Here is a 115343-nt window from a genome sequence, read left to right on the forward strand (position 1 = left end):
GAACCAAAACCAGCTCCAGCTCCCGAACCAAAACCAGCTCCAGCTCCCGAACCAAAACCAGCTCCAGCTCCCGAACCAAAACCAGCTCCAGCTCCCGAACCAAAACCAGCTCCAGCTCCCGAACCAGTTTCACCTGAAGTAAGTAAAAAAATTCAAGAGTTTGAAAATCAAATTAAAAAATATGAAGAAATCCAAAAAATACAATTAGAAAAAATTGAACAATTCCAAAAGAAAATCCAAGAATTAGAGTCAAAGAAAACTCCATCTCCTCGAGGAACACTTCCTAAAGACTTTGTTCCTTCCAAAGAAAAACCAAAAGAGATTCCAAAACCCTCCAGTCCCCATGGTACAATGCCTAAGGGGTTTACCTATCCATCAAAAACAGAAATTTCTGAGAAAACTGATGATGAACCCTCATCAGAACAGCTTGCTCGTGTTGCAGAATTGGAAAAACAGATTGCCGAAGCTGAAGCAAAGAAAGCTCAGGAAGAAAAGGTCAGAGAAGAACAAGCCATGCAAGAACAGCTTGCTCGTGTTGCAGAATTGGAAAAACAGATTGCCGAAGCTGAAGCAAAGAAAGCTCAGGAAGAAAAGGTCAGAGAAGAACAAGCCATGCAAGAACAGCTTGCTCGTGTTGCAGAACTGGAAAAACAGATTGCTGAAATTGAAGAAATTCAGGCAAATGCCCCAAAATTTGATGAAAGCATAGAGGAAGAAGCTACACCTGAACAATTAGAAAGAAAAAACGATCTTGAAAAACAGATTGAAAAGCTTGAATCTGAGCAAGAAGCAAAATCTATCTCTACACAAATTCCTGATGAAGACGAAAAACAAGTAAATGATTCACCAGAAACTCATACTGATACATCTGAGCAAGTTGCAAAGATATCTGAACTTGAAAAACAAATTCTAGAACTTGAAAAAGCATTACAGAATGCACCAAAACTTGATGAAAATGAACCTGAATCCGAAACAAGTAAACCCACTTCCACCAAAGGAACAAAAACTGACTCTTCTAACATTCAAGCTTATTGCGTAAAATGTAAGAAAAAAAGAGACATTAAAGATCCTAAAGACACCACCATGAAAAATGGACGTGCTGCAATACGGGGAACCTGCTCTGTATGTGACACAAAGGTATTTCGTATTAAATCAAAGAAAAAATAGGTAGATTTCTCTACGCACAAGCTATGGATTTTGAATTTTTCAGTTCTTCACTTGAAAATTCATCATTGAATATCCAAGACAATCCCTGCAGATCCTGCCAAGAAAAATCTTGTCTTTCAAATTCTTTTGAGTTGTATCTTACCATGTTAAGACAAGGTAAATTTTGCTTATAAGGCCCGCGAAGAAATTATCAGTTGTTCACAAAGCTGAATTCTATAATGCAGAATCAACCATTAGTGCAATAAACAACACTGTAAGATATGGGCTAGAAAATTTGAACAGCATCCAAGATGCTTTTTCACTAGGTTTTGCTACTACCCATGCAGAAAGTGCAATCATTAATGCACCGGATACTATTGCAGTCCACAAGTATACTTGTCCCATCATGGGAGTTCCGTCCTCCAGAGTCAAAAAGAAGGGTACAACGCTGAAAAGAACCATCATTACTGTACTTGCAGCAATTACTCTTGCAGATGTTTTTTCAGACTGGACTGCTGTGAGCATTGGAACATCAACTTTGTTATAATCTTCCTTAAAGTGTAATGTTAGAGCCCAAATGTGCATTGGAATCCAAATGAATACCAATCCTGCCATTGTTAATCCCATAGTCCACATCTCTGAGGTCGTTACTGCAACCCAACCAATCAATGGAGGGGCACCACCGCATAATCCTCCTAAAATGATATTGCTTCTACTTCTACGTTTTAGAGCGTATGAATAAATCAAAACATTGTTGAACAAACCAAATGCGATAAATGCTGTTGCCCACAATCCCTGCTCCATTGATGTTGTAAATGAAATTCCAAATGCCAAAACTAATGATATTGCTGCTAACGCATAGCCGAAATTACGTGCATTTTCAGGAGTAACTCTTCCTGATGGAATGGGGCGTTCTTTTGTTCTATCCATAATCGCATCAATATCTCTGTCATGATAGTTGGTTAGGGTATTTGCTGCTGCAGAACCTGCTGCAACACTTCCTAACATCAATCCCCAAGTGGCTGGAGAAATAGGAATATCATAAATGTTTGACGCCGTAATGGCTGCCCCAAATGCAGTGAAAACTAAAAGATACCAAATTTTTGGCTTGCTAAGTTCGTAATAAACAGAAAATCGAGACTGAGTTTTTTGTTTTTGCACTGTTTTTCACCTAATCTGATTGCATATATGGCATTGCTTTTGATCGCGTCTTCATCTCGATAAATGACTCTGATGATATGACTCCGTCAATCTTTCCAATCTTATCTGAGACAATTTTATGCATTGCATCCAAACTTTTTGCATAAACCGTTACTAGAATATCAAACCTACCTGTAACCTCTGCAATCTCTCTAACTCCATCAATCTTGAATAATTCCTCAATTACGTTGTCTCTTTTTTTAGAATCCATGTTTACTCCAATCAGAGATTTTACTTGGTATCCTAATTCTTGATCATTTACTACAATGGTGAATCGTTCGATGAGTTTTCTTTTTACCAATCTCTTAATTCTTGAATAAACAACACTTGGATTTACTTTGATTTTTTTTGATAATCGTGGAACAGAAATTGATGCGTCATTTGATAATTCAGATAAAATTGTTAGATCTAAGTCATCAACTTTTGCCAAAACAACTCTCCAGAATCGATGATCTAACCGTTTCTTATAAGTCTATTATTGAATTTGTCACATTATTGAAAAATTTTCAATAATTGTTTAGATTTTACCTTTTTTGTATAGCATCTCTGCTAATAGTACTGCACCCTTTGCAGAACCCATTTTCTTATTGTGGGAGAATAGCATGTATTTGAGTCCGTGATCAAACAATTCTTCTTTTTCGACTCTTCCAATAGTTGTAGTCATTCCATCTCCAACATCTCGTTCTATTCTTGGTTGAGGTCTAGTAGGATCTTCATGTACTGCATAGTAATCTTTTGGAGCAGATGGCAAGCCCGCTACAGTGATAAGTTTGTTGTATTCATCATACATCTTCTTTGCAGTAATGGGATCGATATCTTGAGCTGTCTCTACAAACACTGATTCTGTATGACCATCAATTACTGGAACTCGTGTACATGTGCAGCTAACTTTAATGTCTGCATCAACGATTTTTCCATCTTTTAGCTTTCCAAGAATCTTTCTTGTCTCAACTCTAACCTTTCCTTCCTCCTTTGGAATATACGGAATGATATTGTCTGTAATGTTCATGGCAGACACTCCCGGGGCACGACCTCCACCTGAAATTGCCTGCATTGAAGTCATCATAACTTTTTTTGCACCGTATTTTTCGTATAATGGCTTTAGCGTAATTGCTAATCCTGTTGTTGTACAATTGGGAAGCGGTGCTACCCATCCTTTCCAATTCCTATTTTTCTTTTGAATTTCTAATAACTCTGATTGTTCATCGTTAATTCCTGGAATGAGAATTGGTACATCTTCTTCATAGCGATATGCCGAACTTGTTGATATTACCGGTACATCTGCAGCTAATTTTGTTTCGATATCTCTAGCGGCAACTGATTCTACTGCAGAAAATACAAGATCTAACTGTGAAACATCAAGCTCATCAATTCTTTTGACTACCATTTCTTTGATATATTCTGGAATCTCACCACCAACTTCCCAAGATACTATACCAGAATTAGGATCCCTGATAGCTTCGGTGTATTTTTTTCCAGCAGAACGCTCTGATGCAGCAATTTGTGTAACCTCAAACCACGGGTGGTTTTTTAGTGATTGGACAAATTCTTGGCCTACAGAGCCTGTTACTCCTACTATTGCAACTCTTTTCTTATCCACGATGAAAAAAGTATCCAATTCAATTAATAATCCTTTACCGTTTTTAACCAAAACACACTATATTCCCAGCGACTATTCGGTTTTGTGAAACCAAGTAATCCATATGTTAAACGTCATAGGCCAGCGTCACACGGGGGCCTTTACTCTGTACGGGGAAATTCATCAAAAATCCTTGATTTTAGCTCAAACATCAATCCTCTAGGATCGCCACCTATAGTCAAAAAAATAATCAAAGAAAAACTAGACACTATTGGAATTTATCCTGACTCTGACTCTCTTGAGCTTCGCAAGAATATCCAATCATACACAAAACTCCCATTAGATCAGATAGTAGTAGGAAATGGCGCAACTGAAATAATCTACAATTTTGCTCATGCATTTCTCTCCAAAAAAACTCCTGTCTTGATTCCCATACCAACATTTAGTGAATATGAGAATGCAGTTCAACTTCGGGGGTCTTCTGTTTCATTTTTTAAAACAATGAATCTTAATGATGACCTGGAAGAGTTTCTGCAAAAAATTCCAAAAAATGGTTGCGTCTTTGTTTGTAACCCAAATAATCCAACCGGAGTTTTACTAACAAAGAAAAAAATGGAACTGATAATAAATCGAGCTAAAAAAAACTCATCTATTGTATTTGTTGATGAATGCTTTATCGAGTTGGTGCCTGAGTCTAATGAAACTATCATTAAATTAATTTCAAAATTTGATAATCTCTTTGTTTTACGCTCATTAACCAAATCATTTGGTCTAGCCGGATTACGAATTGGATATGGATTAGGAAACAAAAAAATCATCTCAATACTTAACAATCTTAAGATACCTTGGAATGTAAGCGGAATAGCTCAAGAATCTGCCATTGCATCATTAAAAGATAAAACATTTCTAAAAAAATCTAATCAACTAATAAGAAAAGAATATGAATTTTTACGAAAAAATATTTCAAACATTGATGGATTTTACTGTAATGAGTCAAAAACCAATTTTATCCTAATTAAAACAAAAGTAAAATCTCAAGTTTTACAAAAGAAACTCTTCAAAAAAAATATTTTAATTCGTGATTGTAGTACATTTAGAGGTCTTAATGAAAATTATATTCGCATAGCAATAAAAAATAGAAATGAAAACCAACTTCTTGTAAAACAACTAAAGAGGATCTCATGCACGCATTAATGGTTCAAGGAACATCATCAAGTGCAGGTAAAAGCACCCTAGTTACAGCCCTATGTAGAATATTTTCTGATAAGGGACTTTCCGTATCCCCATTCAAATCTCAAAACATGTCAAATTTCTCATACAAGACAAAAGACTTTGAGATATCTAGAGCTCAAGCCATCCAAGCTATAGCAGCTAGATGTGAAATTACGCCTGAGTTAAATCCAATCTTGTTAAAACCACTTGGAAATTATCTTAGCGATGTATACTTGAATGGTAAAAAATTCAAAAAAATGCATGCAAACGATTACTATCACAAGTTTGTAAATACTAGAGGACTAGCCGTTGCAAAAACTGCATTAAACCATCTACAAAAAAATTCAGACTTGGTAATAATTGAGGGTGCAGGCTCACCTGCCGAAATAAACCTTCAATCATATGATATTGCCAATATGCGAATAGCAAATCTGGCAAATGCCTCTGTTTTGTTAATATCTGATATTGAACGAGGGGGCTCATTTGCCAGTTTGATGGGAACATTTCAACTCTTAGAAAAAAAACACCAAAAACTCATCAAAGGATTTGTCTTAAACAAATTCCTTGGAGACCCAGAAATTCTAAGACCTGGATTTTCCAAATTGAAAAAATATACCGGTATTCCAATGTTGGGTGTAATACCAAAAACTATCGTTAGCTTGCCTGAAGAAGATTCTCTAGGAAAAATAACAAAACCAGTCATTTGGAATAAAAAGACAATCAATAAGATCGATGGCGAGATCAATAAACTTAGTAAATTAATCCAACAAAATCTAAACATTAAAGCAATTGAGAGAATGATACGATGATCCTTGAATCCATAGTGATTGTACTGGCTGCACTTGGAATTGATTTCATATTTGGAGATCCGCGCTCAAGATATCATCCTACTGCTTGGATAGGGAGATTCATTGGAAGAATGGTACCAATCATGAAATCTCAAAACGACACAACTGAACGAATTGGGGGGATAATTATTGTAGTAGCTTCATGCTTCGTAGTTTCTATACTGATTTACGGTTATCTTTTTGGCATAGAATTACTTGGAAATGATTTCTTTAGTATCGTTCTTGGAATTATTTTTGGCTCAATTTTACTCAAGACAACCATTGCAATTAAAGGAATGGAAAAGCATGCACTATCTGTAGTTGATTCTGTTGAAAGAGATGACATAGAAGCAGCACGTGGACATCTATCCATGATTGTAAAAAGAAATACTAGCGAATTGGATAAAAATCACATATTATCCGGAGTTTTAGAGAGTGTTTCTGAAAATACAGTAGATGGAGTAACTGGACCTTTGTTTTATTATTCAATATTTGGACTATTAGGGGCATTTTTGTACAGAACCGTTAACACAATTGATTCTATGGTGGGTTATCGAAATAATATGTTTAGAAACATTGGATGGTTTGGCGCAAATTGTGATAAAATCTTAAACTTCATTCCATCTAGATTAACAGGACTGGTAATGGTTTTAGCTGCAAAACTATTGAGGTTAGATTCTAGTTCAGCCTTTAGGATAATGATGAGAGATGGCAGAAAATTAGAAAGCCCAAATGCTGGATATCCAATGGCAGCACTTGCTGGTGCACTTAACACAAAGCTAGAAAAAATTGGACACTATAACATAGGTGATGGAAACATTGAGCTTTCAAGAAAACAAATCCATTCAGCAATTTCATTGATGAAGCTTAGCTCTTTGTTGTTTTGCGCAATCTTTACTATACCAATAATTTTTGTATTGTCTTCTATAGGGTGGTTATTTGCTTAAAGAAATTGGTTCTGTCTTTTCTTTTCTGACTATTATTCCAACAACAAATGCTAATCTAGAAACTATTGCCCGTTACATGTACCTCTTTCCTTTAGTGGGAATTGTAATCGGTGTAATAATTGGCGGATTTGGATTTGGATTGTCTGAAGCAGGTGTTGACCCATTAATAGTAGGTTTACTTGTTGTAGCTGCAATTGCAATAATTACAGGCATTCATCACACTGATGGCCTTGCAGATTTTGCTGATGGTCTAATGGTGAGAGGAACTAAAGAAAAAAAACTTGCCGCAATGAAAGATCTTTCAACTGGTTCTGCTGGAATTGTTGCCATTGTAATGTATCTGATAGGAATGGTAGCGGCAATATCCTTATCAAATGGTTTTGAATTGTTTAGTGCTCTTTTGTTTAGCGAAATTATTGCAAAATTTTCTATGGTTCTTATGGCCAGTATAGGCCAGTCTGCTGCCCTAGGTTCCAATTCCCCCTTCCTTCAACTAATGAAAGATAAAAGAAAACTAGGCGTGGCCTTTCTTTTTACATTGACTCCACTACTAATTTTTGGGGGCAGTACTGGCATGATTGCCTTTGCTGTAGGAATTTCATTCACTATGTTTCTAGTTGCACTATCTAGTAGAAGCTTTGGAGGTATTACCGGTGATGTACTTGGCGCTACAAATGAATTAACTAGATTATCTTCTCTATTGATTTTTGTTTCATTATGATTGGACTAGTTATGGCTGGTGGTAAAGGAACCCGCATGGAAATGCCTGATGAAAAACTTTTGTTAACATATAGAAAACCAGTGATCCTTCATGTAATTGATGCTTTAAAAAATTCTAACAGTCTTGAAAAAATTTTTGCCGCTACCAGTTCCAACTCTCCCAAAACTCAAAAATTGTTAAAAGAATCTGGGATACCAATTATTCAAACATCTGGAAAAGGATATGCAAACGATCTCAATGCAATTCTTCAATCACTTGATCAAGTTGTATTGGTAATCTCTGGGGATCTTCCGTTTTTAGACGATTCAATCATCAAACAAATTATAGAATCTTATGATGGCTCAAAATGGACAAGTTTTGTAATCACAAAAGGATTCTTAGAATCTTTGAATATTTCATCTGCTGCCCCAATTGTAGTTGACGGAGTAGATTGCTATTACTCTGGAGTATCTATCATCGATGCATCAAAAATTACAAATTTTGATTCTGTTGAAGAATCATTCAAAATTCTTGATGATAAACGAATTGCCTTTAATTTAAACACAAAACAGGATTATGATTTACTCGGCACTACCTGAAATCTTTCCGTGAATTTTTGCAATAGCCCCAGTTGGTTTTGCAATAATATTTCCACATGAATTACAGGTTACAGGTGTTGATGAATGAGAAAATATCACTTGAGTCTCTCCGCATTCTTTACATTCAACTTTTTGAAACTTGCTACTTGGTTTTGGAACTGGAATGTGATTCTTCTTCATGCTGCCACCAACTCAAATTTCTTTATTCTAATTCCATAGGTGTTGAATTTTTTCTTGCATTCTGGACATGTTAGCATACGTGTTACCTTTTTGGTAACTTTTGCTGGCTTTGCTAATTTCGGGAATTTCTGTCCACCATACCCCTTTTTGTCTTCAGCGTGTCTGCGTTCACCTATTGCAGATGCCCTTCGTTTACCGGCCTTGTATATTGAGACCTTTTGTGCAGTGTGTTTCTTGCACTTTGGACAATATCGTTTTATTACCTTGGGGTAGTTCATTGAAAAAAATCCCATTTTTCGGTAATTTAAGCATTGAATCTTAATTTAGGCGCAGAAACAATTTGATTTAATGAGTACTCTGGCAAAATCAATTTCTTCTCTCAACTCGGTAGCAATGGGCAACAAAAAGGCAGATCTAATTTTCAAAAATTGTTCTTTGGTTAATGTTTACACACGCGAAGTAATCAAAAATTCTCAAATTGCAATTATTAACGATAGAATTGCCTATGTAGGGCAAGACGCTTCGCACGCTTCTGGAGCAAACACTACCATTATTGATCTAAATGACAAGTTCATCTCTCCAGGATTTGCAGATCCTCATGTTCACATTGATCAGTTCTTTCTACCATCGGAGCTTGCCAAAAAATCCTTACTATGTGGTGTCACATCGCTATTTTCTGATCCAATTGACATTGTAAGTGCGTGTGGTTATCAAGGCTTTAGAGAATTTGTGAAACAATGTGAAAAACTACCGATTAGAATCTTCAATGTTGTTCCAGGAGGATTGCCTGTTGACGGAAAATTCAGTCACAGTAAAACACTAAGTTTGTCACAACAAAAATCAGCAATCAAATTACCAAATGTTTTAGGTTTAGGGGAAGTTTTCTCATGGACCAAAGTTACCAATAAGGATCCAAAAACTATGAAGTCATTATCACTAATGCTTGAAGCTGACTGTATAATTAATGGTCATACTGCTGGCGCATCTGATAAAAAACTCAATGCATACATTTCCTCTGGAATTTTGTCCTGTCATGAGCCAATAAACTTTGATCAAGTTTTGGAGAGACTGCGTCTTGGCATGTGGGTGATGATGAGAGAAGGTTCTATTAGACGAGATCTCAAAGAAATTATTCCTCGAGTTTTATCCCATGGGACTTACATTGACAGGTTGATGTTTTGTTCAGATGGAGTTGATCCTTTGGATTTGAAAAAATATGGGCATATTGATCACTGTGTAAATGAAGCAATAAAGCTTGGAGTGTCTCCAATAGACGCAATTACCATGGCTTCAAAGAATTGTTTTGATTACTATAATCTAGGAAAAAATCTTGGTGGTATAGCTCCAGGCAAACTAGCTGATCTGCTAGTATTTGATGAACTCTCCTCCATAGTTCCTCGAAGAGTTTTCGTTGGAGGAAAACTCGTTGCTTCAAATGGCAGCATTGTGAGTCCTATCAAGAAGAAAACCATTCCACCATGGATTAAAAAAACTGTAAAACTAAGAAAAAAATTCTCATACAAAGACTTTGAGATTAAATCAAAGTCTTCATCAGTATCTGCCAACACAATCAAAATGAATTCAGAAATCATAACTGAATTAGGAACTGTTGAACTAGAAACAAAAAATGATAATGTTTTACCCTCCAAGGAAGAGGATGTCTGGAAAGTAGCAGCCTTTGATAGGACATTTGGAACCAAAACACATACTATCGGATTTCTCGAGAACTTTGGCTCAGATATAGGAGCATTTGCATCCACGTGGAGCTTTCATGAAAATGATCTAATCGTCATAGGGTCTAATGAAGAAGATATGGCAACTGCTGCAAATCATTTGATCAAAGAACAAGGTGGTCTTGTAGTTGTAAAGGATAAAAAAATTAAATCCAATCTAGAGCTAAACATTGGCGGAATCATTTCTTCGAAATCTTTTGAACAGGTAACTGAGCAGTTTGAATCAGTAAATTCTTCGATTATTGATGCTGGATGCAAGTTTCAAAGACCCCATCTGATTCCCTTATTTTTACCATTTTTGGCATTGCCATCGATACGAATACTCTATTCTGGAATAGTAGATGTAAAAAAGAGATCGTACATTTCTCCAATTAACTAAGTAATCTTAAAAAGGGGCATTTAGCGAATTGTGAGCAGCTTATGGCTTCAATTCAGCAAACTCCACAAGGACCAGTTCTTGTTTTAAAGGAAAGTGCCCTTCAACAAAAAGGAAGAGACGCACAGCAAAACAACATACAGGCAGCAAAACTTGTGGCTGATCTAGTAAGAACCAGTCTAGGCCCACGTGGATTAGACAAAATGCTTGTTGATTCCTTAGGTGATGTAACAATTACAAACGATGGAGCAACAATACTCAAAGAGATTGATGTCCAACACCCCGCAGCAAAAATGATGGTTGAAATTTCTAAAACAATTGATAATGAAGTTGGAGATGGTACTACTTCCTCAGTAGTCTTTGCTGGTGCATTGCTTGCTAAAGCAGAAGAGTTGATCAAAAAAGACGTTCATTCATCAGTAATTATTGAGGGATATCAAGCAGCATCTGATAAAACATTAGAGATTCTAAGTGAGATGGCAAAAAAAATTCAGCCTGATGACAGAGAATCACTACTAAAGATTGCAATCACTAGCATGAATTCTAAACTAATATCTGAAGACAGTGACATTTTATCTAAACTTGTAGTAGATTCCATTCTAAAAATCACAACTAAAAAGGCAGAAAAATATTCTGTTGATCTTGATAACATTAAAGTTGAAAAGAAAGCAGGTGGCTCCATACAGGATACACAGCTAGTAAAAGGAATTGTTCTTGACAAAGAGGTAGTTCACAGTGGAATGCCATCAAAGATACAGGGAGCAAAAATTGCATTACTTAACGCAGCATTAGAAGTTGAAAAAACTGAGATGAGTTCTGAAATTAGAATTAGTGACCCTACACAAATGCAAATGTTCCTTGAAGAAGAAAATAGAATGCTAAAACAGATGGTTGATAAAATTCACGATGTAGGCGCAAACGTTCTGTTATGTCAAAAAGGAATTGACGACATTGCACAGCATTATCTCGCAAAACACGGAATCTTAGCTGTTAGACGAGTTAAAGAAAGTGATATGACTAAACTTGGTAAAGCTACCGGCGGTAGAGTTACTACAAACCTTGATGATCTTACAGAAAAAGATCTTGGTAGCGCTGAACTAGTTCAACAAAAGAAAGTAGAATCTGATAAATGGGTATTCATTGAAGGATGTAGAAATCCACAATCTGTAACTCTATTGATGAGAGGTGGCTCTCAAAGAGTAGTTGATGAAGTTGACCGTTCTATTCATGATGCATTAATGGTTGTAAAAGATGTCATTGAAAAACCTGCCATTGTAGCAGGTGGCGGTGCACCAGAAGCATTTGTAGCTACCCAACTAAAAGAATGGGCAGATAGCTTTGATGGAAGAGAACAACTTGCAATCAAAAAATATGCTGAAGCACTTGAAACTATACCATTAACCATTGCTGAAAATGCAGGTATGGATCCTATTGATACCATGGCAAATCTTAGAGCAAAGCAAAGCCAAGGTAGAAAATGGACAGGAATTGACGCTAGAAATACAAAGATTGCAGACATGCTAGCAATTGATGTCGTAGAACCAGTAGCAGTAAAAGAACAAATCGTAAAATCTGCTACCGAAGCTGCATGCATGATTCTAAGAATCGATGATGTAATTGCAGTATCTGGCGGTTCAGGTGGTGGCGGTGGTCACCCTGGAATGCCACCAATGGGATAAATTATCAAAACTTAAGCCAACTGTTTCATCTAGATTACTGTGAATAGAATAGGTGTAGATCTAGGAGGAACAAAGATTGAATCAATTCTCGTAGATGAAAATTTTCAAGTTATACAGAGAAAAAGAATACCTACACCGCAAAATGACTATGAAAAAATTTTGGAATCAATCTCGAATATGATTCAGGAGTTAAAGACTGAATCTTGCAGTATAGGAATTTGCACTCCTGGAGCAATTTCAAAGAAAACAGGTCTAATAAAAAACAGCAACACACAATGCTTGATTGGCAAGTCTCTAAAAGAAGATCTTGAATCAAGATTAGGACAAAAAATTTCTATGGATAATGATGCAAACTGTTTTGCAATTGCCGAGGCAACAATGGGTGCTGCAAAAAATTTTGGAATTGTATTTGGGGTTATAATGGGAACTGGTGTAGGTGGAGGCATTGTAATTGATGGAAAAATTCATCATGGACGAACCAATATTGCTGGAGAATGGGGACATCACATTTTACACACAAATGGAAACAAGTGTTACTGTGGAAAAAATGGATGCGTTGAGACATACATCTCAGGTCCTGCATTAGAGAAAAACTGGCTTGAAATTACTGGAAAGGATCAGAAATTAGCTGAAATTATTCAAAATATCGGCTCTGATGAAAAATCTTCACTATGGAAAAAAGAATTCTTAGAAAACTTTGGGCGTTCTCTTGCAAATGTAATAGACATACTAGATCCAGATGCTATTGTTTTGGGTGGCGGAGTTTCAAACATTCCATTTCTGTATGATGAGGGAAAGGATTTTGTTTACAAATGTGTCTTCAGTGATCTAATTGATACTCCAATCTTACAAAATAAACTTGGCGACTCTGCTGGAGTTTTTGGTGCTTGCCTGTTAGAATCCTAGCATGAAATTTTCATAGAACCTACAACAGCTTTGTTAATTGCAGAAACTACATCATCAATTTCATATGGCTTGTAAAGTACATCATTGGCATTAAGATCTTTTAATCTTTCTTCAGTTTTAGTAGTTTTGTCTGCTGTCACCATTATGACATTTGCATCTGGATCAATTTTTCTTATGCCCTGCAATCCATAAATTCCATCATAATCTGGCATCATTACATCAAGTAATACAACGGATGGTTTTAGCTCTTGGTATTTCTCTACTGCTTCTTTACCATTTTTGCCAGTTCCAATCACATTGAATCCTTTAATCTCTAGAAATTCTTTGAAGATCTCAACAGTATCTAAATCATCATCTACAATTAGCAGGCTAGGTTGCATAGTTCTCCCTCTATTTTTTCTAAATTGTGAATTGTTAGCTTTTCATCTACTTCGATATTTTTTTGAGCAAAAAAATCATATTTGAAATCTTTATTGTATATGGGAACCTCTCTGATCAAATTAAATTTTGGAATTGAATCTTTATTCATGTAATTAATACGTAGCATCTAATCAAAAACTTCTGTTTGTAATTTTTTACATACAATCGTATTCCAAATGCCTAAAATTAGTATCTAAAAATTAAAATAAAAAAATTGACTTAAGCAAAAGTCAATTCTAATTGTGGAGTGTTACTCTGTGCTTCTCTTGCAGCAAAGTTAATTCTGCCTGGTTGGTCTTCGTTACTCTTCATGATGATCCAGCCATTGTTTTCCATTCCAGAAAGAAATGCTTCAATGTCGCCAGTTACATCAAATTCTATCCATTGACCATTTACTGAATTGTCGATGTTAGTCACTGCAGTTGGTGCTGGATTAAATACTCCTCCATTCCAACTTGCACAGTCTGTTTGTGTAGAACAATCCCATGTTACTCCTGTCTGTTCGCCTACTAGGCTACTAAATGGAGCATTCATGCTTTTTCCTTCATCCCAATTGGCACCAAGGGCATGGATGTTGATGGTTTGTGAATCTGACCATTTTCCGTCATTACTAATTACAAAAAGCTTTAGCGTAGCGGATTTGAGTGATTTTCCTTGGGTTACTGCTTCTAGATCATTTTGATTAAATGCAATCAACGCTCTGTTATTTGTCTCGCCTTGTCCCATCACTCGAAGTATATCATTTGAGCCTTCGTTGGAATTTCGAATTCCTTCTCTGACAAAACTGTCTTTTGCCGGATAGATTGTGGCTGTAAAGTCATCTACTTCATACTTTGGTCCTTTATTGAATAGTTTCAGTGAAGAGAAGTCCTCAGTTTTTTGCATTACTTGGACTGTTCCAACTTCAGCATGTTGCTGAACGTAGGTTCCTACTGGTATTGAGTCTGTGTGTGAATCATAGCACAAGCCATTATCACATAGTGTTGTGTCTTGTGAAGTTACATTATCCATTCCAGAATCCAAAACAAAAAAGGATACACCAGAAATAGATACACCTGCAATTATCATCATACTAAGTAGTTTTTTTCCAAACCATTCAGTCTGTGTTGTAGTGTTCATTGTATAGTATGAATCAGAATTACTAGTATAGTCTTGTTTGTAATGCAGTTACACACATTTGTGATTTTTGGATCCTAGTTAACACTGGATAATAATATGGAAAATATTTTTCTTAAAAAATTAGTTTTTGTTTGCTAAAAATGATGCATCAATCATTCCGTAACCAATATCATTTGATGCCTCAGTTGTAGTTTTTACTGTATTGGTTTTCATTTGTTCTAGCACATCTACTGGTGATGCATCTTGATTTCCTTGCAGCATCAATGTAGCCAATCCTGCCACATATGGCGTTGTTGCGGATGTTCCATAGAACAAGTCTCCATTGTATGCAAGTGTAGTAACACCGTCTGGGCCTACTACATCTGGGGCTAGTTTACCGTGGTTTGTTGGACCTTGTGAGCTAAATGACTCTGTCTTACCGTTTTGACTATTTACTGCGCCGACTACTATGGCACCTCTTGCATCTGCAGGAACTACCACGCTACTTTTAGCAATTGGGTATTCTACTACATTGTTTACTGAAAAGACCTCTAGAATAGTATCTCTTGGAATGTTTGCAGCCGTCAAGTCGCCATCAAGCTGGTTTCCTGCATAGGAAATGCCGATTGCATACAGTCCTTCCATCTGTGGAACAAAGTGAATGCTCTCAAAGCTTCTATCAGATTGAACTTTTTGAATATTAGCAGAATAGTCTACGATATTTCCTGTTGGATCAAGTAGTATCAAGTCAAAGTCTGTAACATCCTTTAGTGGGTTGTTCCAGTTCAGATAAACCATAATTGGTTGTTGGGCCAAGACTTGGCTTTTTGATACGGATATAGACATGCCTTCGTCGTACTCGTCAAATTCATGCCATGCATTTAGGTTTGAATCAACAAATTTTCCTTCCCAGTGTTTTTCAGCAAAGTTTCCAGAAGGAACAACAAATGTAATTCCATGTGATATTGCTTCTTCTACCTTCTTTGTGATGTGACTGGTTCCATCAGTTGGTAAGTTGGGCCATCCTGCTGCCATTGCAATGACATCTACTTCATTTGCAATTGCCTCATCGACTGCGGCAACAAACTCTACGTCAGTATCCATCTCATATAGATACAAGTCAGCATCTGGTGCAACATCGGTGATAATTTCAGCTACTGCTGTTCCGTGCTCCAAACCGTTGGTTCCGCCGTGATGTTGCTGTGTCCATAAACCTGATGAACCACCTCTAAATGATTTAGTGTCTGCGATGTTGTCTGCAATCTTTTCATTGGATAAATCAAAACTAAGATCTAGTACTGCAACTTTGACATCTTTGCCTGTGATACCTTTTGTATGAACAATATCTGCATTAATAGAGTATACACCTTCGGATACTTTATGATCCATTCTTTCTTCTTTGATAATACCTTCTAATTGGGAAAGTTTTTCAAGTTTATTTTGTAATTGGATTAATTTTTCATATTTTTTAACTTCTACATCACTAAGATTTTTGTTTAAACTTCGTGTATCTTTTTTAATTGAGTTATCATCTGAAACATTATCTTGTTTTGTGGAATCAGAACTTGAGCTGGTTCTTGCTTTTCTACTTTCATCAGTAGATGATTCTAATTGGCGTGTCTCAGTATTGGGATCTTTTACTTCTGAATCAGAACTTTCTTCGATTGACTTGGAGTTTTCAGTACTATCTGTAGATTCTTCACTAGATTCAATTGTTCTTTCACTAGATTCAGCATCAGCGTTGTTATCTTCATTTATCTCATTATTGGTAGATTCTTCGCCTGTAATTTTGATGATTTCTTCATTGATTGACTTTTCCAACGAAGCAATTTCTAACTTGTTTTCTTTGTAAATTTTGTACAAGTTGTATGTAACTTGGCTTGAAGTTCTCTCATTTGAGGATTCACCATCTAATTTTGATAGCTCTGAAACCACCTTAGTTTGAATACCGTCAATTTGTTTCTCTATGCCTGAGTATTCTTTTATTGTATTTTTAGATGCCTGATTTTCTTTGGAGACTAGATCATTCAAACTATCTAAAATCCCTTCATCAGGTATTACATCCACATAATTTGATTTAATATCATAAAATATTGGCTTGTTTACATCTGTTAGTGAAACTGGAGTTCGAATAAAGTCTACTCCAGACATAGCCATAACTTCGTTCAGATTTTCAACATTCAAAGTCATTTGTACAAGTGAACCTGACATTACATCAATCTGACCTTTAGCCATTAATTTTTCTAAGAGTTTTGGATTAATCTTTGATAATTCAACTACAATTTGCGTCTGACCATTTTTGAACTTTAATCCAAATTTATTGCCATTTTCATTACCGTTTCCGTTACCATTACCGTTTCCGTTACCATTACCGTTTCCGTTACCATTACCGTTTCCGTTACCATTACCGTTTCCGTTACCATTACCGTTTCCGTTACCATTTGCTTTGTTTTCAATTACGTCTTTTACAATTGCTTTTCCGTTATCTGTCTTCAAAAGCTTCTTTAGATTATTATCCAAATTCATGTTATCTTTTGCCAAAGACTTAAGATTTTTCATATGATTTTGTTTTTCTGGATCATCCAGAGCATTAAGATTATCATTTTTTAATTTTAAAGAAATTTTTACATTGTTACCATTATTTCCGTTACCATTACCATTTCCTGCATCACTTGTTGCTCCACTTGCAGCGTTTCCTGCATCACTTGTTGCTCCACTTGCAGCGTTTCCTGCATCACTTGTTGCTCCACTTGCAGCGTTTCCTGCATCACTTGTTGCTCCACTTGCAGCGTTTCCGGCATTACTTGCTGCACTGGATGCTGCTCCACCGGCATTACTTGCTGCACTGGATGCTGCTCCACCGGCATTACTTGCTGCACTGGATGCTGCTCCACCGGCATTACTTGCTGCACTGGATGCTGCTCCACCGGCATTACTTGCTGCACTGGATGCTGCTCCACCGGCATTACTTGCTGCACTGGATGCTGCTCCACCGGCATCAACTGGAAGCGCACTAGCAACTCCTGCACTGCTAAAACTCCAAGTGAGTAGGATTGCAGTTAGGAATACTACTAGGACCCGTGAACTTTGTGAAGTATTGGTAGTTTTCAAAGTGACATTCTTTCGTGTACCTTGAATAAGTTATTCTGTCTGTAATGCCATTACATACATTTTCTTTAATCAAATTTTGTGCGTAAATAGGCATGAATATTCAGTTATTAGGGCTAAAGCTTAGTCCTGACGAGCTACTATTTTACTGCAATATAGGTGGATTTTAGGCCATGAGAATACGGACAAAACTAGCCCTAGAAATCATAATTCTCGTTAGCTTAATCGGAATGGTGTCTTTTATAGCGCTAATCAACACAAAACAGGTCCAAGACACATTTACTAATCTTAGCGATCAGACTTTGCCAATTCTTGATTCTCTTACCCAAATGAGGCAGTCTGCTACTCAAGTTACTTCAAGAACTATGGAGATTCTGCTTTTAGAAGAGGAGTCTAAAACTGCCCAGGGAATGGAACTTGCCGAAATAGAAGAAGAACTTGAAATGCAGTTTTACCAAATAGAAAAAGCAAAGTCCTCATTTAATCAAGCATATTCTAAATATTCCAATTTAATGGATTATCACTTTCCAAATCAGAACAGCAATTCTAATGAAATTGCAGAAAAATGGAATGATCTAATTATAATTTCAAACACCATGATAAAGTTAAAAACTAACGGTGCAAGTGGAAACCAAATTCTTGCTTTATCTGAAGACTTTCATCAGGCACAACAAAACATCAACAATGTAATTGATTCAACAGTTAGTCAGACAGCTGCAAATGTAAGTGATACTAAGGACTTTGTTGATTCTCTAGTATCCAATACAACTTTGACAATTTTTATCACACTTAATGTCTTTATTGCAGCATCACTAGGCATTCGATACCTGATTTTAAAATCAATCTCAAACCCTCTTCAAAAATTAAGAAAAACCACGCATACAATTGCAACTGGGGAATTTATCAAAAATAACATGAAAGGAGACGATGAAATATCTGAACTTGCAAGAGACATTGACGCAATGTCTTCAGAGCTTTCTAAATTAAATAAAACAATTGTTGCCAATGAACGACTATCTTCTATTGGAAATCTTGCCAGCCGTTTAGCACATGACCTGCGTAATCCTCTCTCAGTCATTAAAAACTCTGTTGAAATAATGAAGGTAAAGCTTGATCCTATAATGGATGAAAAGACTAGTCACCAAATGGCAATGGTTGGAAGAGCAGTCGCAAGAATGACTCATCAGATAGATGATGTCCTTGATTACGTGAATGTATCTGAGCTACAAATGGAGCGTCATTCCTTGTCTACAATTATTGAATCTTCAATTCTTAATACGACAGTACCTTCTCATATCCGCATAAATCTGCCAAAAAACAGTGCCTCAATTAATTGTGATGCATTCAAACTGGAGATTGTATTTTCTAACATGATAAACAATGCCATTCAGGCAATAGATGGAGAAGGAACAATTTCATTTAGAATTCATGATAAAGACGATTATGCAATAGTTGAGATGGAAGATTCAGGCCCAGGAATCCCAGATTCTGCAATGGAAAAGATCTTTGAGCCGCTATTTACTACAAAGCAAATTGGCACAGGATTAGGTTTGGCCAGCTGTAAAAGTATTATCGAAAAGCATGGTGGAAAAATTGAGGTCTCAAATCATCCTACAACATTTACAATAATGTTGCCTAAAGCGGAAAAGACCAAAAAAACAGAGTTTGAGGAGGCCACAGAGGATATTGACTCTAAAAGCCCATCAAAATTAACCATGACTAGAGAAAATTCCTAGAATCCTTTAGGAATAAAATCTCAAAAAAAGTTTGTTCAATCGTACAACACACTAGAAAAAATGTACTTTTTTTATTCATAAATTATGGCACAGGAAGCGGTAGTTGATTTTGAGAAAGAAGGAATCGAACTTCTCAAGGATTTTGGATTGGATGAAGATGAGGCCAAGGTGTATCTTGGATTACTTAGAATGGGCTCTTCAAAAGCAAGTGAAATTAGTCATTTTACACAAACAGATAGGGTTAGAGGTTACAAAATTTTAGAAAATTTAAAAAATCAAGGATTCGTCACATCGACTCTTTCTTCACCAATTAAATTTTCAGCAAATGAACCAAAAGAAATTCTCATAGATATTATTAAAAAAAGAAAACAAGAAACAGAAAAGCTTGAAAACAATGTCGAGAAATTACTAGAAATCCTTAACAAAGTAAAAACAAATCAACAGACTGCAAATTTACCAAAGCTGACAGTAATTTCTGGTAGAGCAAACATCTATGATCAAATTATCAAAATCATTGATGAAACAACAGATGAACTCTATCTAGTTACCACAGTTTCAGATTTAATTCGAATGTACTATACTGACATTCCAGAGGCAATTAAGAAAGCTTCCAAACGAAATGTCGTAATAAAACTAATGACAGAACTTGAGATATCAACAAAGTTAGAATGCGCAAAGCGATTAGGTGTAAATTATTTTAAAATAGCAAAACTTCCTTCACAAGGAAGAATTATCTGCAATTCATCCCAAGTTCTAATGTCAGGATATACTTCTTCTACATCTAGTCAAAGCACGAGTGATGATTCTGCATTGGTAACAAATTCAGATGAAATAAGTGGTAACATGAGAAGTCTTTGTAAATTTATGTGGAAAATTGGTAAAGAGATCAGAGTAGATAAAACAAAAGATGAGCCATCACAGCAAAAAGAGACTACCGCACTAGTAGTGGATGATGATCCTGACGCCGTAGAAATGTTTTCAGATTATTTGGAAATAAAGGGAATTCAGGTTGTTGGAAAATGCAAAAACGGCAAAGAAGGTGTAGATGTGTATGAACAGCTAAGACCCGATGTAGTATTTTTGGATATAATGATGCCTGAATACGATGGATTTTATGCATTAAAGAAAATTCGAGAGATTAATCCTGAATCTAAAGTAATCATGGTTACTGCAGACTTTACCTCTGAAACAAAGAAAAAACTTCGAGAAATGAAGCCAACTGATGTAATTTACAAACCCTATGACGTCGAAAAAATTCTTGGGCAGTTGTTTTAATTGATAAAAAATAACATCTTTTTCATTACTGGAATATTATGTGTGGTTATGTTTTTTTCTGTCATACCTGTATCCTATTCTGATTCCGGAAATGTAAATTGGCAACTAGTCTATGTAACTGGACATTCAAAGTGTACTCCAACAGAAACTACAAAAACCAATGAATTTTTTGCCGTCACTGAACAATATTTTGAAATGTACAAGTTCACTGCAAACGGAGCTGAACCCAAATGCATGGCCATCTCTGATCTGTCCAAGAGTTATTTTCAAAAAGATATCCAGCTTGTAATAGTGATTTTTGATGATTCTTCAGGAAAGAATCTCTTAGCAAAGCAGGGTTATGAGGGATTTTATTCTCATCTTGGAGATGATCGTGACAAAAAACATACTATAATGATTAAGGATAGTCCAAACTTTGATTCATACTACGATTCTACTGATACTGCCTGGCTATTGAGCAATCATCTATCAAAGTTTGTTCTTTACTACAAGGGATACTCTCAACAAGAAATTCAAAGGATTCTACAACCAATTGAAATGCGTTATGGAAAATGCGTGGGTTATGAATATACTACCAACGTTTGTGATACCGTAAGGACTAACGTAAAGCCCGACAAGATTGGAAAATATTTTACTGTTATGACTCCATTTGAGAAAGCAGTAGGAAACAAATCCCTTAACCATCTTCCAAGTGATCTTACCACTAATGAAACCATATTGAATCTTCAAAGAGAAATTACTACTTGGTGGATAAATGATAAAATCACTAATGAAGATTATTTAAAATCTGTAAAATATCTTGTCAATGCACCTCCTCCTGTAAATAACACTAAAAATATCTCAAGTATTGATTTGCCAAATGGTTTTATCATGATAGATTTGGTAAAAAAGAAAACTACGGTAAATCAACCAAGTCAATTTCAGGCCTTTGCAATAGGTGATAATAGTAATGATGTTTTTTCATACATCCCATTTGAAGCAGATGTTCTCAAAGAAGATTCATCAGAAATTCCTGATTGGTTTAAGATGAGAGCAAAACTATGGTCTGAGAGAAGAATAAGTGACATGATCTTCTTTGATGGTTTAGAATCACTCATTAGAACAAATTCAAAATAAAAAAAGAACCCCATTTCCTGCAAAACGAGGGGGCATGGTGCATGGAGGGTGAGGTTCTAGGTATACTAGGAATCTTTGGAATAATATTTTCTGTTTGTAATCCCATTACAAACAATCATGATGACTCAATCAAATTTTTCATCAAATCTGTCTGTTCAAATCATACACTACAAAAGATATGACTGAATTGATTTATTTCTCCTCATGCAGCAAAATCAGATAGGCATGACTCCGCAAATAAAGGCTCATTCCCTGTCACATAAACCAATTAGCTTACCTCAAAATTCTACAATTTACGATGTTATGAAAAAGATGTATGAGAAAAACATCTCGCGATTGCTCCTAACACACAGAAACCAATTCACTGGAATTGTAACTCAAAAGGATATTGGGAAATTTCTACTAGCTCAAAAAAATAATTCACCGATTTCAAAGACTCCAGTATCAAAAATCATGAACTCTATCGTATACGTTGATGAAAACGCTTCTGCAATAGAATGCTCTGAGCTTATGCTAAAGCACCAGATCAGCTCCCTTGTAGTAAAAAAAGACAATAAATTCAGAATCTTTACAAAAAATGATCTAACAAAATATTATGCACAAAATTGCAATGGAAAGTTCAAAGTCTTTGAGTTAATGACAATTGGACAATTCTTTTGCAAACAGACAAGCTCAATTATGGATGTCCTATCAAACATGATATCATACAATGCATCACGATTAATAGTAAAGGACGATGATGAAGTTCCAGTTGGAATTATTACATTTAGAAATTTTATTAATATAGCGTTAGAGTTCTCGCAAAAAGAAAAAGGACCAAAACATGTTGTAAATAATTTTGATAATTTCTTTGCATCAAAAAATGGCTACGGAAGAAGATGCCTTGCAAATGAAATAATGACACGAGACATTATCGTGGTTAATGCTTGGGATGATCTTACAAAGGCTGCTCAGATAATTTTAGATAACAGGGTTCATGGAATTGGCGTGGTCTCAAAGGGTGAAATAATTGGAATCATTAGCGAAAAGGACATAATTCGAGCCTTGACCATGGACAGCCAAGAAGACTAGAAACTTCCAAAATGGAACTTTGAAGCTCAAGAAATTACAACTCATAGATATATCCCATCAAGCGTACCAGTAATTAGCATGAATTCAAGAATTACAATTCTAACTTTAATGGCAATTATGGTCGTTTCAATTAACACCGCTTATGCAGATGAGAATACTTCTGTATCGATTAAATTCATTGGAAACAACTACCTTGATCTAAAAGATGACAATCGATTAGTTCGTGCAGACATTGAAATTGAAAATTTTGATCCTCAAGACGGCTATTATTTTATGAAGATTACAAATCTCTTTACTGGCGAAGTGATCAAAACCTCTGAAATTAATCCCACATACAGAGAGGAAGGTCTTTGGGGAATGCAGACTTCATATCTAGTTGATGACACCGTAGAAGATCTCATTGGAGAATATGAAATTCAAATTTATACAGAGTTTGGTACTGCAACCACTAGTACAACATTTTCGGTAGTCGACTCCAGCAAAAACCCATTGGTTGTAGAAGAAGCTGGTACGTTACAGGAATTAACTGAATCACCTGAAACTCCAGCTCAAACCCCATCATCACTGCTACCACAATGGGTGAGAAACATATTCATCCTATATGCCGAACAACAAATAAGCGAAATTGAGCTGATGAGTGCACTAGAATACCTAATAGACCAAGAAATTCTTCAAGTAAAATAATCTAATCTATTTTGGACAGCCTTCCATCTTTGCAATATGGAATCCTTCAGTCATAATTTCAATTTCAATTTCTTCAGGAACGCTTTGTGAATGACAAAACCTGCATTCTTCTGAAGAAACCTTGGCGTCATCTTCACCAATAGATTTCAACCATTTTTTTGCATACTCTATAGCTTTTTGAGGATCTTTTTTGTCAGTAATAACATCAAAATGTATGGTGTGACCGTCCTTTGCTTTGACATATGTGTCAAAAACATGAAATGTCATTACGATGTTTTGTTTTTGATATAATTTGTAGTTTATTGTGGCTCTATTGTTGCAGGCGGTTTGCTTGATACTGCATAAGTAACCCAAGTAACCTCTTCAATTTCATTTGTAATCCTGTTGCTAATCTTTTCTAGTAATCCATGAGGAAGCCTAGTCCAATCAGCAGTCATGGCATCAATAGAATCTACTACCCGAATCATTACAATATTTCCGTATCTTCGCTCATCACCAACAACTCCTACTGCTTTGTCGTCCCCAACTGCAGCATATGCTTGCCAAACTTTATTGTATATTCCAGCTTCCCATAACTCTTCTTCCACTATCTTGCTTGCAATCTTTGCAATCTCTAGTTTTTTTGTAGTTACTTGTCCAATTATTCGCACTGCCAAACCAGGACCTGGAAATGGATGACGCTTGATTAGTTTTTCAGGAACTCCTAGTAATCCAGCAACTTTTCTTACTTCATCTTTGTACAAATCACGTAATGGCTCCAAAATTTCCATTTTGAGCCATTCAGGTAATCCACCCACATTATGATGGGATTTTATTACAGCAGCTGGTCCCTTGGACACTCCACTTTCTATGACGTCTGGATAAAGAGTTCCTTGTGCAAGCCATTTGAATGGGCCACTCTTTTCAGCAAACTCTGAAAAGATCTTTACAAATTCTTCTCCAACTATCTTTCTTTTTCTTTCAGGATCATCAACGCCCTCTAGTTTCTCTAAAAATCGTGATGCAGCATTAATTGGGGTAAAATTTACTTTGAAATTATTTTTGAACATAGTTTCTATCTCTTTTTCTTCATCTAAACGTAAAAGACCATTATCCACAAATACGCACTTTAGTCTGTCTCCTATAGCTTTGTGAATTAACAGAGCTGCAACTGTAGAATCTATTCCTCCACTTACTCCACACAAGACATTTCCTTCAATTTTTTTAAGATTGTTTACGGTATTGTCTACAAACGCCTCCATCGTCCAGTCTTGTTTTGCCTTGCAAATTTTTAAAACAAAGTTTTTCAAAATTTCAGTTCCTTGTTCTGTATGTACAACTTCTGGATGAAACTGAATGCCGTATATTGAATTTGATTTATTTGCAATTGCGGCTGCTTTGGCACTCTCTGTGTGACCTATGATCTCAAATCCTTTTGGAATCTCTTCTGCTTCATCTCCATGACTCATCCATGCTCTGACCGAGTCACCAATGCTACTTAGCAAATCACTATTGTTATCGACAGTCAGAAGAGATGAGCCATATTCTTTGTTAGCACGCTTGACTTTGCCTCCAAAATTATTTACAATTAATTGATGACCATAGCATATTCCCAACAGCGGCAGATTCATCTCAAAAATTTTATTCTCAGGTATGGGGGCATTATCCTTGTAGACACTTGATGGACCACCAGAAAAAATAATCCCCTTTGGTTCGAGTTTTTTTAACTCCTCTAATGAAATGTCATAAGGCACAAGTTCTGCATACACTGAAAAGTCTCGTATACGCCTACAAATCAAATGACTATACTGAGAACCAAAGTCTAAAACGACAATTTTGTCCATAAAATCACTTGCTTTTGTTCTCAAGCATTCGTGTAAGTGACCATGCTGCAGTATTTACAATCTCTTTTACACGTTCTTTCTGTCTATAATTTTTAATTATTATCTCTCTGATGTTGGAGCCGTTTTTATTAATTACATAGTCTATGATGGATTCTGGTTGAATCTTTCCGCTCTCTGCTTCAACAGAGTCTTTTCGTTTCATTTCTCCAATAATTCTATCTAAAAAGAACGTCTTGAAAGGAGGAGTATCTGCATCAATAACTAATTTTTCATCCAGTATGATTGATACCTGCTCTGGTGTGACATACGCGTTTGCAATTACTGCACCATCTGCTCCCCTTGTAAGTGGAATTGTCTCATCTTCTTTTTTGATGGTGACTTTTGGTGACTCCTCTGTAGTACTTCTTAATGATGAAGCTTTTGTAAAACTAGTTTGCTTGATTAAGGAATCTAATACGCTAAGATTTTTTTTAAGATATTCGATCTCTTCTTCATGTTTTTCAATTTGTCCTGATATTCTGTCTTTTAATTCTAGGATCTCACGAATTTTCTCATCAGATAACTGCATGTAATTTGTCATACATTTAGGGTATTAAAACGCATTCTAGGTTATTATGATATCATCCAAGTCATTGTAGGAAATTTTTTTGAATCCTTTGATTGGATCAGATGTAGTGTACAAATTGCTCTTTGATTTTGTAGCCAACCACTCTAGAAGTTTCTTGCCCCATCTGAGTTTTTTGAGTTTAATTTTTGTGTCAGCATGCTTTGTCTGAGAAAATTTTCCAATCTTTTTTCCAAAATCCATCCCAAACAAGATTATGTCCTTGGCCCCAAAACTATCAGCTAAAAATACACATCTGTCGCCATCAGTAAACCCACCAAAGTTGTATAATACTCCAAATGATTCTGTTTGTGTTGTTCCTATGCAGTTGTTGAAATTTTTCACCATCTCAAGCTTTTCTTGGTTATCTCCATGCGCATGAACAACCATAAATGAATTAGATTTTGCAATTTTCTTCAAGTACCTTTCTTCACCATCAAGATCCGTGACCACTATGTCAGGTATTATTTTATTTTTCATCAGTTCTGATACGCTACTATCTGCTGCAATCTTTGGGGTTTTCTTTAATTTTTTAATTATTGGAATTGCCGTTTCCAATGATTCTCCTGAACCAATTACGATTACAGTATTTTGAGAAATAATCTTCTTAATCTTACTGAATGATTCTTTTTTCTGTTTTAGAAGAGAATCTAATTTTTTTGCAGAATCCAGATCCTTTTTTTTACTAAACTCAAATTCTTTTAAAATCTGGCTATACCGAGTTTTCCAACCAATAATAGTCATATGACTCAAATTGACATGGGTTTTGATAAGTTATATGAGTAAATTGGGCACAGTTACTGTCGGAAAAACATCCCCAGTTAGAATAATGGGCATCTTGAATACCAGTCCAGAGTCTTTTTACAAAAAATCAATTAAAACAACTGATCATGATATAGCTCAAACCATTAGAAAGATGGATGAAGAGGGAGCCGATGTTATCGATATTGGAGGAATGTCAACTGCACCATATCTTTCAACATTAATTTCCGAAAGAATAGAATCACAGCGTATCTCTCAAGCAATCAAGATAGTTCAGCGTGTTTCAAATTTGCCAATATCTGTTGATACTTGCCGTGCTAGTGCTGCAAAAACTGCATTAGATTTGGGCGCTGAAATCATCAATGATATCTCTGGTCTAAAATTTGATAAAGAAATGCCTAATGTCATAGAAAGGTATCAACCATCTGTAATTGTATGTGCCTTTAGCAAAAAACCAATTCATGGAAATAATATATCACAAACAAAAAAACTAATCTCAGATAGCATTAAAATTGCAAAATCATCTGGGATAAAAAATATCGTAGTAGATCCTGCGATAGGATTCTTTCGCAATACAGGACGTGGATTATTTTTTACAAAATTTAATGTTGATTGGGTTAAACGAGATCTTGAGATTCTTTCCAATCTATCAAAAGTTAAGACAAACTTTCCAGTTTTAGTATCTGTATCTAACAAATCCTTTTTAGGTAAAATATTACAAAAGCCTAATCCTGATGATCGTTTGGCAGGCTCACTTGCATGTGAAGTAATGTCTGCAATTAAGGGAGCAGATATAATTCGTACTCACAATGTAAAATATACTAAAGAGGTAATCCAACCCATACAACGATTCTTACGTACAAACAAAAGCTTATAATGCATTTTCAATCTTTGGAATGAGGTTTCATTGGAATTCAGAGAAGGATTAACTTTTGATGATGTTCTTCTTGTTCCCAAATATTCAGATATAACAAGTCGATCTCAGACAGATCTTAAAACTAAACTTTCACGAAATATCTCAATTAACATACCTCTTGTGAGTGCTAACATGGACACTGTTACGGAATCTTCAATGGCTGTAACTATGGCAAGAGAAGGAGGAATTGGTATAATCCATAGATTTCTCACCATTAAGGAAGAAGCCGATCAAGTTCTCAAAGTAAAAAGATCTGGCAGTGTAATGATTGAAAACCCCTACACAATTAATTCTGAAGAGACAGTTCGTAATGCCATCCAGTATACAATCGACAAAGATGTATCTGGTTTGCTAGTGGTTGATTCAGAATCAAAATTAGTAGGAATTCTCACAGACAGAGACATTACATTTGAATCTGATACTAACAAGCTAGTAAAAGACGTAATGACAAAAGATGTCGTTACTGCAAAATTAGGAATTAGCCTAAGTGAAGCAAAAGAACTATTACATAAACATAGAATTGAAAAACTTCCTCTAATCGATGACTCTCATCATGTAAAAGGGCTTATCACAAGCAAGGACATTACCAATATGGAGAACTATCCGTCTGCATCTAAAGACAAAAAGGGTAGACCATTGGTTGGTGCAGCAGTTGGTGTCAAGGGAGATTTTATGGAAAGAACAGAAGCATTACTTGATGCAGGAACGGATATTATTGTTGTTGATATTGCTCATGGTCATAGTGAAAACGCAATCAGCACAGTTCGTCATATCAAAAAAGCGTTTCCAGATTGCGAACTAATAGCTGGTAACGTTGCAACTGCAAAAGGAGCTGAAGATCTTATCAAAGCAGGAGTTGATGCAGTTAAGGTAGGTGTTGGATCTGGTTCAATCTGTATAACTCGAGTAATTACTGGTTCAGGCGTTCCACAACTTACTGCAGTAATGGATTGTGCCAAAGTAGGACGCGATCATGGAGTTCCAATCATATCTGATGGTGGTACTAGAACATCTGGTGATGCAACAAAAGCATTAGCTGCAGGTGCATCATCAGTAATGATAGGCAGCATGTTGGGCGGAACAGATGAATCTCCAGGCTCAATATTAACAAAAAATGGTAAACGCTTCAAAGTTTATCGAGGAATGGCATCATTAGCAGCATCTATTGGACGCAAATCAAAAGAGACTGGAAAAATTTCTCTTGATGAAGATCTAAATGATTATGTTGCAGAAGGTGTTGAGGCGATGGTTCCATACAAAGGAAGTGTTACAGATATTCTAAAACAGCTTACTGGAGGAATTCGTTCTGGGTTAAGCTATTGCGGTGCCCACACTATTCCTCAAATGCAACAGAATGCAGAATTTATCAAAATGTCTGGGGCAGGTTTTGCTGAAAGTCAACCCCATGATGTTTCATTAATGTAGTTAGTTTTTTAAGCCCGATCCTAAAAGATACCCCATGCTGAGCAAAAGAACACTTATCGGAATAATTGTTGGAAGTGCAATCTCAGCAATTGGAGTTGCAGCTTTGGTTAACTCAATTGGATTACAAACAATTTCTTTTGATGATACATATGGGGTTGGTGAGTATACATCATATCAATTTCCTGCTCCGAAATCTTCTCATCAATTCATAAAAATCGAAGGCGAATCTTTTGACGTGACACTAAAAACACCTGCAGATGGTATTCAAATTCCTACAACGACATACAAAAAAGAGGTTAGCTTTGATTGGTATGTCTTAGAGGAAGGAATAAACCGAATTGAAATCCAAAATATTGGCGATTCAGAAATTCATGTAACAGGAACCTTTGAGCGAAACACTGATCCAATATTTTTCACATATCATATTCTTGTAATCACTGCAGGTGTAGTGATTATTGGTTTTAGTGCAGGATTTAGTATTAGAAAACCAAAAGGATTCTAGTTTATACTAGCAGCTGTATACGAACCTAAGGTTTTAAAAAATAATGTCTCTTCTTTAATCTTCATCAATGTATCTGACACTTTGGAATTACTCTTACTTCCTTCAAAGTCGACAAAAAAGTTGTACTCCCATATGGAATCTTTTTTTGGTCTTGATTCAATCTTTGTAAGATTGATACCACTTGTATGAAATTTTTCAATTATTCGAAATAGCGCTCCAGGTTCATGCTTTATTGAGAAAATAATTGATGTCTTTGCATTTTTTATCTCTAGAGTTTCTTTGGTAGAAAGCACTAGAAACCGTGTATAGTTATTTGGATTATCTGCTATGCCTTCCTTAATAATTTTAATTTGGTATATCTCTGATGCACTTTTGCTTGCAATGCATGCAACATTGTCTTTTCCCATCTCCTTGATAATTTTTACACTGCCTGCAGTATCGTAGGTGGGTACAGTCTTTAGTTTATTGTCTTGTAGAAATTTTCTGCATTGGCCTAATGCTTGAGGGTGAGAATAAACCGTATCTATTGAACTCAATTGACCTGTACCGATAAGGCAATGTTCAATTTTTTTGTAAACTTCCCCCACTGCAAATAGCGGAGTAGAATACAAAAGATCGTAGCTCTCTCCGACACTCCCTTCAATAGAATTCTCTACTGGTAATACTGCATAGTCAGTTATTCCATTGATTGTGGACTCTAGTACTTCCTTGAACGTAGGATATGGTTTAGTAGTGATATCATTCCCAAAAAAAACTCTTGCTGCTGATTCGCTATATGCGCCATGTTCCCCTTGGAAGGAAACATTTTTCATTTTTATCCTCTTTGTTGTAAGAAATCACTGTTACCAAACTTGCTAGAAAGTTTTCGCTCATCAATCCACGAACACTCTGTGCATTTAATTGCATCCCTCATTTGCAAAACTTTTCCTCCACACTTTTTACATTTAGTAAAAATTACTCCAAGTTCTGGTTCGTTTATTGAAGCATGAATCGTTCCATTCAAATGACTGATAATCTTTAGTGATACAATATCATTTAGCAATGCAATATTTTTTCTTCTAATGTTTCTAGTGGAGCAGACACATTCGACTTTTGAAATTGTTGGTCTACCATTAATGTAATCAATTGAGACTGCTATCATAGAAGACATTACCGCGGCAACGGTTCCAATAATAATATCTCCAGGTTTTGGTACATCAATTGATTTGAAGGTCTTTACATTTACAACTCGATCTTTCTTATCAAATTCCTTGTTTCCTACTGCCGCAGATCTTACCATGTCCCCATCATCAAAGGCGTTGGTTCCCGCCTCGTATTCTTCAATGGATGAAATTTTATCACCTGGAAAAGTTATTGATTCAGACATGTGCTCATTCTTATTCTGATAATTATAATTGTTTATGGGTGCAGAATCGATTTTAACCAGCTTTATTCGACAATGAATGATGAAGGCACTAGTTTTTGAAAAGTATGCTGAGAATGATGATTTTGAGAAAATTTTACAGATAAAGGATATTCCAGAACCAGAACCAAAACCAACCGAAGTTGTTTTCAGAGTAAAGGCAGCATCATTAAACTATGATGACATTTGGGCCATGCGCGGAAAACCAATCGAAGTTCCAATGCCACATATCTCTGGAACTGATGCTGCCGGTGAGGTCATAGCAATTGGTGATGATGTAAAAAATATCAAAGTTGGTGACAGGATTGTCTCTCATGGTAATCTATCATGTAGGACATGTCAGTTGTGTACCTCTGGTCGAGAATTTGATTGTAAGAAGAGACTTGTTTGGGGATTTCAAACGGGACCACTATGGGGAGGTTACTGCGAGGTATCTCATTTGCCAGAGGTTAACGCGGTAAAGATTCCTGATAATGTAAGCTATGATGATGCAGCCGCTGCATCAATGACAATGATGACTTCTTGGCACATGTTGGTTGGTAGGGCAAAGATTCAACCAGGACAAACAGTTTTGGTAATGGGCGGCAGCTCTGGAATGGGAATATTTGGAATTCAAATTGCAAAATTATTTGGATGTGACGTAATTGCAACTGCCAGTAAAGAGAAACTAGACAAATGTATTGAATTAGGTGCTGACTTTGCAGTAGATCACAGAAAAGAAGACTGGCATAAGGAAGTACGTTCTATTTCAAAAGATATTTCTCAAAAAAAAGACAAACCACCAGGTCTTGATGTTATTTATGAGCACATTGGAGGAACTCATTGGAATAAAGAATTGACTCTTCTAAAGTACGGTTCAACAATTGTTACAACTGGTGCTACAACTGGATATAATGTAAAAACAGATCTCCGTCATATTTTTTTCAAGGGAATAAACATCTTAGGCTCCACTCAGGGGACAAGAGCTGAATTAGAAACTGCATTTTACTGGATGTCCCAAGGAAAAATAAAATCAATCATTGACTCTACATTCAAGTTGGAGGATGCCGTTAAAGCACACAAAAAAATGCTTTCTGGAAAAGGACTCTTTGGGAAAATCTTAATGAAGCCATAATCTTGATGAACATCCATGACTAGTGATCCTAGAATCAACTCATTAATGGACCAAGCAAATCAAAATTTTCTCAAAAAAAGATACAGAGAAGCAATTCGCTTTTATGATGAGATTTTATCAACGAATCCTACGAATCTTAACGTCTTAAACAACATCGGTTATGCTCAAAGTAAATTAAAAGAGTATCAAAAGGCAATCGAATTTTATGACAAAGCTCTCAGCATTGACCCAAATGACATGTCAGTTCTCCTTAACAAAATATCCTCTTTGAGAAAATTAGGAGAATACAAATCTGCCTTGGATTATTGTGAAAAGATTCTGTCTGAAAATCCTGATTACAACCTTGTGCTATACCATAAAGAGAGAATTCTATTCTCACTTGGCAAATATGAGGAATCAATTTTGTGCTGTGACAATATTCTAAATGATTATCCTACCAATGCTGATGTGTTATATGATAAATCATGTAATCTTGCAATGCTTCAAAGAGTACAGGAATCATTGGATTCTCTGGAAAAAGCAATACATTCTGGAATGCAATTTAAGATCAAGGCTAAAAACAGTAAATCTTTTGAAAGATTACGAAAAGATCCTAGATTTTTAGAATTAACAAGCTAGAGCCAATGGGGAATCTGCATATACTCTCCAATGTCTTCATTTCGAAGTACTTTGAGTAATGCATTTGCTTGTGGCGTTGACAAAAGTGGCTTGTCAAATGGATTGTCAGTAGAAATTCTAGGGCAAGCTACTTGAATAAACGCATCAATTCCTTTTAGGTTTCGTAATCTATCATTTGTAATGTCAGTTAATGCAAGAAGCTGTACTGTCTTTCCTTCTTTTTCTAACTCTCTTTTGAATTTTAGTGCAGTGGTCTTTGACATCTGTCCCTCTTTTAGCCCCACAATTACACCGAAAGTTTTTGCTTCTGCAGCTTTGTAGATTGCTAATGTAGCTTTCTTTTGAAGCTTGTTTGCAAATTCTGTTACTTCTCTTACTTCATTAAAGTATGGGTCAAGAACATATGTTGGCTTGTTTGTTGATAGTGCTATTCCCGCTGCATGAAAATTACTTTGGCCAAGAAAGACATTTGCATCAACAGCATCTTTTATCTCCATTGCTGGATAAAACTCACAACCAAAAACTTGTCCATCATTTAGTTGACCTTTTCCCGTTCCAATCTTTACAGTAATTCCTTCCTTAGTAAAAATTTCTTTTACTTTATCCACCTGGTTTAGATGCTGACTATCTGTAATTAGTGAAATTATTTTTCCTTTAACTATTTCAACGCATTTTTTGGCCACTGAATCAAATTCAATATTATCATACGCATCAATCAAAAAGACATTGTTTTCCATTTCTGGCATGTTTATAGTATGACCAACATTGAATAAAATTTCAGCTCCTAATGTCTTTGCTCCATTTGAGTTTAGATCACAGGTTCCCCATGTTGTGTCTGCAAGAACATATGCAGGAATACCAAATCGATTCATTATCTTTAATGCAGTTTCTTGAATTTGGGGCAAGATTCCATCCGGACCATTTATGGCCACAGACACAGGCTTTTTTTCCTGAATAATATTGAATATTCTTTGCTCATCTACTACTATCAAATCAGCTAAAAATTCAGTCGATTTTAATTTAAACCAATGGTATAGCAAAACCAAAAATTGTCCAAATTCTTACCCACCATTGATGAGTGAAACAATACTCAACATTGGATTTGATGATACTGACTCACCAAAGGGCATGTGTACTACATATCTTGCCTACAAAATTGTTGATTTGCTAAAAGACGAGAAAGTGGAATTTCTTGATTTTCCTAGATTAGTAAGATTCAATCCAAATATTCCTTGGAAAACACGAGGAAACGGAGCTGTTGGAATTAAAATTAAAACAAACAATCCAAAAATTATCAAGCAAAAAATTTTCAAAATGTTAAAAAGATATTCTGATACTAAAAATGGTGCCAATCCTGGATTGGTGTTTTATGAAGGAGATGTAATTCCAGAATCATTTAGTAAATTTAGCAAAATGGCTTTATGGAAATTAATCAAACGAGGTTCTGCCAAAAAACTTCTTCAAAAGCATAACATTGACTTCTATTACCAAGGAAACGGTCAAGGATTAATTGGTGCATTAGGTGCAATTGGATATTCGTTTGATGATCACACCATGGAGCTCTTAAGCTATAGAAAAAAATCAAAATTTGGTTCCAAACGAAGCTTATCTGAAAGCAGTGTCAAAGAAATGCAAGAAAAAACATTTCCACTCACCTTTAACAGCTATGATAATAAAAAAAATCATGTAATGATTGCCCCACGCGGACCGGATCCTGTATTTTATGGGATTCGAGGTGAGGATCCAGATACACTAATTGATGCATCAAAAATGATAAAGTCAAATGAAAAGCCCCAAGGATACATGTTATTCAAATCTAATCAAGGCACGGGTGCTCATCTTGAAAATGAACTTGATGTGAATAGTCTACGACCATATCACTCTGGAACTATAACTGGAATTGTATCTAGTAACCCAATCATGAATCTTGGAGGACATGTAACATTTTCATTAAAATCTAATAAAAAAGAAATTACATGTGCAATTTACAAACCTACAGGTATTACAAATCATGGAATGAATTTGATTATTGGCGATGTGATTAAAGTTGGTGGAGGAATACGCAAAGCATCAAAGAATTATTCTAGAGTTTTAAATGTAGAATTTTTAGAGATTCTAGAACTAAAAAGAATAGAAAAAAAATCTAACCCTAGGTGTAATGATTGTAATAAACAGATGAAATCAAAGGGAAAGAGCCAAGGATTTGAGTGTATTCGCTGTGGAAAGAAAGAAAAAAACAAAGTGATTATCGAAATTCCACGAAAACTCAAAAAAGAGATGTACCTTCCTATTTTGTCAGCTCACAGACACTTGACTAGACCTGCTCAACGACAAAGAATCCAGAATACGAAATCACAATTTAAGGACTCTAGACCATGGTTTTTTGTTTTTAATAATTAAGTAGCGGGGAGTAGATTTGAACTACTGATTTGCGGGTTATGAGCCCGCCGGGATGACTTTGCCCATAATTGTCTGACTTCCCCACCCCGCTGATCCAACAAAGGTTTAGGGCGGTATATACGCTTTATCAAAACTTGAAAGTAATTAATAGGATTTACAGAGTTTCATATTGAATGGATAAAAAATTACGTATTGCCGGAATTATTGCAGCACTTGCAGCATCTGCGATAATTCTAACATCTCCATCTGATCCATTACCAATTCCAGAACCAAATTTTTCTCAATCTGGAAATGATTCAGTAGAGATCATAGCTACAAATTTGGAAAAGCCGCGAGCAATTGATTTTGCTGATGATAGAATTTTTTTAACTGAAAAAATTGGCAGGGTTCGTGTAATACAAAATAATACTCTTCTAGAAGAACCACTCGCAACATTTAGAACTGCAAATGTCTTTGATGGAGGATTACTTGGAATCGCAACACATCCAGAATTTAAAACAAATAATCTTCTTTACGTTTATTACACATATGAAGAAGATGGAAAACTTTGGAACAAAGTTGTTCAAATTAAAGAGAAAAATAACAAACTAGAAGATGCAATAACAATTATAGATAAAATCCCAGGATCTCCATTTAGCAATGGCGGTGCCTTGAAATTTGGTCCTGACAAAAAACTATACATCACAACAGGTTCTACTTCTGATTCTTCACACTTACCACAGGACTTGGATTCTTTAGCCGGTAAAGTTTTACGAATAAATGATGATGGTACTATTCCAAACGATAATCCATTTGAGAACTCACCTGTTTATTCACTTGGGCATAGGAATCCACAAGGCATGACATGGGATGCATCTGGAAATCTCTATGTTTCAGACTTTGGACCAACAAAAAATGATGAAATCAATCTTGTAATAGCAGGAGGAAATTATGGCTGGCCAGAACAAGAATGTTCTGGGAATCCATCATACATTGATTCACTAATTTGTTATGATCCAGCTATAGAGCCTGGGGGAATTCTCATTTACTCTGGAAGCAAATTACCTCTTGAAGGAAAGATGATTATGGCCTCACTAAGAGCTACTAACCTATATCAATTGGAATTCTCAGAAGATGGAATCGAGTCTACAAAAAGCATACTAGGCGGCTTGGGTAGAATACGTGATGTAGCCCAGGATTCAAATGGTGACCTTTACATAATTACCTCAAACACTGATGGGAAAGGTTTTCCGTTAAGTACTGATGATAAACTATTGAGGATTGTAAACTAATGCCTGATTCATCAATATCAAAATTCTTTGAGAAAGATCACAAGGAAAGACTAGACATTGTTGGCAAATTTGCCAATCTCTCAAATGATGATCTAAATATTTTAGAAAAAGCAACTGGGGGCATAACATTTGAGAATGCAGATAAGATGGTAGAGAATGCAATTGGAACATTTTCATTACCTTTGGGCGTTGCTACAAATTTTTTGATTGATGGAAAGGATTACCTGGTTCCCATGGTAATTGAAGAACCTTCTGTAATTGCTGCTGCATCAAAGGGTGCAAAAATTGCTAGGATACATGGAGGATTTAAGATTAAAGCTGATGAATCATTTAGTATTGGACAGATTCAAGTTTTAGATGCAAATATTGCAGATGTAGAATCTAAGATAAAAAACTCACAAGAAGAAATTCTAAAAATTGCAAATGCTAAAAGTAACACATTATCAAAAATTGGAAAGGGAGCAAAACAAATTTCATGTAAAGAGATCAAAACTGACTCAGGAAAGATGCTCATTGTGGAGCTCTTGATTGACGTTGGTGATGCAATGGGGGCAAATATCACAAACTCAATGTGTGAAGCTGTGGCCCCAAAGATTGAAGAAATTACTGGAGGCAGAACACTACTTCGAATTCTTTCTAATTATTCTACACGAAGATTGGTAAAGGCAAGTGCTGTATTTGATAAAGATGAAGTTGGTGGCGAAGAAGTTGTTGATAATATCATTCTTGCATATCAGTTTGCTGCATTTGATGTGTATAGAGCAGTTACTCATAACAAGGGAATAATGAATGGAATCATATCTGTGGCAAATGCCACAGGACAAGACAGTAGAGCAATTGAGGCAGCAGCTAATGCATATGCCGCACGTGATGGAAAATATCGTTCCTTGACTGTTTGGTCAAAAGATGATAAAGGAAATCTTGTAGGTGAATTAGAAATCCCGCTTTCTGTCGGAATAGTTGGTGGAATAATTAGCGTGCATCCTATTGCAAAAATTTGCACAAAGATTCTTCGAGTAAACTCTGCCAAAGAATTAGCTGGAGTCATAGTATCTACTGGATTGGCACAAAATTTCAGTGCAATAAGGGCTCTTGCTACAGATGGGATACAAAAAGGCCACATGAAGCTTCATGCTAGAAACCTTGCTGCAGCAGCTGGAGCTAATTCCCAACAAATTGATAAAATTGTTCAAATGATGATTAAAGAAAATAATATCTCACTTAATAGAGCAAAAGAATTACTTGAGCAAATTTAAACATGATATTATATAGCAGAGTGGTAAGAGAGTCAAAATGTCAGTAAAATTTGCCATTCCAAAAGGAAGCTTAGAGGAAGCAACCTTTGCATTATTGCAAAGATCTTGGACTAAAGTAAATCGAAAAAATCGTACCTATAGGGTATACCTTGATGATCCAAAGATTACTGTGAAGATGCTTCGCCCTCAAGAAATTCCAACAATGGTTTCTGAAGGACTCTATGATGTAGGAATCACTGGTAAAGACTGGGTAGGGGAAACCAAAGCAGATGTAGAGCAAATTTTAGATTTAGAGTATGGAAGAATTAAGCTTGTAATTGCATTTCCAGATAATTACAAATACAAAAATCTTGATTCAATGATTGCTGATTATGCAAAAAAGAAAAAGATTCTAAGAATTTCATCAGAGTATCTTATGACTGCGTCAAAATTTATCAAAGAATGTAAATCATACAAGAAATTCTTTGGAAATAAGGATCCCTTAATTGTTACACCATGGGTCCGATTAGGAACAAACAAAAATGTTCAAATTCATTTATCATTTGGTGCAACAGAAGCAAAACCACCTGAAGATGTTGATGCAATAATGGATGTCACTGAAACCGGAACCACTCTAACACAGAATAATCTTAAGATTGTAGATCAAGTTCTAGAATCAACAGCACACTTGATTGTAAACAAACAATCACTAAAGGATCCAAAAAAACGTGAAAAGATATTTGATATTGTTACATTGTTGAGAGGAGCAGTACATGGCAAGAAATATTTGCATATCTATCTTAATGTAGAAGAGAAGAATCTAGACAAACTACTAAAGGAGATACCTGCCTTAAAGAGGCCAACAATTAGTCCACTTAGTGATGAAGGTTGGTTCGGAGTAAACACTATAATTCTAAAGTCAGAATATCACAAGTTAATTCCAAAACTACGTAAGATTGCACAGGGGCTTGTAGTCCATGAACCAAGACAAATTCTGGAACTTGAGGAGATAAAACGTGACGAAGAGAATTGATGAGAATCATTCAAATTCGTAATGTAGATACATTTTCTGAAAAAATACGACCAAAACAATCCAAGCAGAACAAAAAGATCGTAGAATCAATCATATCTGATGTACAAAAAAACGGAGATGCTGCGATAAAAAAATATGAAAAAAAATTCAACAAAACAAAATCTGCATCATTGCGTGTTACAAAATCTGAAATACAAAATGCATACTCTAGACTTTCAAAAGAAGAGATACTTGCAATCAAAACTGCAAAAAATCGATTATCTAGATCAGAATCTAAACTAAAATCTATTCTAAAGAATTTTACAATAAACGTAGATGGTGTAAAGATATCCAAGTCATTTACTCCAATCAACAATGTTGGATGTTACGTTCCTGGTGGAATGGCAAGGTATCCTAGCTCTGCAATAATGTCGATTATTCCAGCAAAGATTGCAGGTGTAAAGAGAATTGTAGTGGTATCTCCACCCGATGCCACAGGAAAAATAGATCCAATGACTGTAGTATCTGCAGATATCTGTGGTGCCTCAGAGATTTTTAGGATAGGTGGGGCTCAAGCAATTGCAGCATTATCCTACGGAACAAAATCAATAAAACCGGTTGATAAAATCGTTGGACCCGGCGGTATATTTGTTACAATGGCAAAATCAATTCTTAGTGAACGAACATCAATTGATATGAATGCTGGGCCAACTGAACTTGGAATAATTGTAGATGATTCTTCCAAAATTGATCTTGTAGTAGACGATCTTATTTCCCAAGCAGAACATAGCATAGATACTTTTTGTTATGTGCTAACAACCTCTAATACAGTTGGAAAAAAAATCAATCAATTAGTCACAGAAAAAATAAAATCTGTTCCACGAGCAAACATTGTAAAGTCTAGTCTCCAAAAAAATGGCTTTATTGGAGTATGTCAATCGAAAGATGACATAGTGATTCTTGCCAATAGTCTTGCACCTGAACACCTTGAAATAATGACAAAAGATTCTAAAAAACTTGCAGAAAAGATCAAAGCACCAGGACTAGTTTTGATAGGTAATGAATCACCATCTTCTGCTAGTGATTACCTTCTAGGCTCAAATCACATCTTACCTACTAGTGGTTTTGGAAGAACAAGGGGCTCACTATCTGTGATGGATTTTCTAAAAATATCCACTACAGTTGAAGCAACTAAATCTGCATTGAAAAAGATATCAAAATCAATGAAAGCTTTTACCGATACAGAAGGGTTATCTAATCACTATAATGCTGTAGAGAGTAGATTGAAATGAAACAAAACTGGTTTGAAAATAAAATTAAAGAGTTTGCAAAACAATCAGGATATCAAAAGCCTGAAAAATTTCAAGACACATTAAAGCTTGACTCAAATGAAAACTTTGTAATTCCAAAGCAACTTCAAAACGATCTTATCAATACTGCAAAAAAGACTTCTGATATACGGGAATATCCTCTTGGTGGAACAGAAAGATTAATCCAAGCTTTATCAAAATATCTAAAGATTCCAACTAGTATGATTGGAGTTGGCAATGGCTCTGATCAAATACTTGACTTAATTCTTGCAAACTTTGCATCAAAACAAACCAAAGTTCTTACATCTGATCCAACCTTTGGATTTTTTGAAGAGCGCTGTAAACTATTTTCTATACCTACTATCAAAATTCCTTTCTCAAAAAACATGACTCTGAATCTTGAAAAATTCTTGGAAAAATCAAAAAATTCAGATATCTTGTATCTTGATTCACCAAATAATCCTACTGGTTTTCAGTTTTCCAAGCAGGATGCAGAAAAATTAATCAAAAATTTCAATGGACTAGTAATAATTGATGAGGCATACGTTGAATTTGCTGATTACTCCATTGCAAATCTAACAAAAAAATATCAAAATCTCATAGTTGTACAGACATTTTCAAAGGCTTTTGGGTTAGCAGGATTACGTTTAGGCTATTTTATTGCGAATAAGAAATTCACTGATGTATTCAATCGCGTAATACAGTATCCATATCCAATTAATTCAATTGCCATAGAGGCTGGAATTTCTGCCTTGGAGAAAGCAAAATACATGAAGGATGCAGCAAAATTGGTCCAATCTGAGAGAAAAAGAATCCTTGATAACTTGAAAAAGTATGATGCCTTTGAGGTTTTCAACTCTAAAGCAAACTTCATTCTATTTGATGCAAAAGGAGCTGACAAACGAGTCTTCACCGCACTTGTTGAACAAGGAATCTCAATTAGAAAACTTGGAAAGATAGGGGATCACCCTGGATGCTTGAGAGTTACAATAGGAACAAAAGATATGAATTCTAAATTTTTATTAGCTATACGTGATCTTTTAGGATGAAATTAGAAAAAGTATCTGATGGAATATTTGCAAATAGAGATGTTCTAAAAGATCTTTCAAATGTTGATGCAATAATCTTTGACTGTGATGGCGTATTAATTGATATTACTTTATCATATGATCTTGCAATAGACAAGACAACAAAATTTGTTTTGAAAAAATTTTATGGAATTACCAATCCGATATCCATTACTCCTGAAATAATTGATGGATTCAAATCAACAGGCGGTTTTAATGATGAGGTAGATCTTTCTTATGCTGTAATTCTAACGATAGCTGTTTCTGAAAAATTAAAAAAAGATCAACTTGAGTTAATCAATCAAGTAATTGAAAATGCTGGCCCAACCGGTATATCCTCTGTTGAAAAATTTCTTAGTAAAACATTTGATGTCTCTGATTTGAAAAATAAATTAAATTATCCCGGTAATGACAGAGATAGCATTCTTTATACAATATTTGATCAACTCTTTTACGGTCCACAACTTTATCAGAAACTTTTTGGAAAGAAATCTGAATTCTCTGAATCAGGTCTTATTGAGAATGACAAAATTATTGTTTCAAAAGAACTATTATCTATCTTAAAAAATAAATTAAAAAATAAAATTGCAATCACAACTGGGAGAGGTTTGGAGTCTATCAGATATTCCCTAAAGAATCTCTTGCAAGAATTTGATCTAAAAAATTCAATATTTCTTGAAGACGAATCACGTGAGTTGGCAAAACCTAATCCTGAGCCTCTCTATAGATGCATTAGGGGATTGGATTCTGTACATTGCTTGTATGTTGGTGACTCTATGGAGGACTATATCATGGCAAAAAAAGTCAATGATTTAGGCAGGAAAACCACTTTTTGTGGTATTATTGGTACCAGCAAAAATCCAACAGCAAAATTGGAATTATTTGAGAAAAATAATGTGCCCTTAGCATTGGATTCCATACATCTTCTTCCGAAGGTATTAAATCTGGTCTGAGGCTAAACACTAAACTGTTATGGGTTCTAGAAAAAGTACAATCAAGCGTTCAACAAAAGAGACTGATGTTTCTGTCAGTGTGAATCTTGATGGAACAGGAAAAACGAATATCAAGACAGGAATCAATTTTCTTGATCATTTGATTGTTGCATTTGGAAAACACTCAATGATGGATCTTAAAGTTAATGCAAAATCTAATGATAAAATTACACACCACCTAATTGAAGATACTGCAATCACGATTGGTTCTGCAATAGACAAAGCACTTGGAAATCGTTCAGGTATTACAAGATTTAGCTATGCATCAGTACCTATGGATGAATCCTTAGCAGAGGCTTCAATTGATTTGGTTAAAAGACCATTCTATAATCTGAATCTGACAATGAAGCGTACAAAAGTTGAAGACATATCACGTGAGGACATTGAGCACTTTTTCCAATCATTATTGCAGAATCTTAACTGCTGTATTCACCTTACTGTAAAGTATGGAGATAATGACCATCACAAAGTCGAAGCTGCAATGAAATCACTTGCAGTTGCATTTAGAACGGCATCCTCAAAAGATAAAAAACAGAAAGGAATTCCCAGTACTAAAGGTTCTATGTAATGGTTAAAGTAGCAATATTTGATTACGGCGCTGGAAATATTTTCAGCCTGAAAAACTCTTTAGAAAAAAATAATGCAAACGTTGATGTTATTACAAGCTTTGATAAATCCAAAGAATATTCTGGAATCTTACTTCCTGGAGTAGGTAACTTTGATCCCGCAATTAAAAGCATTACAGAAAATTCAAAGACTGATTTTCAGGATTATGTAAAGGAAAAGATTCCAGTACTTGGAATTTGTCTTGGAATGGAGATGTTTTTCTCAAAGAGTGAAGAAGGAAAGGAAGAAGGATTAGGCGTAATTGATGGTGAAGTTATCGTACTTCCAAATACCATGAAAGTGCCACATATGGGTTGGAACAGTTTGGAGATAAAAAAACATAGTACAATTTTAGAGGGGGTTGATGATGGAGCATGGGTGTACTTTGTACATTCGTATAGGGCAAAACCTGCATCAGATGATGTTATAGCAGCAAATGCTGATTATGGAATTAAAGTTCCAGCGGTAATAGAGCAGGATAATTTCTTTGGTACGCAATTTCATCCCGAAAAATCTGGTGCCGTAGGAAGAATCATGATCAAAAATTTTCTTAGAGAGTGCCAAAAGTGAAGATAATCCCCGCAATAGATCTAATGGATGGCAAAGTTGTACGCTTGTACAAAGGGGATCCTAATCAAAAAACCATCTATAGTGATAATCCAAATGAAATTTCCAAAAAATGGGAAAATGCCGGTGCAGACATGTTGCATATTGTAGACCTTGATGCAACACTTGGAAGAGGTTCCAACATTTCTATCATAGAAGAAATGGCAAGTAAATTATCTATACCATTTGAAGTTGCAGGTGGATTAAGAGATGAATCAATCATTCAACAAGTATTGGAATTTTCACCTAGAGTTGTTTTGGGTACCTTGGCTTTCAAAGAAAAAAAAACTTTGAAATCATTATTAGAAAAATTTGGCAAAGAAAAAATTGTTATCTCTGCAGATCATCTTGATGGAAAAATTACGGTTAATGGTTGGCAAACAAACACTGACATTAATTTGATCAATGCAGTAAAAGACTTTTTGAATATGGGATTTTCTGAATTTTTGGTAACAAATGTTAGCAGAGATGGAACAATGCAAGGACCCGATCTGAATTATTTAGAGAAAGTTTGCTCCTTAAAAGATGCCAACATTATCGCAAGCGGAGGAATCTCCAACATTAATGATGTCAAATTAGTAAAGGCAAAAAATGCATTCGGAGTGATTCTAGGTAAGGCGTTATACGAAAATCAAATCACTATTGAGGAGGCAAAAAAACTATGACATTAACAAAAAGGGTCATACCATGTCTTGATGTCGCAAACGGAAGAGTAGTTAAAGGACTAAATTTTGAATCAATAAAGGATGCAGGAGATCCTGTCGAGTTAGCTAAAAAGTATAGTGATGAAGGAGCTGATGAGCTAATTTTTCTTGATATTACAGCATCTGAAGAAAAACGTGAAACGATTAAGTCATTGGTATCAAAAGTTGCCAAAGTTATTGATATTCCATTTACTGTAGGTGGTGGAGTTAACACATTACAACATGCCAGAGATATTCTACTTAGTGGTGCTGACAAAGTGGCACTTAATACCGGAGCCATAAAGAATCCAACAGTAATTACTGAATTAATGAAACTCTTTGGAAGACAGTGTGTCGTAGTAGCAATTGATGCCAAAAGAAATTATGACATCACAAAAGCTAAAAATATTTTTTCTGAGGAAGGAAAAAAGTTTTGGTTTGAAGTTTTCATCTTTGGTGGAAAGAAAGAGACTGGAATTGACGCCATTGAATGGGCAAAAAAATCTCAAGAACTTGGCGCGGGAGAAATTCTTCTAACTAGTATTGATAAAGACGGAACAAAAGATGGTTATGACATAGTTCTAACAAGTAACATAGTAAATTCTGTATCCATACCTGTAATTGCAAGTGGGGGATGCGGAAAGCCTGAAGATATGACTGAAATCTTTCAAAAATCAAACGTGGATGCAGCATTAGCAGCTTCAATATTTCACTATAATACACATGGTGTAAAAGGAGTAAAATCTGTTTTAAAAGAAAATAATATTCCTGTAAGATTATAAACAATACTGGAGTAATGATACAATGGAAAAAACAATTGAAGAGATTGATTTTCAAAAAGATGGTGGCCTTGTTCCAGTTATAGTTCAAGACGCAAATACTCGTGAGGTTTTGACTTTGGCATATTCTAACAAGGAATCATTAGAGTTAACAAAAAAAACTGGCAAGTCATGGTTCTGGAGCAGATCAAGGAAAAAACTTTGGATGAAAGGTGAAGAATCTGGTAATACACAAGCAGTAAAACAAATACTTGTTGATTGTGATCACGATGCTATTATTTATCTTGTAGAGCCATCAGGACCTGCATGTCACACTGGTGAAAAAAACTGCTTTCATAATTCTTTGAAAAAAGATTAATCAGTTCCATTAACTGAGGGACCTACTAATTCAGTACCTGGTCTTTTGATTGGTTTTATCTCAGCTTCAGCACCACGTATCCATTCGTCTATAATTTCAAATTTAATCGGAGCATAGTTTGTTCCATTAAACACCAGAGTCCAGTTGCCAATTAGCTGTTGTGGATCGTAAATTCCTGTATATGGTGATGTATCTGGTTCATAATATTGATTGAATCCTGATTTTTGTCTACCATCAAATAGTATTGAATGCGCTCTTATTCCTTCAGGCGTTAGAAAATCTACTTTCCCAATATCGTTTGATTGTAATCCTTGAATTGAAATGAATACTTTTTCTCCCACTTTGTAAACTTCTTTATTTATTGCAAATGGTCCTGAACTATTCCATTCTGGTTCTTCAATCATTACTTGCGGAATATTTTCTGTTTTTTCCTCAGATACAAGAATGGCAATAATTATGCTTATCACAATAATTACACCAGCACCGATAGCAATTGCTTTTTTCATTTCGGTCTTTAATCTTGAGTTTCAGTTAATATTCTTTTTTGAATAAAAATATTTTTTATTATAATTAGGTCGTAATCATCTTACTTAATTTTTATGCCTATAAAATTAAGTAATACTTAACTTGATATTAGGATTTTTTATCAATACTATACAAGAGTAGAACGATCATGAGGATTTCCCTAGAATGTAGAGAATGTAAAAAGCACTACGAACCTACTTTCAAGTATATTTGTGAAGACTGTTTTGGACCTCTAGATGTAAAATATGATTTTCCCAAAGTCAACAAAGACACATTTTCAAACAGAGAGCATACTTATTGGCGTTACTTTGAATTATTACCGATTTTAGAAAAATCAAACATTATCAGTATTGATGCTGGTATGACTCCTCTAGTTAGAGCAGAAAAGCTTGGCAAAGAACTAGGACTTAACAAACTTTACATAAAAAATGACTCTGTTAACCCTACATTTTCATTTAAAGACAGACCTGCCGGTATTGCAGTATCAAAATCAAAAGAATTTGGATTATCTGCAGTTGGCTGCGCATCAACTGGTAATCTAGCTTCTGCTACTGCAGCTCATGCTGCAAAAGGTGGATTTCCATGTCATATTTTTGCACCAAGTGACATTGAGATACCAAAGATTGCACAAGCACTATCGTATGGTGCAAACTTTATTGCAGTTGATGGTACATATGATGATGCTAACAGAATTGCAGCACAAATTGGTGATAGCAAAGGTATTGGAATTGTTAACATCAATATGCGTTCATACTATGTCGAAGGCTCGAAAACACTGGCATATGAAGTTGCAGAACAACTAGGTTGGCAGGTACCTGATCAACTAGTGGTTCCAGTAGGTAGCGGTGCAATGCTTAATGCAATATGTAAGGGATTTGAAGAATTACAAAATATTTCATTATTGAACAATGTTTCTAACATGCATATGGTTGCTGCACAACCAACAGGTTGCGCGCCGATTGTCACTGCATTTAAGAAAAAAAGCAATGAAGTTACTCCAGTAGAACAACCTGATACAATCGCAAAAAGTTTGGCAATTGGTGATCCAGGTGATGGCCGTTATGTCCTGAAACGATTGAAACAATACAATGGTTTTGCAGAAGAATCAAACAACAAAGAAATTCTTGATGCAATACTATTGCTTGCAAAAACTGAAGGAATTTTTACAGAACCTGCTGGTGGCGTGTCTGTTGCGGTATTGAAAAAATTAGTAGACGAAGGCAAAATTGATAAAAATGATACTACCATATGTTATGTCACTGGCAATGGATTAAAAGCCACTGAATCACTAATGGAAGTGTTGCCAAAACCACAAGTAATGCAAGCAGATGTTGCAAAGATTTCCGCGGTAGTAAAGTAGCATGTCTAGTCTAACATTTACCATTCCTTCAGTACTAAACCAAGGTGGGGGAGAAAAAAAAATCGAAATATCTGCAGATACTCTATCTGATGCATTTTCCAAAATTTCCGAGACCATGGGTGATGACTTTAAGCGACGTATACTAAACGATGATGGAACTCCTCGCTCCCTGATTAACATTTACATCAATGGTAAAAATGCAAAATTCTCAGACGGAATGAACACCACACTAAAGGATGGAGATGAGATCTATATCCTACCTGCCGTTGCTGGTGGCTCGGAATTATCAAATGAAGATCTTGATAGATATTCACGACAGGTAATGCTTGAAGAGATAGGTTACCAAGGACAGATTAAACTTTGTAATGCTAAAGTCTGTGTTGTTGGTGTTGGAGGATTAGGAAATCCAATCACTACTAGACTAGTTGCAATGGGTGTTGGTAAAATCCGAATAGTTGATAGGGATATAATCGAATTTTCCAATTTGCATCGGCAAACACTATTTGATGAATCTGATGTAGGTGAAATTAAAGTAGAAGCTGCTGCAAAAAAATTAAAGAAACTTAATTCGGGTGTTAACATTGAAGCATTAGCTGTTTCTGTTAATGATTATAATGCTTCAGAAATTATTGAAGGTTGTGACATAGTAATTGATGCACTCGATAGTGTCAATGCACGATATGCATTAAACAAAGCCTGCATTGAAAATAACATTCCATTTGTAACTGGTGCAGCTGTTGGCGTTTCTGGACAAGTATTTACAATACTTCCAAAAGAAACTGCTTGTTATCATTGTATGTTTCCAGCACTCGATGAAGATACCATGCCCACCTGTAGCATTGAAGGGGTGCATCCCTCTATACTGTCTATAGTTGGTGGCATTGAAGTTGCAGAAGCCGTAAAAATCCTAATTGGTAAAAAACCAAGCTTATCAAATAAAATTTTACATATTGATCTAGAAAACTTGGATTTTTCTACCACAAGAACTTTTAGAGCAGAAGAATGTCCTGTATGTGGTTCTGGTAAAAAAGAAGAAAAAACTAAACAAGTCATTATAATTGAAGAACTTTGTGGACGAAATAGAGGAAAACGTACCTTTTCATTAACTCCTACACAAATGTTTGATATTGATGTCAAATCAATTTCAAAGTCTGCAAAAGAAAAAGGATTCCTAGTTGAAAATCAAGGAAACCTTGGACTTTCATTACGAACAAATGATCTCTCTGTCAGCTTTATGAAGAAAGGCTCTGCAGTGATTGTAGGCACAAAAGATGAAAATGATGCCATTGAATTGTATTCCAGATTAACCGGAAAGAAGATTCCATTAATTGAAAGCACGTAATTACTATAGAATTATTTTAAAATAATGGGTAAAATTATGAAAAAATCTCTAATAGATGATAATGATCGAACATCAATTTCGAAAAATTATAATAAAAATTAAAATATTTACAAAGTAATCTAAATATGAGTAAAATTTCTATACAAAATTGAGTAATTGTGGACAAATTGTCCATTAGCCTTTTATACTCAAATTTTTACCAAAAGTCAATAACATGAACAACGAGATAGGACGTAAAATAACTAGTCTTACATTAATGACAATTATGATAGCTGGCTCACTGACATTTGCTATTCCAGGAGTTACTCCTGAAGCATTTGCAGTAGCCACACAAAGCAATCCACACCTCTTCGTTTCCGGTGAAGGACACAACTCACTAAATGAGGTAAGTCCAGGAAACGTAATTGAGATTGTTGTAATCGACCCACTGATCAGTGACACTGACCAGGGTAAAGGTGAACCAAATGTATCACTCAACGGTAAGAAAGTTAGAATGGCACAAGCAACTGATGGTGCTTGGTATGCATATGTTGCCGATAGAGTATCTATGCAAAACATGGATGCAGTATTGGGTAACACCAACGCAACAGCACAAGCCTTAGGACTTGGACTAAACGTCGGTGTATTCTGTTTGAACAGCGCATCAACTCCACTAGGAATTGATTTGTCTGCAACAACAGGTTATGCCGTACCAAGATACTTAACATCTACCGGTGGTGCAACCAACAACGGAACTGATGGTACAACTACCCTAGTAGCATGTACAGCTGGTGCAATTCCAAAAGCTAGCAATCTAGCTGGAAACCCTAATTCTGGCGCAAAAGTAATGAACGTCATCAGAGAGAACGAAACTCTCAACAGTGGCGTTACAGCAACTGGCCCAGGACAAATCAACTTCCGTCATACTAACTTTTGGCCATTCATTCAACTCTTTGATGTTGCTGAAAACTCAAACATGAATATCGTCTATAACAGAGCAGGTGGTTCTGAACAAGTTTCACTACTCTTAGATGATGCTGTAGAGTCAAAGCCAGTACTTGACAGAACAAAGTACCCATTGGGTGCAGATGTTATTGTAACAATTACTGACCAAGGATTGAATGTTGATCCAACTGATGAAGATACATGGGTATTTGGTACCTCTTCCTCAAACAAGACCATATTCTATGGTGTTTATGATGAAGATGGTGCAGCAAGAGCTGTTAACACAGTCGCATTGAAAGATGCTTCTGGTATCAAATCACCAACAATGGGTGACCCACACTTTGATGAACTAGTAGCAATCAAGCGTTCCCCACAAGGAACAGTTCAAATCGACTTACAAGCTAACGAAGACTATCCAATTACTGTTATCACTGCAACAGGTGCAACCAAAGGTTCAGCCGTAATAGGCACTGGCGGTCAAATCACCGCTGCAAGCTTCCCAGTAAACTTTGTTGAAACAGGTGGCAACTCTGCAACCTTTGTCAACTATGGTTCTGGTGACAGCAAAGCAAATCTGATTATTGCATCAACTGCAAAAAGAGGACAGACATTTGAGATAGAATATGATTCTCCAGGATTTGTTTCAGGTCTAGTCGGACACTTCTTTGCAACCATTGATATGGATGGAGCAAGTGTTGGCGATGAATGGAACTCTGGTGAGAGAATCGCAGTTACTTTAACCGATAACGACGCAAACTTGAATGCACTAACAGATGAGGACTTGGATGTAGACAATGCAGCCGTAAAACTCATCCCAAGCATCAAGATTGGTTCTCCAATTACACTACCAACAACTACAACAGCAAGTGCAACTTTAGTAACCGTGAATAACGGAACCAGCTCAAGTGGCCAAGGTGAAACTATTACAACCAGCTCTACAGTTGAGGCATTCAGCCAAAGAGCTAGAACACAAATTACAACTTGCTTCAACACCACTGCAACATTCAACGCATTTGATGCAAGAAGTTGTAACAACTTTTCACCAAACTTTGCTGTTAACTACACATTCACTGGCACAACCATGAATACCTTATCTGACTTCTTAAACAACGGAACAAAAAACTCAATTTATCACTACTTTAACTACGATATTAGATCAATTACTGCTGCAACAAACACCACTGATATCTTCCACATTCTGATCCAAAACGGAACAGGTGGCGGTTCAGCTGGCAATGTTCCAGTTAACATCACCAAATCGGCCACATCATCTGCACAAGGTCTAATCAGACTAAATGCTGGTGGTAGCGCAGGAACTGGTGGTGCAGTAGTTGGTGATTCATCCATTGGTGGCACAGGAACTCTAGAAGTAGCCTTTGTCTTTAACCAAGGAGCAACTACTATCGCAAACTCTACTGCTTTGACTGCAGTTGTTGACTTCTTCAAGTTTGGTACCGACAATGACGGTATCGACTTTTCAGATAGATACAACAATGCAATTTACAGAGCAGAGTTAGAGGAGACTGATGATAACACAGGTGTATTTGTAGGTGATATTGAATATATCATGCTAAACCAATTAAACACTAACCAATCCTCAACATATGAGTCCATTCGAACAATTAGCGACAATCTTCAGATTATCGTTAACGAAGACTTTACTGATGAAGATTCAGTGAGAATCAACTATAACGACTTGGGAGCAGACGGTGTAACAACACAGATTGCTGACCAACAAGAAGCACCTTCTCACTCTGGTGTGGTTTCATTTGATTCAAACACATACAAGATTGCTGACACAGTAACCGTAACACTTGAAGACCAAGACCTTAACACAGATACAGATACTATCGAGATCTATACCGTAGTTAGCACAATTACTGATGCAGCCTTCCAGGCAGTCGGTACTGGTGGCTATGGTACAAACTCACAAGGTGATGCATTTGGTAGATTATTGGATATTACATTCGATGATGCCAGATGGACAACCAACCCAACCAACGATGGTACTGCAACATGTGCACCAACTGGTGATACAGGTCTAGTAGCAACAGGATTTACTTTAGTTGAGACAACTGCTTCTAGCGGTGTCTTTACTGGTGACTTCCAAGTCCCAGCAGACTATTGTAACTCTGATACTACAACTGCAAGCGTAACAGGTACTGATATGGAAGTTAACTATGTTGATTACAGAGACGCATCCGGTGAGATAATCGAAGTAGGAGATTCTGCAGGAATCAGAGCCAACACTGGTTCAGTCAGCCTAGATAGAACTGTTTACCCAGTTCCATTTGGTATTCCAGCAGACTTTACTGTTCCAACAGGAACATCTGACACTAACGAATTCTCAATATTCCCAATTCATGCAACAGGAGTTTCTAGTTTGGCTACACAGTCACCTAACTCTTCTGCTAGCCCAGCTGCAACACCAATTACAAAGGCTGGAGCATTCTTGAACAAGGGTGACTTGACAATTCACGTCAGAGTAAACGATCCAGACTTTGATATCTCAGCAAGCGGTGAAGACAAAATCCAACAGTCAGTCTCAGGCAAATCTGGCCCTGTGAAAATCACAATGTCCAGAGCAGCCGAAGTATTGACCTTAGCAACTGCTGGTAACGTAACTGCCCAACCAGGTAAGATCACAACTGGTAACACACCAGTTAGAGTTGATACTACAGCTTGGAATGGCCCAGAATTGCGAACCAGTGAACTAGGACCAATTACTGAGATTGCACCAGACGCAGGCATCTTTGAGCTAGACTTTGTCATCAGATACACTGATGGCCCAGACAGCACAATTTGTCCAACAACCTCCTCATTTAAGCACCAAACAAACGGTACTAGAGGCGGCGAGTCTATGAGATTTGCAACTGCATCCGCAGCAGGACAGAACTATTGTATCTTACAAGGTGATATCATCACTGTACAATACACTGACCCAACTGATGCATCCGGTGATCCAAACACTGTAACCGATTCTGCTACCTTTGACCTTAGAAATGGTGTATTACAATCTGACAAGTCTGTTTACATTATTGGTTCTGATATGATCTTAACCGTAATTGAACCAGACTGGGACCTCGACAATGATGTTGCTGAAACCTATGATCTTGATCTCATTGAATGGGATTCAGACGCTGCAACCCTATCCATGGGTAATGCAGGTGGCTCAGCAGCTTCCTTTGATCCAGAACCATCTGACTTTAGAGAAACAGGTGACTCTACTGGTATCTTCCAGATAGTCATCGAGATTCCTGAAATCCTAGCTGGCGACAGATTAGAGAGAGGTGAAGAGATTGTACTAGAATATACTGACTGGGGACCATCTGGTGCAGACTATGTTGGACAAGAAGATGAGGACATTAACTTGACCGTCTTTACATCCAACTTTGGCGCAACAGTAGAACTTGACCAGAAAGTTTACACTTGGACTGATAAAGTATACATTACCATCGTCGCACCTGATCACAACTTCGACAGCGACTTGATTGATGAAATTGGTGAAAAAGCCACAGACCCAATCAAGGTATCTACAAGAGGCAACTCTATTGATAGATACAGATTAGTCGAGACAGGTACTGACACAGGTATCTTCACAGGTGAAGTTATCTTAACCGGCTTCGTTCACGATGCCGATGGTGATGGCACTAACGATATTACCGCTCCAGCAAAGTCATCTGCAGGTGCAGGACCAACTGATGGATTCCTCCCAGCAGACGATGATGATGGTATTACAGTATCCTTTGAGTTCTCAGAGGATGAGACTGTAGTCGGATCAGCATTGATCAGATGGAATATCGGTGAAGTTCAGTGGCTTGAAGCAAGCTACCCAGCAAAAGGTACAGGTGTTGTACGCGTAGTTGACCCAGACATGAACTTGGATCCAGAAGCAGTCGACAACTTTGATGTTGACGTCTGGTCTGACTCCGACGCTGGTGGTATTGACTTGACTGTAACTGAAACTAATGAGGCAACTGGAATATTCGAGGGAACAGTGTTCTTCACTACTACCGATGAATCATCCGGTCACAGACTCAGAGTATCAGAAGGTGACACAATCACCGCAGAATATGAGGACAATACACTACCTGATCCATACACAACTGCAGACGAACTTGATATCACAGGCACTTCCATCATCGGAACAATTGTACCACCTCTAGAGAGAGCACCAGCTGCTAACGCTAGAGTTGTTGACGCCTTTGGCAATGCACTATCTAGTGTATCCGTAGACCAACAAGTACAAGTAACCGCTGATTTGGCAAACGGCCAAGATAGAGAGCAATCATTTGCATACATTGTACAGATTCAGGATGGTAACGGCGTAACAGTTTCACTGTCATGGATTGAAGGATCCCTAACTGCTGGACAATCATTTAGTCCATCACAGTCTTGGACCCCAAGTGCATCCGGAACATATGAAGCAACAATCTTCGTATGGGAGAGCATTACCAATCCAACAGCATTGTCACCTCCACAAACACTATCAATCACTGTAAATTAAGACTAGAAACATCAAACTATCCTTTTTTTCTTTTTTTTGAATAAGCAGTTAACGAAAGTTATGCACAAATATCTGGATCATTTTAGCAGAAGTAATATCTAGTAGATGGGAGAAACCATGTCAAATTGAAACTAATTATTATTGGTATGATGTTTTTTCTTAGCTTAGGATTAATCCAAAATTCATACTCTGAAAATCTTAATCTTTTTACAAATAGCAAAGTGTATTCAGAAGGACAACCACTTTTAACATATGGAAATGGCTCTCCAAATGAAGATTTAATCATAAGATTATTTGCCCCTGATGGAACCATAGCAAACTTTGATCAAATAAAGGCAGACAAAGATGGTACATTCAATCATGTATTGCTTGTTTGGCCTTCTCCTTCCGCGAACTTTCCATATGGAACATATACTGTTGAAATAATCAGTCCAGAACAAAATGGTATCTCAAAGAGAGTTGATGTAAAATTTACTTCAACTTCAGAACTAGTTGATGTGCCAGTTGATAGACAAATAAACACAATTGTCTTTGTTCCTGAAACAGGTGTACGAAATGAAGCAATTCGTGTTTTTGTTCAAACAACTAGCGATGGATTGCTTATAGAAGGTGAACCTACTAACCTATTAGCCACTACACATGTACATCTACCAAACGGTTCTGTAGAAAATCTTTCCAACTCATTTCAGACATTACACCAAGGATTGTACTATGTTGATTATGTCCCTAAACTATTGGGAACTTATGTGTTTCATGTAGTAACTTTTCATCAGGGGACTGTATCTCATGGTTCTGCAGCCACTACTATACTAAGTCAAGATATCAAAGGAATATCTGAGCAAATAATTGAATTAAATTCAATTCTAGATGAAACATCATCTGAGCTAAATATTCTCAAATCTGAAATTGAAGGATTTGGATCTACATTAGAAAAAGCAAGTGGGAATATTGACACCAGTGTATCTACTGTTTCAAACTCTGTAAGAAATATTGAAGAAGCTTCAGTTCAATTAAACTCATTACTCTTTCCAATAGTAGCATCCATCGGAATTATAGTGGCATTACAAATAGTAATCATTGCACGAAGAAGATAGCTATAATAGTAAAGGTACAAAGAAATTTACATGATGCCACAAGTGGCAATTTTTTTAATTGCATTATTGTTATTTTCAACTTTTTCAGCTCAAGGATTTTTGGGAGGTGATCTACCTTTATCGAATAATGTTAATTCCCAAAGTCCATTAATTGTGAAATCAGGAATTGTTGAAGTATCACCACAAATTCATGATACTACCCCAAAAGTAAAACGATATCTTGTTTTTGGGAATGAACATTCAGATGTAAACCAATATTCATCTAATCAAATTTACTCCATAAACTCTGATACAGGATTTTTCTTTGTTGGTTTATTTTCTGATGATATGATACCAAAATTACAAACAAGAGGGTATCATGTCATAGAAGATTTTCAAGTAGATTTTCATTCTAATTCAATTCAAGATGGATCAAAAGTAGCATCCATAGTTAATTCTGAATCGGTTCATGAAAAATACGGGTACACAGGGAAAGGAGTCAACATTGCTATTGTTGATACTGGTGTGGACTTTTCAAATCCTGATGTTTCACATTCACTTGCTAGGGATAAAAATAACTATCCAATCATGCTAGATGCAGATGGTCAAGGAATCATACTTACAAATGCAACATTTGTTGCAAACATTAATGATGATAGAATAATTAGAAATTATTCAAAAACATTACCTGATTTTGCAACTTCATCAGTGTACAAGACTCGTGATGGGGTATTTCTTGATGTAAAGCAAGGTGGCAAAGGAACTGTAATCCAAATTTACAATTCATTTTTCCCACATCAAGGACCTGCTCCTGTCTTTAATGGCACATTAAATGACGACATGAAGATTGGTAAAAATAGTAGGGAATTTATCGATTCAAAGAGTGGAATTTATCATCTTGGAGTAATGTATCAGGGTGCACTGGAAGGACCACTCACTAGATTACAAGTTGTACCGGTGTTAGTTGTTGATGCAAATAAAGCTGGAGTATATGATACAATAATTCCCGACTTGTCAACATCATGGGAAGATTATGTTAGATTTGAATTACCTAGAGGACAAAAACCAAATTATGATTTTGATTTTACAGATGAAAAACCGATTACACTTGGAAGTGGTAATGAAATTTTAAGATATGATTTTGATAAAGATGGAAAATTTGATTACAGTGCCGGAACAGTTGGTGCAAGTGTAGTCGATGTCTATGGTGCTGTAACTGATACAAAATCACAGCTTGATAAAACACTAAAAGCAATTAATGGAACAGTTCTTCCTCCGATGGATCCTAATGGACAATTTTTTGGTGTTATGACTGATTTTATGGGACACGGAACATCTAGTGCCGCATCAATTACTTCTAAAGGAATTGAACAATATGATATTTACAATAATACAAAGAAATTTTCAATAAAGGGAATCGCACCTGATGCAAAAATCATACCTGTAAAGGCATTATGGTTTGGTGACAGTGTTTATGCTTGGTTATGGGCAGCAGGATTTGATAATAAAAACAGCAAGTGGGAATTTCAGGGGAATCCTAGAGCCGATATAATCTCAAACAGCTGGGGAGTTTCAAATTTTCCATTAATGCAGTATGCGCCTGGAATGGATTTGCTTTCACAAATACTCAATACATTAACAGTACCAAAATCATTAGACGAAAATTATCCTGGTGTATTGATGGTATCGAGTGCTGGTAACTCTGGTCATGGATATGGAACAATTGGATTACCAAATGCAGCACCATTTGGTCTTGCAGTTGGAGCAACAACAAATAATGTATTTGTTGGATATGGTCCCTTCAAAGATCAACCGCGATTTGGAAATACAACCGATCATGCAAGTCATATTGTTGATTTTTCCAGCAGAGGTCCTGGACTAATTGGTGATCCAAAACCTGATATCATGAGTATTGGAGCTCATGGGTTTACTCCATCTGCAGTAACAAAACTCAAAAAAGACTCCAAGCAGGAGGCATTCTCACTGTATGGTGGAACCAGTATGGCGGCACCTCTGGTTTCTGGGAGTGCAGCTGTAGTAATTGAAGGACTAAACGATAATTCTCATAACGCTGATTCATTTAGAATAAAAAACATCTTAATGTCAACTGCCACTGATCTACAAAATGATCCCTTTACACAAGGTTCTGGACTAGTTAATGTAGGCAACGCAATCGAATTTGTAAAAGGTAAAGATGGAAAATTTATTGTCTATAATGATGCAACCTATACAAACGTTAAAAAAATTCTAGATAGGCCTCTATCACTAGTCAACTCTACCTCATTTGGTTTAGAAAAGTTTGAAGTACCTTCAAAGATATTGCCAACCTCTAATTGGTTTGGCGGTCAATTATTACAAGGAGAAAGAAGTTCTGCAAAATTTACAATTGAGAATCCAACTAATTCAACCTTGAAGATCCAAATCACACCAAAATATTTTGAGTTAATAAAGACAGATAAATTCAGCGGCGAAACTATACCACATACACAAGATCCAACTTTACAAAAACCAAATACATTTTCACCAAATTATATCCAATTAACAGATGTTAAGCAATACAATAATTTAGCATCATATTATTCTGAAAAGACACCTATTCCAGAAGATGCATCATTATTAGTTCTTAATGCAAATTTTAATTTTAAACAATTCATGAATTTCACTGATGATATTTATGCAAATGATCTACGAATAACATCCCTTTATCTTTATGATTGGTCTGATAACAACAATGATACCAAAGTTTCAAGTGATGAACTATCCATGGTTAATAGAGCAGGTTCATGGGGAACTGTTCAGGAGATGCGTGTATCAGATCCTTCTTCAAAATTTACTGACGTACCATTAGTTGGGGTGTATCCTGTACCTACACGATATTCATACTGGTTAGGTGATACACGACAAAATTCTACATCCATGGAATATGATCTTTCTGCAAATTATTACAAGAAAAATTTTTGGAGTGCAATATGGCTTGATAACAATTTCATTGAAGTTCTACCAGAAAGCAAGTCACATGTTTTTGCAACAATCTTTGTACCAAATGAGTATCAAACAGGAACGTATCAAGGATTTTTAGAATTTTCAAGTAATTCTCATACAGTAAACATTCCAGTCTCGTTTGCAGTAATACAAAAAATTCCTGAAAAAGATTCACTTGTGTTAATTAATGGAAAAGAAACAGATGATGTATTGTATGGATCTGGCTATACCAAGGGTGCATTTGACATGGTAAACCGATACATGGCAGGTGATTGGCGACAATTTTATTTTGACATTAATGATGCAGAAATCAATACTGCCGCAATAGAAATATCTTGGGAAAATCCAGATACGAACCTTTCAGTATTTGCTGTAGATCCAAAAGGTCGAATAGTTCAAAGCAATGTTCCATCTGGAGTATTTGGTCATTTCATGAGCTGGGCCTCAAATGACTGGCTCGGTCCTTCTCCGTTTAGTCAAGGTGGAGGCTTCTTCCCAGTAAAAAACAAAGATGATACCTCAACTGTTTTGTATGTACCAATCAATCAAACTGGAACATACAGTCTAATGACTCACACTACACTATTTGGTGGTAATTCTACAACAGAACCAATTACAATAGCTGCAAAATTTACCAACATCTCTCCAAACCAATAAATCAATTATCTTTTTTTGCGATCACAGACAAAATTTTCTTTTTGTTATAACTGAGAAGTTAATTTTGCCAAAAACCTGAAACAAGGTTTATAAACAATTTGGCGAGTACGGAGCTTGAATGTCAGAGCAGGGGCGCCAAAAGAGCGGTGGTTTATCTAGACGAGATTTTCTAAAATTAATGGGTGCTGCCGGAACAGGACTTGCATTTGCTCCTTTTGTTCCATGGGGAAATTTTATGCCAAACCCATCATCTGCCACTTTAGAAAAAGTTCCAGTTGAATTACCAGATGGAACACAAGCTAACGTCAAAACTTTTCCGATTAATCATGCTGAAGTAATCACTTATCCAAAAACTGGTGACCGAGTATTAGACGAAGAAGCATTTAGAAAATGGCAATTTATTAGATTACCAAAAGAACTAGGTGGAGAAAAACAAGAAGCTACATCATTTAGAGCTTTTAGCATGGTGTGTCTTCATCTCTGGTGTTTGTGGAAGTATTGGCCCGATGAGGGTAGAAGACGAGGTGAATGTCCATGTCATGGAAGTATGTATAGTCCTACCACAGGAACTGCTTTTGCTGGACCTGCATCATTACAAGCACCACCATCAAACACATTGCCGCAATTAACTTTTGAAGCTGATGCCGATGGATTCTTGTGGATTCAACCACCTACATGGGGAGTAAATGAAAATGGAGTAATAGGATATGGCCGTTTCGTTAAATAGACATACGGGAGCAGTTGCTTTCTTTTACTGGATATGGGATGGATTAGATAGAACCATCTTTACTGCAATCAAGTTTTCATTCCCTGCAAGATTTGTAAGTCCATTTGGATTTTTGGGAATGTTAACATTCATCGTTTTTGTTATTCTTGGAATTTCTGGCGCTCTGTTGATGTTTTACTATCAACCAATACTAGATAGAGCATGGGATAGTGTGAAATTTATCAATGATGAAGTTCCATTTGGTTTTCATATTAGAAACATTCACTATCATGGTTCCAATGCAATGGTTCTCTTGGCAATACTGCACATGTATTACCAATACTTTAGCGGTAGATACAAAATTAGAAATGAAATTCTTTGGGTTACTGGTGTCATACTAGGTACTGTTACTATTCTTGAAGCATTCACAGGATATGATATAATATTTAGTGAAAGAGCTGAACTTGCGATTAGTATTGCTGCATCACTGACAAACTCTATACCTGTAGCAGGGCCCGTCATACGGGATACCATGTTCGGTGCAGGATTCTCGGACTTTGTTTTACGATTCTATGCACAACATGTGTTCTTGTTGCCTTTGGTAATGTTAGGATTGATGGCAGTCCACTTCCCACGATTCCTAGTATTTGATGTACCTATGGTTATGGCAATTTCTGGAGCTATTCTGATCACTGGAGGTGTGTTCCCAATTGATATGGGATTCAAGTTTGAACCCACGGTGCCGCCTGGCATCACAGTACCCGAATGGTATTTGACTGGCTTGTATGCATTCCTTAGAACTCAATATGACAAGTTTGTCACTGGTGTTCTTTGGCCTGGCCTGTTCATTCTATCGTTGTTACTGATTCCCTTCCTTGATAGATACAAGAAATTCTCATGGAAAGACAGACCGATAATCACAGCATTTGGTATTACTGGAATTGCTCAAATCATGGTTACGACTTATTGGGGATTCTATATTCCTGCAGATACCACGTTACCTCTAGTCCAAAGACTAGTAATTGATCCAATATACCTCTATTTGGTCATGATTCTGCTGGTTCCAATGGGCTTTGGATTTAGCTACATGATGATTCACTTGGCAAAAGAAGCTGAAAGAAAAGCAAAGATTGCAAAAGAACAAGGACCAAAGAAGATCGCATCAATTAATTTATCTCAAAAGTGGATTAACTGGGTAATTATTGGATTAATCGCATTCCAAGTTTTCCTAAACATTACAGCGTATAATGCGGCTATTTCGGGAATGAATAATCTGTCATTATTCTTTGTTGGATTAATTCTGATAGTCTTTGCAGCATTCTTCCATGTCTATCGTTATGGACTAAACGAGGCAAAGAAGGCACCACCTGCACCTCCAAGCATTATGACAGAAGAGCGACCAAAGGCAATTACTGAAGAGTCACAACCAGAGACTCCAAAATTACCTGAAGGCTCTCCTAGTCTAGATGACAAAAAAGAACCGCCAAAAGCTGAAGTTGCAACACCCCAAGTAAAAGCAGACGTTGGTATAAACAACGAAAAAGACACTACTCTTGGAACTTCTGATCTAAAGAAATTCTAGTTATTTCTAAAGAAGCTTTATAATATCATCGACGAGTATTGAAAACAGTTGAGCTCATCTACAACATCTCATGCATACGGCATTGGAGTAATTACCGTAATTGTTGGATTAACAGTTGCAATTGGATTTTACCAGATGTTTTATTTGCCAGAATCCCTTGCAAAACCTTCAGTTGATGAACATATCCTACACCCAGTAAAAAAGACAATTATTGATATGATACCTGGCTCTGCAAGTGCTGATCAACAAGATAATTTTGTTCCAAAACTTGTCAATATTCAGCTAGGAATAGATAATCATATAGTTTGGAAAAATCTAGATGATGTTCCACATACTGTAACCCCTGATCATCGTATGGCTGATTCTTACAGTGGAGACTTTGGATCTCCAGGTGTAATCAAAGCTGGTGAAGAATATGAGTTCTTATTTACTGAACCTCATGTAGTTGAGTACCACTGTACACCACATCCTTGGATGACTGGAAAACTAGAGATTACTAAACAAAGATTCTAAGAAATCTTTGCAAAAACAACATCACTTTCAATCTCTTTATGTTGTTCTATAATTGATGCACGAAATTTCACTTCATGAGTTTCTTTAGGAATAAATTCTATAACTGCAGTAAACTCTACTTTGTTTTCTGGCATCATATCTCTATTTACAAACAATCGTGAAACATTTTGTGAGATTTGCTTTCCATTATAGGACTTGTAAATGATTAACTCATTAGAATTAAGAATTTGGGTATTAATTACTACACCATCATATCTACCAGGAAAATTCACTTTTATGATACCTTTTATCTCTTCATTAGGTTTGAAATCTAAATTTTCTAACTTTAATTCAATATCCTTCATGTAGAATCAATTATGTCAGAAAATAAATAATTTTGTAAATTTAAACGGGCCCGAAGGGCTTCGATCCCTTGGCCATTGGATTAGAAGTCCAACACTCTATCCATGCTGAGCTACAGGCCCAAGAGTCTGAAAAATATTTACCATATTAAGGGTTTACAACCATTTTTTATGAAAAGCATCTCTTTCCATTTTGAAAAGAAATTGTTGAGAATATCCTGCATATGGACCAAAATGTGATACAACTTTTTCATGTAATAAATTGTATTTTTTTTCCGTAATTGATTTTCCTTCTATAGGAAAAAGATCTGTGTAATACTTTCTCAATATTTTTAGCATCCAAGTATCTAATGGAAACGCCTCTAGTTTTTCTAATGAAAATAACATTATGCAATCTGCAACTTTATTTCCTATGCCAAAAATTCTTAGTAATTCATTCTTTGCATCAACATAACTCATTTTTTTTAGTAATCCCAAATCCATAATTCCATTATCTGCTTCTTTTGCTGCTTTTTTTACAAAATCTGCCCTATACCCCAAACCACATTCTAACAACTCTACCTTTGATGCTTCTGCAAGACTGGCAGAAGTAGGAAATAAGAAAAATTCTTTTTTATCAAACTCTATCCTCTCTCCAAATTTTTTACATAATTTGTTTAACGTTGATTTGATGTTTTGAATATTGGAATTTGATGAAACAATAAACGAGATATAGCATTGAAATGGGTCCTGACGAAGCAACCTGAGGCCCTGATTTTGAGAGATTGCTGTTTTTACTACTTCGTCTTTTTTGAGGCTTTTTAGAATTTTTCCAATATCATCAGATTCCCTAAAGTAATCCACCTTTCCTCCCGAGCTTTTCATTTTCAAATCAGTAGAATCTATACAGAGTACCTTATCCCCATCAATTCCATACCAAAAACCGCCCTCCTTTTTCCAAAGAAACACCTGACCGCTATTTATCGTTGAATCTAGATTTATGATATTCTTTGATGTCATTTAGACTGTGATGATTTCATCAAATGTTGGCGCATGAGCTTCAAAACCAAATTTTTCATGAATCTCTTCTGCAAATTTTATACAAGATTGATTGTCTCCGTGCACAGTTAAAACTTTAGGATTTCCCTTGATCTGTTTTAGCATTTCAAATAATTCACTTCTGTCTGAATGACCAGAAAACTCAAACTGTTTTACTTGTGCTTCAACTTTCAAATCCTTTCCACGTGTAGAAACTTTTCCAGTCTCCAAAAGTTTTCTTCCAGGAGTTCCTTCCCCTTGATATGAAACCAAAGCAATTCCATTTTTGTTATCAAATGCCAAATGTTGAAGATAGTAAACTGCATTTCCTCCTACCAACATTCCAGCTGGAGAAATTACGACGCATGGTTCTTCTAGCGCTCTTTTACGTTGTTCATGATCATGAATAGATACTGATTGATTTATTGCATCAGAAAATACTTTTGGATCTCGGAGATACTCTGGATATCTAAACATGATCTCATTCACCTTCAATGCCATTCCATCCATGATAATTTTGTGCTTAAAATTAGAATTTTTCAAAACACACGCAATCTCTTGTGAGCGTTCAACTGAGAAAGAAGGAATAAACAAAGTTCCTTTTCTATCCATAACTTCATTTGCAAATTCAATCAATCCTGCTTCGGATTCTTGGCGAGGCATTTGATCTGTTTGGGAATAAGTACTCTCAGTAATCAGCAAGTCAATTTCGCCTACATCAAGATCTGCCTTTCGAAGCATTCTGGAACCTTTAACGTTGATATCCCCTGTGTAGAATAACTTCTTTTTTTCTGATTCCAGTAAAACTGTGGCCCCGCCAATCACATGTCCTGATTCTCTAAATTCAAAGGAGGCAGCACCGCGGTTTATCCTTTCTTTGTAACCAATTTCTTTGGTATTTTTAATCATGTTATTTACTTCTGGAATGTCAAATGGATGTGTATTTTTTTCAATTTTGAGCATATCTTCAATTAGTAACCGACTTAGCTCAATGGTTGGTGGAGTTGCATATACTCTCGAATTTCCACTAACAAACATTGATGGAACATAACCTGAATGATCAAGATGTGCGTGGGTGATAATTATTGAATCAACATCCTTTGGTTTGACATGCAAGGGATATTGTGGTGGAGTCCCTCTTTTTCCAAATAAAACCCCATAATCCAACAAAAGATTTGTTCCATTACAATCTACTAAAAATCCAGATCGACCTACTTCTTGAGCCGCTCCGAGAACTCTTACTTTCAAGAGTCAATTGCTAAAACATCCACCTTAAAGTCTTGTTGATTTGATTCCGATCATTCCATTACGAATATAATCTTCAAAAGCTTTAATTAGTGCAAGCTAAGATCCGATCCCCATGGGAAGAAGCTTTCAAGAATGGTTAAATCAACAAGACCCAGCATTCGTAGCAAAAGTACGTGCTGGCGATGAGAACAATAAACCACTTCTAAACCAAATTAACTGGATTTGGGTAAAGAACCTTATGGACAAAAAGGCAGACCTAAATCCTTCATCCGCAGAACTTTTGGACTGGGTCACCTCAGGCCAAATCGACGCAATGAGAAAGTAAAACGTGAACTTCACGTTCTTTTCTTTTGTTTTTTAGATATTTTTTAAAAAGATTATCCGCGTTTTGCTTCAATTTTTTCGTTTGTTATCCAACTTAATAGCTCCTCTACTGTTGGAATAGATGATGATTCTTTGCCACTCAAAATATTATTCACCCAAAGATAGTTTATCAAATTGAGATGCGGTTTTTCATTCAATGGAATCATCTCCTTTGCTTCACCTGGTAAACTATTGACCCACTCATCAAAACTCCTCATGCAAACTAGTATTAGCTAAAACTAATAAAATTTCAAAACGCGATCACAAAATAGCTATAACCCTGTTATGGATTTCGATTATGGTTTAAATAGTAACTGAGCACTGATCAAAATAAGTGAAATAAATGCCAATAGCAATACTTCCAGACATCGATGAACAGAGATGTATCGGATGCGCACTATGTGTTGAAATCTGTACTTCTCTTGGCCCAGATGTACTTCGTGTAAAACCTGTTGAAGGTTGGAAGAGAGGTAAAGCATTTGTTTTCTATCCAGAGAGATGCATCTCAGACGGTGCATGCATTGGGGTTTGCCCAACAAAATCAATCTTCTGGATGAGACCAATGAATTACACTGCAGGACAACCTGTACCTCTTCACAAGAACGGAGTTTTCATCAAAGGATGGGCAGAAGACGCCGCTCTATAAGCGCGGTATCTTTCGTACACTTTTTTCTTTTTTAATTTAGAGATTTTTTTCTAGCTGATCTTGGAATCTTTTTTGCAAAGAATTCTAAAAATTCATCTTCCCTATCAAAGTAAACATTAGCAAAATTATTTTTTGCAAAGAATACTTCCCATGTCTTTCCAAATTCTGTATGGTCTTTTGGCTCTCTTTTTGTATCTGCCATTACATAATGAGATGCAGGAAACATATCTGAAATCTCAATTGGAATCAATCCCAAAAATGGATTGTAGATGCAAAATTGCACCAAATCAATATCTTTGAATTTTTTTTCCAGTCTTTTGTATTCTGATGATAAATACGCTGGCTTTAGTTTTGTCTCTTTGAAAATTACTAATGTCTTGTTTTTGGTCCTAAACTTTCTCACTATATTATGAAATGATTGAATCTCTGGCCTAAATTGGTCTTCTTTTGAAAAGAGAAAGATTGCCTTTTCTTTGAATTTGGGAGTTGTTTTTATGAAATATTTTGCATTATGGGTAAAAACACCAATAGTCTCAAAGAGTTTTGGATGTGCGCGTGCCTTTTTTATGACATATTCCCACAATCTGCCTTCATGAATTGACTCTTTGACTCTTTCTACTTCAGATTTTATTGCATACAAATTATGCAATGCAAGATTGTTCTTCTTGTCTTCATAGGATAGACCCGACAACTCACTAGGCAAAAATTTAGAGCATACCTCACAGTTGCATGAAAATTGCTTTATCTCTGTAAGATGACGAGTGCCATCCTCTGTGATGTATCTATCTTGTTTTGCATATAGCATGTAAGAGGCAGAATCAAATGTATCGCAACCAAGTGCCACCGCAAAGGGAATCGTTAGTGGATGTCCGGCGCCAAAAAGATGTAGTGGAATAGAAGGAGGAATCTGCTTTTTTGCAGCCACAATCATCTCTGCTAATAGTTTGTACTCGTATGATTCCATAAATTCAACTGGACTCCCAAGCGCAAGCATTTGAAATCCCTGGTTTACAAGTGCTTGAGTTGATTTTTTCACCAAATCAAAATGCTCTCCTCCTTGAATTGGGCCAACCCAAATCTGCCCGTTATCCTCACTTGACTCTAATGTTTTCTTTGATACATCAAGTGTGTGTCTGACATAATCTAAGGCAAGCTTCTTCGGTAATCCAAATCCCGTTGGCTTGTCCAAAGGAATTGCAATGTCTGTTTTGATTCCTGTCTCAAATTTTGCCATCTCTTCATGTGAAACTTTGACCTTTCCGTATTCAAGAACTTGATATCCTCCTGAATCAGTCATTACTGAACCATCAAAACCAATTATGTCATGAATTCCTCTTTGGATGGCTTCCTCTCCATAATTATTTTTTGTAATGTATGCGTTAGTTATTACAAGATCAAAACCAAGCTCACGAAATTTTTTTGCTGGAATAGATTGTTTTACAGGATGAATTACAGGAACAAATGCAGGTGTTTCAATCTTTCCGTGATTTGTCTGTAGTATTCCAATTCTTGCAGCAAGATCACTTTTTATTATTTCAAACAATGTAAGATACCAAATATTTGATTCATTATTAAATCAGTAGGAAAAGAATTTTTTTAAATGATCTTTCTCTGCTATTAGGCTGAGCCAGTCAACATTATCACTTTGTTTATTTCCTTTAATTGCTTTCATTACGTCCTGTACCGTTTTTTGAATAGTCTTGTTAGTGGTATCGATTTGAATGCACTTTGTTTTTCCAAATTCTTTTATGGAATCATGAGCTATGATTCCTAAAATTTCACTATCAAGGTTCTCTATAGTTTTCTTTTTTGAATATCTTCTTTTTTTATAAATTGAATTGAGTTTGTATGGGTTTTTTCTTAAAATGATTACTTTTCTTACTTGATCGTTTGATAACACATATGGCGCCAAATGACCAACTGTAATTGAATTTTTTAAAACTTTTTTCTTCAAATAACGCTTGATTTTTTTTACATCTACATCAATCACACCATTATTTTTCTCATAAAAATTTGATTCTAAAGCAATTTTGTTAATATCACAAATTTCAGAATTTAATTTTGTTGCAATTTCATTTGCTATGGTGTGTTTTCCAACTCCAGGATTCCCTGTAATTACTAGCGACATATTCTATCAGAAAAGAATCTAGATTAAATCATTGCTGCAATACTAATATGTATAATCTGATTTTGGTTTTCCATGCAAATTGGGCTGTTGGGAAAAGCAAATGTTGGAAAATCAACATTTTTTTCAGCAGCTACTGAAACATCTGTCCCAATTGGTAACTTTCCATTCACCACCATTGAGCCAAATGTTGGGGTGACACACATCAAAACTGATTGTGCATGTAAGCACTTTGGAATTTCTCATAATAGTCAATTCTGTATTAATGGAACGCGATTTGTTCCAGTAAAATTAATTGATATAGCTGGTTTGGTTCCTGATGCACACAAAGGAAAAGGATTAGGAAATCAGTTCTTAGATGATGCAAGACAAGCAGATGCGTTAATTCATGTTGTTGACATTGCTGGAACAACAGACATTCAAGGCCAACCTGTCAGTGTTGGCAGTCATGATCCTCTTGAAGATGTCAAGTTTGTAGAAGAGGAATTTGTACAATGGTTTAATCAAATCCTAAAACGAGAATGGCAAAAAATTTCAAAGGAGATAGAACAAAAAACTACAAAGCTTGTCGAGGGTATTACAAAGCGTTTTAGTGGACTTGGGATAAAGGATTTCCAAGTGCAGTCTGTATTGCAACACACAGGACTGCAAACAAAAAAAATATCAGAATGGAATGATGATGATCTTTATAATTTTGCAAAAGAACTGCGTAAAATTACAAAACCAATCTTGATTGCAGCCAACAAGGCCGATTTGTGTAAAGATTTATCCGTAATAAAAAAAATTCAGGACACGATTGTTATTCCTTGTAGTGCTGAATCTGAGCTCTTACTAAGAAAGGCCTCCAAATCTGGAATGATTGAATACGTTACAGGCAGTGAGAAATTCACAATAAAAGAAAACTCCCTAAACCCTCAGCAGAAAAAGGCATTAGATCTAGTTTCATCTGTATTAGAAAAGATCACTACAACTGGTATACAATCTGCACTAAACAAAACTGTTTTTGATCTCTTAAAATTCATTGTAGTGTATCCTGTAGAGGATGAAACCAAATTTACAAACAAAGATGGCGAAATTTTTCCAGATGCAAAACTTTTACCACTTGACTCAACTGCAAAGGAATTAGCAAAGATCATTCATGCTGATATCGCAAAAGGATTCCTTCATGCCATTGACTGTAAAACCAAACAACGAATTGGCGCTGATCATAAATTAAAAAATGGAGATGTAATCAAGATTGTTTCAAGTATGAGTAGAGGATAACATGTTATGTTTAGGCGTTGAAAGCACTGCACACACATTTTCTTGTGCTGTTCTTGAAAAAAATAATAAAAAAGGAAAAATTCTCTCTGATATAAGAAAGATCTATAGGCCACCGGAAGGTGCAGGTATACACCCTCGCGAAGCATCTAGACATCACATTGAAAATAGCGCACAGGTTTTACAAGATGCATTACAAAAAGCAGACGTATCGATCTCTGATTTAGATATCATTGCATATGCTGCAGGGCCTGGACTAGGGCCATGTCTACGCGTTGGTGCAATAGTTGCACGTTCCCTAGCATCATATTACAAAATTCCAATTTATCCTGTTAATCATGCACTAGGACACATTGAGCTAGGAAAGCTACTAACCGGATCTAAAAATCCATTGGTACTATTGGTTTCTGGTGGACATACAATGTTGCTTGCATTGACATATGGCAAGTGGCGCGTATTTGGTGAAACACTTGACATTACGTTGGGACAGCTATTAGACCAATTTGGTCGCTCACTGGGATTTTCATCACCATGTGGAAAACAAATTGAATCATTGGCTCTTCAGACAAACTTGTATGAATCACTACCTTATTCTGTCAAAGGAAATGATGTTTCTTTTTCTGGATTATTATCTGCAACAAAGTCTCTAATCCCTAAAGGAAAAGAAATCGCATGCTTTTCATTACAGGAGACTGCGTTTGCAATGATCTCTGAAGCAGTAGAGCGCGCATTGGCATTTACACAGAAAAAAGAGCTAATGGTTGTTGGTGGCGTAGCTGCAAATAAGCGGCTCTCACAGATGCTTCATCAAGTTTGCAAACGACAAAATTGTAAATTTTATGTTGTGCCATTGGAATATGCTGGGGACTGTGGCTCACAAATAGCTTGGACTGGTCTACTTGAATCGACAACTAAGAGTGGCGCAAAATTAGATGAAACCTTTGTTAGGCAATCATGGCGATTGGACTCTGTAGAAATCAGTTACTGATTTTTAGCTTCTTCAATAGCATCTTGAAATGTTTCCAACCAACTACCGTTACTGAAAACACCAAATTTGTAAGACTTTTCTCCATCTTCGGTTTCTACTGAAAAACATACTTTTTTCATAAGTAATCCTTCCTTCCAAACTTTTTTTATTTTTACTAGTGGCACATCAATTACAGTATCTCCAAATTTCTTTGAAAAGTCCATTATTCTTCCCCTAGTTTTATCAAATGCAACTCTTTTGTTTGTGATAGTGAGAATTCCTGGACCAAATCCATCCTCACTGCAATCTTCTTGCCTGATTTTTTTTTCATCGCTTTCCATAATTAGCTTTTAATCACATCTTATGGATATAATTTTAATGAAATTACTCAAAAAAGGAGCCGAGGGGGACCTTTTTCTTACCAAATGGAATGAAAAAAAATCAATACTCAAAATTCGCAAGAAAAAAGACTATAGAATTACACAGCTTGATGAAAAAATTAGAAAACAAAGAACAATTCATGAGGCAGAAATAATTTCCAAAGTCAAAGAATTTGGCGTGCCTGCACCATTAATCTACCGAGTAAACCTTAGTCAGTTTAGCATTTTGATGCAGTTTATTGATGGAAAGACAGTAGGACAACTTCCACATAAATTGATAGTGGAAAAGTGTAAGCAAATTGGAAATGTTGTTGGAACTCTACACAATAATGGTATAATGCATGGTGATCTTACTACATCTAATTTCATTTATTCTAAGAGGAAAATCTTTCTAATTGATTTTGGACTATCAATCAAAACAGACAAACCAGAAGACCATGCTGTAGATCTTAGACTGTTTAAGGAAATTCTAAACAGTGCTCATGCAAAAGTAATTGACTCTGCATGGAAAAATTTCTTGTCTGGATACAAAAACACTATTGGTGCTTCGAGATTTAGCAAAATTATTCATCTTGTTTCAGTAATAGAGAGCCGAGGTAGATATGCGACAGTCGTATGATTTGATGTTTGCTTCTTCAAATAAAAACAAATACAATGAAGCAAAAGAGATCCTTGCAACTTTTAACATTGCCTTGGGATTTTACAAATGTGAATTAGAAGAAATTCAATCTGATTCATTAAAAAAAATTGCATCACATAAATCACAAAACGCATTTTCAAAATGTAAATGTCCAGTTATTATTGAAGATGATGGACTTTTTATTGATGCATTAAATGGATTTCCTGGTCCATATTCATCATATGTCTTTAAAACAATTGGAAACAAAGGAATTCTGCGCTTAACATGTTCTGATAGGAAAGCAAAATTTACTTCTATCATATCTTTTAGTGATGAAAAAAACTCTTCAAAAATATTTGAAGGAACTATTTTAGGAAAAATTTCACAAAAAGCATTAGGAACTGGTTGGGGTTATGATCCAATCTTTATTCCAGAGGGAGAAACAAAAACATTTGCACAGCTTGAAAATAAAAATATTTTATCCCATAGACACAAATCATTAGAAAAATTTGCTAAGTGGTTTGGTAAGCGGGTATCCATCGCTCGATGAATCGTTCCATATTTTGTAAAACTACTATTCTTGATATAGTGCTTACATCCATTATGGAAAACATTTTACTTTGTTGTACAAGTTCTTTAGAAAATTGTTCTACTTCATTAAATTCTAGCATATTATCTCGTTCTAACCTGTTGCGTGAGCGTCCAATGTGCATGTAGGATTTAATTTCTATAAAGTTTGGGCTTGATTCATTAATCATTTTTGCAAAACTAGGAATCATTTCGTTAATGTTATTGTAATCTCGAATTAGAGTTATTCTAAGAACTGTTCGTGTATCAAGATGTTTTAGCATTCCTAATGTTTTGTTCCATCTTTCCCATGAATCATCATATCGGGGACGATTAATCTTTAAAAATGAATCATAATCAGCTGCATTAGTTGAAAGATACAACTGTGTTGGTAAAGCATCTTCATCAGCTAATCTTTGAATCATATCTGGTTCTTGACCATTCGTAACTAAGAAAATTGATTTTGTATTTTTTAGTGATTTTAGATATTTGATTAACTCTGGTAATTTTGGATACATTGTTGGTTCACCAGACAATGAAATTGCGTAGTGACTTGGTAATCTAGACTCATCTAATCTTTGTTTGTCATTTCTTTTATCCCCATAATACCCCATGATCAACTTCTCTCTCTCTTCCATCAACTTTGTTAGGATTTGTTCTGGCTCTGCAACTTTTTCTGGTTCCATAGCTAACGAATCATAAAATTCCATTGGTCTCCAACAGTATACACATCTATTTTCACAGTGCATTCCAGCAGGAGAAAATTCCATGCATCTATGTGTAGAGATTCCATAAAACTTGTGTTTGTAGCAGTCTCCCTCATTCTTGAATGATTTTTTTGTCCAATGACATAATTCTACAGTAGAATGATCTGAGACTCCATACTTTGCTTTTTTTAGTTGTTGCATTACATTTGGCTTAATCTGAATAAGCTCTTCTTCTTCAATAATTTCTCCTGAGCAACTCACGTCGATATTTTTCTGATTGATTTACTTAAACTGATCGCAATATCAGTGATGAAAATTTCCAATTCTCAAAAAATCCACTTTGTGTGGAAAATTTTAGAGTGAGGTTTAATAACAGGATCGTGAAGGTATGGTTGGGCGTTGACATCAAAATTCACTCTTGGCTTCATATTATTACTATTTTCTACTCTGACAAGCATTCCTATGCAGTCAGTCTATGCTGCAGATAATGACTTAGATAATGATGGAGTTCTCAATGATTCTGATAGATGCCCAAATTTACAAGAAGATTATCTAGGTAATATTGATGGCTGTCCATCAAAATTTGTTCCATGGTATGATAAGGACTTTGATGGAATTGAAGATCATATAGATGCATGTCCAACTCAAAGAGAGCGTTATAATAATTTCCAAGATGAAGACGGTTGCCCTGATGTTGCTCCTTCTAGTGGAGGAAAAGGCTTGCCAGATACTGACGGTGATGGTTTTGTTGATGATGTTGACTTATGTCCTAACCAACCAGAAACATTCAATGGAATTTCTGATAGAGACGGCTGTCCTGACAAATTAATGTCATCAAGAGACTCTGACCGAGATGGAATTCCTGATGATGTTGATCAATGTCCACTAAGTGCTGAAACTTACAATAAATTCCAAGACCTTGACGGTTGCCCTGATTCTATTACAAGTTCTACATTTTTAGATTCTGATAATGATGGAATTGAAGATAAATTTGATTTATGTATTTTTGAACCAGAAACATTCAATGGATACAATGACTTAGACGGTTGTCCAGATGCTGAATCTGATTCACTTTTCTTAGACACTGACGGTGATGGAATTGCCGATAAATACGACACATGTCCAACTGAACCGGAAACCTTTAATCGATTTGCAGACTATGACGGTTGTCCAGATACTATACCAAACTTTTCAGCTAGTTTAGGTGACACCGATGGTGATAGAGTCAAAGACATTGATGATGCATGTCCACTTGAGCCAGAAAGATACAATGGTTTTGAAGATGAAGATGGTTGCCCTGACATTCCACCATATTCAACTGACAGAGACTCTGACCGAGATGGTATTTTAGATAGTAATGACTTATGTCCTGATGCAAAAGAAACTTACAACAAATTCCAAGATCATGATGGTTGTCCAGACTTTGTTTCATCAGGAAAAGATATAGCTGATTCAGACGGTGATGGAATTCCAGATGTGGATGATTCCTGTCCTAACCAACCAGAAACATTTAACGGTATTTTAGACAGAGACGGTTGTCCAGATTCTTCATCAACCAAAGACTCCGATAGAGATGGAATTGCTGATGCAAATGATGCATGTCCAACTGCTCCAGAAAACTATAATCGATTTGAGGACTCCGATGGTTGTCCTGACTTTGTTGCAAGTGCTGGATTATTAGATGCTGATGGCGACGGTATTGCTGATATTAATGACTCATGTCCATTAAAACCTGAAACTTTCAATAATTACAAAGATCAAGACGGATGTCCTGATACAACACCATTCCCTGATGCAGATCGAGATGGTGTTGCTGATGCTAGTGATGCATGTCCAAATGAACCCGAAACTTGGAATAGATTCCAAGACGATGACGGTTGTCCTGATTCTGATGGTGGAGACACTGACGGAGATGGAATTCCAAATTCAGTAGATGCATGTCCACTTGAACGAGAGAGATTCAACAATTTTGAGGACACTGACGGTTGCCCTGACATTCCACCTTATAGCTCAGACAAAGACTCTGACCGAGATGGAATTTTCGATAGTCTAGATCTATGTCCTAATGCTAGGGAAACTTACAATTTCTTCCAAGACGATGACGGTTGTCCAGATTCTGTAGTAGCTGGTAAAGGAGTATCTGACACTGACGGTGATGGAATAATTGATCTTGATGACAGATGTCCTAACCAACCAGAAACATTTAACGGTATTTTAGATAGAGACGGTTGTCCTGATAACAATTTATCAAAAGATACTGATGCCGATGGAATTGCTGATGCAAATGATGCATGTCCAACTGCTGCAGAAACTTACAACAAGTTTGAAGACTCTGACGGTTGTCCTGACTTTGTAGACTCTTCAAAGATATTTGATGCCGATGGTGACGGAATCACTGACTTGTTTGATAGATGTCCAACAAAACCTGAAACTATGAATAATTACATGGATGAAGACGGTTGTCCTGACTTGGCACCATTCCCTGATGCCGATGGTGATGGTGTAAGTGATAGTCAAGACCAATGTCCAACAGAGGCTGAAACTTGGAATCGTTTCTTGGACTCTGACGGCTGTCCAGATGCAATAAGAGAAAATGACTCTGATTCTGATTTCATTTTGAACATTAATGATGCATGTCCACTTGAGCCAGAAAGATACAATGGTTTCCAAGATGAAGATGGTTGTCCTGACATTCCACCATATACAATGGAAGGTGATTCTGATTATGATGGCATTCCAAATTCAATTGATCAATGTCCTTTGATTCCAGAGCGCTACAACAAATTCCAAGATGAAGATGGTTGTCCTGACTATGTTGCATCTGATGCAAACATTCCTGATTCAGACGGTGATGGAATAATTGATCTTGATGATAGATGTCCTAACCAACCAGAAAACTACAATGGTATTTTAGATAGAGACGGTTGTCCAGATACATCATCATCTAAAGACACTGACTTTGATGGAATTGCTGATGCAAATGATGCATGTCCACTTGCAGCAGAAAACTATAATCGATTTGAAGACTCTGACGGTTGTCCAGACTTTGTAGATGTGTCAATATCTGTTGATTCTGACGGTGACGGAATTATTGATAAAAATGATATTTGTCCAAAACAACCAGAAACATTTAATGGAATTCTTGACTCTGATGGATGTCCAGATGAAACACCATTCCCTGATGCCGATGGTGATGGTGTCAGAGACAGCTTAGATTTGTGTCCAACAGAAGCTGAAACTTGGAACAGATACATCGACTTTGATGGATGTCCAGATGAAATTCCCTCAGTAGCATCAAAGTTTGATTCTGACGGTGACGGAATATATGATAATGATGATCTCTGCCCAGCAGAAAAAGAAACATGGAACAAATTTGATGACTCTGATGGATGTCCAGATGTAGTTCCTGAGCAATCAAGATATCTCCATGATACTGATCTAGATGGAATTCTCAACGAAAATGATCTCTGTCCTACAGAGCCTGAAGATTATGATGGCGATAGAGACACCGATGGCTGTCCTGATCCATAAGCCTCACATTTCGTACATTTTTCAGAAATCTAATTTTTGATCTTCGAAACTGCAATTCTAAGAAATTTAGTCTAACTAGCTAAAAATTTACCGTGACGTTTAATAAAGACGTCTTGGCAAAACCGACGGGGAGTATGAGAAAACACCACATTTTGGGATTTCTATTGTTATTAGTATCAACTATTTCAGCAGTGCCAATTACCACACATGCAGCGCCAAATGATATTGATGGAGATACCATTGCAGATGCTGTTGATGAATGTCCTTTTGTAAAAGAGGACTTTGATGGACCGCTTGATGGCTGTCCATCCAATTTTGTTCCATGGTATGATGCTGATTATGATGGAATCCAAGATCATTTAGATAACTGTCCAACTGTAAAAGAAAATTATAACAAATATCAGGATGATGATGGTTGTCCAGACGTCCCAGTAACTGGAAATCCTGATGAATTCATAGATTCAGACAAAGATGGATTTACTGATAAAATTGACTTATGTCCTAACCAACCAGAAACATTCAATGGATTTTTAGATTTTGATGGCTGCCCTGATAATTATTTACCACTAAAAGATTCTGATCAAGATGGCATTCCAGATGCAGTAGATGAATGTCCATTTGAACAAGAAGTTTACAATAGATTCCAAGACATCGATGGCTGTCCTGACTCTGCCCCATCTGTAGGTACTGATTATAAATTCCCTGATACAGATGGTGATGGTATCGATGATAGATGGGACTCTTGCATTAACGAGCCTGAGAACTTTAACAATTATTTAGATTGGGACGGTTGTCCTGATGTACCTGGACACACCTCTGATGGATTGATTGATACTGACTACGATGGAATTCCAGATTCATCAGATCAATGTCCAACAGAACGAGAAAATTATAACAAATTCCAAGACGATGACGGTTGTCCAGACGTCTTAAATCTCCAATCAACAGGTGATTATGATTCAGACGGTATTGGAGATCTCGTCGACAAATGTCCTTTCAGTAGAGAAGTGTATAACAAATTCCTTGATGAAGATGGATGTCCAGATTATATCGGAACCGAGAAAGCAACACCTGACTCTGACGGAGATGGAATTAATGATTACTTGGACTTGTGTAAGATGCAACCAGAAACCTACAATGGATTCTTAGATCAAGACGGTTGTCCAGATAAAGTGTCCAGTGGTGATGCTGACAGAGATGGAATCCCTGATAATGTTGATAAATGTCCAAATGTTCCTGAAACATTTAACAAATTCCAAGACTGGGATGGCTGTCCTGACTCTGTAAGCTCAGACAAAGCAGCATACCAATTTGCAGATACTGATGGTGATGGTATCGAAGACAGATGGGACTCTTGTATTACAGAGCCAGAAAATTATAATCAATATTTAGATTGGGACGGTTGCCCTGATGTACCTGGAACCACCGGTGGTAGCGTTATTGATACTGACTACGATGGAATTCCAGATGATTTAGATCAATGTCCAACTGTAGGTGAGCGTTACAACAATTATTATGATGAAGATGGTTGTCCAGACATTCCACCATATCTCTCTGGTATTGATTCTGATTCTGATGGCATACCTGATAGCGTAGACCTATGTCCACAAATAAAAGAGACTTACAATAAATTCCAAGACGATGATGGCTGTCCTGATTATATTGGAGGTCAAAAATCTACTCCAGACTCTGATGGTGATGGAATCGTAGATGTTTTAGATTCATGTCCTAACCAACCAGAAACATTCAATGGATTCTTAGACCAAGATGGCTGTCCTGATACACTATCATCAAAGGACTCTGACAGAGATGGAATTGCAGATAGATTTGATCAATGCCCCAATGCTCCTGAAACTTATAACAAATTCCAAGACTCTGACGGTTGTCCAGACTCTGTAACATCTGGCATGACCGAATTCCAGTTCCCTGATACTGACGGCGATGGTATAGAAGACAGATGGGACTCTTGTATTAACGAGCCTGAAAACTATAACAATTATTTAGATAAAGATGGCTGTCCAGATGTTCCTGGTGTGTCCGTTGAAGGTTTACTTGACTCTGACGATGATGGAATCCCAGACTTTGAAGACATGTGTCCAACTGCAGGTGAAAGATATAACGGGTTCCAAGATGATGATGGCTGTCCAGATGTACAACCATATTTAGTTGATCGTGACTCTGACTTTGATGGCATACCTGATAGCGTAGACCAATGTCCACAAACCAAGGAAACTTATAACAAATTCCAAGACACCGACGGTTGCCCCGACTTTGTATCTGGTCAAGCAGGAATTGCTGATTCTGATGGCGACGGAATTGCTGATGTCATAGATTCATGTCCTAACCAACCAGAAACATTCAATGGATTCTTAGACCAAGATGGATGTCCTGACACTACTACTTCAAGAGATTCTGACAGAGATGGAATTCCAGATAATATCGATCAATGCCCCAATGTTCCTGAAACTTATAACAAATTCCAAGACACCGATGGTTGTCCAGACTCTGTAACATCTGATGCAAAATCATTCCAATTCCCAGATGCAGACGGTGACGGTATCGAAGATAGAAAAGATCAATGCAAGAATGAGCCAGAAAATTATAATCAATATTTAGACTGGGATGGCTGTCCAGATGTAATCCCTGCTGGTAACACAGACCCAACTCGTCCAGATGCTGATAAAGATAACATTCCAGATGATTTAGATCAATGTCCAACCCAGCCAGAAACATGGAACAAGTACAAGGATAATGACGGTTGTCCTGATATTGTACCTGAACAATCAAGATTTGTACACGATGATGATTTAGATCAAATCATAAATGATCTGGACTTATGTCCTACAGAGCCTGAAGATTATGATGGCGATAGAGACACCGATGGTTGTCCTGATCCCTAGCTCTCTAGTCTTTCATAATGAGTCAATTACCAAAGTTTTCTAGTAAGGCGTTCTTAGCTCCAATGGCAGGAGTTAGTGATCCTGCATTGCGATTACTGTGTAAAAAAATGGGTGCAGGTTTGGTAGTTACTGAATTTACTAGCATTCATAGTATCGTCGCAAAAGAAGAGCAATTAAAAAAAAATCAAAAACAAATCTGTGAATTCATTGAATTTTCTGAAGAAGAACGACCATTATCAGTACAACTCTTTGGTTCTGATCTAAAGGCATTAGCCAAAGCTGCAAAAATTGTCGAACCGTTTTTTGACATTATAGACTATAACATGGGGTGTCCTGCACCGCACATCACACAGCAAATGGCAGGAGGCGCATTATTACAAGAATCAAATCTTACAACAATGATATTCAAAACTCTAGTTGAAAGCGTGAACAAACCTGTCACACTAAAAATTCGAGCAGGTGTAACCTCTGCAAATCGATTTCTGTTCAAGGATATCGCACAAATAGCCCAAGACAAGGGAATTCAGATGATTACACTGCACCCAAGAACAGTAAAGCAAGGATATTCTGGTTATGCTGATTGGAGTTTGATTAAAGAGCTCAAAGAATTAGTTGACATTCCTGTAGTGGGAAACGGTGACATAACCTCTCCTGAGATTTCTAAACAGATGTTTGAATCAACAAAATGTGATTATGTGATGATTGGCAGAGGAGCAATGGGAAATCCATATCTTTTCAAACAAATTAATGAATATTTGGAAAACGGAACATACGAAAAATCATCCCTCAAACAAAAAATTGGAATCTTCTTTGAGTATCTAGAAATTGCAACAAAATTTAAGATAAGATTTTCAAATATCAAAGGTCAAGCAATGAGTTTTACTAAAGGCATCAATGATGCAACTAAACTTCGAGCAAAAATCACACTTTCAAAAAATATCAAAGATCTCGAAAGTATAATGTATCAAGCATATTCTCAATATTGAAGAAAATTAATGAAAAATAAATTCTATGTAATTATTCCAATAGTTGCATTTGTAGTGATTTTTTTAAATGCCTTCTTTGGACATTTAATTTTTAGCTCTGGATCTGATGAAACAATTAACAAATATTCGATCTATGTACACTTGCAACCCGAATGGAATAGCTATCCTGGGAATATACTCTTTGATGTAACTACAACATGGAAACGACCAAATGCCGACATATACTCATTTGATTATGATACAAACCTTGGACCACAGGAACAAAATTTTAATCAACTTGAATTTCTTGGGGAAAAATCATTCATCGAACTACAGCATGAGTTCAGCAATTGTGAGTCAAGCTGGAAGCCCATTTTATACAGATATGCTATAGATACTGTCAGAAACAGAATTGAATATTTTCAGGGAAATGAACTCAACGGAGATCCCTATGCATCCTCATTTCCAATCAAAAAAAATCTCAACTATGATCTAAACTCACAAAATGAAAAAATTCGAGGTGGATATGTACAGTTTGTTCCAATCTGTACTGATAAGGAAACCACATCCTATGAATTCAGTCTTAAAATTAATGACAAAAAGAACGGATTTGATGTGTACTTTGTTCCCTCAAAGGAGTCAATCAACGAATTTGTAAATGGAGAAAGTTTTTCTTATTATTCAGAGGCTTCATGTTTTGGGCAAAATTATCAGAGCTTCAATGGGTATTGCAATAATGTGGACAAAGACAGTGGGTTGATGATTGTAATTCCTGATGAAATGAATTTATCATTAACTAAAGTGGTTATCAGCCTTATTGAGAAATAGTAATTATGATTTCTTAATCACTTAGCCAGCCCAACTTCCTAAAGTACATGAACATTAATCCTGCAGGTATTATTGAAGCAAGAATAACTATGATGAAAGTAGTGTATCCTCCATTTCCTGCACTTTCAATTCCACCTGGTAGATTTACGTTCATTCCATAGAACGTACCGATTACTGTAGCCGGAATAGCCAAGGTGAAAATTATAGTCAAAACGGCAAGAACTTTGTTTGTCTTTTCAGTACTGAGCATAAAATCAGTATCTTTGTAAATTTCCATAGTTTCTCTTGATTCTTCTAATGTGTCAATGACCTTGTCTATGTGGTCTATGATGTCATCAAAGTATAATGTAAGATCTGTTTCAGAGAATCTTGGAATGTGTTTTGTAGTTTCCAAAACAATTCTTTTCAAGGGGTTGACAATGCGTCTTAGCATCGTAATCTCTCTTCTTAACACTGAGATCTTTCTTGCAGCAGATTTCTTTTCATCAAATACACCCTCCTCAATTTCATCTAAATTAGCTACAATCTTTCGTAAAGTGTGCAACAAATCGTCTACTAGTACATCAATTATTTCATGCAGTAACATACCAGTTGATTTGCCTAGTAGTCGTTTTTTTCTCTCTGGATCAAAATCACCCTTGCAGATATTTACCAGATCAAGTAATGGTTTCAAATCTCCTTGATGGACAGTAATCAAAAAATTTTTTCCCAAAAATACAGAGAGCTGACTGTACTTGGGCATGAATTGACTTGATGCCAATGGAGGAAAATGAAGTATTAGAAAAACATGCTCAGAATAACTATCAAGCTTTGGTAATTCAAATTTTGTTAGACAATCTTCAATATTTAGCGAGTTTAGGTTATACTGTTTTGCTAATTTTTCAACATATGCCCTATCTGGGTTTTGCAAGTCTATCCAGGTAAATTTTTCACTTTCTACAGTTTCTACCTTCTGTTCTGTTCCAATATTCTCAGATAGTTTCTTACCCGAACGTAATTTTTTTGTAATAAACTCTCGTTTCAAATCGTCACATTTGCAGCCACTTCAAATAAAAATCTGTGCGTCATATTTACGCACTAAATCATAAAAATCATTTACACAATGAAATTAGTTATTCTATAGCCAAGGAAGGAAATAATTTACTCCGACCCATGTAACTGCTGCTGCAATTCCCATGCCTATCCACCAACCTTTGGATTTCATATTTTTAATACTGTTTTACTCAATAATAAATCTAAAGATAATTTTCTGAATCAAAAATCAAAGATTATTACTGGAAAGCCTGAATTGATGAACGTGGCCCTCGTAGTATAGTGGTTAGTATAGGGGACTGTGGATCCCCGGACAGGAGTTCGATTCCCCTCGAGGGCCCTCAAATAATTATCAGGTATTTTCTGAAATCAGTATTTATCTAAAATATTCCGTACTTGCTAGATTCCATCTCTTCTTTAATTGCTAACTTGAATCGTGGAATCTTATTTTCAATTTTTTGAGTTAACCAAGTTAAGAATTTTTTATCAACCCCTTTGCCTTTTAATCTACTAAAGTCATCTCCCATTTGTACTGCCAATTTGTTGACCACTTCTCTGTTTACACTTACAACAAAGAAATGCCAGCCAAAGGCAAATTCTGAATCTGTAATGACAAATTCATCCTCTCCATGAACCATTTCTTCCAGTAATGATAGAGTGGATGTTATTTGCTTGCTAGTTTTGTCATAATCGATTGCAGAAACATTGATGTTGATTCTTTCTTGCATATTTGAATAATACCTCTTACAAAATAAAAGGATTACAGCTATTTTTTCAACAAGTGTTCAATCTCAATATTGAAGAAATTTCGCAATATACCAATATACGTTTTAATTGATTCTGGGATTTCATCCCCACACGCAACTCCTAAATTTTTTGCATTAATCCAAATCACCAATGATTGAATAATTGTCAAAAATCTATCATTTTCAGATTCGGGACCGCTAATTGCTTTGGTGTATCTTTCAGCAAATTCCCATGCTGTAACAAAGTCGACACACTTTACACCAAAAATTGCCAATAGCTGCTCCTGCAAATCCGTTGTCTTTTTGAATGGGGTTTGGTTGATTATGTAGGGAAACTGGACTTTTTCTGGTAGACACTCAGGTAAGGGACTCCAAATTGTAATAATTCTACAATTATTTAATGAAACAAACTTTTTCATCATTTTTTCAATAATTGCTTCATCAGTGAACCAAAATAGGATTACAGTAGCATCAGAAATATCTGATTCTGTAATGTCTTGACAAAATAAATCACAATCTACTCTTTTCTCTGCTTGTAAAATTTTTTCTTTATTGGTATCTATCCCAACGGCTTTTCTTACATTAAATTCCTTTATTGCAATTTCAAGTCCTTGTCCTGTCCCGCATCCCAAATGATAAAAAACATCCTTTTCTGATAATTCAGCAAATCTAAAGATGTCTCTTAAGGAATTTGTAGGAAGCTCTACGTCTTCCCCAGAGATAATTTCTTGGGGCAATGATTTTAGATAATCTTCAATTTTCATTGACAAGAATAATCATCAAAGAAATTTATTCTCTTATTCCTTCCAGCTTTGATACTGCCTGCCAAAGTGTTACACGAACATATGATGGCATGTTAGGATCTTGTGTAATATCATCTAGCATACTGATTGCATTGGCTGCCCTAACTGACATGGAATACTCTTTATTTCCTAAATCTGCTAATAGATCAGTGATATTTTTTTTAATGGTCTTTGGAGTTGAGGGGTTCGACGCTATTTGATTAAGAGTATCTATTGCTTCCTTCAATGATTCTTTATTTTGATCGTTGCTTGCCATAACTCCTCTTTAGTATCTCTGATATTATACCTCAACAAATACATCGTCTGATTCTACTACAACTTTGTAAGTGCCCAAATTTCTGATTTTAGCTGGAAATTTTTCTAGATTGCCATTTTTACAATTAAACTGTGCTCCATGCCATCCGCAAGTTACTGTCGAGCCCTCAATTTTTCCTTCAGACAAACTGGCCCCTGCATGAGTACAGGTATCATCTACTGCAAAATACTCGCCATCCAAATTAGTTACAAGAATATCTTTACCATCAATCGATACTTTACAGAGCTTACCTGGGGTGATGTCTGATACTTTACCCGCAATAATCTTACCCATGGGCGATCTCAATTAACTATTCTTAATAATTTTTCTACTTGAATCTCTTCATGCAAGTACTAAATGCCCTAAAATCTGATAAAAAGGATGTAATCAAATTTTGCAAGAATACCTTTTCTTGGGGTGATTATATCTCTGAAATATGGGATTATTGGTATTTAGAGGGTAATCTGTTTGTAGTACGTGAAAATAATTCTCCAGTAGCATTATCTCATGCATCTATCTCAAAAAAGGACCAGCAAGTATGGATTGAAGGCATAAGAGTAAATCCAAACTTTCGCAGGAAAGGCTATGCATCATCGCTTATACAACATTCTGAAAACCAAGCAATAAAAAATGATTGCTTAAGTTCTTTTATGTTAATTGAAACAAATAACAAAAACTCTTTGGAATTATCTAAAAAGCTTGGATATGTCATTAAAGAAACGTGGAATTTTTTTTCATTATTACCAGAAAAATCAATTGCTTCTCAGATTGAATTTACTAAAACCAATACTAAAGTTTTTGACTTGATGAGATCCCTAGAACTTTTCTATGTAGACTCTTGGCGGTGGTATCCATTAAATGATCAGCAATTATCACTACTAGTTGAAAACCAACAGATAATTTACTACAATGATAATGATGAATACTCCGTTGCTGTAATTACATCTTCAAAGCATTTTGCCAAAACGATGATCGTTACTTTGCTCTTCGGAAATGATTTGGGAATTAAAAAACTTCTTGACTATTCAAAACATTTGGCTAATTTACAGAATTTTAAGCGCATACAAGTTCTAACAAAATTAAATAAAATTAATGATTCACAAGACATTATCAAAAAATTATCTTTTTACTTGATGTGGAAAAAACTTGAATGATTAATCATAAAATTTTATTGTGTTAGTTATCATTCCTAAATTCTCAATCTCCATTTCAATTTTGTCTCCATCTTTTAGATAATCAAATTTTGAGCTGTTTAAAGCAACACCAGCAGGAGTGCCAGTCGAAATAATGTCTCCTTTTTCCAATGTCATTACTTTGCTTAATTTTGAAATGATTTCTGGAATTTGAATTGACATCTTTGATGTGTTTGAATCCTGCCTGGTTTCACCATTAACTTTTGTCTTGAGCCATAGATTTTGTGGATCTTTGATTTCATCTTGCGTGGTAATCCATGGACCACACGGCGCAAATGTATCAAATCCCTTTGCCCTTGTGAATTGTTTGTCTTTAAATTGAATATCTCTTGCAGAAACGTCATTTAAAATCATGTAACCGAAAACTGAATTCATGGCTTCTTTCACATCAAGGTCTTTCGATTTTTTGCCAATAATTATCGCTAGTTCTATCTCGTAATCCAACTGGGTAACAAAATTTGGGCAAACAATTTCAGAATCTGTAGAATTGATAGCTGTTCTAGGCTTAATTACAATTGCCGGGTCTGTTGGAGGAGTAAGTCCTTGTTCTTTTGCATGATCAGAGTAATTGAATGCAAGACAAATGATCTTTGAAGGATTAGGGATTGGCGCTAAAACCTTGAATTTAGATAGTGATTCATCATATGGCAGGCTATCAAATTTTTCTCTAATCTCTTCATACCACCCATCAAAAAGAAAATCCTTGATACTAATAGGAATTGGAATTCCCGTGGCATAAGTAATCTCTTCTTTGGTAGCTACTTTGTCATTTTTGATAATACCATAAGTTTCCTTTTCTCCATTCAGTAATCGTGCTATCTTCAAATTAATCACTTGTGGGTAAAAATTGCTTGATTTTGCGAGTCTTTCCTACAGTATCCAAATCGCATAAATTGTATTTTTGCATCTTCTTTTAGTTCTAGGAAATATGACTCTGTATAAACTTCTAACTCTTCTAAACTGTCTTCATTATACGTCTCTTCGATGAATAATTGTTTTGGGATGAGGATTTTTATTTTATGTACATTTTTTTCTGGAATCCATTGTGCTTTTGGAAAATCAACATCCATGTTATCATCAGTATATTCTGCAATAATTTCTGGAGAATTATTAACAATTTTGATGTTACCTAGTCCCATCAATCGCAAATGTGAATTTACTTCAAGATTGTTTTCAGCTTGTACTTCGACCAAAACGTTTTCTTCAACTTCTATTCTTCTTTTACCTAGATCTTTTGTTGGGTGATTTGGAACTTCCACGTGTTTTGAAGGGAGTTTTTTTATTGTTATCTTCTTTGGATTTTGTATCATAAACAATCTGATGCTTTCCCCATCGATAATTTTCCTGTTGAATGATTCTAAAGCATCAAACGGTGCCAGAGTGTCTGATTTGGTAAATCCTAGCGATAAGATGAATTTTCTTATTGCTTGCGGTGTGATGCCTCTTTTTTTCATAGCCTCTAGCGTGGGTAGTCTTGGGTCGTCATATGATGCAATTTTTCCCTCCTCGATTAGTGGCCTTAGGACTCTTTTTGAGACTGGCATTCCTTTAAATTCCAAGCGTGAAAATTCTCCCATCTTTGGCTTGCGCATTTTTAATGCATCAAGAATTGCATCATACAACTCGTTTCGCAGTTCATATTCTTTTGATCTAAATGCGTGGGTGACTCCGTCTATACTATCCTCAATTGCTACTGCAAAATCATAGCTTGGCCAAACTCTATATTTTTCCCCTAAAAGCGGATGTTTTCCCTCAATAATTCTAAAAAGTACTGGATCTCGCATAACCGTATTCTCTGAATTCATGTCTCCACGAAATCTTACTATTGCTTCTCCGGGCTTGTACTTTTCAAACATTTTATTCCATCTTTCATTATTTTGTTTCAAGTCACCTTTACTGCATTTACATGCCTTCATCTCTCTTCGATTTTTACTGATATCGTCTCTCTTACACGTGCAGACATAGGCATTATCAGATTTGATTATTTGCATGCCTTTTTCATACAATAATTCCATATCATCAGAAGTGTTTTTTACCACATCATAATGAATTCCAAGCCATTCTAATCCCACTTTGATTGCCGCGTAATATTCTAGTCTCTCACTTTCTGGATTGGTATCGTCCATTCTGAGAATTTTTTTTCCGCCATACTTGTTTACGTATTCTTCATTGATTATTGCAGCTTTTGCATGTCCTATGTGGGGATATCCATTTGGCTCAGGAGGAAATCTCGTCACAACCTTTCCATTTTCAGCTCCCTCTAGAGGAGGTAATCCTTGTTCTTCCTTGGCTTGTTTCTCTTTTGGTTCTAAAATATCTGGAAACAATGATTCAATCTCTGATCTTTGCTCTTCAAGTGAAAGCTTGTTAATCTCATTTACAATTTCTGAAATTTCTGAAATGATCTCTTTTGCTTTACTTCGATATTCTGGTTTTGTTCCTAGTATTTTTGATAAGACAATTTTGTCTTGAGTCTTTCCATCATGCTCAAAGGCATTTTGTAAGGCAAATTTACGAATATCATTTTTTAACTGATCATCCAAATTACAGACTCCTTTTTACAACAAAATCTAACAATGAGATGAGTTCATCCTTTGAAAGTCCTGAATATGTTCTCAAAGATTTTTTTGCAAGCTGTGCATATCTTAGGGCTTGGGCTCTTACAGTTTTCTCAATTCCTAATGAACGGATGATCTTCACAGAATTTTCAAGCTCTTTTTTTGTAGTTTTTGGATTTCCAAATGCCTTTAGTATTGCTGTCTTGTCTTTTCCCTTTGCTTTTTTAATTGCAAGTAAAATCGGTAATGATTTTTTTCCTTCCCTTAAATCATTACCGACTGGTTTTTTTGTAATTTTGGGATCACCCATTATGCCAATCAGATCATCAGTAATTTGAAATGCAATTCCAAGATTTTTTCCAAATGATGACAAATTCTTGATGTCCTTGCTCTTTCCCTTTGCACATATTGCACCCATTGAACATGATACATCAAATAGCGCAGCCGTTTTCTTCCCAATCATTTTAATATATTCAGCTTCTGAAGGAATTTTTTTACTACTTGCCATTCCAATGTCTAGTAATTGACCTTCACAAACATCGACACAGGCTTTTGCTAATCTTGCAACAAGTTTTGATGAAATCTCTGGTGAAAGATTTGATGTAGAAATTAACTGATAAGCTTTTGAAAATAATACGTCTCCAGCTAAAATTGCAATCGGCATACCAAATTTATTATGAACTGTTGGAACTCCATGCCTCATTTCATCATTATCCATTATGTCATCATGAACAAGTGTGAAATTGTGTATCATTTCCACAGCTGCTGCAGCTGGCAATGCTTCAGAATCTTTGCCCTTTAGAATTTGAGAACTCTTCATGACCATAAATGGTCTAAGTCTTTTTCCTCCATTTACTATGAGGTGTCCTGCAGCGTTATAGAGTAACTTTGGTTCTCCTTTTAGCTTTGTTTTTAGGTATTTGTTTACATTTTTTGCATTATTTTTCATTGATTTCTCGTTCAATCACTTACATGCCTCCAATTGTTGTCTGGAAGATGAAGTTTAATTGCCTTTTCTAATATTTCTCTGATTTCTTTTTGTGTCCAATCCTTAAAAATTTCATTGAATTTTTGTAATGCATCTTTTTTTGATAATGGTATGAGGTAAAGTGCAATAAGCATCCAAGGGCAGTATATCTTTGCATTATCTTTCAATTCAAAGATTAATTCTTTCGGTGTAATCCATTTCAATTCGCTAATTTCATCATCCACCAAACTAAATTTTGCATTTTTATCTACAATCCCAATTAGCGTCCCACACATTTCATTCTCCGAACCTATGTCCTTGTAAGGCACATGGTATTCAAATTTGAAAAGATAATACATCTTACACGGTATGCCAACCTCTTCAGGCATTCGTCTTTCAGCTGATGAGATGTAGGTCTCTGATTCTCTTGGGTGACTAGCTACTGTGCCGTCCCAATCTCCAGGCCATAACATCTTACTAGAACTGCGTCTGGTGAGTAGTAGTCTTCCCTCTTTATCAAAAAGTAGCGCAGTAAATGCCCTGTGTAACTTGCCATTTGGTAGATGACACTTTACTTTTTCTTCCTTTCCAACAGGATTATCATTTTTGTCGACTAGTATGACATATTCTTCCATTTTATTTACCTCGAAACAACGTGCCCTCAAATTTCTTTCCATTTACGGCCTTGACTATTCTTTCAGGTTTGTTGCCATTTACAAAAAATACATCTAATCCAAATCCTGAAATTTTTGTTGCTTCCTGCACTTTTCTAGTCATGCCGCCTGTAACATCCATTGAATTCTCTGTTATGGATAGTTTTTGATTTTTTACCTCATGAATTAATTTCTTAGATTTTAGGTCCGAATACAATCCATCCTCATTTAAAACAAAAATACTTAATCTTGGTTTTAGTATTTTTGCAAAGATCGTCATAATTTTATCACCTGACAAAATGAATGATTTTTTATTCCCGTACCATAACGCATCACCAAATGTTACTGGAATAAGATTGGATTTAGAAATTTTTTCAATCTCATGAATCTTTTTGGATATTGGTTTATTGCCAAACATAAAATCTGTTGGAGGGATTGAATATGGATTTAATTTATTTTTTAAAAATGAGTCAAGTATAATCTTGTCTAATTCAATCATTGAATTTTTTACTATTGAAACACCTCTGGGACTGTAAGATGCCGGCTTTGTGTGCATATCGAATTTGACTGACCAGTAATGCCCAAACGAACCTCCGCCATGAACTACGATTATTGGCTCATGAATTTTTTTGATATTTTTTATGATCTTATCTATTACTTTTGGTTTAGGGGAAAGAGGTTTTTCTTTATTAGTGATAATTGAACCGCCTAGCTTTATCAGGATCATGTATGTTTGAACAAAATAGGGAATTAAAAAGTATTCAATCCTTCAACCCCAATTTTTGTAGTAAAGCATTCGTATTTTTCTTGCTTTAAATTTTGTAGGGTTTCATTGATATTAGAATCATTTACCAATGCAATAATGCATCCCCCGCCTCCTGCTCCAGTGATTTTTGCTCCAAATGATGATCTCTCTGCAATTGCAATCATTGCTTGTAGTTTTTCATTTGATACTCCGATCTTTTCTAAATACATTTGATTTTCATTCATACATTTTCCAAGACTCACAATGTCATTATTCATAATTGACTCCTGTGCTTTTTGAATTAGTTTTGATTCTTGATTACACAGCTCTGAAAATTCAACATTATTTTTTTTCCTAAATTCATTTACTTTTGTTACAACTTTACTTGTTGAATGAATGATCGTTGAGTTGGCAATTACTAGACTAAAACTAATTTTTGATTTAATAGGGTGAAATTCGCCCATATCATACTCTATAATTCCTCCATGTGCGCTGATTGTGGTATCTGCTCCTGATGCTCTTTCAAATACAGTTTTTTCTGCATCTATAGATAGCTGAACGATTTTCTCTTTTGAAAGTTTTGAGAAAAGTGCAGAAATCGAACCTGCTGCTGCAACACAGCATGCAGAGGATGAACCCAATCCTACCCCTGATGGTATTTCTGAATTAATTTCGATACTTATTCCTGCATTGTGATTAAATTCTTCCATCATCTTCTTTGCTATGAAAATAAACGGCTTAAACGATGATTTGATTTTCGAAATAGGCTCTGAAGAGTTAACTGAAATTTGTCCTAAATCTGATTTTACGATTATCTTTTTATCACTAATTATTTCGGAAGAAACTGTCACTCGCTTATCTATGGAGCATAATATTGCTTTTGTTCCATGTACGACAAAATGTTCTCCAAAAAGAATGACTTTTCCTGGGGCTGAAGCTGTTGATTTCAAGAAAAAACTATCGACCCATATCCTACTACAGAACTCTTTTCTCCAGTGATATCTCCACTTGTTGCATATTTTAGAAGTTTTCCCTCTTTTGCACCTAGTTCCTTAGATGCCTGCATTGTTGCAGCAATAGCACCATAGCCACATGCACTAACTTGTTTTTCTTCTAAAACTTTGTAGAATTCATCAATATCCAATCTCAAAATTGGCTCGATTAGTGCTTTATCTTGTTTGTATGCAACATCATTTGGCTCGTAGTGAGTAAAATCTGATGAACCAACAATCATGACTTTATTTTCTTTTGAAATTTTTGCAACTGCTTTTCCCAACGCCACTGTTGTTTTTTTCGTTTGATCAATTAATGATATTGGTAATATCTTAAATGAATTTTGAAATGTTTCTTGCAACATTGGAATCTGTACTTCAATACTGTGCTCTTTTGTATGTGAAAACAAATCCAACTCAACAAAATTTGTTTCATTAACTAGTTCATCAGCCAATTTGGAATCAACAATTACTTCTCCAAGAGGAGTTTCCCAGGTACATTCTTTGATGGATGATACATTGCAACCAAGTCCCCAATGATTGGGTCCAATTATGATAAATGTTTCATATTGATTTGCTGATATTTCATAAACTGAATGACATGCAATTGGTCCAGAATACATGAATCCAGCATGGGGACAAATCATACCGATTATGTTTTTTGATAATGAACTTGGCGGTAAGTTTTTTGGTCCATAGGAATGCAGAAAGCAATCATGAATGGATTTTTTTAATTGATTTTTTTCGCCGGCGTAGAACATTCCGGCTACTGCCGGTGTTCTAACTTGCATCAGTCTAAGGCCTCATCAGAAATTTTGGTCTCAAAGTCATCAATTTCATACTTCATTGATTCATCTTCTTTGAGCTCACCCTTTTCAATTAAAATTTCTCTTGCCAATAACCAGTATACTGTTGCAAGGGCTTTTCTACCTCTGTTGTTTGCAGGAATTACCAAATCCACTTTTGATGTGATATTGTCTGTGTTTGCTACTCCAATCACAGGAATTCCTGCATTGGTAGCTTCTGTAATTGCCTGATCATCTACCTGTGGATCAGAAATTAACAATAATTTTGGTTCAATATAATATGGTAATGATGGATTTGTCAAAGTCCCTGGCATAAATCGTCCTAATTTTGCAGATGCTCCTGTCATTTCACAGAATTTTTCAATTGGCATATTGGCATACTCTCTTCCTGAACAAACGATTACTTTGTCCACTCCAATTCTGTTAATGAATTTTGCAGCTGTCTTGATACGGTCTAATGAAATATCTAAATCAATCATGTAAAGGCCTTCAGGACTGGCTTTAGTGATGAAAGGTTTCATGAATTTGGTTTTAACCTGAGTTCCTACCCTGATTCCTGTGGATAGGATTTTCTTCTTAATATCTTCAGTTTCTGCTTGTTGACTCATATCGATTTTTAAATTTCAGCCATACCGCGTATTAAATCATGCTCTGATAATCTAATTAATTCATTGAGTTTTGATACCCTTTCACCACCTACGACACCTACTTTGAGCATCTTTGACTTGGTAGCGATACCTATATGGGAAATCTGACTATCTGTAGATTCGCCTGATCGATGTGAAGTGATTAATCTAATGTTATTATCATTTGCCTCCTTTGCAAATTCTAGTGCATCATAAAGACTTCCTGCCTGATTAACTTTGAGAATAGCTGCATTGCAAGCTTTTTTCTCAATAGCCTTTTGTAAAATTGATTTGTTAGTTACTGTTAGATCATCACCAGTGACAAGTGTATTTGGAAATCTTTTAGTAATTTCTGACATATCATCAAAAGCTTCTTCATGTACAGCATCTTCTGCGTAAATTAATTTGTATTTTTTAATTATATCTGAAACAAATTCAATTTGTTCTCCGGCAGAATTTTCAAATCCTGACCTATCATAAACATACTTATTTTTTTCTTCTTTCCATTGAGTGGATGATGCAAAATCTACTCCTAGGGATACTTCTTTGCCTAAAGTAAATCCTAAATTTTCACATGCTTTTGCAGACACCTCTAAAGCTTTATCATTATTCATCTTTGGTGCCCAACCACCTTCATCACCTCTACCGTTTGTAAAACCAGGATCTTCTTTCTGCAAAATATTTCTCAATTCTTTATGAACTGCCAAATTAGTATCGATGGATTCTCTTATTGATTTTGCACCTGTCGAGCAGATCAATATTTCTTGAATATCTGGGGTTCCAGGACCTGCATGGGCTCCACCACCAAGTATGTTTCCTAATGGAAATGGAAATTTTAACTCAGTCTTGTCCGCTAGTATCTTGTAGAGTGGCAAGTCAGATGCCTTTGCAGATGCATCCATTGACGCAATGGTTACTGCAAAAGCAGATGCACCTCCAATCTTGGAGTAATATTTTGAATCATCAATTGAACGAATGGTGTCGTGAATGGATTTTAGATCTCCAGAGTCTAGCCCAATAAATTTTCGCTCATTAGAGTTTAGTACTTTTGCACTTTCTTCTGGTCCTCCAGTAGGGAAGCTCTGTGCTTCATACTTTCCAACACTTGCTCCAGATGGTGCGCATACTCTTCCTAAGATTTTATTATCTACAGTAATGTCTACCTCGATAGTTTTACTGCCTCTACTATTGTATAGTACTCTTGCCTTTAATGATGAAATTTTTGACAAGCTATTCTAACTCAGATTGAACTTCTTGGTGTCTTCTCTGAATTGCTTCATAAAATGGAACAATCTGTTGAATTGTTTCCACTGAAGTTAGTAACATTCTTCTGCAGCAATATCTTTTGATATTCAAAGAATCAAGAACTTTGGCAGGATCTTCCCCTGATCTGATTTTAGTTTGATAATCATCAAATTTGTCAGCAATTAGATTTCCACAAGTAAAACATCTGACTGGAACTAACATATTTTCGAAAAGTAACCAAGGATTATAAAAACCCTGCATGAAAATTTCGTTGCGGGTGTCGCCCAGCCTGGCCAAAGGCGCTAGCTTGAGGGGCTAGTCTCTTAGGAGTTCGTGGGTTCAAATCCCATCGCCCGCATATTCATTATCAAAATTATTTCTCGAGTTTTTTTATTGCATTAATTAAATCAGATCTTCGAATTTCTTCTGTAAGAGCTGCTCTTACATCTTCTACCAAAATTCTATTGACGTCCAGCTTCCTTCGTGTCTCTCTTACAATTTTATCATATGTAGCAAATGGATACAAATTTTGATAAAGATCTTCCATAACTCCAAAAATTCTGATGGCTTCTTCTGGTTCTCCTTTGCGGATTTTATCGTACGTTAGTCTTTTTAATTCACCAACACAATCAAGCAGACCAAGAATATATGATTCAGGATTGACTTTTAGTGTATCAATAGATGGTACAGGTTTTTTTTCAGCAATGGCAATTAATGCAAATGCCTCAACTAATTCCTGTTCTGGAATGATTATGTACCTTTGAAGTTCTCCCACTGCTTTTTTCTTTTGTGAGGTTAACAATGTATTTGCCTTTTTAGCTTTCTCCTTTGCAGATTTTAGATCTTGTTTGTGGACTGCAATAATGGCCTGACTTGATAAAATTACAACTTCTCTTGTATTTTTAATTAGAAATTCCCTTGCATCCTGAGTAACGGAAAAGCTTTTTGATATTTTGTCTAATGATGACTTGACATTTTTTAATGACAATAATCATGGGTCAAGAAACCAAGATAAAGCCGTTTGCCAAAGCGCTTATTTTATGTTCTAGCTTAGGGTGTTTATGGAAATTACAGTCGATCAAATGTATCAGATTGAAAATAACGGTCATGCTATGGGATTTTTGAAAAAATTTATGATGGAAAATGCTGGCGCATCTGCTGTAAGACGACTAGTAGAAAAATTTGGTGACGTACAATCTAAGAATATTTTGATCTTCGTTGGAATGGGAAATAACGGGGGTGACGGTCTTGTGATGGCAAGACATTTAGCTGGATATGGGGCAATTGTTACAGTTAGACTCCTTGGTACTCCGGAGAAAATTAAAACTGAAGAAAGTAAATGGAATTGGTCAATTTTAGAGAAAATGCAATCTGTTCAATTACTTTATGGAGATGAATTAAATTTTAATTTCAAAACTGATATTATTATTGATGGAATTCTCGGAACTGGTATTACCGGTTCTATAAGAGAACCTTATGCATCAGCCATTAATTTCATAAATAACTCAAACTCTTTCAAGCTAGCAGTGGATGTTCCATCAGGATTAGATCCACAAACCGGAGAAACTGCAAACGTTTTCGTAAAAGCTAACATGACAGTAACATTTCATAAAATGAAGCAAGGAATTCCAAAAAGAAAAGATCTTACTGGAGAATTATTTGCTGAAAAAATTGGAATACCACCTGAAGCTGAGATTGGAGTATTATGATAGTCCATCAAATACAAGTTGGAAACATGCAAAATTTTTGTTATATTGTTACCGACGAAGAAACAAACGAATGCATTGTTATTGATCCCTCATGGGATCTTGAAAAAATTGAAGAGGTTGTTACCAGAAATGATCTGACTGTAAAGTACATTGTTAACACACATCATCATTTTGATCATACAATTGGGAATAAAGCAATGAGTGAATCTACTGGAGCAAAAATAATTCAACATGAAGCATCAACTTTAGATCATGACATATCTGTAAAAAATAATGAAAAAATAAAATTTGGTAAAAGTGAATTAACCGTAATTCATACTCCTGGCCACTCAAAGGACAGTATTTGTCTAATTGGTGATGGGAAAATCTTTTCAGGTGATACTTTGTTTGTTGGAAATTGTGGTAGAGTCGATCTTCCTGGTGGTAGTGCACGTGAGTTATACCATAGCCTATTTGATATACTTCATAACTTAGATGATTCGCTCACTCTTTACTGCGGACATAATTATGGCTCATCTCCTACATCTACAATTGGTAAAGAAAAGAAAATGAATTTTGTAATGCAACCGAGATCTGAACAAGAATTTGTAGAAATGATGGGACAGTGATAAAGTGAAAGATATTGAATTTTTCGGAAATATAAAAAATTGTGAAAACTTTGTAAATGCTGTTAAAGAAAAGGACTTTTTATTTTCATTAGTGATTTCTTATACGTCTACTAGTGAAATTCCTGGAATTACCATAGCTGGCTCTAATTCCGAACTTGTTAAATTCACCGCTCCAGCTGATGCAGAATTCCTTCATTATGGCTATTGCAAATCAATTAAATCGATTCCAATGACTCCTGACGGAAAACCAACTCCTGCATTAATAACTAAATCCGCATTAGAATCAGCTAGCATACCGCTAGTAGTAATTAATGCTGGAAGTAAGGTTGAACCTCAATTACCATTTATTCAGACTGGTTTGAAGCCTGGAAATAATATCACACAAAACTTTGGGCTTGACGAGGAATCATTTCTTCATGCAATTGATTATGGCAGAATTATTGGTCGTACTTTGGCATCTCTAACTGATTGTCTTGTTATAGGTGAAAGCCTACCTGGCGGGACCACTACTGCATTAGCAGTAATGAGGGGTTTAGGAATTGATGCTAAGGTAAGTTCTAGTATTCCAAAAAACCCCGTTGAGCTAAAAAATCGTATAGTGACAAACGCATTGAAGAAATTAGATAATGACGATCCCTTCAATGTAGTAAAAGCAGTTGGTGATCCTATGATTCCAACTGTCGCTGGGATGTTAAGCAGCGCATCAGAAATTTCCAAAGTTCTACTTTCAGGTGGTACTCAAATGGCAGCTGTTCTAGCATTTGCAAAATCAATAGGTTACAAATCTGATAATGTAGCAATTGGAACTACGTGTTACATTACAAATGACACAACTGCAAATTTTTTAGAAATAATTAAACAAATTGATGACATATCAATCTTAGTTGTTGATCCAAAACTTGAAAGATCAGAATTTCCAGGCCTGAAATCATTTTCTGAAGGATTCGCAAAGGAAGGCGCCGGTGCGGGAGGATCCTTAATTGCTGCAATGCTAAAGGCAGGACTTGATTCTGAAAAACTACTTCAATTAACTGAAAATCAGTATAAGAGAATTTTTACTTCACAGTAACTGATTTTGCTAAATTCCTTGGATAGTCAGGATCAGTTTCTTTCTCAAGTGCGGAATAATATGCCAATAATTGAATAGGAATTATTTCTATAATCGGAAACATTGACTCTTCTATTGTGGGAATTTCAATCCAATAATCATAAACATCACTCTTCTTATCTGAGATTCCAATAATCTTAGCTCCTCTAGCTTTAATCTCTCTTGCACTGGTAATTGTATCATTATAGGTTGAATCATTAGGATTTATGATTACAACAAAAACATTTGAATCCATTAATGCCAATGGTCCGTGTTTTAATTCTCCTCCTGGAATTCCTTCAGCATGGATGTAAGTTAATTCTTTTAATTTCAATGCAGCCTCTGATGCGATTGGATAGTGAATTCCCCTTCCCAAAATGTAGATGTCAGATACATCTTTTAGCTGTTTAGAGACCTCCTTGATTTTTGAATGACTCGATAGAATTTTTGCAATTAACGCTGATATTTTCTCAAAGTCTACTCCTATACATCCAGCACATATTTTTTCAGTTATTTTATAGATAATTCCTAATTGTGATGTGAAACTCTTCGTTGCTGCAACTCCAATTTCCGGACCGCAATTCATGCCAATTACTACCGAAGATTCTTGAACAAGGGAGGAAGTTAGTAGATTCACTATTGATATGATCTTCGCACCTGATTTTTTTGCAATGTTTACTGCTTCTAAAACATCTGCACTTTCTCCACTTTGAGAAATGGCAATTAGAATTGAATTGGGTTCAATAGAATCAGGAGAAAACGGAAGCTCGCTAGAAATTATTGGCTCTAATTTTATTTTTGCATATTTTGACATGAGATATTTTGCTACTAGTGCAGCATTGTAACTTGTACCACTACCTGTTATGTAGACATTTTTTGCATGTTTGATATAGTCCGTTGCCTGTTCTATTGCTTCAATGGTATTTTCTCCTGCCTTGATAATGGTATCTGGTTGTTCCGAAATTTCTTTTAGGGTAAAATGTGCATAATCTCCCTTATATGCATCAGCAAATTCTTTTGAAACTTTTGTTATCTGTTTTTTTACTGGCGTTCCATCAAAATTACATATTTGCAATCCTGCAGAATCGATTAACACAAAATCACCATTGTCTACATAAATTGCATCATCTGTTTGTTCAATAAATCCTAAAACATCACTGGACAAAAAATAAGACTCTTTCCCAACTCCGATTATTAATGGTTCATGAAATCTTGCAGCTGCAAGCGTACCGTCTTCAAACATTGCCACAAAGGCATAATGTCCTTTTAGATCTCTTAGTGTTTTTATCAAGGACTCTTTAACATCTAACTTTTCATCATAATGCATCTGTAGTAAATTTGCAATTACTTCACTATCTGTTTCACTTTTGAAAGTATAATTTTTCTTTTCAAGAATTTTTTTTAATTCAGAAAAATTCTCAATTATTCCATTATGTACTATGGCAATTCTTCCTGAATTACTTGGGTGTGGATGAGCATTCTTATCCGTCACTTTGCCGTGAGTTGCCCATCTAGTGTGCCCAATTCCGATGGTACCTGGAAGCTTGTCAAGTTGCACTGTATTGTTAACTTCGGAGACTTTGCCTACTCCTTTTTTTAGATTAATCTTATCTTCTGATTTAGTGGCTACGCCAACACTATCATATCCCCGATACTCCATTCTTTTTAGGCCCTTCACTAGTATTGGGGCAGCTGTATCGATTCCGTAATAACCAATTATTGAACACATTACTCGTCTATCACAATTAACAATATTTACTGATAAGCTTATTCTTCTGGTTTATCGGTTGAATCATTTTCACCCTCATCAGAGACAGATTCGACATTTTTATCATCCATGTCTGAGGATTCACTATCTGTTTTCTCAGCTTTAGTCTTTTCGGAAGATTCGTTCTTGGAAATTTTTTCTAATAGATCTTTTAATGAAGAACCTGGTGTTAGTTTGATATCTTTTTCTTCATTAACTGTTACAGTATATGATGGAACATTTACTATCCTGTCTCCAATCATTATATGTCCATGAATTACAGCCTGTCTTGCTTGATATGGTGTCTTGAAACCTAATTTTTTCATAACAATCGTTTGTAATCTTCTACCTAACAATTCTTCAACGTGAAGATTCAATACGTCATCCAAAGTTGAACTTTCTCCTACCAGTCCAATTCTTCTCAATGATTTCATAAGGATTGGTTCTTTTTCTTCTCTAATCTCTTGTCCTAAAGCTAACAATGAACGAGCCTGATGTCTAATTCTAGATAGTTCTGTATGAGCTTTCCATAATTCTCTTTTTGTTTTTAATCCAAAAGTGCCCAGAGTTTTCAACTCTTCCATCTTTAACTCATAATTCAATGGACGCTTAGGCTTTCTCCACATTCGTCTTGGATATTTTGGATCTCCCATTCACAACACCTACTCTTTCTTTGCAGCTGGCTTTGCACCTGCTGCTGGTTTTGCGTCAGCAGCTGGCTTTGCACCTGCTGCTGGTTTTGCGTCGACTGCTGGAGCTGCACCTGCTGCTGGAGCTGCACCTGCTGCTGGAACTGCACCTGCTGCTGGAGCACCTGCACCACCAGCTGGCATAACTTTACCACCTTTAGCAACTCCTACTGCTCCACCTTTTCTTCCAGTGGTTCTCGTTCTCTGACCTCTAACTTTTAATCCAAACATGTGACGGTAACCTCTCCAACTTCCAGTGGTTCTTTCTCTTTCAACATCATTTCTTACTGTAAACTCAATATCAGATGTTATCAAATGAATATTTCTTCCTGTTTCTACATCCTTTCTTCTATTTAGGAACCAAAGTGGAAAATTTGCAGAAGCTGGATCTTGTAAAATCCCTTCTATTGCCTGAACTTGAGATTCAGAAAGATAACCTATACTATCATTTGTATCAATTTTTAATTTATGCAATATTGCATTAGCAAAATTATATCCAACACCACGAATTTGGGTTAAACCTACCAGCATCTTTTTACTTCCTGGTATATCATTTCCCACAATTCTAACAATGTGTCTATATTCTTGTGTAGCCAAGTATGCAAGATTCTAAGTACCCCCGATAAAAACCCTGCTGGAAATTTTGAACTTTTACCATTTTGTCTAAAGTAATATTATAAACACCATTTGGATATTCAGATTATTGCCTGATGACTTTGGTACAATTGTAAGTCAATCATATTCCACACCCCCAAAATATTCAGAAATTCAGGCTGGAGTACCAGAAGACTTTGCTGATATTAAGACGCTAGGGGACATATTATCGATCAATTACAAGTTAATTGACTCAAAAGAACAATTACGAAAAAACCTGATTTCTAAAATGAGATCGGGAAAACCAAGATATCCGGGGATTATAGGATTTGACGATGATGTAATTCCTGCATTAGATAGGGCGATTTTATCCAAACATGATGTCTTTTTAGTTGGACAAATTGGGCAAGCAAAAACCAAGATAGTACAAACAATAGCTGAAACTTTACTATCGCCTATTCCTATTATTCGAAATAGTATTACAAATGACTGTCCATTGGAATTACCGCAAGATGAATTAATTTCATTATTAGAAGACAAAGAAATCACAAAACAGAGTCCCACTTTTCATATCAGTCCTGAAAGCTCTGAACAAATTAGGAATGATAAACTAGATACCAAAATTGAATGGGTAGATGGCAAAAGCAGATTCAAGTATGTTTTGGCAACTCCTGACATCTCCGTCAAAGATCTTGTCGGATATTTAGATGCAATCAAAGTTGCCAAGAAAGGAATTGAAATGTATAAGATTGATTCGTATTCTCCTGGACAATTAATGCAGGCAAAACACGGTATTTTCTGTATTGATGAATTACCAGTTTTGGATCCTAGAAAACAAGTTGCACTGCTTTCTGTTTTACAAGAAGGAAGATTCACTACAGGCTCTTATCCTGTAATTTTTGAACCAAAGATTACATTTTTTGCAACTGCAAATCCAATAGATTATACACATTCAGGAAAAGTAATAGAACCACTTTATGATAGGTTGAAGAGTCACATCCATACACATTATCCAAATTCCATTATTGATGAAATGATGATAATTTTACAAGAAGCCAAAATTTCTAATACTCTAATTTTATCTCCAATTCTATCCACTCTCACAAAAATAATTCAAAAAACTCGAAGTAACTCACAAGTAAATCAAGAACGCGGAGTAAGTGTTCGCTTGGGAGTTCACGGTCTTGAGCTTTTGGTTGGTGAGGCTGAACGAACTAGAGGCATTTCACATAATTTACTGGCAGTCCCAAGAATCTCAGATTTACACTGCCTTACACAGATTGCTAAATTTGAAATCTCTGAAATGGATGATACTATTGAAAACAGACACAAGTTATTTACTAATATAATTAATGAATCAATCAAAGAAACATGTCTAGAATTTCTTGGTGAGCAATCCCCTGAGGTCTTAAATGTCATTAAACAAGAATTTGGAGAAAACATGTTTCCCATCTCGCAAAAAATGCTTTGGGTTAATGGACAAACCTCGCTAAAAAATCAAATAGAAAAATTTCCCAATCTAAAAAAACTAGTAGATTCTAAAATGGGCGATATTCAAAATCTACAAACTCAATTAATAGAAAAAATCTCTTCAAATACAATTAACACTATTTCATTAAAGATTGATGAAAACTCTAATCCAGAAATCTCTGCTTTGTTAGTTGAAATGATTTTAGAAGGACTATGTTGGACTGAACCCAAAACCCTTGATAGGCGTGAGGCTGGCTATGGCGCATCATGACTATAAAAATTTAGTATATTTTGCAAACAAAACAAAAAAAGAATCATCAAAAGACAACAATCGTCTATCAGAAGAAAACTTAGAAAAAATTCTAGAATCTTTGGCAAAACAAGCAATGAGAGAAAAGCCCCCTACTATGGAAGAGCTAGAATCCATTCTGCAAGAATCTACAGGCTCATCAAAAGGTAATGATAAGGAAAATCAAAGTAATTCACAAAATTTAGAAGAAGAACAGGGATCTGCTTCCATTACAAAACTTCTTCAAAATGAAGGATATCTCCGAAATGATACACAATGGCTCACTAACAAAGCGTTCTTCCAAATCGGAAACAAAATCTTACAAGACGTAATGAAAGATCTCAGCTCTGCTGAATTCGGATTACATGAAACTAACGTATCTGGTTCTGGTAACGTGGTGATTGACTCTACAAAAAAATTTGAACCAGGCGATGAAATCAAACAGCTAAGCGTTCCTCAAACTTTACTGAATTCAATTCAAAGAATCCTAAAAACACAAGAAATTAAATTTCCAATCTCAATTGAGCCAGACGATTTAGAAGAATATGAAACCCTTGAAGATGTTAAAACATCAGTAGTTTACTGTATAGATCTTAGTTCAACTATGAAACAATCACTTGGTTCAAATGTTAGTAGATTAGTAGCCGCAAAAAAAGCCTTATGGAGTCTTTATGTTTTAAATAAAAAATTCTTTCCTAGTGATTCAGTTTTTGTCGTGGGATTTGCTTCTATGGCATCTATTGTGAATCCTTTTGATATTCCATTTTTAAAAACATTTGATGCAAATGATAATTTTTTACATTATACCAATTATCAAGCAGCATTACGTCTGGCAAGAAAAATTCTTCAAAAAAATTATTCTCAAAATAAAAGAATTGTTTTAATTACTGATGGTCAGCCTAGTGCATGCTTTATTGAAAATGAATATCAAAAAAATGAAATAATTTCAGAAAAACCATATTCCAATTTTTACTCTCCTGATCCAGCCATTCTCTCTAAAGTGCAAAAAGAAAAAAAGATGAGAATTGAAAATAATCCTGACAGGCTAGTGTACCTATGCTATCGTTACAAAAAAGTCGATCCTAAAATCGATAAAAGAACCATGATTGAGGCTAAAAAATGCTTACGGGAAGGAATCCAGATTGACTCTATAGTTGTAAGCGATGAATTTGAATTATTAGATTACGTTAAAGAATTAGAAAAGGAACTTAAAGGAAAGACATATCATATTGATAATTCAAACATGGACAAAGTTCTAGTCACTGATTACTTGACGAATACGAAAAAAGTTTTAAACGTTTTAAAACATTGGTGAATGAATATGGGGAAAACATATGATCACCAAAAAATAATTGATTGCATCTTTGATCCAATTACCTCTCAAATCTTATCAGAACTTGAGGATGGTGAAAAAAATATTTCGCATCTATCTAATCAAACTGAGATATCAGAAAATGAGATTCAAGACCGATTATTCTATCTTGTTGAGACTGGTTTTGTTACTATGACTAATGATGGCCAATCTATCTCATATTCAGCTGATGCAGAAAAACTATCCAAAGTCATTGAAGATGAACAAAATTTTGATGGTGCAATTGATGGATTAACAAAAATGGATAGTTACCTTAACTGATTCTTTTTTTACATTTATTTTTAATCACAACAAGTCCCATGATGATAATTCCTATTAGGCCAACAATTAAGATGTAAAATCCTGTATAGCCTATGACTAGTTTATCAGAACTAGGTAAATGACCTATCGCAATAATTATCTCTGTTTCACTACCGGAATTTTCAACTGATAGTCTGTAATTTCCTTGAGTTTGTATTTCAAATTGTTTTTCATATGATTCCTTCTCGATATTTGATGAATCAATTATGGCTCCAAAGGGATCAAAAAGATTCACTGATACTGCATTCTCTTGAAAATTCATCACCTGGACAACATAGACCCCAGTGTCTTCTATCGCTGGATCAAGAAATGATTCCACATCTAGGCTACTTCCTGAACCAACTTTGGCAGTATTCTGGGTAAATCCTTCAGTTATCATCTGTGAGCCATAAAACGAAAGTACAATCCCTAACACAACAATTCCGCCTACTATGACTAGGAATATGCCTGATTTTTGCATTGATTCTGCAGTTGTATTCCTGTAGTTAAAACTTAGCATTATACTCAAACCTAAAGTTAGCCTAGGGTAACAAATTTAGCCTTGGCTAATTTTAAATAAGGTGTTTAAAGAAAATTATTGATGAAAAAAACTCGCTCAACGACAATGTTTTCAATTATATCTATTAGTGTAGTTTTAGGTTCGTTATTCTTTGTTTTACCTGTAATTTCTGAAGCACAAAAAGAAGAAAAGACGTTTGTAACTCATTCTGGTAGGGTTGTCACTACATCTGGTGAAATATTAGATCCTCTTTACACAAGTACCACTTTGGAGTTTGATCCAATGGAATTTCTTCGAGATTTTAATTATGGAAGAGTATCTGAGCTTCCAGATGGAACCATTCTAAGGGAATATACGATTATTGCAGAGGATGACGGAATCATGGAAGTTTCTCCTGGGGTTTTTTACAATGTTTGGACATTTAATGGAACAGTTCCAGGTCCAACTATCAGAGCAACAGAAGGAGATTTGGTTCGAATAAAATTCATCAACAATGGTGAAAAGGAGCACACTATGCATTTTCATGGAATTCATGAAGCGCATATGGATGGAGTCTTTGAGCCAGTTGGTCCCGGTGGTGGAAAATTTGTCTACGAATTTAGAGCCGGACCTGTTGGTGTTCATCCATACCATTGTCATATAATGCCATTAGAGGAACACATTGTCCATGGATTGTACGGTGTTTACATCGTAGATCCTAAAGAAGGCAGAGCACCTGCAGATGAAATGGTAATGGTTCTGAATAGTTTGGATACTGACTTTGATACCGAAAATAATTTCTACGCTGCAAACACAATTCCATTTTACTATCAACACCATCCAATCCAAATTAACACTGGCGATTTAATCAGAGTCTATGTAGTAAACATGGTCGAATTTGATCCAATAAACAATTTCCATTTGCATGGAAATTTGTATCGTTATAACCCAACTGGAACTGACACCGACTCTTTTTACACTGACATGATTACTCTTTCACAAACTGAACGTGGAATAATGGAATTTTCATATGATTATCCTGGGAAATATCTATTTCATGCTCATAAAGTAGAATTTTCAGAGAAAGGCTGGGTTGGATTATTCCTAGTAAACGGGGAGCCATTAGCTGAAACCATTGGAAGTATAAACTATGGAAATTAATCAAACATCTAAAGCAAAAATCATTGCAAGTGGGGTCATCCCTTTTGCATTTCTGATTATTTTAATCGCATACATTTTTGGTCCAGGTGCTGAACTTTTAGACCTTGGCATTGCTTTACCTGAGATTAGTATTGAAAAAGTTGAATTTCATAAATCTGAAATTCATGCAACTGTAAGAAATACTGGACCTATTCCTGTAGAGATTGTAATGGCTGATGTTAACGATAGAATTCATCCTGCCGCAGTAGAACCTGACAGATTTCTAGAAAGATTTGAGACTGCTTTAGTAAGAATCCCATTTGAATGGAATGCAGCTGAACCATACATTATTGGTATAACTATTGAGGACGGAACAAGATTTGAAAAAGAGATAGAGGCCGCAGCCCCTGCTGTCCAACCTACTATTGAGTTAACAGGGTATTTTGCTATTATCGGAACTTATGTCGGAGTAATTCCTGTCATGATTGGATTACTTTGGTTGCCTTTTATCAAAAGAATAAGTAAAAGTAAATATCATTTTTTTCTAGCCTTAACGGCTGGACTATTACTCTTTTTGGCAATTGATTCTATTGAGGAAGCAATTGATGTATCCAATGAAAATCTCTCAGGCAGTTTTAATGGAGCTCTGCTTGTAGCCACAGTAATCACTCTATCATTTTTGGGATTGTATTATTCTGGTTCGAAACTTACACAAAGTGTAGTATCGTCTCGTTTTTCAAAACCAATTGCAATAGCACTTATGATTTCAATAGGAATTGGATTACATAATTTTGGTGAAGGACTCGCAATCGGAGCTGCTGTGGGACTAGGTTCTATTGCGTTTAGCACTTTTCTAATTGTAGGATTTGCTTTACACAATACTACTGAGGGTATAGCGATTGCTGCACCAATGTCACGAGGAAAATTAATGATAGGAAAACTCATTGGTCTTGGATTAATTGCAGGCTCTCCTGCCATATTTGGTGCCTGGGTTGGAGGTTTCGTTTATTCTCCATTCACTGCAGTTGTATTTTTATCAGTAGGAGCCGGTGCAATATTTCAGGTAATTGTTGTATTGTTAAAATGGCTCAAGGAAGAGGGCGACAAGAATCTTTCTAGCGCATCATTTGCTTCAGGTTTTGCATTAGGAATGCTAATCATGTATCTGACAAGCATATTGGTTTAGATTGGTTCTGGATGAATAGTAATTACCGCTTCACTAAATCTAGTTCTAATCTTTTGTTCAATCTGTGATGTAAGGTCATGAACCTTTTCAATTGAAAGATTTCTATCAAATGAACAGTCTATGTCAATTTTCTGTATGTCATTATAATGAAGTATGATTATACGACCAATTTTCTGAATTTCCTTATACTGCTCCAAGATTTTTGTAATTTCATCCTCAGCTTTTTTTCCTTCCATCTGTAAATTATTAGGAATTGTAATGTGTGGTTCTATGTGAACAGTTACATGCTCAATTTCTGGAAAATTTTTCTGAATTTTAAGCTCAATTTCTTCAGAAATTTTATGTGCTGATTCTAAATTTATTTCTCTATCTACCATTACATGCAAGCTTGCAAATATTTTTCCTTGAGATTTGTATGTGCTTACATTATGGATATTTTTTACTCCAGAAATTGAACCTGCAATTTCATTAATCTTCGAATCTAATGGAACTTGTTCCCAATTTGGCTCAAAATGAACTGTAATTGTAGAGTTTGCAATATTTTTTTTAATGTTTTTTTCAACATTACTTGATATCTCATGTGCTCTGTCAAAACTTACATCTCCTCTTAACGATATGGTGATATCTCCAAACAGAGTATCGCCTGATCTTCTCATTAGAACTGATTTTGTATTCAACACTCCGTCGGTATTAATCGCTATGTTCTTAACTTGTGACACAAGATCAGGAGAAATAATATCTGTTAACTCCATTGCAGTTCTGTAGATTAATTTTAAACTTAGAACCACTAAAACAATTCCCAGGATAAATGCGGCAATAAAATCTCCATAGTAAAATCCGTAAGTAACAAAAATAATTCCAATTATTGCTACCATCGTAGATCCAAAATCAAGAAAGGCATGATAGAAATCAGCCTTTAGTGTCACGCCGCCAATTTTTTTTATTGATTTTCTTAGAAGAATTATGCGAAATACATCCACTCCAATTGTGTAAAAACCTGCAATTAATGCAAAAAATCCTGGCAGTATCAATGGAGGTGGACTAGTTGCCCGTTCAACTGATTCATAAATGAAAAATATTGCAATTAAAAATATTGCAATTCCCCCAATTAATCCTCCAAGCGATTCAATCTTTCCGTGACCATAGGTGTGTTCTGCATCAGGAGGCTTGATAGACATTCTTGCAGCTAAGAGAAGAATTACTGTAACTACACTGTCTAAGAGAGCATGAATACTGTCTGTAATGAGGGCAAGGCTATTCGAAACTAACCCGAATACTAGTTCTACCACAAATGCCGATAATATTGCAAAAAGTGAAATCTGCAGAACTTTGGTTTTATGAAGAAACACACTCATTGCATTTTTGATTAAAATGGCAACTATATTACTAGTATTAGGAATATTTCGAATAAATTATGCGACAACGTTATTTGTTTGAACGACTGCTTTTCCTCAAGTTGACGCGGTATTCGTTATGCCTATTTCCAATTTTATTATTGATGTTTGTAATTCCACCTGCGTTTGGTGCATCAAACGCAAATCTTTTTGTCTCTGCAGAAAATCCACTTTTTTCAAATCATTTTGCTGGCCCAATGGTAGTTGAGGTTGTCATTAGAGATCCAATGATTGCAGATACTAGTGAGGGAAAGGGGGAGCCTGATGTGTCTCTTAATGGGAAAAAACTTAGAATGATTCAGGGTTCTGATGGAAGCTGGTATGCGTATTTTGCAAATAAGGCCAAAGCCCAAATTGCAGATGGGATTGCATACAACAACGGTGGAGGAATTGGCAAAGGACTTGACTTTGGAGAGTTTTGTGGAAAAGATACTCCCAGTTCAGTTTTGGGAATTAGTTTCTCTAATACAGAAGGAGTAGCAATACCTAGATCAGGAACAACTGGAGCAACAAACGGGCAATCAAGTTTCACATCCTGCACTGGAACAATTCCTGCAAACCCAATTGTTAACAACGTGGTAAGAAGTCCAACTGGCATTAACACAAATTCTGGAATCCCAGTAGGGCAGGTGGGCCTTCAACAAAACGCATGGCCTGTAATTCAATTGTTTTCGTTTGATAATAAAGTCACAATTCAATACAACAAAGCAGGTGGAACACAGAAAGTCGACTTACAATATAACGAAATTCAAAATATCTCTTTATCGCTTGATCGTAATGGTTACCCACAAAGTGCAGAGGTTATTGTATTGCTTAACGATATTCAATTAAATCAAGATCCTACTGATGAAGATTCTTGGACCTTCAAAGTTAATTCTCCCCCTGCTACATTTTATCAAGCATTTACAGATTCAGGCGCAAATTCTGCTAACGGGGGTGCAGGTTTGGTCAATCTGATTCCTCATTTATCAAATCTAGGGTTTGAAGACAATGGCATCCTGACAATGAACTTAGGATCCGTAGTAGAGCTGCAAACAAACAACCACCAACCAGTAAATTCTGTTTCAGATGGAACTAACACATTTAACAATATTGTTACTTTGGTTGAATCTCAAAAAAACTCTGGAATTTTTGAAAGTTTTGATTCTAATAATAATTCCTTAATTGGAATCAAATCTGATGCACCAAGAGGACAATCAGGCATTATAGAATACGATTCGAGAAAGACCTCGATTGTATCTGGCACCTTTACTGCTTCATTATCACTAAATGATGGAAAAGGTCCTCAGCCAGGAAAACGAACACCGATAACTTTGTCTGATAATGATCAGAATATCAATCCACAAAAACAGGATGACTTGGATGTTTTTCGAAGTACCAATATTATTCCAAGTCTAAAAATTGGGGAGCCTATCACACTAGAAAAGTCCAGCAATGTTAGATTCTATCCTTCAGGTGGCAGTAATTTAGTTTCTGGTGGAACTTTAACCCCCTCTTCTGTTCCTGATAAGAACTCCAAAAGACTAGTAATTGATTCTGGCCCGACAACATTCCCAGCCAATTTTAATTTTGAGATGATTTCAATTGAACTGAATGTATCTGCAAATGATCTAAAAGAATTATTGCTCAATACAAGTGTTAGTGGAACATCAGGAACAAACTGGATTAACTATGATTTGCGCTCAATATCTAATCAATTAGGGATAACTGACTTCTCCAAAACAAACATGACACTAAATTTTGGTTTGTCTGATACAACTCCAATACAAATTCTTGATCCTGATGACATAAATTCCGCAAAAGGCCTCATCCAAATAGATAATGCCGATGTTCAAACAATTAACTCAAAATCAGGAAACGCATTTTTGGTCATAAATTTTGATTCTGGAAATACTGGAGTTTCTGGTCTAATTTCAAGTGAAACACATAAACAACCAATAGTTTTCGATTTGTTTTCATTTGGAGAAAAGAACAGTAACACTGTAAATAATGCAATTTATCGATTTGAGCTAAAAGAGACAGGTGTCAACTCTGGAGTTTTCTCTGGTACGATGGAATATGTGATTACTAATCAAGTAAATGTGTTTGATGCAAATTTGATAAAGTCCCTTAGAACTATTGATGATGATATTAGATTCTTAATCAGTGATAGACTTTTGGATGAAAAAGGAATTAGCATTTCATATTCAGATGTTTCTCAGGTAGGACAAGAAGTTCCTACCTCATCTAAAAGTGATATTTTGACTCATTCTGGCACCGTAGGATTTAGTTCTCCATCATATCGTTTTGGCCAACCCGTATTAGTGAGATTAATAGATCCTGATCTAAATACAGATTCAGATCAAATTGATATTTACTTGGTAAACAATGATCCAAATTCTTCAAATGTTGATACTGTTGGTGATTCTTCTGGAGGCGTTTTACTAGAAATAAAAATCAAAGATACAAGATACAAACGTTGTACAATTAATGGTGTAGAATATGGTGGATTAGCTGCAACTGGATTCACACTTATGGAAACTGGAAAAAAGACTGGTGTCTTTGAAGGTGTTTTTAAAATGCCAACCCAAATTTGTGATAAAACTGGAACCAAGTTAATTTCTACTGCGGGTGGAAGTTTAGATGCAAAATATAATGACTTTAGAGATAAATTTGGACAACCAAATATTTTTGAGACTGGAAGAAATCAACAACTACAGACACTTGGTTCTCCCCCGATTCTAAATAATGATGTATTTACATTACCTAAATACAAACAAACCACTGAAGTAGTTCTTACAGGAACCCTTGATAATCATAAAAGAGGAACTCCGTTAACTGCTACCTTGGTAGGACCGGATCAATCTATCTCATCATTTGGAGTATATCCAACTTCTAGTGGAGAATACAAAGTTGTCATTACATTAAATCATGATTCCCTAACTGGACATTATGGAATAAACTTGGAATATCTTGGTAAATCTGTCGGAAGTACTTCTTTCTTAGTTACCAAAAACAGTATACCTGATTGGATAAAGAATAACGCAAAACTTTGGTCATCAAATAAAGTATCTGATACTGAATTTATCAATGGCCTAGAGCATTTGATCAAAGAAAATATTCTCAAGGTATCCGCATCAGCAACTACTGAAAAACACTCCCCTCTTGTTCCTGATTGGATTAAAGCAACAGTATCTCTCTGGGCGGACAATAAAATTTCTGATGATGAATTTTTGTCTGCCATGGAATTCTTGGTCAAAAAGGGCATCATCCGAGTTTAGGCAAACCATTTTCTAAAATTAATCAAAATTTTTCAGACGAGTAAATCTGAATTTCGTACCTTGTTAAATGTCAGTATTTCAAATTTGCTGATTTTTGCAAAGTATCACTTTATTATATCCTGGTTTACACTGGGTCACATTCTAGTATAATCGAGTCAATTTTTGTTTCACTGAATACATAAATACTCTCATACGTTGGTACATTCCAGCAAATGACGATTACCGGGCGTATGGCATTAGTTATGTTGGCAGTTTCTATACTGTCTTATGGTTTATCCGGTACTAGTTTTGCCCAGACTTGTGGACCTGAAGAGGTAATAGTAGCTGGCGAATGTGTTCCAGCATTTGATGAAAAACCACATCCATTAAATCTAAAAACAAATGCCAAAATTTACACTGACGGCGCGACTTTAACAATTACAGGTAAAATTCCAACATTAAGTGATTTCTTACAAGATGTCACAATTATAATTAAAACACCTACTGGCGATATTGCTGGTGTAGGTCAAGTCTCACATGCTGCTGATGGCTCATTTACATATACCACTGTAACACAAGGACAAAAATGGAAAGTAGCAGGAGATTATGAAATTTTAGCACATTATGGTAGTACTCAAAAAGATTCTATTAAAATCGACTTTGAAGGAGGAGAAGGCATTGTTGCTCCACCTCCAAGTAAAGGAACTCCACCACCACCAGAACCCGAATGCAAGTCAACAGAACAGTTAGTTAACGGAAAATGTGTTCCAAAACCACCTGTATGTACTTCCAACCAAGTACTTGTTGATGGAGTTTGTAAGGATAAAGAACCAGAACCAGAACCAGAACCAGAGCCTGAACCAGAACCAGAGCCTGAACCAGTCTGTGGCCCAGGAACTGTGTTGAAGAATGGAATCTGTGTGGTTGCTGAAACAGAGAAGCCAAGAGGCGGTGGTTGCTTAATCGCAACTGCAGCATATGGAACTGAGATGGCACAACAAGTACAGTTCCTCAGAGAAGTACGAGATAACACCCTACTATCAACTGAATCTGGAACATCATTTATGACCGGATTCAATGAAGTGTACTACTCCTTCTCACCAACAATTGCAGACTGGGAGAGAGAAAACCCAGCATTCAGAGAGGCTGTAAAGGCATTCATCACACCAATGATGTCAACACTATCAATAATGACACTGGCTGACCAGGGCTCTGAAGAGCAAGTACTCTTCCTTGGAATCTCTGTCATTGCATTGAACCTTGGAATTTACATTGCAGCACCTGCAGTAGTTGCAATCAAGGTAAGAAAGCACTTGAAATTACGAAAGTAATTTCTCCCTTAACTTATTATAATACAACCCTTGTTTTTGATTAATGCATATCGAATACGAGGAATTCAACACCATTGAAGACATCTTCATGTACATGTCATCAGCTGCCCCTCCTATGAAAAACACAATGCCTGTTAATTCGTACAAGGGTTATGTCATGTCATTTATTCCATTAAGTCCTGCTACTGGCGATACGTATCTCATGATATATGCAAAGGGTGAACTAGAATCAGGAATCTACGAATTTGATTTGCAATCTAGATCATACAAAAAAGTTCCATCAATAGAGAGAGCTGATAAAAATTACTTTATCTCTTTAACACCAAAAAGAAACACCATTGCAGATGTTGCAATAAAAAATCTCAATTAACTATAGTTTTTTAGTTTCAATCTTTGGGGCAGATACCGATCTGCTTCTTGCATACTTGTCTACAATCTCTTCTGGCATTCTTCCGTTGAATAGATCTTTACATAATCCTCTGAGATATCTCATAATTGCCCAAGTACCTGCTTTGATAATTCCATACATGAATATCTTCATTGGAGGACCATAGGTCTTGTTTCTCAGAATAATTGGGATAATATCGTTAATCACTCTAAGGTTATTTTCCCAACATTTCCAAAAGAGTGTGAACTGAGCCTCATTAAGATTTCCGAAATGCATGGAGTTTTTCTCACTGAAGTCTTGATAAAGTAATGGTGCTACTAAACCTCTGAAATCCATCTTTCTAAAGTCTGTTAACATGTCAATAGTGTATTGTACTTCATCAGGTGTTTCATCTGGCCAACCAATGATGATGGTAGCTGCTGGGAACCAATGATTTTTGTTAAGGATTTCTGCGCCCTCTCTAACTACACTGCCCCACTCTTCTGGAGCAAAGGGTTTTGTCTTAACACCAAGATGTTTTTTGACCATTCTAGGTGCTACGGTTTCAATACCCAGATTTGTTGCAAGCCATCTCCCAGTCTCATGTTGGTTATTAATTGAAGAAATCTCATGCATAAGATCAGGATCTGCTGCAACAGCTGAGAATGTCATATGTGTTGTTCCAACAAAATTTGCACCTAAACCTTTCAATCCTCTCCAGAGTTCTGTTATAGCATCACGATTTGGTCTAAAGTCTCTATTGTCACATCCATACAATAGCATTTCATCTGAGTGTAACCAAATTGAATCAAAACCATAATCTAGATTTATTTTTGCTTCTTTTTGCAATCTCTCTAGCGGTAAATCTTTTTTAGATCTTTTATTGACATCACAAAAATCACAACCTCTTCCACATCCTCTCATAGCTTCAATTAATGAATTGACAGTTGGACCTTCAATTCTTGGAATATTCTGAATGTTCTTTACAAAACAGTGCATTAACTCTGGCGCATCACCCTTTTCTAAATCGTTGAAAAGGTCCAATGCTAATTCATCTGCTTCTCCTACAACGACTGTATCAATGCCGTGAACTTTCATTCTGTCTGATTTTGCAAGTTCCCATGCCCCATTGCCGCCAACTACAACATGAAAATTATATTTTTTCTTTAACTGAATTATGTCTGCACACATTCGCTTAAACTTCATTGCAACATATGATAATTTTTCAGGAGACATTGTTGTAGTTACTGGAGCCATTCCCAACGGATCCATTACATTAATCCCTACTACCTTTGTATCGGGACCTATAGATTTGGCAATGTGATCTGGATTTGCAATAAAGACTTCATCTCTTTTGTATCCTTGAAGTAATGCACTCTCTACCCTTCGAAGTCCTACTTGAGCTACTTTTGCTTCTCCTGTAACAGGATCTGTTTCAACAGGAGGGCAAAACACTTTATCAAATACCCACTCTGGTAGTACTTCATATGGTCCACATGCAATAAAACCATACAGGAAATTTCCCCGATAATTTGTCATTAAACTGCGATCTGCAGTTAGAACAATACGTTTGCCAGACAACTATAGAATCCCTATCTGTATTCTATATATGATTTACGAGAATTCTCATTAACAATTCAAAGTATGAAAAACTCTAATGCTTTTTCCTGTTAATCTGATTGATAATATTTCCAGCAACAGCTCCTGCACCTATTCCATTGTCAATGTTTACTACAGATAATCCCAATGAGCAACTCTGCAGCATCGATGCAAGCGCAGCCATTCCTTTTTCACCATATCCATATCCTACTGATACGGGAACTCCAATTACTGGTACATCAACTAAAGATGAAACTACTGTGGCAAGAGCTCCTTCCATTCCTGCTACTACGATAATCACATCAACATCATTTTCCACTAATTCCTTTAATTTTGGAAAAACTCTGTGGATTCCTGCAACTCCTACATCATAACTACATATGCATTCAATACTCATTGATTCTAGCATTAATCTTGCTTCTTCTGCAACTCCTATGTCAGATGTTCCTGCAGCTAAAATCCCTACTTTACCTTTAGATTTCTTAATTGATTTATTGAAAATGAGTAATGTTGTGTTGTTTTTTCCTTTTTGAAATTTCAATTTTGATTTTTTCAAAAATGAAACAACTCTTGAATAATCAGTTTTTTTAATTCTTGAAACAACCAATGAATCTGATTTTGAAAGAGTTTTTCTAATTATTTTTTCAATCTCAGAGTATTGTTTTTTTTCAGCAAATACTACTTCAGGGATTCCTCTTCTGTTTTTTCTTCCAATGTCGATTCTAGCAAAGTTTTCAATTTTTTCAATTGAATGTAATGCCAAGAGTTTTTTTGCCTCAGGTACATTGACTTTACCTGATTTCAAAGATTCTAAAATCTCATTTAATTCCATATGGAATTTAATTTTGATTTAGATAAAAATCTAATTTAGATGTCTATTCCTGAGATGGCGCTTTTTACACTATCTACTGCTTTATTGAAAACAGTTTTCTCTTCATCATTCAATTCAAGCTCAATGATTTTCTCAACACCATTCTTTCCAATTACTGCAGGAACTCCTATGGTTACATCAGAATGACCATATTCTCCATCTAGATACGTGGCTACTGGAATGACTTGTTTTCTATCTCTAACTACAGATTCGATGATTGCAGAAATTGCGTTTCCTGGAGCATGTACTGTTGCCCCTTTAAGTTCAATAACTTTGGCTGCAACTTGTTTTGTATTTACAACTAATTCATCTAGTTTTTCTTTTGGGAGCAAAGAAGTTAATGGAATTCCAGAAACAGAAGAAAATCTTGGCAACGGTAACATGTTTTCACCATGTTCCCCAATGACTAGGGCTCTAATAGAATCTCTTGAGTGACCAGTAGCTTCGTGAATGAATTGTCGGAATCTAGATAGATCAAGCATTCCGCCCATTCCGAAAACTCGACTTCTGTCAAAGCCTGAGACCTTGTATGTTATGTATGCCATAGGATCAAGTGGATTTGTAACTGGAATTATCATGGAATCATTGGCATATTTTTTTATGTTTTCAACTACGCTTTTCACAATTCCTGCATTAATTTTTAACAAATCCATTCTAGTCATACCTGGTTTTCTACCAGAACCTGCAACTACTACTACAATGTTAGAGCCTTTCATCTCTGAATAGTCATTTGAGCCTCTAACCTCTACATCAATTCCTTGCTCTGATAACATATGATTGATATCCATTGCCTCACCCTGTGGCAATCCTTGTGCAATATCTAAAAGCAAAATTTGATCATCAAGTTTCTTTAATGCTGAGAAAAGTGCTGCATCTCCGCCAACTTTTCCTGAACCGATGATAGTAATCATGTTGTGGCATCTGAATATTACGTAATTAAATCTAATGTCGAGTCCATCTCAGATACAATTTATATGCATTTTTGATATTTTTCATTTTATGGTTATGATTATTGATTCTCATATTGCAGGAATTTCTGGGGATATGTTTCTCAGCTCTTTAGTAGATATTGGTGCTGATAAAAACAAAATCATCCAAGGAATCAAAACAGCCGCTGATTTTTTTCCAGATTCTAAAATCATAAAACTTGATTTTGAAAAAACCAAGAAAAAAGGTTTGGAAGCAACAAGACTTGTTTTAGAAATCCAAGAAGATATCCACGAAAGAAAAGGAATTGAAATTCAAAAATGTATTGAAGAATCTGTAAATAAACTCAATTTATCCGATCATGCAAAAAAATTCTCAATTGGAAGCATTGAAACGCTAATCACCGCAGAATCTCACATTCATGGCGCACCACTAGATTCAGTACATTTTCATGAAGCAGCTAGCATTGATACTATAATTGACATTATAGGTAGTGCCATCGCATTAGATGATCTTGAATTATTTGGTCAAGAAATTGTTTCGACGCCGGTCGCAGTAGGCGGCGGTACTGTT

At 35.8% G+C, this 115343-nt stretch carries 111 protein-coding genes and 3 tRNA genes (1 of these 114 running past the window's edge); 64 read left to right on the forward strand and 50 right to left on the reverse strand.

Going from position 1 to position 115343, the window contains the following annotated elements:
- A partial coding sequence (locus DWQ18_05310) for a TetR/AcrR family transcriptional regulator (protein RDJ33625.1) occupies positions 1-152 on the reverse strand: 152 nt, incomplete at its 3' end.
- A 199-nt stretch (positions 153-351) separates the two neighbouring features.
- Here DWQ18_05310 and DWQ18_05315 point away from each other — a divergent pair.
- Positions 352-1167, forward strand: coding sequence for a hypothetical protein (locus DWQ18_05315; GenBank protein RDJ33475.1), 816 nt, complete (start codon positions 352-354; stop codon positions 1165-1167).
- 213 nt (positions 1168-1380) lie between these two features.
- Here the strand turns inward: DWQ18_05315 and DWQ18_05320 are convergent, their stop codons facing one another.
- The 3 genes from DWQ18_05320 to asd all read right to left on the reverse strand — a co-directional run bounded on the left by DWQ18_05320 (position 1381) and on the right by asd (position 3946).
- Positions 1381-2307, reverse strand: coding sequence for a protoheme IX farnesyltransferase (locus tag DWQ18_05320; protein ID RDJ33476.1), 927 nt, complete (start codon positions 2305-2307; stop codon positions 1381-1383).
- 10 nt (positions 2308-2317) lie between these two features.
- Positions 2318-2776: an Lrp/AsnC family transcriptional regulator gene (locus DWQ18_05325; protein RDJ33477.1), complete on the reverse strand. Its 459-nt coding sequence runs from the start codon at positions 2774-2776 to the stop codon at positions 2318-2320.
- A gap of 87 nt (positions 2777-2863) precedes the next feature.
- Complete coding sequence (gene asd / locus DWQ18_05330) at positions 2864-3946, reverse strand: aspartate-semialdehyde dehydrogenase (protein ID RDJ33626.1); 1083 nt, start codon at positions 3944-3946, stop codon at positions 2864-2866.
- Between the two features lie 84 nt (positions 3947-4030).
- Here asd and DWQ18_05335 point away from each other — a divergent pair, with 84 nt between their 5' ends.
- From DWQ18_05335 to DWQ18_05355, 5 genes are read left to right on the forward strand one after another with little or no spacing between them, the layout of a single operon-like run.
- The gene (locus DWQ18_05335; protein ID RDJ33478.1) at positions 4031-5119 is read left to right on the forward strand and encodes a threonine-phosphate decarboxylase; all 1089 of its coding nucleotides are present in this window, start codon (positions 4031-4033) and stop codon (positions 5117-5119) included.
- Entirely contained in the window at positions 5107-5946 is an 840-nt protein-coding gene (locus tag DWQ18_05340) for a cobyric acid synthase (protein ID RDJ33479.1), read from the forward strand. Before DWQ18_05335 ends, DWQ18_05340 begins: the two co-directional genes overlap by 13 nt.
- On the forward strand, positions 5943-6911 hold the full coding sequence (locus tag DWQ18_05345; protein ID RDJ33480.1) for a cobalamin biosynthesis protein: 969 nt from the start codon (positions 5943-5945) through the stop codon (positions 6909-6911). The genes DWQ18_05340 and DWQ18_05345 overlap by 4 nt, the downstream gene beginning before the upstream one ends.
- Complete coding sequence (cobS, locus tag DWQ18_05350) at positions 6904-7632, forward strand: adenosylcobinamide-GDP ribazoletransferase (GenBank protein ID RDJ33481.1); 729 nt, start codon at positions 6904-6906, stop codon at positions 7630-7632. Before DWQ18_05345 ends, cobS begins: the two co-directional genes overlap by 8 nt.
- A complete protein-coding gene (locus DWQ18_05355; GenBank protein ID RDJ33482.1) occupies positions 7629-8210 on the forward strand; it encodes a 5-deoxyadenosylcobinamide phosphate nucleotidyltransferase in 582 nt (193 codons plus the stop codon). Before cobS ends, DWQ18_05355 begins: the two co-directional genes overlap by 4 nt.
- On the opposite strand, the gene DWQ18_05360 is transcribed toward DWQ18_05355, so the two are convergent.
- Together DWQ18_05360 and DWQ18_05365 are read right to left on the reverse strand one after the other, a co-directional pair.
- The gene (locus DWQ18_05360) at positions 8193-8390 is read right to left on the reverse strand and encodes a 30S ribosomal protein S27e (protein ID RDJ33483.1); all 198 of its coding nucleotides are present in this window, start codon (positions 8388-8390) and stop codon (positions 8193-8195) included. The genes DWQ18_05355 and DWQ18_05360 overlap by 18 nt on opposite strands.
- Positions 8387-8668 carry a 50S ribosomal protein L44e gene (locus tag DWQ18_05365; GenBank protein ID RDJ33627.1) on the reverse strand — a complete coding sequence of 94 codons (282 nt, stop codon included), beginning with the start codon at positions 8666-8668 and terminating at the stop codon, positions 8387-8389. Before DWQ18_05365 ends, DWQ18_05360 begins: the two co-directional genes overlap by 4 nt.
- Before the next feature lie 115 nt (positions 8669-8783).
- On the opposite strand from DWQ18_05365, the gene DWQ18_05370 reads away from it, so the two are divergent.
- Genes DWQ18_05370 through DWQ18_05380 form a run of 3 tightly spaced genes read left to right on the forward strand, consistent with a single transcriptional unit; the run spans position 8784 to position 13084 of the window.
- Positions 8784-10502, forward strand: coding sequence for an adenine deaminase (locus DWQ18_05370; protein ID RDJ33628.1), 1719 nt, complete (start codon positions 8784-8786; stop codon positions 10500-10502).
- Between the two features lie 41 nt (positions 10503-10543).
- On the forward strand, positions 10544-12178 hold the full coding sequence (locus DWQ18_05375; protein RDJ33484.1) for a thermosome subunit: 1635 nt from the start codon (positions 10544-10546) through the stop codon (positions 12176-12178).
- A 39-nt stretch (positions 12179-12217) separates the two neighbouring features.
- Positions 12218-13084, forward strand: a complete 867-nt coding sequence (locus DWQ18_05380) for an ROK family protein (protein RDJ33485.1) — start codon at positions 12218-12220, stop codon at positions 13082-13084.
- Here the strand turns inward: DWQ18_05380 and DWQ18_05385 are convergent.
- The 3 genes from DWQ18_05385 to DWQ18_05395 form a co-directional block, all read right to left on the reverse strand.
- A complete protein-coding gene (locus DWQ18_05385; GenBank protein ID RDJ33486.1) occupies positions 13081-13464 on the reverse strand; it encodes a response regulator in 384 nt (127 codons plus the stop codon). The two genes, DWQ18_05380 and DWQ18_05385, sit on opposite strands and share 4 nt — an antisense overlap.
- Before the next feature lie 259 nt (positions 13465-13723).
- A complete protein-coding gene (locus tag DWQ18_05390) occupies positions 13724-14623 on the reverse strand; it encodes a hypothetical protein (protein RDJ33487.1) in 900 nt (299 codons plus the stop codon).
- A 120-nt stretch (positions 14624-14743) separates the two neighbouring features.
- Entirely contained in the window at positions 14744-16753 is a 2010-nt protein-coding gene (locus DWQ18_05395) for a serine protease (protein RDJ33629.1), read from the reverse strand.
- 1130 nt (positions 16754-17883) lie between these two features.
- Between DWQ18_05395 and DWQ18_05400 the strand changes: the two genes are divergently transcribed.
- From DWQ18_05400 to DWQ18_05420, 5 genes are all read left to right on the forward strand, one after another.
- On the forward strand, positions 17884-19446 hold the full coding sequence (locus tag DWQ18_05400; GenBank protein ID RDJ33488.1) for a HAMP domain-containing protein: 1563 nt from the start codon (positions 17884-17886) through the stop codon (positions 19444-19446).
- Positions 19447-19530: 84 nt separating this feature from the next.
- Positions 19531-20721, forward strand: coding sequence for a response regulator (locus tag DWQ18_05405; GenBank protein ID RDJ33489.1), 1191 nt, complete (start codon positions 19531-19533; stop codon positions 20719-20721).
- 48 nt (positions 20722-20769) lie between these two features.
- Entirely contained in the window at positions 20770-21837 is a 1068-nt protein-coding gene (locus DWQ18_05410) for a hypothetical protein (GenBank protein ID RDJ33490.1), read from the forward strand.
- Between the two features lie 204 nt (positions 21838-22041).
- Positions 22042-22908, forward strand: a complete 867-nt coding sequence (locus DWQ18_05415) for a CBS domain-containing protein (protein ID RDJ33491.1) — start codon at positions 22042-22044, stop codon at positions 22906-22908.
- A 78-nt stretch (positions 22909-22986) separates the two neighbouring features.
- A complete protein-coding gene (locus DWQ18_05420) occupies positions 22987-23592 on the forward strand; it encodes a hypothetical protein (GenBank protein RDJ33492.1) in 606 nt (201 codons plus the stop codon).
- A 6-nt stretch (positions 23593-23598) separates the two neighbouring features.
- Here DWQ18_05420 and DWQ18_05425 read toward each other — a convergent pair whose 3' ends face one another.
- From DWQ18_05425 to DWQ18_05440, 4 genes are read right to left on the reverse strand one after another with little or no spacing between them, the layout of a single operon-like run.
- Positions 23599-23859: a DUF2024 family protein gene (locus tag DWQ18_05425; GenBank protein ID RDJ33493.1), complete on the reverse strand. Its 261-nt coding sequence runs from the start codon at positions 23857-23859 to the stop codon at positions 23599-23601.
- A 32-nt stretch (positions 23860-23891) separates the two neighbouring features.
- Positions 23892-25415, reverse strand: coding sequence for a glutamine-hydrolyzing GMP synthase (locus DWQ18_05430; GenBank protein RDJ33630.1), 1524 nt, complete (start codon positions 25413-25415; stop codon positions 23892-23894).
- A 4-nt stretch (positions 25416-25419) separates the two neighbouring features.
- On the reverse strand, positions 25420-25983 hold the full coding sequence (locus tag DWQ18_05435) for a hypothetical protein (GenBank protein RDJ33631.1): 564 nt from the start codon (positions 25981-25983) through the stop codon (positions 25420-25422).
- 36 nt (positions 25984-26019) lie between these two features.
- A complete protein-coding gene (locus tag DWQ18_05440) occupies positions 26020-26763 on the reverse strand; it encodes a DUF115 domain-containing protein (GenBank protein RDJ33494.1) in 744 nt (247 codons plus the stop codon).
- Between the two features lie 34 nt (positions 26764-26797).
- Here DWQ18_05440 and folP point away from each other — a divergent pair, with 34 nt between their 5' ends.
- The 3 genes from folP to DWQ18_05455 are packed head-to-tail and all read left to right on the forward strand — an operon-like array spanning position 26798 to position 29624.
- Positions 26798-27658, forward strand: coding sequence for a dihydropteroate synthase (gene folP / locus DWQ18_05445; protein RDJ33495.1), 861 nt, complete (start codon positions 26798-26800; stop codon positions 27656-27658).
- 30 nt (positions 27659-27688) lie between these two features.
- Positions 27689-29122: an IMP dehydrogenase gene (locus tag DWQ18_05450; protein ID RDJ33496.1), complete on the forward strand. Its 1434-nt coding sequence runs from the start codon at positions 27689-27691 to the stop codon at positions 29120-29122.
- Positions 29123-29156: 34 nt separating this feature from the next.
- Positions 29157-29624 (forward strand): hypothetical protein, encoded by a 468-nt coding sequence (locus DWQ18_05455; GenBank protein ID RDJ33497.1) that lies wholly within the window; start codon positions 29157-29159, stop codon positions 29622-29624.
- Here the strand turns inward: DWQ18_05455 and DWQ18_05460 are convergent.
- The gene (locus DWQ18_05460; protein RDJ33498.1) at positions 29621-30436 is read right to left on the reverse strand and encodes a prephenate dehydratase; all 816 of its coding nucleotides are present in this window, start codon (positions 30434-30436) and stop codon (positions 29621-29623) included. The two genes, DWQ18_05455 and DWQ18_05460, sit on opposite strands and share 4 nt — an antisense overlap.
- A 2-nt stretch (positions 30437-30438) precedes the next feature.
- Positions 30439-30990 carry an RNA-binding protein gene (locus tag DWQ18_05465; protein ID RDJ33499.1) on the reverse strand — a complete coding sequence of 184 codons (552 nt, stop codon included), beginning with the start codon at positions 30988-30990 and terminating at the stop codon, positions 30439-30441.
- A 79-nt stretch (positions 30991-31069) separates the two neighbouring features.
- Between DWQ18_05465 and DWQ18_05470 the strand changes: the two genes are divergently transcribed.
- Together DWQ18_05470 and DWQ18_05475 are read left to right on the forward strand one after the other, a co-directional pair.
- A complete protein-coding gene (locus tag DWQ18_05470) occupies positions 31070-32140 on the forward strand; it encodes a Zn-dependent oxidoreductase (GenBank protein RDJ33500.1) in 1071 nt (356 codons plus the stop codon).
- A 15-nt stretch (positions 32141-32155) separates the two neighbouring features.
- Complete coding sequence (locus DWQ18_05475) at positions 32156-32758, forward strand: tetratricopeptide repeat protein (GenBank protein ID RDJ33501.1); 603 nt, start codon at positions 32156-32158, stop codon at positions 32756-32758.
- On the opposite strand, the gene dph2 is transcribed toward DWQ18_05475, so the two are convergent.
- Complete coding sequence (gene dph2, locus DWQ18_05480) at positions 32755-33750, reverse strand: diphthamide biosynthesis enzyme Dph2 (protein ID RDJ33502.1); 996 nt, start codon at positions 33748-33750, stop codon at positions 32755-32757. The two genes, DWQ18_05475 and dph2, sit on opposite strands and share 4 nt — an antisense overlap.
- An 82-nt stretch (positions 33751-33832) precedes the next feature.
- Here dph2 and DWQ18_05485 point away from each other — a divergent pair, with 82 nt between their 5' ends.
- The 12 genes from DWQ18_05485 (at position 33833) to DWQ18_05540 (ending at position 45077) form a co-directional block, all read left to right on the forward strand.
- Entirely contained in the window at positions 33833-35158 is a 1326-nt protein-coding gene (locus DWQ18_05485; GenBank protein ID RDJ33503.1) for a DUF1743 domain-containing protein, read from the forward strand.
- 173 nt (positions 35159-35331) lie between these two features.
- Complete coding sequence (locus tag DWQ18_05490; protein RDJ33504.1) at positions 35332-36429, forward strand: PQQ-dependent sugar dehydrogenase; 1098 nt, start codon at positions 35332-35334, stop codon at positions 36427-36429.
- Positions 36429-37685, forward strand: a complete 1257-nt coding sequence (locus tag DWQ18_05495) for a hydroxymethylglutaryl-CoA reductase, degradative (protein RDJ33505.1) — start codon at positions 36429-36431, stop codon at positions 37683-37685. The genes DWQ18_05490 and DWQ18_05495 overlap by 1 nt, the downstream gene beginning before the upstream one ends.
- A gap of 37 nt (positions 37686-37722) precedes the next feature.
- A complete protein-coding gene (gene hisG / locus DWQ18_05500) occupies positions 37723-38697 on the forward strand; it encodes an ATP phosphoribosyltransferase (GenBank protein ID RDJ33506.1) in 975 nt (324 codons plus the stop codon).
- Entirely contained in the window at positions 38697-39968 is a 1272-nt protein-coding gene (gene hisD / locus DWQ18_05505; protein RDJ33507.1) for a histidinol dehydrogenase, read from the forward strand. Before hisG ends, hisD begins: the two co-directional genes overlap by 1 nt.
- Positions 39965-41035 (forward strand): histidinol-phosphate transaminase, encoded by a 1071-nt coding sequence (gene hisC, locus DWQ18_05510; GenBank protein ID RDJ33508.1) that lies wholly within the window; start codon positions 39965-39967, stop codon positions 41033-41035. Before hisD ends, hisC begins: the two co-directional genes overlap by 4 nt.
- Positions 41032-42006 carry an HAD family hydrolase gene (locus DWQ18_05515; GenBank protein RDJ33509.1) on the forward strand — a complete coding sequence of 325 codons (975 nt, stop codon included), beginning with the start codon at positions 41032-41034 and terminating at the stop codon, positions 42004-42006. Before hisC ends, DWQ18_05515 begins: the two co-directional genes overlap by 4 nt.
- Positions 42007-42025: 19 nt before the next feature.
- Entirely contained in the window at positions 42026-42613 is a 588-nt protein-coding gene (locus DWQ18_05520; GenBank protein ID RDJ33510.1) for an imidazoleglycerol-phosphate dehydratase HisB, read from the forward strand.
- The gene (hisH, locus tag DWQ18_05525; GenBank protein RDJ33511.1) at positions 42613-43221 is read left to right on the forward strand and encodes an imidazole glycerol phosphate synthase subunit HisH; all 609 of its coding nucleotides are present in this window, start codon (positions 42613-42615) and stop codon (positions 43219-43221) included. Before DWQ18_05520 ends, hisH begins: the two co-directional genes overlap by 1 nt.
- On the forward strand, positions 43218-43922 hold the full coding sequence (gene hisA / locus DWQ18_05530) for a 1-(5-phosphoribosyl)-5-[(5-phosphoribosylamino)methylideneamino]imidazole-4-carboxamide isomerase (GenBank protein RDJ33632.1): 705 nt from the start codon (positions 43218-43220) through the stop codon (positions 43920-43922). The genes hisH and hisA overlap by 4 nt, the downstream gene beginning before the upstream one ends.
- Positions 43919-44722, forward strand: a complete 804-nt coding sequence (locus tag DWQ18_05535; GenBank protein ID RDJ33512.1) for an imidazole glycerol phosphate synthase subunit HisF — start codon at positions 43919-43921, stop codon at positions 44720-44722. Before hisA ends, DWQ18_05535 begins: the two co-directional genes overlap by 4 nt.
- 22 nt (positions 44723-44744) lie before the next feature.
- Complete coding sequence (locus DWQ18_05540) at positions 44745-45077, forward strand: phosphoribosyl-AMP cyclohydrolase (protein RDJ33513.1); 333 nt, start codon at positions 44745-44747, stop codon at positions 45075-45077.
- On the opposite strand, the gene DWQ18_05545 is transcribed toward DWQ18_05540, so the two are convergent.
- Positions 45074-45583, reverse strand: a complete 510-nt coding sequence (locus DWQ18_05545; protein RDJ33514.1) for a hypothetical protein — start codon at positions 45581-45583, stop codon at positions 45074-45076. The two genes, DWQ18_05540 and DWQ18_05545, sit on opposite strands and share 4 nt — an antisense overlap.
- Before the next feature lie 164 nt (positions 45584-45747).
- On the opposite strand from DWQ18_05545, the gene DWQ18_05550 reads away from it, so the two are divergent.
- The 8 genes from DWQ18_05550 to DWQ18_05585 all read left to right on the forward strand — a co-directional run bounded on the left by DWQ18_05550 (position 45748) and on the right by DWQ18_05585 (position 61248).
- Positions 45748-46962 (forward strand): threonine synthase, encoded by a 1215-nt coding sequence (locus DWQ18_05550; GenBank protein RDJ33515.1) that lies wholly within the window; start codon positions 45748-45750, stop codon positions 46960-46962.
- A 1-nt stretch (position 46963) separates the two neighbouring features.
- The gene (locus tag DWQ18_05555) at positions 46964-48304 is read left to right on the forward strand and encodes a 4-methyl-5(B-hydroxyethyl)-thiazole monophosphate biosynthesis protein (protein ID RDJ33516.1); all 1341 of its coding nucleotides are present in this window, start codon (positions 46964-46966) and stop codon (positions 48302-48304) included.
- A 214-nt stretch (positions 48305-48518) separates the two neighbouring features.
- Positions 48519-53735: a hypothetical protein gene (locus tag DWQ18_05560; protein ID RDJ33517.1), complete on the forward strand. Its 5217-nt coding sequence runs from the start codon at positions 48519-48521 to the stop codon at positions 53733-53735.
- A 146-nt stretch (positions 53736-53881) separates the two neighbouring features.
- Positions 53882-54829 carry a methyl-accepting chemotaxis protein gene (locus DWQ18_05565; protein ID RDJ33634.1) on the forward strand — a complete coding sequence of 316 codons (948 nt, stop codon included), beginning with the start codon at positions 53882-53884 and terminating at the stop codon, positions 54827-54829.
- Positions 54830-54862: 33 nt separating this feature from the next.
- Positions 54863-58447: a peptidase S8 gene (locus DWQ18_05570; protein ID RDJ33633.1), complete on the forward strand. Its 3585-nt coding sequence runs from the start codon at positions 54863-54865 to the stop codon at positions 58445-58447.
- Between the two features lie 118 nt (positions 58448-58565).
- The gene (locus DWQ18_05575) at positions 58566-59174 is read left to right on the forward strand and encodes a (2Fe-2S)-binding protein (protein RDJ33518.1); all 609 of its coding nucleotides are present in this window, start codon (positions 58566-58568) and stop codon (positions 59172-59174) included.
- Positions 59155-60735, forward strand: a complete 1581-nt coding sequence (locus DWQ18_05580) for a cytochrome bc complex cytochrome b subunit (protein ID RDJ33519.1) — start codon at positions 59155-59157, stop codon at positions 60733-60735. Before DWQ18_05575 ends, DWQ18_05580 begins: the two co-directional genes overlap by 20 nt.
- Positions 60736-60870: 135 nt before the next feature.
- Positions 60871-61248: a copper-binding protein gene (locus DWQ18_05585; GenBank protein ID RDJ33635.1), complete on the forward strand. Its 378-nt coding sequence runs from the start codon at positions 60871-60873 to the stop codon at positions 61246-61248.
- Here the strand turns inward: DWQ18_05585 and DWQ18_05590 are convergent.
- The 4 genes from DWQ18_05590 to DWQ18_05605 all read right to left on the reverse strand — a co-directional run bounded on the left by DWQ18_05590 (position 61245) and on the right by DWQ18_05605 (position 63854).
- Entirely contained in the window at positions 61245-61592 is a 348-nt protein-coding gene (locus tag DWQ18_05590) for a hypothetical protein (protein ID RDJ33520.1), read from the reverse strand. The two genes, DWQ18_05585 and DWQ18_05590, sit on opposite strands and share 4 nt — an antisense overlap.
- A gap of 45 nt (positions 61593-61637) precedes the next feature.
- Positions 61638-61712 (reverse strand) — tRNA-Arg (locus DWQ18_05595).
- A 33-nt stretch (positions 61713-61745) separates the two neighbouring features.
- Positions 61746-62588, reverse strand: coding sequence for a DNA repair protein (locus tag DWQ18_05600; protein ID RDJ33521.1), 843 nt, complete (start codon positions 62586-62588; stop codon positions 61746-61748).
- On the reverse strand, positions 62589-63854 hold the full coding sequence (locus DWQ18_05605; protein RDJ33522.1) for an MBL fold metallo-hydrolase: 1266 nt from the start codon (positions 63852-63854) through the stop codon (positions 62589-62591).
- Positions 63855-63966: 112 nt separating this feature from the next.
- On the opposite strand from DWQ18_05605, the gene DWQ18_05610 reads away from it, so the two are divergent.
- Positions 63967-64179: a hypothetical protein gene (locus DWQ18_05610; protein ID RDJ33523.1), complete on the forward strand. Its 213-nt coding sequence runs from the start codon at positions 63967-63969 to the stop codon at positions 64177-64179.
- Positions 64180-64231: 52 nt separating this feature from the next.
- On the opposite strand, the gene DWQ18_05615 is transcribed toward DWQ18_05610, so the two are convergent.
- Positions 64232-64435 (reverse strand): hypothetical protein, encoded by a 204-nt coding sequence (locus tag DWQ18_05615; GenBank protein RDJ33524.1) that lies wholly within the window; start codon positions 64433-64435, stop codon positions 64232-64234.
- A gap of 125 nt (positions 64436-64560) precedes the next feature.
- On the opposite strand from DWQ18_05615, the gene DWQ18_05620 reads away from it, so the two are divergent.
- A complete protein-coding gene (locus tag DWQ18_05620; GenBank protein ID RDJ33525.1) occupies positions 64561-64863 on the forward strand; it encodes a 4Fe-4S dicluster domain-containing protein in 303 nt (100 codons plus the stop codon).
- Positions 64864-64894: 31 nt separating this feature from the next.
- Here DWQ18_05620 and DWQ18_05625 read toward each other — a convergent pair whose 3' ends face one another.
- Both DWQ18_05625 and DWQ18_05630 read right to left on the reverse strand, forming a co-directional pair.
- Positions 64895-66406 carry a tRNA guanosine(15) transglycosylase TgtA gene (locus DWQ18_05625; protein RDJ33526.1) on the reverse strand — a complete coding sequence of 504 codons (1512 nt, stop codon included), beginning with the start codon at positions 66404-66406 and terminating at the stop codon, positions 64895-64897.
- Positions 66407-66439: 33 nt separating this feature from the next.
- Positions 66440-66991: an AAA family ATPase gene (locus DWQ18_05630; GenBank protein ID RDJ33527.1), complete on the reverse strand. Its 552-nt coding sequence runs from the start codon at positions 66989-66991 to the stop codon at positions 66440-66442.
- Between the two features lie 72 nt (positions 66992-67063).
- Between DWQ18_05630 and DWQ18_05635 the strand changes: the two genes are divergently transcribed.
- Together DWQ18_05635 and DWQ18_05640 are read left to right on the forward strand one after the other, a co-directional pair.
- Complete coding sequence (locus DWQ18_05635) at positions 67064-68251, forward strand: redox-regulated ATPase YchF (protein RDJ33528.1); 1188 nt, start codon at positions 67064-67066, stop codon at positions 68249-68251.
- 1 nt (position 68252) lies between these two features.
- A complete protein-coding gene (locus DWQ18_05640) occupies positions 68253-69236 on the forward strand; it encodes a tRNA (adenosine(37)-N6)-threonylcarbamoyltransferase complex transferase subunit TsaD (GenBank protein ID RDJ33529.1) in 984 nt (327 codons plus the stop codon).
- Here the strand turns inward: DWQ18_05640 and DWQ18_05645 are convergent.
- Positions 69230-69556, reverse strand: coding sequence for a hypothetical protein (locus DWQ18_05645; protein RDJ33530.1), 327 nt, complete (start codon positions 69554-69556; stop codon positions 69230-69232). The genes DWQ18_05640 and DWQ18_05645 overlap by 7 nt on opposite strands.
- Before the next feature lie 37 nt (positions 69557-69593).
- Here DWQ18_05645 and DWQ18_05650 point away from each other — a divergent pair, with 37 nt between their 5' ends.
- Complete coding sequence (locus DWQ18_05650) at positions 69594-70214, forward strand: Kae1-associated kinase Bud32 (protein ID RDJ33531.1); 621 nt, start codon at positions 69594-69596, stop codon at positions 70212-70214.
- Positions 70198-70764: an RdgB/HAM1 family non-canonical purine NTP pyrophosphatase gene (gene rdgB / locus DWQ18_05655; GenBank protein RDJ33532.1), complete on the forward strand. Its 567-nt coding sequence runs from the start codon at positions 70198-70200 to the stop codon at positions 70762-70764. The genes DWQ18_05650 and rdgB overlap by 17 nt, the downstream gene beginning before the upstream one ends.
- On the opposite strand, the gene DWQ18_05660 is transcribed toward rdgB, so the two are convergent.
- Positions 70727-71749 (reverse strand): 4-demethylwyosine synthase TYW1, encoded by a 1023-nt coding sequence (locus DWQ18_05660; GenBank protein ID RDJ33533.1) that lies wholly within the window; start codon positions 71747-71749, stop codon positions 70727-70729. The two genes, rdgB and DWQ18_05660, sit on opposite strands and share 38 nt — an antisense overlap.
- A gap of 195 nt (positions 71750-71944) precedes the next feature.
- Between DWQ18_05660 and DWQ18_05665 the strand changes: the two genes are divergently transcribed.
- From DWQ18_05665 to DWQ18_05680, 4 genes are all read left to right on the forward strand, one after another.
- A complete protein-coding gene (locus DWQ18_05665) occupies positions 71945-75019 on the forward strand; it encodes a thrombospondin (GenBank protein ID RDJ33636.1) in 3075 nt (1024 codons plus the stop codon).
- A gap of 134 nt (positions 75020-75153) precedes the next feature.
- Positions 75154-77919: an adhesin gene (locus tag DWQ18_05670; GenBank protein RDJ33534.1), complete on the forward strand. Its 2766-nt coding sequence runs from the start codon at positions 75154-75156 to the stop codon at positions 77917-77919.
- A 17-nt stretch (positions 77920-77936) separates the two neighbouring features.
- Positions 77937-78905, forward strand: coding sequence for a tRNA dihydrouridine synthase DusB (locus DWQ18_05675; GenBank protein RDJ33535.1), 969 nt, complete (start codon positions 77937-77939; stop codon positions 78903-78905).
- A 9-nt stretch (positions 78906-78914) separates the two neighbouring features.
- Positions 78915-79712, forward strand: a complete 798-nt coding sequence (locus DWQ18_05680) for a hypothetical protein (GenBank protein ID RDJ33536.1) — start codon at positions 78915-78917, stop codon at positions 79710-79712.
- Between the two features lie 13 nt (positions 79713-79725).
- Here the strand turns inward: DWQ18_05680 and DWQ18_05685 are convergent, their stop codons facing one another.
- Positions 79726-80736: a magnesium transporter gene (locus DWQ18_05685; GenBank protein RDJ33537.1), complete on the reverse strand. Its 1011-nt coding sequence runs from the start codon at positions 80734-80736 to the stop codon at positions 79726-79728.
- Between the two features lie 276 nt (positions 80737-81012).
- Between DWQ18_05685 and DWQ18_05690 the strand changes: the two genes are divergently transcribed.
- Positions 81013-81084, forward strand: a tRNA-His gene (locus DWQ18_05690).
- Positions 81085-81124: 40 nt separating this feature from the next.
- On the opposite strand, the gene DWQ18_05695 is transcribed toward DWQ18_05690, so the two are convergent.
- The 4 genes from DWQ18_05695 to DWQ18_05710 are packed head-to-tail and all read right to left on the reverse strand — an operon-like array spanning position 81125 to position 82882.
- Entirely contained in the window at positions 81125-81472 is a 348-nt protein-coding gene (locus tag DWQ18_05695; protein RDJ33538.1) for a hypothetical protein, read from the reverse strand.
- Positions 81473-81510: 38 nt separating this feature from the next.
- Positions 81511-82254: a class I SAM-dependent methyltransferase gene (locus DWQ18_05700; protein RDJ33637.1), complete on the reverse strand. Its 744-nt coding sequence runs from the start codon at positions 82252-82254 to the stop codon at positions 81511-81513.
- Between the two features lie 25 nt (positions 82255-82279).
- Positions 82280-82549, reverse strand: a complete 270-nt coding sequence (locus tag DWQ18_05705) for a hypothetical protein (GenBank protein RDJ33539.1) — start codon at positions 82547-82549, stop codon at positions 82280-82282.
- A 24-nt stretch (positions 82550-82573) separates the two neighbouring features.
- The gene (locus tag DWQ18_05710; protein ID RDJ33540.1) at positions 82574-82882 is read right to left on the reverse strand and encodes a non-heme iron oxygenase ferredoxin subunit; all 309 of its coding nucleotides are present in this window, start codon (positions 82880-82882) and stop codon (positions 82574-82576) included.
- A gap of 50 nt (positions 82883-82932) precedes the next feature.
- Here DWQ18_05710 and DWQ18_05715 point away from each other — a divergent pair, with 50 nt between their 5' ends.
- The gene (locus DWQ18_05715; protein RDJ33541.1) at positions 82933-83742 is read left to right on the forward strand and encodes a GNAT family N-acetyltransferase; all 810 of its coding nucleotides are present in this window, start codon (positions 82933-82935) and stop codon (positions 83740-83742) included.
- Here DWQ18_05715 and DWQ18_05720 read toward each other — a convergent pair whose 3' ends face one another.
- The 10 genes from DWQ18_05720 to DWQ18_05765 are packed head-to-tail and all read right to left on the reverse strand — an operon-like array spanning position 83743 to position 92595.
- Complete coding sequence (locus DWQ18_05720; GenBank protein ID RDJ33542.1) at positions 83743-84606, reverse strand: FAA hydrolase family protein; 864 nt, start codon at positions 84604-84606, stop codon at positions 83743-83745.
- Between the two features lie 5 nt (positions 84607-84611).
- Positions 84612-86324 carry a glutamate--tRNA ligase gene (locus tag DWQ18_05725; protein RDJ33543.1) on the reverse strand — a complete coding sequence of 571 codons (1713 nt, stop codon included), beginning with the start codon at positions 86322-86324 and terminating at the stop codon, positions 84612-84614.
- Between the two features lies 1 nt (position 86325).
- The gene (locus tag DWQ18_05730) at positions 86326-87288 is read right to left on the reverse strand and encodes a polyprenyl synthetase family protein (GenBank protein RDJ33638.1); all 963 of its coding nucleotides are present in this window, start codon (positions 87286-87288) and stop codon (positions 86326-86328) included.
- 11 nt (positions 87289-87299) lie between these two features.
- Positions 87300-87971, reverse strand: a complete 672-nt coding sequence (locus DWQ18_05735; protein ID RDJ33639.1) for an isopentenyl-diphosphate Delta-isomerase — start codon at positions 87969-87971, stop codon at positions 87300-87302.
- Complete coding sequence (locus tag DWQ18_05740) at positions 87943-88686, reverse strand: gamma-glutamyl kinase (protein ID RDJ33544.1); 744 nt, start codon at positions 88684-88686, stop codon at positions 87943-87945. Before DWQ18_05740 ends, DWQ18_05735 begins: the two co-directional genes overlap by 29 nt.
- 23 nt (positions 88687-88709) lie before the next feature.
- Positions 88710-89654 carry a mevalonate kinase gene (gene mvk / locus DWQ18_05745; GenBank protein RDJ33545.1) on the reverse strand — a complete coding sequence of 315 codons (945 nt, stop codon included), beginning with the start codon at positions 89652-89654 and terminating at the stop codon, positions 88710-88712.
- Positions 89651-90487 carry an AmmeMemoRadiSam system protein B gene (gene amrB, locus DWQ18_05750; GenBank protein ID RDJ33546.1) on the reverse strand — a complete coding sequence of 279 codons (837 nt, stop codon included), beginning with the start codon at positions 90485-90487 and terminating at the stop codon, positions 89651-89653. The genes mvk and amrB overlap by 4 nt, the downstream gene beginning before the upstream one ends.
- Positions 90487-91110 (reverse strand): 30S ribosomal protein S2, encoded by a 624-nt coding sequence (locus tag DWQ18_05755; protein ID RDJ33547.1) that lies wholly within the window; start codon positions 91108-91110, stop codon positions 90487-90489. The genes amrB and DWQ18_05755 overlap by 1 nt, the downstream gene beginning before the upstream one ends.
- 8 nt (positions 91111-91118) lie before the next feature.
- Positions 91119-92357, reverse strand: a complete 1239-nt coding sequence (locus tag DWQ18_05760; protein RDJ33548.1) for an enolase — start codon at positions 92355-92357, stop codon at positions 91119-91121.
- A gap of 1 nt (position 92358) precedes the next feature.
- The gene (locus DWQ18_05765; GenBank protein ID RDJ33549.1) at positions 92359-92595 is read right to left on the reverse strand and encodes a DNA-directed RNA polymerase subunit N; all 237 of its coding nucleotides are present in this window, start codon (positions 92593-92595) and stop codon (positions 92359-92361) included.
- A gap of 51 nt (positions 92596-92646) precedes the next feature.
- On the opposite strand from DWQ18_05765, the gene DWQ18_05770 reads away from it, so the two are divergent.
- A tRNA-Leu gene (locus DWQ18_05770) sits at positions 92647-92731 on the forward strand.
- Positions 92732-92746: 15 nt separating this feature from the next.
- Here DWQ18_05770 and DWQ18_05775 read toward each other — a convergent pair.
- A complete protein-coding gene (locus DWQ18_05775; protein RDJ33550.1) occupies positions 92747-93361 on the reverse strand; it encodes an RNA-binding protein in 615 nt (204 codons plus the stop codon).
- Positions 93362-93434: 73 nt separating this feature from the next.
- Between DWQ18_05775 and DWQ18_05780 the strand changes: the two genes are divergently transcribed.
- From DWQ18_05780 to DWQ18_05790, 3 genes are read left to right on the forward strand one after another with little or no spacing between them, the layout of a single operon-like run.
- The gene (locus tag DWQ18_05780) at positions 93435-94082 is read left to right on the forward strand and encodes an NAD(P)H-hydrate epimerase (GenBank protein ID RDJ33551.1); all 648 of its coding nucleotides are present in this window, start codon (positions 93435-93437) and stop codon (positions 94080-94082) included.
- Positions 94079-94690 (forward strand): MBL fold metallo-hydrolase, encoded by a 612-nt coding sequence (locus tag DWQ18_05785; protein ID RDJ33552.1) that lies wholly within the window; start codon positions 94079-94081, stop codon positions 94688-94690. The genes DWQ18_05780 and DWQ18_05785 overlap by 4 nt, the downstream gene beginning before the upstream one ends.
- Before the next feature lie 4 nt (positions 94691-94694).
- Positions 94695-95759: a TIGR00303 family protein gene (locus DWQ18_05790; protein RDJ33553.1), complete on the forward strand. Its 1065-nt coding sequence runs from the start codon at positions 94695-94697 to the stop codon at positions 95757-95759.
- Here DWQ18_05790 and glmS read toward each other — a convergent pair.
- Genes glmS through DWQ18_05805 form a run of 3 tightly spaced genes read right to left on the reverse strand, consistent with a single transcriptional unit; the run spans position 95746 to position 98810 of the window.
- A complete protein-coding gene (glmS, locus tag DWQ18_05795; protein RDJ33554.1) occupies positions 95746-97506 on the reverse strand; it encodes a glutamine--fructose-6-phosphate transaminase (isomerizing) in 1761 nt (586 codons plus the stop codon). The two genes, DWQ18_05790 and glmS, sit on opposite strands and share 14 nt — an antisense overlap.
- Before the next feature lie 38 nt (positions 97507-97544).
- Positions 97545-98177, reverse strand: a complete 633-nt coding sequence (locus DWQ18_05800; protein RDJ33555.1) for a 30S ribosomal protein S4 — start codon at positions 98175-98177, stop codon at positions 97545-97547.
- 9 nt (positions 98178-98186) lie between these two features.
- The gene (locus DWQ18_05805; protein ID RDJ33556.1) at positions 98187-98810 is read right to left on the reverse strand and encodes a 30S ribosomal protein S13; all 624 of its coding nucleotides are present in this window, start codon (positions 98808-98810) and stop codon (positions 98187-98189) included.
- A 106-nt stretch (positions 98811-98916) separates the two neighbouring features.
- Between DWQ18_05805 and DWQ18_05810 the strand changes: the two genes are divergently transcribed.
- The 3 genes from DWQ18_05810 to DWQ18_05820 are packed head-to-tail and all read left to right on the forward strand — an operon-like array spanning position 98917 to position 102199.
- Positions 98917-100548, forward strand: a complete 1632-nt coding sequence (locus DWQ18_05810; protein RDJ33557.1) for a hypothetical protein — start codon at positions 98917-98919, stop codon at positions 100546-100548.
- Complete coding sequence (locus DWQ18_05815) at positions 100535-101881, forward strand: VWA domain-containing protein (protein RDJ33558.1); 1347 nt, start codon at positions 100535-100537, stop codon at positions 101879-101881. The genes DWQ18_05810 and DWQ18_05815 overlap by 14 nt, the downstream gene beginning before the upstream one ends.
- 6 nt (positions 101882-101887) lie before the next feature.
- Positions 101888-102199, forward strand: coding sequence for an ArsR family transcriptional regulator (locus tag DWQ18_05820; GenBank protein ID RDJ33640.1), 312 nt, complete (start codon positions 101888-101890; stop codon positions 102197-102199).
- On the opposite strand, the gene DWQ18_05825 is transcribed toward DWQ18_05820, so the two are convergent.
- Positions 102192-102737 carry a hypothetical protein gene (locus DWQ18_05825; protein ID RDJ33559.1) on the reverse strand — a complete coding sequence of 182 codons (546 nt, stop codon included), beginning with the start codon at positions 102735-102737 and terminating at the stop codon, positions 102192-102194. The two genes, DWQ18_05820 and DWQ18_05825, sit on opposite strands and share 8 nt — an antisense overlap.
- Before the next feature lie 105 nt (positions 102738-102842).
- Between DWQ18_05825 and DWQ18_05830 the strand changes: the two genes are divergently transcribed.
- Together DWQ18_05830 and DWQ18_05835 are read left to right on the forward strand one after the other, a co-directional pair.
- Complete coding sequence (locus tag DWQ18_05830) at positions 102843-103877, forward strand: copper oxidase (GenBank protein ID RDJ33560.1); 1035 nt, start codon at positions 102843-102845, stop codon at positions 103875-103877.
- Positions 103867-105042 (forward strand): divalent cation transporter, encoded by a 1176-nt coding sequence (locus DWQ18_05835; protein ID RDJ33561.1) that lies wholly within the window; start codon positions 103867-103869, stop codon positions 105040-105042. The genes DWQ18_05830 and DWQ18_05835 overlap by 11 nt, the downstream gene beginning before the upstream one ends.
- Here the strand turns inward: DWQ18_05835 and DWQ18_05840 are convergent.
- Positions 105039-106391 carry a cation transporter gene (locus tag DWQ18_05840; GenBank protein ID RDJ33641.1) on the reverse strand — a complete coding sequence of 451 codons (1353 nt, stop codon included), beginning with the start codon at positions 106389-106391 and terminating at the stop codon, positions 105039-105041. The genes DWQ18_05835 and DWQ18_05840 overlap by 4 nt on opposite strands.
- A gap of 65 nt (positions 106392-106456) precedes the next feature.
- Between DWQ18_05840 and DWQ18_05845 the strand changes: the two genes are divergently transcribed.
- From DWQ18_05845 to DWQ18_05855, 3 genes are all read left to right on the forward strand, one after another.
- Positions 106457-109696, forward strand: coding sequence for a peptidase (locus DWQ18_05845; GenBank protein ID RDJ33562.1), 3240 nt, complete (start codon positions 106457-106459; stop codon positions 109694-109696).
- Between the two features lie 212 nt (positions 109697-109908).
- The gene (locus tag DWQ18_05850; protein RDJ33563.1) at positions 109909-111006 is read left to right on the forward strand and encodes a hypothetical protein; all 1098 of its coding nucleotides are present in this window, start codon (positions 109909-109911) and stop codon (positions 111004-111006) included.
- Between the two features lie 43 nt (positions 111007-111049).
- Entirely contained in the window at positions 111050-111376 is a 327-nt protein-coding gene (locus tag DWQ18_05855) for a hypothetical protein (GenBank protein RDJ33564.1), read from the forward strand.
- On the opposite strand, the gene DWQ18_05860 is transcribed toward DWQ18_05855, so the two are convergent.
- From DWQ18_05860 to DWQ18_05870, 3 genes are all read right to left on the reverse strand, one after another.
- Positions 111377-112912, reverse strand: a complete 1536-nt coding sequence (locus DWQ18_05860; protein ID RDJ33642.1) for a radical SAM protein — start codon at positions 112910-112912, stop codon at positions 111377-111379.
- A 115-nt stretch (positions 112913-113027) separates the two neighbouring features.
- Positions 113028-113804, reverse strand: coding sequence for a nickel pincer cofactor biosynthesis protein LarB (gene larB / locus DWQ18_05865; GenBank protein RDJ33565.1), 777 nt, complete (start codon positions 113802-113804; stop codon positions 113028-113030).
- A gap of 35 nt (positions 113805-113839) precedes the next feature.
- Complete coding sequence (locus DWQ18_05870) at positions 113840-114754, reverse strand: malate dehydrogenase (GenBank protein RDJ33566.1); 915 nt, start codon at positions 114752-114754, stop codon at positions 113840-113842.
- Positions 114755-114842: 88 nt separating this feature from the next.
- On the opposite strand from DWQ18_05870, the gene DWQ18_05875 reads away from it, so the two are divergent.
- Positions 114843-115343, forward strand: the beginning of a protein-coding gene (locus DWQ18_05875; GenBank protein ID RDJ33567.1) for a nickel pincer cofactor biosynthesis protein LarC. The gene runs 726 nt beyond the window's last position; only the first 501 of its 1227 coding nucleotides appear in the window; its start codon is at positions 114843-114845; its stop codon lies beyond the right edge, outside the window.

Source organism: Thermoproteota archaeon (assembly GCA_003352285.1).
GTDB lineage: Archaea > Thermoproteota > Nitrososphaeria > Nitrososphaerales > Nitrosopumilaceae > PXYB01.

What these genes read in the sequence shown, in the direction of transcription:
- DWQ18_05315 (RDJ33475.1), top strand. Translation starts at nt 352, where the DNA reads ATGCCTAAGGGGTTTACCTATCCATCAAAAACAGAAATTTCTGAGAAA.
- DWQ18_05340 (RDJ33479.1), top strand. Translation starts at nt 5,107, where the DNA reads ATGCACGCATTAATGGTTCAAGGAACATCATCAAGTGCAGGTAAAAGC.
- DWQ18_05345 (RDJ33480.1), top strand. Translation starts at nt 5,943, where the DNA reads ATGATCCTTGAATCCATAGTGATTGTACTGGCTGCACTTGGAATTGAT.
- DWQ18_05355 (RDJ33482.1), top strand. Translation starts at nt 7,629, where the DNA reads ATGATTGGACTAGTTATGGCTGGTGGTAAAGGAACCCGCATGGAAATG.
- DWQ18_05360 (RDJ33483.1), bottom strand. Translation starts at nt 8,390, where the DNA reads ATGAAGAAGAATCACATTCCAGTTCCAAAACCAAGTAGCAAGTTTCAA.
- DWQ18_05365 (RDJ33627.1), bottom strand. Translation starts at nt 8,668, where the DNA reads ATGAACTACCCCAAGGTAATAAAACGATATTGTCCAAAGTGCAAGAAA.
- DWQ18_05370 (RDJ33628.1), top strand. Translation starts at nt 8,784, where the DNA reads ATGGGCAACAAAAAGGCAGATCTAATTTTCAAAAATTGTTCTTTGGTT.
- DWQ18_05375 (RDJ33484.1), top strand. Translation starts at nt 10,544, where the DNA reads ATGGCTTCAATTCAGCAAACTCCACAAGGACCAGTTCTTGTTTTAAAG.
- DWQ18_05385 (RDJ33486.1), bottom strand. Translation starts at nt 13,464, where the DNA reads ATGCAACCTAGCCTGCTAATTGTAGATGATGATTTAGATACTGTTGAG.
- DWQ18_05390 (RDJ33487.1), bottom strand. Translation starts at nt 14,623, where the DNA reads ATGAACACTACAACACAGACTGAATGGTTTGGAAAAAAACTACTTAGT.
- DWQ18_05395 (RDJ33629.1), bottom strand. Translation starts at nt 16,753, where the DNA reads ATGTCTGGAGTAGACTTTATTCGAACTCCAGTTTCACTAACAGATGTA.
- DWQ18_05400 (RDJ33488.1), top strand. Translation starts at nt 17,884, where the DNA reads ATGAGAATACGGACAAAACTAGCCCTAGAAATCATAATTCTCGTTAGC.
- DWQ18_05405 (RDJ33489.1), top strand. Translation starts at nt 19,531, where the DNA reads ATGGCACAGGAAGCGGTAGTTGATTTTGAGAAAGAAGGAATCGAACTT.
- DWQ18_05410 (RDJ33490.1), top strand. Translation starts at nt 20,770, where the DNA reads ATGTTTTTTTCTGTCATACCTGTATCCTATTCTGATTCCGGAAATGTA.
- DWQ18_05415 (RDJ33491.1), top strand. Translation starts at nt 22,042, where the DNA reads ATGCAGCAAAATCAGATAGGCATGACTCCGCAAATAAAGGCTCATTCC.
- DWQ18_05420 (RDJ33492.1), top strand. Translation starts at nt 22,987, where the DNA reads ATGAATTCAAGAATTACAATTCTAACTTTAATGGCAATTATGGTCGTT.
- DWQ18_05425 (RDJ33493.1), bottom strand. Translation starts at nt 23,859, where the DNA reads ATGACATTTCATGTTTTTGACACATATGTCAAAGCAAAGGACGGTCAC.
- DWQ18_05430 (RDJ33630.1), bottom strand. Translation starts at nt 25,415, where the DNA reads ATGGACAAAATTGTCGTTTTAGACTTTGGTTCTCAGTATAGTCATTTG.
- DWQ18_05435 (RDJ33631.1), bottom strand. Translation starts at nt 25,983, where the DNA reads ATGCAGTTATCTGATGAGAAAATTCGTGAGATCCTAGAATTAAAAGAC.
- DWQ18_05440 (RDJ33494.1), bottom strand. Translation starts at nt 26,763, where the DNA reads ATGACTATTATTGGTTGGAAAACTCGGTATAGCCAGATTTTAAAAGAA.
- folP (RDJ33495.1), top strand. Translation starts at nt 26,798, where the DNA reads ATGAGTAAATTGGGCACAGTTACTGTCGGAAAAACATCCCCAGTTAGA.
- DWQ18_05455 (RDJ33497.1), top strand. Translation starts at nt 29,157, where the DNA reads ATGCTGAGCAAAAGAACACTTATCGGAATAATTGTTGGAAGTGCAATC.
- DWQ18_05460 (RDJ33498.1), bottom strand. Translation starts at nt 30,436, where the DNA reads ATGAAAAATGTTTCCTTCCAAGGGGAACATGGCGCATATAGCGAATCA.
- DWQ18_05465 (RDJ33499.1), bottom strand. Translation starts at nt 30,990, where the DNA reads ATGTCTGAATCAATAACTTTTCCAGGTGATAAAATTTCATCCATTGAA.
- DWQ18_05470 (RDJ33500.1), top strand. Translation starts at nt 31,070, where the DNA reads ATGAAGGCACTAGTTTTTGAAAAGTATGCTGAGAATGATGATTTTGAG.
- DWQ18_05475 (RDJ33501.1), top strand. Translation starts at nt 32,156, where the DNA reads ATGACTAGTGATCCTAGAATCAACTCATTAATGGACCAAGCAAATCAA.
- DWQ18_05485 (RDJ33503.1), top strand. Translation starts at nt 33,833, where the DNA reads ATGAGTGAAACAATACTCAACATTGGATTTGATGATACTGACTCACCA.
- DWQ18_05490 (RDJ33504.1), top strand. Translation starts at nt 35,332, where the DNA reads ATGGATAAAAAATTACGTATTGCCGGAATTATTGCAGCACTTGCAGCA.
- DWQ18_05495 (RDJ33505.1), top strand. Translation starts at nt 36,429, where the DNA reads ATGCCTGATTCATCAATATCAAAATTCTTTGAGAAAGATCACAAGGAA.
- hisG (RDJ33506.1), top strand. Translation starts at nt 37,723, where the DNA reads ATGTCAGTAAAATTTGCCATTCCAAAAGGAAGCTTAGAGGAAGCAACC.
- hisD (RDJ33507.1), top strand. Translation starts at nt 38,697, where the DNA reads ATGAGAATCATTCAAATTCGTAATGTAGATACATTTTCTGAAAAAATA.
- hisC (RDJ33508.1), top strand. Translation starts at nt 39,965, where the DNA reads ATGAAACAAAACTGGTTTGAAAATAAAATTAAAGAGTTTGCAAAACAA.
- DWQ18_05515 (RDJ33509.1), top strand. Translation starts at nt 41,032, where the DNA reads ATGAAATTAGAAAAAGTATCTGATGGAATATTTGCAAATAGAGATGTT.
- DWQ18_05520 (RDJ33510.1), top strand. Translation starts at nt 42,026, where the DNA reads ATGGGTTCTAGAAAAAGTACAATCAAGCGTTCAACAAAAGAGACTGAT.
- hisH (RDJ33511.1), top strand. Translation starts at nt 42,613, where the DNA reads ATGGTTAAAGTAGCAATATTTGATTACGGCGCTGGAAATATTTTCAGC.
- DWQ18_05535 (RDJ33512.1), top strand. Translation starts at nt 43,919, where the DNA reads ATGACATTAACAAAAAGGGTCATACCATGTCTTGATGTCGCAAACGGA.
- DWQ18_05540 (RDJ33513.1), top strand. Translation starts at nt 44,745, where the DNA reads ATGGAAAAAACAATTGAAGAGATTGATTTTCAAAAAGATGGTGGCCTT.
- DWQ18_05545 (RDJ33514.1), bottom strand. Translation starts at nt 45,583, where the DNA reads ATGAAAAAAGCAATTGCTATCGGTGCTGGTGTAATTATTGTGATAAGC.
- DWQ18_05555 (RDJ33516.1), top strand. Translation starts at nt 46,964, where the DNA reads ATGTCTAGTCTAACATTTACCATTCCTTCAGTACTAAACCAAGGTGGG.
- DWQ18_05560 (RDJ33517.1), top strand. Translation starts at nt 48,519, where the DNA reads ATGAACAACGAGATAGGACGTAAAATAACTAGTCTTACATTAATGACA.
- DWQ18_05565 (RDJ33634.1), top strand. Translation starts at nt 53,882, where the DNA reads ATGATGTTTTTTCTTAGCTTAGGATTAATCCAAAATTCATACTCTGAA.
- DWQ18_05570 (RDJ33633.1), top strand. Translation starts at nt 54,863, where the DNA reads ATGCCACAAGTGGCAATTTTTTTAATTGCATTATTGTTATTTTCAACT.
- DWQ18_05575 (RDJ33518.1), top strand. Translation starts at nt 58,566, where the DNA reads ATGTCAGAGCAGGGGCGCCAAAAGAGCGGTGGTTTATCTAGACGAGAT.
- DWQ18_05580 (RDJ33519.1), top strand. Translation starts at nt 59,155, where the DNA reads ATGGCCGTTTCGTTAAATAGACATACGGGAGCAGTTGCTTTCTTTTAC.
- DWQ18_05585 (RDJ33635.1), top strand. Translation starts at nt 60,871, where the DNA reads ATGTTTTATTTGCCAGAATCCCTTGCAAAACCTTCAGTTGATGAACAT.
- DWQ18_05590 (RDJ33520.1), bottom strand. Translation starts at nt 61,592, where the DNA reads ATGAAGGATATTGAATTAAAGTTAGAAAATTTAGATTTCAAACCTAAT.
- DWQ18_05600 (RDJ33521.1), bottom strand. Translation starts at nt 62,588, where the DNA reads ATGACATCAAAGAATATCATAAATCTAGATTCAACGATAAATAGCGGT.
- DWQ18_05610 (RDJ33523.1), top strand. Translation starts at nt 63,967, where the DNA reads ATGGGAAGAAGCTTTCAAGAATGGTTAAATCAACAAGACCCAGCATTC.
- DWQ18_05615 (RDJ33524.1), bottom strand. Translation starts at nt 64,435, where the DNA reads ATGAGGAGTTTTGATGAGTGGGTCAATAGTTTACCAGGTGAAGCAAAG.
- DWQ18_05620 (RDJ33525.1), top strand. Translation starts at nt 64,561, where the DNA reads ATGCCAATAGCAATACTTCCAGACATCGATGAACAGAGATGTATCGGA.
- DWQ18_05630 (RDJ33527.1), bottom strand. Translation starts at nt 66,991, where the DNA reads ATGTCGCTAGTAATTACAGGGAATCCTGGAGTTGGAAAACACACCATA.
- DWQ18_05635 (RDJ33528.1), top strand. Translation starts at nt 67,064, where the DNA reads ATGCAAATTGGGCTGTTGGGAAAAGCAAATGTTGGAAAATCAACATTT.
- DWQ18_05640 (RDJ33529.1), top strand. Translation starts at nt 68,253, where the DNA reads ATGTTATGTTTAGGCGTTGAAAGCACTGCACACACATTTTCTTGTGCT.
- DWQ18_05645 (RDJ33530.1), bottom strand. Translation starts at nt 69,556, where the DNA reads ATGGAAAGCGATGAAAAAAAAATCAGGCAAGAAGATTGCAGTGAGGAT.
- DWQ18_05650 (RDJ33531.1), top strand. Translation starts at nt 69,594, where the DNA reads ATGAAATTACTCAAAAAAGGAGCCGAGGGGGACCTTTTTCTTACCAAA.
- rdgB (RDJ33532.1), top strand. Translation starts at nt 70,198, where the DNA reads ATGCGACAGTCGTATGATTTGATGTTTGCTTCTTCAAATAAAAACAAA.
- DWQ18_05670 (RDJ33534.1), top strand. Translation starts at nt 75,154, where the DNA reads ATGAGAAAACACCACATTTTGGGATTTCTATTGTTATTAGTATCAACT.
- DWQ18_05675 (RDJ33535.1), top strand. Translation starts at nt 77,937, where the DNA reads ATGAGTCAATTACCAAAGTTTTCTAGTAAGGCGTTCTTAGCTCCAATG.
- DWQ18_05680 (RDJ33536.1), top strand. Translation starts at nt 78,915, where the DNA reads ATGAAAAATAAATTCTATGTAATTATTCCAATAGTTGCATTTGTAGTG.
- DWQ18_05695 (RDJ33538.1), bottom strand. Translation starts at nt 81,472, where the DNA reads ATGCAAGAAAGAATCAACATCAATGTTTCTGCAATCGATTATGACAAA.
- DWQ18_05700 (RDJ33637.1), bottom strand. Translation starts at nt 82,254, where the DNA reads ATGAAAATTGAAGATTATCTAAAATCATTGCCCCAAGAAATTATCTCT.
- DWQ18_05705 (RDJ33539.1), bottom strand. Translation starts at nt 82,549, where the DNA reads ATGGCAAGCAACGATCAAAATAAAGAATCATTGAAGGAAGCAATAGAT.
- DWQ18_05710 (RDJ33540.1), bottom strand. Translation starts at nt 82,882, where the DNA reads ATGGGTAAGATTATTGCGGGTAAAGTATCAGACATCACCCCAGGTAAG.
- DWQ18_05715 (RDJ33541.1), top strand. Translation starts at nt 82,933, where the DNA reads ATGCAAGTACTAAATGCCCTAAAATCTGATAAAAAGGATGTAATCAAA.
- DWQ18_05730 (RDJ33638.1), bottom strand. Translation starts at nt 87,288, where the DNA reads ATGAAAAATAATGCAAAAAATGTAAACAAATACCTAAAAACAAAGCTA.
- DWQ18_05740 (RDJ33544.1), bottom strand. Translation starts at nt 88,686, where the DNA reads ATGATCCTGATAAAGCTAGGCGGTTCAATTATCACTAATAAAGAAAAA.
- amrB (RDJ33546.1), bottom strand. Translation starts at nt 90,487, where the DNA reads ATGCAAGTTAGAACACCGGCAGTAGCCGGAATGTTCTACGCCGGCGAA.
- DWQ18_05755 (RDJ33547.1), bottom strand. Translation starts at nt 91,110, where the DNA reads ATGAGTCAACAAGCAGAAACTGAAGATATTAAGAAGAAAATCCTATCC.
- DWQ18_05765 (RDJ33549.1), bottom strand. Translation starts at nt 92,595, where the DNA reads ATGTTAGTTCCAGTCAGATGTTTTACTTGTGGAAATCTAATTGCTGAC.
- DWQ18_05780 (RDJ33551.1), top strand. Translation starts at nt 93,435, where the DNA reads ATGGAAATTACAGTCGATCAAATGTATCAGATTGAAAATAACGGTCAT.
- DWQ18_05785 (RDJ33552.1), top strand. Translation starts at nt 94,079, where the DNA reads ATGATAGTCCATCAAATACAAGTTGGAAACATGCAAAATTTTTGTTAT.
- glmS (RDJ33554.1), bottom strand. Translation starts at nt 97,506, where the DNA reads ATGTGTTCAATAATTGGTTATTACGGAATCGATACAGCTGCCCCAATA.
- DWQ18_05800 (RDJ33555.1), bottom strand. Translation starts at nt 98,177, where the DNA reads ATGGGAGATCCAAAATATCCAAGACGAATGTGGAGAAAGCCTAAGCGT.
- DWQ18_05815 (RDJ33558.1), top strand. Translation starts at nt 100,535, where the DNA reads ATGGCGCATCATGACTATAAAAATTTAGTATATTTTGCAAACAAAACA.
- DWQ18_05820 (RDJ33640.1), top strand. Translation starts at nt 101,888, where the DNA reads ATGGGGAAAACATATGATCACCAAAAAATAATTGATTGCATCTTTGAT.
- DWQ18_05825 (RDJ33559.1), bottom strand. Translation starts at nt 102,737, where the DNA reads ATGCTAAGTTTTAACTACAGGAATACAACTGCAGAATCAATGCAAAAA.
- DWQ18_05830 (RDJ33560.1), top strand. Translation starts at nt 102,843, where the DNA reads ATGTTTTCAATTATATCTATTAGTGTAGTTTTAGGTTCGTTATTCTTT.
- DWQ18_05835 (RDJ33561.1), top strand. Translation starts at nt 103,867, where the DNA reads ATGGAAATTAATCAAACATCTAAAGCAAAAATCATTGCAAGTGGGGTC.
- DWQ18_05845 (RDJ33562.1), top strand. Translation starts at nt 106,457, where the DNA reads ATGCGACAACGTTATTTGTTTGAACGACTGCTTTTCCTCAAGTTGACG.
- DWQ18_05850 (RDJ33563.1), top strand. Translation starts at nt 109,909, where the DNA reads ATGACGATTACCGGGCGTATGGCATTAGTTATGTTGGCAGTTTCTATA.
- DWQ18_05855 (RDJ33564.1), top strand. Translation starts at nt 111,050, where the DNA reads ATGCATATCGAATACGAGGAATTCAACACCATTGAAGACATCTTCATG.
- DWQ18_05860 (RDJ33642.1), bottom strand. Translation starts at nt 112,912, where the DNA reads ATGACAAATTATCGGGGAAATTTCCTGTATGGTTTTATTGCATGTGGA.
- larB (RDJ33565.1), bottom strand. Translation starts at nt 113,804, where the DNA reads ATGGAATTAAATGAGATTTTAGAATCTTTGAAATCAGGTAAAGTCAAT.
- DWQ18_05870 (RDJ33566.1), bottom strand. Translation starts at nt 114,754, where the DNA reads ATGATTACTATCATCGGTTCAGGAAAAGTTGGCGGAGATGCAGCACTT.